Origin of the sequence: Bacillus sp. AFS098217 (assembly GCF_002551815.1) — a bacterium.
Lineage (GTDB): Bacteria > Bacillota > Bacilli > Bacillales > Bacillaceae_G > Bacillus_A.
In genome coordinates, this window is record NZ_NVPR01000038.1 from 57,672 (window position 1) to 171,513 (window position 113,842).

117 protein-coding genes, 2 pseudogenes, 4 riboswitches and 3 other annotated features (1 of these 126 running past the window's edge) are annotated in these 113,842 nt (G+C 35.6%); of the genes and pseudogenes, 23 read left to right on the forward strand and 96 right to left on the reverse strand.

Annotated elements, in window-relative coordinates:
• The 17 genes and pseudogenes from aroB to COO03_RS11140 all read right to left on the reverse strand — a co-directional run.
• Nucleotides 1-549: the 5' portion of a 3-dehydroquinate synthase gene (aroB, locus tag COO03_RS11055; RefSeq protein WP_097897232.1), read on the reverse strand. The gene continues 543 nt to the left of window position 1, outside the view; 549 of the gene's 1,092 nt are visible here — the first part of the coding sequence; it begins with the start codon at nt 547-549; the stop codon falls past the left edge of the window.
• Entirely contained in the window at nt 549-1,721 is a 1,173-nt protein-coding gene (gene aroC, locus COO03_RS11060; RefSeq protein WP_097897233.1) for a chorismate synthase, read from the reverse strand. Before aroC ends, aroB begins: the two co-directional genes overlap by 1 nt.
• 293 nt (nt 1,722-2,014) lie before the next feature.
• Nucleotides 2,015-2,461 carry a nucleoside-diphosphate kinase gene (gene ndk / locus COO03_RS11065; RefSeq protein WP_097897234.1) on the reverse strand — a complete coding sequence of 149 codons (447 nt, stop codon included), beginning with the start codon at nt 2,459-2,461 and terminating at the stop codon, nt 2,015-2,017.
• 125 nt (nt 2,462-2,586) lie between these two features.
• Nucleotides 2,587-3,549, reverse strand: coding sequence for a heptaprenyl diphosphate synthase component II (gene hepT, locus COO03_RS11070; RefSeq protein WP_097897235.1), 963 nt, complete (start codon nt 3,547-3,549; stop codon nt 2,587-2,589).
• Between the two features lie 31 nt (nt 3,550-3,580).
• Nucleotides 3,581-4,294 (reverse strand): demethylmenaquinone methyltransferase, encoded by a 714-nt coding sequence (locus tag COO03_RS11075; protein ID WP_097897236.1) that lies wholly within the window; start codon nt 4,292-4,294, stop codon nt 3,581-3,583.
• Between the two features lie 30 nt (nt 4,295-4,324).
• Entirely contained in the window at nt 4,325-5,080 is a 756-nt protein-coding gene (locus COO03_RS11080) for a heptaprenyl diphosphate synthase component 1 (RefSeq protein ID WP_097897237.1), read from the reverse strand.
• Nucleotides 5,081-5,320: 240 nt separating this feature from the next.
• Nucleotides 5,321-5,890: a GTP cyclohydrolase I FolE gene (folE, locus tag COO03_RS11085; RefSeq protein WP_026591201.1), complete on the reverse strand. Its 570-nt coding sequence runs from the start codon at nt 5,888-5,890 to the stop codon at nt 5,321-5,323.
• A 121-nt stretch (nt 5,891-6,011) separates the two neighbouring features.
• The gene (locus COO03_RS11090) at nt 6,012-6,284 is read right to left on the reverse strand and encodes an HU family DNA-binding protein (RefSeq protein WP_001043860.1); all 273 of its coding nucleotides are present in this window, start codon (nt 6,282-6,284) and stop codon (nt 6,012-6,014) included.
• A 297-nt stretch (nt 6,285-6,581) separates the two neighbouring features.
• On the reverse strand, nt 6,582-8,060 hold the full coding sequence (gene spoIVA / locus COO03_RS11095; RefSeq protein ID WP_097897238.1) for a stage IV sporulation protein A: 1,479 nt from the start codon (nt 8,058-8,060) through the stop codon (nt 6,582-6,584).
• A 248-nt stretch (nt 8,061-8,308) separates the two neighbouring features.
• Nucleotides 8,309-9,019 carry a hypothetical protein gene (locus COO03_RS11100; RefSeq protein WP_097897239.1) on the reverse strand — a complete coding sequence of 237 codons (711 nt, stop codon included), beginning with the start codon at nt 9,017-9,019 and terminating at the stop codon, nt 8,309-8,311.
• 134 nt (nt 9,020-9,153) lie between these two features.
• Nucleotides 9,154-9,357, reverse strand: a complete 204-nt coding sequence (locus COO03_RS11105; protein WP_097897240.1) for a DUF2768 domain-containing protein — start codon at nt 9,355-9,357, stop codon at nt 9,154-9,156.
• A 277-nt stretch (nt 9,358-9,634) separates the two neighbouring features.
• Nucleotides 9,635-9,886 (reverse strand): stage VI sporulation protein F, encoded by a 252-nt coding sequence (locus COO03_RS11115; protein WP_141523196.1) that lies wholly within the window; start codon nt 9,884-9,886, stop codon nt 9,635-9,637.
• A 118-nt stretch (nt 9,887-10,004) separates the two neighbouring features.
• Complete coding sequence (locus tag COO03_RS11120; protein WP_097897243.1) at nt 10,005-11,027, reverse strand: NAD(P)H-dependent glycerol-3-phosphate dehydrogenase; 1,023 nt, start codon at nt 11,025-11,027, stop codon at nt 10,005-10,007.
• 18 nt (nt 11,028-11,045) lie between these two features.
• Nucleotides 11,046-12,356, reverse strand: coding sequence for a ribosome biogenesis GTPase Der (der, locus tag COO03_RS11125; protein ID WP_097897244.1), 1,311 nt, complete (start codon nt 12,354-12,356; stop codon nt 11,046-11,048).
• Between the two features lie 124 nt (nt 12,357-12,480).
• Nucleotides 12,481-12,666: a capping complex subunit for YIEGIA gene (locus COO03_RS11130; RefSeq protein WP_097897245.1), complete on the reverse strand. Its 186-nt coding sequence runs from the start codon at nt 12,664-12,666 to the stop codon at nt 12,481-12,483.
• A complete protein-coding gene (locus COO03_RS11135) occupies nt 12,663-13,556 on the reverse strand; it encodes a YIEGIA family protein (RefSeq protein WP_097897246.1) in 894 nt (297 codons plus the stop codon). Before COO03_RS11135 ends, COO03_RS11130 begins: the two co-directional genes overlap by 4 nt.
• A pseudogene (locus COO03_RS11140) lies at nt 13,549-14,159 on the reverse strand (YphA family membrane protein). Before COO03_RS11140 ends, COO03_RS11135 begins: the two are co-directional and overlap by 8 nt.
• A 118-nt stretch (nt 14,160-14,277) precedes the next feature.
• Here COO03_RS11140 and COO03_RS11145 point away from each other — a divergent pair.
• The gene (locus COO03_RS11145) at nt 14,278-14,412 is read left to right on the forward strand and encodes a YpzI family protein (protein WP_097897247.1); all 135 of its coding nucleotides are present in this window, start codon (nt 14,278-14,280) and stop codon (nt 14,410-14,412) included.
• A 37-nt stretch (nt 14,413-14,449) separates the two neighbouring features.
• On the opposite strand, the gene COO03_RS11150 is transcribed toward COO03_RS11145, so the two are convergent.
• The 8 genes from COO03_RS11150 to COO03_RS26985 form a co-directional block, all read right to left on the reverse strand.
• Entirely contained in the window at nt 14,450-17,014 is a 2,565-nt protein-coding gene (locus COO03_RS11150) for a LuxR C-terminal-related transcriptional regulator (protein WP_097897248.1), read from the reverse strand.
• A gap of 39 nt (nt 17,015-17,053) precedes the next feature.
• Nucleotides 17,054-18,040, reverse strand: a complete 987-nt coding sequence (locus COO03_RS11155) for an ABC transporter permease (protein WP_097897249.1) — start codon at nt 18,038-18,040, stop codon at nt 17,054-17,056.
• Complete coding sequence (locus COO03_RS11160) at nt 18,037-18,780, reverse strand: ABC transporter permease (RefSeq protein WP_097897250.1); 744 nt, start codon at nt 18,778-18,780, stop codon at nt 18,037-18,039. The genes COO03_RS11155 and COO03_RS11160 overlap by 4 nt, the downstream gene beginning before the upstream one ends.
• A gap of 11 nt (nt 18,781-18,791) precedes the next feature.
• A complete protein-coding gene (locus COO03_RS11165; RefSeq protein ID WP_097897251.1) occupies nt 18,792-19,730 on the reverse strand; it encodes an ABC transporter ATP-binding protein in 939 nt (312 codons plus the stop codon).
• Between the two features lie 136 nt (nt 19,731-19,866).
• Nucleotides 19,867-20,916: a type 2 isopentenyl-diphosphate Delta-isomerase gene (fni, locus tag COO03_RS11170; protein ID WP_097897252.1), complete on the reverse strand. Its 1,050-nt coding sequence runs from the start codon at nt 20,914-20,916 to the stop codon at nt 19,867-19,869.
• Between the two features lie 12 nt (nt 20,917-20,928).
• Entirely contained in the window at nt 20,929-22,077 is a 1,149-nt protein-coding gene (gene rpsA / locus COO03_RS11175; RefSeq protein ID WP_097897253.1) for a 30S ribosomal protein S1, read from the reverse strand.
• Nucleotides 22,078-22,424: 347 nt separating this feature from the next.
• The gene (cmk, locus tag COO03_RS11180) at nt 22,425-23,102 is read right to left on the reverse strand and encodes a (d)CMP kinase (protein WP_097897254.1); all 678 of its coding nucleotides are present in this window, start codon (nt 23,100-23,102) and stop codon (nt 22,425-22,427) included.
• Between the two features lie 130 nt (nt 23,103-23,232).
• The gene (locus COO03_RS26985) at nt 23,233-23,406 is read right to left on the reverse strand and encodes a DUF5359 family protein (RefSeq protein ID WP_097897255.1); all 174 of its coding nucleotides are present in this window, start codon (nt 23,404-23,406) and stop codon (nt 23,233-23,235) included.
• A 171-nt stretch (nt 23,407-23,577) separates the two neighbouring features.
• Here COO03_RS26985 and COO03_RS11190 point away from each other — a divergent pair, with 171 nt between their 5' ends.
• Nucleotides 23,578-24,552: an asparaginase gene (locus COO03_RS11190; protein ID WP_097897256.1), complete on the forward strand. Its 975-nt coding sequence runs from the start codon at nt 23,578-23,580 to the stop codon at nt 24,550-24,552.
• A gap of 26 nt (nt 24,553-24,578) precedes the next feature.
• Here COO03_RS11190 and COO03_RS11195 read toward each other — a convergent pair whose 3' ends face one another.
• From COO03_RS11195 to COO03_RS11245, 11 genes are all read right to left on the reverse strand, one after another.
• Entirely contained in the window at nt 24,579-25,562 is a 984-nt protein-coding gene (locus tag COO03_RS11195) for a YpdA family putative bacillithiol disulfide reductase (RefSeq protein ID WP_097897257.1), read from the reverse strand.
• 112 nt (nt 25,563-25,674) lie between these two features.
• On the reverse strand, nt 25,675-26,205 hold the full coding sequence (locus COO03_RS11200; RefSeq protein ID WP_097897258.1) for a peptidoglycan recognition protein family protein: 531 nt from the start codon (nt 26,203-26,205) through the stop codon (nt 25,675-25,677).
• Nucleotides 26,206-26,283: 78 nt separating this feature from the next.
• Entirely contained in the window at nt 26,284-26,520 is a 237-nt protein-coding gene (locus tag COO03_RS11205) for a DUF3961 domain-containing protein (protein ID WP_097897259.1), read from the reverse strand.
• A 192-nt stretch (nt 26,521-26,712) separates the two neighbouring features.
• On the reverse strand, nt 26,713-27,996 hold the full coding sequence (gudB, locus tag COO03_RS11210; RefSeq protein ID WP_097897260.1) for an NAD-specific glutamate dehydrogenase: 1,284 nt from the start codon (nt 27,994-27,996) through the stop codon (nt 26,713-26,715).
• Nucleotides 27,997-28,250: 254 nt separating this feature from the next.
• A complete protein-coding gene (locus COO03_RS11215) occupies nt 28,251-28,853 on the reverse strand; it encodes a genetic competence negative regulator (protein ID WP_097897261.1) in 603 nt (200 codons plus the stop codon).
• Between the two features lie 77 nt (nt 28,854-28,930).
• Nucleotides 28,931-29,830: a MerR family transcriptional regulator gene (locus tag COO03_RS11220; RefSeq protein ID WP_097897262.1), complete on the reverse strand. Its 900-nt coding sequence runs from the start codon at nt 29,828-29,830 to the stop codon at nt 28,931-28,933.
• Between the two features lie 29 nt (nt 29,831-29,859).
• A complete protein-coding gene (locus COO03_RS11225; RefSeq protein WP_097897263.1) occupies nt 29,860-30,636 on the reverse strand; it encodes a metallophosphoesterase in 777 nt (258 codons plus the stop codon).
• A gap of 114 nt (nt 30,637-30,750) precedes the next feature.
• Entirely contained in the window at nt 30,751-31,236 is a 486-nt protein-coding gene (locus COO03_RS11230) for a LysM peptidoglycan-binding domain-containing protein (RefSeq protein WP_097897264.1), read from the reverse strand.
• A 22-nt stretch (nt 31,237-31,258) separates the two neighbouring features.
• A complete protein-coding gene (locus COO03_RS11235; protein ID WP_097897342.1) occupies nt 31,259-31,822 on the reverse strand; it encodes a CPBP family intramembrane glutamic endopeptidase in 564 nt (187 codons plus the stop codon).
• Complete coding sequence (locus COO03_RS11240) at nt 31,803-33,350, reverse strand: RecQ family ATP-dependent DNA helicase (protein ID WP_097897265.1); 1,548 nt, start codon at nt 33,348-33,350, stop codon at nt 31,803-31,805. Before COO03_RS11240 ends, COO03_RS11235 begins: the two co-directional genes overlap by 20 nt.
• Nucleotides 33,340-34,401, reverse strand: coding sequence for a helix-turn-helix domain-containing protein (locus COO03_RS11245; protein ID WP_097897266.1), 1,062 nt, complete (start codon nt 34,399-34,401; stop codon nt 33,340-33,342). Before COO03_RS11245 ends, COO03_RS11240 begins: the two co-directional genes overlap by 11 nt.
• Nucleotides 34,402-34,708: 307 nt before the next feature.
• On the opposite strand from COO03_RS11245, the gene COO03_RS11250 reads away from it, so the two are divergent.
• Entirely contained in the window at nt 34,709-34,957 is a 249-nt protein-coding gene (locus tag COO03_RS11250; RefSeq protein WP_003206564.1) for a ferredoxin, read from the forward strand.
• A gap of 118 nt (nt 34,958-35,075) precedes the next feature.
• Here the strand turns inward: COO03_RS11250 and COO03_RS11255 are convergent, their stop codons facing one another.
• Nucleotides 35,076-35,654 (reverse strand): ECF transporter S component, encoded by a 579-nt coding sequence (locus tag COO03_RS11255; protein WP_097897267.1) that lies wholly within the window; start codon nt 35,652-35,654, stop codon nt 35,076-35,078.
• A gap of 163 nt (nt 35,655-35,817) precedes the next feature.
• Nucleotides 35,818-35,955, reverse strand: a riboswitch (FMN riboswitch).
• Nucleotides 35,956-36,208: 253 nt separating this feature from the next.
• Here COO03_RS11255 and COO03_RS11260 point away from each other — a divergent pair.
• Nucleotides 36,209-36,892 carry a hypothetical protein gene (locus tag COO03_RS11260; RefSeq protein WP_097897268.1) on the forward strand — a complete coding sequence of 228 codons (684 nt, stop codon included), beginning with the start codon at nt 36,209-36,211 and terminating at the stop codon, nt 36,890-36,892.
• Between the two features lie 29 nt (nt 36,893-36,921).
• Here the strand turns inward: COO03_RS11260 and COO03_RS11265 are convergent, their stop codons facing one another.
• From COO03_RS11265 to COO03_RS11330, 14 genes are all read right to left on the reverse strand, one after another.
• Nucleotides 36,922-37,536 carry a peptidoglycan DD-metalloendopeptidase family protein gene (locus COO03_RS11265; protein WP_097897269.1) on the reverse strand — a complete coding sequence of 205 codons (615 nt, stop codon included), beginning with the start codon at nt 37,534-37,536 and terminating at the stop codon, nt 36,922-36,924.
• Nucleotides 37,537-37,620: 84 nt separating this feature from the next.
• Nucleotides 37,621-38,202 carry a cob(I)yrinic acid a,c-diamide adenosyltransferase gene (locus COO03_RS11270; RefSeq protein WP_097897270.1) on the reverse strand — a complete coding sequence of 194 codons (582 nt, stop codon included), beginning with the start codon at nt 38,200-38,202 and terminating at the stop codon, nt 37,621-37,623.
• 235 nt (nt 38,203-38,437) lie between these two features.
• Nucleotides 38,438-40,213, reverse strand: coding sequence for an ATP-binding protein (locus tag COO03_RS11275; RefSeq protein ID WP_097897271.1), 1,776 nt, complete (start codon nt 40,211-40,213; stop codon nt 38,438-38,440).
• Complete coding sequence (resD, locus tag COO03_RS11280) at nt 40,213-40,929, reverse strand: DNA-binding response regulator ResD (protein ID WP_097897272.1); 717 nt, start codon at nt 40,927-40,929, stop codon at nt 40,213-40,215. The genes COO03_RS11275 and resD overlap by 1 nt, the downstream gene beginning before the upstream one ends.
• A gap of 368 nt (nt 40,930-41,297) precedes the next feature.
• On the reverse strand, nt 41,298-42,455 hold the full coding sequence (gene ccsB, locus COO03_RS11285; RefSeq protein WP_097897273.1) for a c-type cytochrome biogenesis protein CcsB: 1,158 nt from the start codon (nt 42,453-42,455) through the stop codon (nt 41,298-41,300).
• Nucleotides 42,456-42,469: 14 nt separating this feature from the next.
• Nucleotides 42,470-44,098, reverse strand: coding sequence for a cytochrome c biogenesis protein ResB (locus COO03_RS11290; RefSeq protein ID WP_097897274.1), 1,629 nt, complete (start codon nt 44,096-44,098; stop codon nt 42,470-42,472).
• A 149-nt stretch (nt 44,099-44,247) separates the two neighbouring features.
• Entirely contained in the window at nt 44,248-44,769 is a 522-nt protein-coding gene (gene resA, locus COO03_RS11295) for a thiol-disulfide oxidoreductase ResA (protein ID WP_097897275.1), read from the reverse strand.
• 217 nt (nt 44,770-44,986) lie between these two features.
• Complete coding sequence (gene rluB, locus COO03_RS11300) at nt 44,987-45,715, reverse strand: 23S rRNA pseudouridine(2605) synthase RluB (RefSeq protein ID WP_097897276.1); 729 nt, start codon at nt 45,713-45,715, stop codon at nt 44,987-44,989.
• A 288-nt stretch (nt 45,716-46,003) separates the two neighbouring features.
• A complete protein-coding gene (gene spmB, locus COO03_RS11305) occupies nt 46,004-46,534 on the reverse strand; it encodes a spore maturation protein SpmB (RefSeq protein WP_097897277.1) in 531 nt (176 codons plus the stop codon).
• Nucleotides 46,531-47,127: a spore maturation protein SpmA gene (gene spmA, locus COO03_RS11310; protein ID WP_097897278.1), complete on the reverse strand. Its 597-nt coding sequence runs from the start codon at nt 47,125-47,127 to the stop codon at nt 46,531-46,533. Before spmA ends, spmB begins: the two co-directional genes overlap by 4 nt.
• Complete coding sequence (locus COO03_RS11315) at nt 47,120-48,241, reverse strand: D-alanyl-D-alanine carboxypeptidase family protein (protein ID WP_097897279.1); 1,122 nt, start codon at nt 48,239-48,241, stop codon at nt 47,120-47,122. The genes spmA and COO03_RS11315 overlap by 8 nt, the downstream gene beginning before the upstream one ends.
• 110 nt (nt 48,242-48,351) lie before the next feature.
• Nucleotides 48,352-49,266, reverse strand: a complete 915-nt coding sequence (locus COO03_RS11320; RefSeq protein ID WP_097897280.1) for a superoxide dismutase — start codon at nt 49,264-49,266, stop codon at nt 48,352-48,354.
• Between the two features lie 158 nt (nt 49,267-49,424).
• Nucleotides 49,425-49,916 carry a YpuI family protein gene (locus COO03_RS11325; protein WP_097897281.1) on the reverse strand — a complete coding sequence of 164 codons (492 nt, stop codon included), beginning with the start codon at nt 49,914-49,916 and terminating at the stop codon, nt 49,425-49,427.
• A gap of 23 nt (nt 49,917-49,939) precedes the next feature.
• The gene (locus COO03_RS11330) at nt 49,940-50,329 is read right to left on the reverse strand and encodes a hypothetical protein (RefSeq protein WP_097897282.1); all 390 of its coding nucleotides are present in this window, start codon (nt 50,327-50,329) and stop codon (nt 49,940-49,942) included.
• A 214-nt stretch (nt 50,330-50,543) separates the two neighbouring features.
• Here COO03_RS11330 and mprF point away from each other — a divergent pair, with 214 nt between their 5' ends.
• On the forward strand, nt 50,544-53,120 hold the full coding sequence (mprF, locus tag COO03_RS11335) for a bifunctional lysylphosphatidylglycerol flippase/synthetase MprF (RefSeq protein ID WP_097897283.1): 2,577 nt from the start codon (nt 50,544-50,546) through the stop codon (nt 53,118-53,120).
• Nucleotides 53,121-53,124: 4 nt separating this feature from the next.
• On the opposite strand, the gene COO03_RS11340 is transcribed toward mprF, so the two are convergent.
• Nucleotides 53,125-53,904, reverse strand: a complete 780-nt coding sequence (locus COO03_RS11340; RefSeq protein WP_141523198.1) for a hypothetical protein — start codon at nt 53,902-53,904, stop codon at nt 53,125-53,127.
• Nucleotides 53,905-54,357: 453 nt separating this feature from the next.
• On the opposite strand from COO03_RS11340, the gene deoD reads away from it, so the two are divergent.
• The 4 genes from deoD (at nt 54,358) to COO03_RS11360 (ending at nt 58,051) form a co-directional block, all read left to right on the forward strand.
• Nucleotides 54,358-55,065, forward strand: a complete 708-nt coding sequence (gene deoD, locus COO03_RS11345) for a purine-nucleoside phosphorylase (RefSeq protein WP_097897284.1) — start codon at nt 54,358-54,360, stop codon at nt 55,063-55,065.
• Between the two features lie 203 nt (nt 55,066-55,268).
• Nucleotides 55,269-57,086, forward strand: a complete 1,818-nt coding sequence (locus COO03_RS11350) for a sensor histidine kinase (protein WP_097897285.1) — start codon at nt 55,269-55,271, stop codon at nt 57,084-57,086.
• Between the two features lie 107 nt (nt 57,087-57,193).
• Nucleotides 57,194-57,724, forward strand: coding sequence for a tyrosine-type recombinase/integrase (locus COO03_RS11355; protein WP_097897286.1), 531 nt, complete (start codon nt 57,194-57,196; stop codon nt 57,722-57,724).
• 132 nt (nt 57,725-57,856) lie between these two features.
• On the forward strand, nt 57,857-58,051 hold the full coding sequence (locus tag COO03_RS11360; protein ID WP_097897287.1) for a DUF3924 family protein: 195 nt from the start codon (nt 57,857-57,859) through the stop codon (nt 58,049-58,051).
• 360 nt (nt 58,052-58,411) lie between these two features.
• Here COO03_RS11360 and COO03_RS11365 read toward each other — a convergent pair whose 3' ends face one another.
• Complete coding sequence (locus tag COO03_RS11365; RefSeq protein WP_097897288.1) at nt 58,412-59,257, reverse strand: DUF72 domain-containing protein; 846 nt, start codon at nt 59,255-59,257, stop codon at nt 58,412-58,414.
• Between the two features lie 435 nt (nt 59,258-59,692).
• Here COO03_RS11365 and COO03_RS11375 point away from each other — a divergent pair, with 435 nt between their 5' ends.
• Nucleotides 59,693-60,127 (forward strand): hypothetical protein, encoded by a 435-nt coding sequence (locus tag COO03_RS11375; protein ID WP_097897289.1) that lies wholly within the window; start codon nt 59,693-59,695, stop codon nt 60,125-60,127.
• 74 nt (nt 60,128-60,201) lie between these two features.
• Here COO03_RS11375 and COO03_RS11380 read toward each other — a convergent pair whose 3' ends face one another.
• Entirely contained in the window at nt 60,202-62,220 is a 2,019-nt protein-coding gene (locus tag COO03_RS11380) for a transglycosylase domain-containing protein (protein WP_097897344.1), read from the reverse strand.
• A 323-nt stretch (nt 62,221-62,543) separates the two neighbouring features.
• On the opposite strand from COO03_RS11380, the gene COO03_RS11385 reads away from it, so the two are divergent.
• The 3 genes from COO03_RS11385 (at nt 62,544) to COO03_RS11395 (ending at nt 65,091) form a co-directional block, all read left to right on the forward strand.
• Nucleotides 62,544-63,164 carry a DUF47 domain-containing protein gene (locus COO03_RS11385; RefSeq protein WP_097897290.1) on the forward strand — a complete coding sequence of 207 codons (621 nt, stop codon included), beginning with the start codon at nt 62,544-62,546 and terminating at the stop codon, nt 63,162-63,164.
• An 11-nt stretch (nt 63,165-63,175) separates the two neighbouring features.
• Entirely contained in the window at nt 63,176-64,174 is a 999-nt protein-coding gene (locus COO03_RS11390) for an inorganic phosphate transporter (RefSeq protein ID WP_097897291.1), read from the forward strand.
• 116 nt (nt 64,175-64,290) lie between these two features.
• Nucleotides 64,291-65,091 (forward strand): sulfite exporter TauE/SafE family protein, encoded by an 801-nt coding sequence (locus COO03_RS11395; RefSeq protein ID WP_097897292.1) that lies wholly within the window; start codon nt 64,291-64,293, stop codon nt 65,089-65,091.
• 294 nt (nt 65,092-65,385) lie between these two features.
• Here COO03_RS11395 and COO03_RS11400 read toward each other — a convergent pair whose 3' ends face one another.
• On the reverse strand, nt 65,386-65,610 hold the full coding sequence (locus COO03_RS11400; RefSeq protein WP_097897293.1) for a hypothetical protein: 225 nt from the start codon (nt 65,608-65,610) through the stop codon (nt 65,386-65,388).
• Between the two features lie 196 nt (nt 65,611-65,806).
• Here COO03_RS11400 and COO03_RS11405 point away from each other — a divergent pair, with 196 nt between their 5' ends.
• Nucleotides 65,807-66,319, forward strand: coding sequence for a Crp/Fnr family transcriptional regulator (locus COO03_RS11405; RefSeq protein WP_097897294.1), 513 nt, complete (start codon nt 65,807-65,809; stop codon nt 66,317-66,319).
• Between the two features lie 51 nt (nt 66,320-66,370).
• On the opposite strand, the gene hmpA is transcribed toward COO03_RS11405, so the two are convergent.
• From hmpA to COO03_RS11420, 3 genes are all read right to left on the reverse strand, one after another.
• On the reverse strand, nt 66,371-67,579 hold the full coding sequence (gene hmpA, locus COO03_RS11410; protein WP_097897295.1) for an NO-inducible flavohemoprotein: 1,209 nt from the start codon (nt 67,577-67,579) through the stop codon (nt 66,371-66,373).
• A 208-nt stretch (nt 67,580-67,787) separates the two neighbouring features.
• Nucleotides 67,788-68,309: a hypothetical protein gene (locus tag COO03_RS11415; protein ID WP_097897345.1), complete on the reverse strand. Its 522-nt coding sequence runs from the start codon at nt 68,307-68,309 to the stop codon at nt 67,788-67,790.
• Between the two features lie 123 nt (nt 68,310-68,432).
• Nucleotides 68,433-69,533: a site-2 protease family protein gene (locus tag COO03_RS11420; protein WP_097897346.1), complete on the reverse strand. Its 1,101-nt coding sequence runs from the start codon at nt 69,531-69,533 to the stop codon at nt 68,433-68,435.
• A gap of 119 nt (nt 69,534-69,652) precedes the next feature.
• Between COO03_RS11420 and COO03_RS11425 the strand changes: the two genes are divergently transcribed.
• A complete protein-coding gene (locus COO03_RS11425; RefSeq protein WP_097897296.1) occupies nt 69,653-69,850 on the forward strand; it encodes a hypothetical protein in 198 nt (65 codons plus the stop codon).
• A 52-nt stretch (nt 69,851-69,902) separates the two neighbouring features.
• Here COO03_RS11425 and COO03_RS11430 read toward each other — a convergent pair whose 3' ends face one another.
• Both COO03_RS11430 and COO03_RS11435 read right to left on the reverse strand, forming a co-directional pair.
• On the reverse strand, nt 69,903-70,697 hold the full coding sequence (locus COO03_RS11430) for a hypothetical protein (protein WP_373605245.1): 795 nt from the start codon (nt 70,695-70,697) through the stop codon (nt 69,903-69,905).
• 151 nt (nt 70,698-70,848) lie between these two features.
• A complete protein-coding gene (locus COO03_RS11435; protein ID WP_097897298.1) occupies nt 70,849-71,058 on the reverse strand; it encodes a hypothetical protein in 210 nt (69 codons plus the stop codon).
• 475 nt (nt 71,059-71,533) lie between these two features.
• Nucleotides 71,534-71,791, forward strand: a binding site (T-box leader).
• A gap of 58 nt (nt 71,792-71,849) precedes the next feature.
• Here COO03_RS11435 and brnQ3 point away from each other — a divergent pair.
• Nucleotides 71,850-73,205 carry a branched-chain amino acid transport system II carrier protein BrnQ3 gene (gene brnQ3 / locus COO03_RS11440; RefSeq protein ID WP_097897299.1) on the forward strand — a complete coding sequence of 452 codons (1,356 nt, stop codon included), beginning with the start codon at nt 71,850-71,852 and terminating at the stop codon, nt 73,203-73,205.
• On the opposite strand, the gene COO03_RS26400 is transcribed toward brnQ3, so the two are convergent.
• From COO03_RS26400 to COO03_RS11470, 7 genes and pseudogenes are all read right to left on the reverse strand, one after another.
• Nucleotides 73,202-73,363 (reverse strand): DUF3992 domain-containing protein, encoded by a 162-nt coding sequence (locus tag COO03_RS26400; protein WP_141523201.1) that lies wholly within the window; start codon nt 73,361-73,363, stop codon nt 73,202-73,204. The genes brnQ3 and COO03_RS26400 overlap by 4 nt on opposite strands.
• Nucleotides 73,364-73,541: 178 nt before the next feature.
• Nucleotides 73,542-73,688: pseudogene (locus tag COO03_RS11445) on the reverse strand (DUF3992 domain-containing protein); the annotation flags it as partial.
• Between the two features lie 124 nt (nt 73,689-73,812).
• Nucleotides 73,813-74,445, reverse strand: coding sequence for a response regulator (locus COO03_RS11450; RefSeq protein WP_097897300.1), 633 nt, complete (start codon nt 74,443-74,445; stop codon nt 73,813-73,815).
• The gene (locus COO03_RS11455) at nt 74,438-75,499 is read right to left on the reverse strand and encodes a sensor histidine kinase (RefSeq protein WP_097897301.1); all 1,062 of its coding nucleotides are present in this window, start codon (nt 75,497-75,499) and stop codon (nt 74,438-74,440) included. The genes COO03_RS11450 and COO03_RS11455 overlap by 8 nt, the downstream gene beginning before the upstream one ends.
• The gene (liaF, locus tag COO03_RS11460) at nt 75,499-76,239 is read right to left on the reverse strand and encodes a cell wall-active antibiotics response protein LiaF (protein WP_097897302.1); all 741 of its coding nucleotides are present in this window, start codon (nt 76,237-76,239) and stop codon (nt 75,499-75,501) included. The genes COO03_RS11455 and liaF overlap by 1 nt, the downstream gene beginning before the upstream one ends.
• 107 nt (nt 76,240-76,346) lie before the next feature.
• On the reverse strand, nt 76,347-77,009 hold the full coding sequence (locus COO03_RS11465) for a PspA/IM30 family protein (RefSeq protein ID WP_097897303.1): 663 nt from the start codon (nt 77,007-77,009) through the stop codon (nt 76,347-76,349).
• Nucleotides 77,010-77,053: 44 nt separating this feature from the next.
• The gene (locus COO03_RS11470) at nt 77,054-77,410 is read right to left on the reverse strand and encodes a lmo0954 family membrane protein (RefSeq protein WP_097897304.1); all 357 of its coding nucleotides are present in this window, start codon (nt 77,408-77,410) and stop codon (nt 77,054-77,056) included.
• Between the two features lie 415 nt (nt 77,411-77,825).
• On the opposite strand from COO03_RS11470, the gene COO03_RS11475 reads away from it, so the two are divergent.
• Nucleotides 77,826-78,248 carry a GNAT family N-acetyltransferase gene (locus COO03_RS11475; protein ID WP_097897305.1) on the forward strand — a complete coding sequence of 141 codons (423 nt, stop codon included), beginning with the start codon at nt 77,826-77,828 and terminating at the stop codon, nt 78,246-78,248.
• Nucleotides 78,249-78,313: 65 nt separating this feature from the next.
• Here the strand turns inward: COO03_RS11475 and COO03_RS11480 are convergent, their stop codons facing one another.
• The 3 genes from COO03_RS11480 to gltP all read right to left on the reverse strand — a co-directional run bounded on the left by COO03_RS11480 (nt 78,314) and on the right by gltP (nt 81,832).
• A complete protein-coding gene (locus tag COO03_RS11480; protein ID WP_097897347.1) occupies nt 78,314-79,630 on the reverse strand; it encodes a Na+/H+ antiporter NhaC family protein in 1,317 nt (438 codons plus the stop codon).
• A gap of 94 nt (nt 79,631-79,724) precedes the next feature.
• Nucleotides 79,725-79,829, reverse strand: a riboswitch (SAM riboswitch).
• A 147-nt stretch (nt 79,830-79,976) separates the two neighbouring features.
• Nucleotides 79,977-80,495 carry a DUF402 domain-containing protein gene (locus tag COO03_RS11485; RefSeq protein WP_097897306.1) on the reverse strand — a complete coding sequence of 173 codons (519 nt, stop codon included), beginning with the start codon at nt 80,493-80,495 and terminating at the stop codon, nt 79,977-79,979.
• 65 nt (nt 80,496-80,560) lie between these two features.
• The gene (gene gltP / locus COO03_RS11490) at nt 80,561-81,832 is read right to left on the reverse strand and encodes a glutamate/aspartate:proton symporter GltP (protein ID WP_097897307.1); all 1,272 of its coding nucleotides are present in this window, start codon (nt 81,830-81,832) and stop codon (nt 80,561-80,563) included.
• Nucleotides 81,833-82,250: 418 nt separating this feature from the next.
• On the opposite strand from gltP, the gene COO03_RS11495 reads away from it, so the two are divergent.
• Entirely contained in the window at nt 82,251-83,507 is a 1,257-nt protein-coding gene (locus tag COO03_RS11495) for a murein hydrolase activator EnvC family protein (protein WP_097897308.1), read from the forward strand.
• Nucleotides 83,508-83,538: 31 nt separating this feature from the next.
• Here the strand turns inward: COO03_RS11495 and COO03_RS11500 are convergent, their stop codons facing one another.
• From COO03_RS11500 to COO03_RS11510, 3 genes are all read right to left on the reverse strand, one after another.
• Nucleotides 83,539-84,897, reverse strand: a complete 1,359-nt coding sequence (locus tag COO03_RS11500) for a sodium-dependent transporter (RefSeq protein WP_097897309.1) — start codon at nt 84,895-84,897, stop codon at nt 83,539-83,541.
• Nucleotides 84,898-85,008: 111 nt separating this feature from the next.
• Nucleotides 85,009-85,254: a binding site (T-box leader), on the reverse strand.
• 272 nt (nt 85,255-85,526) lie between these two features.
• Nucleotides 85,527-85,636, reverse strand: a riboswitch (SAM riboswitch).
• Nucleotides 85,637-85,729: 93 nt separating this feature from the next.
• On the reverse strand, nt 85,730-87,046 hold the full coding sequence (gene lysA, locus COO03_RS11505) for a diaminopimelate decarboxylase (protein WP_097897310.1): 1,317 nt from the start codon (nt 87,044-87,046) through the stop codon (nt 85,730-85,732).
• A 179-nt stretch (nt 87,047-87,225) separates the two neighbouring features.
• A riboswitch (Lysine riboswitch) is annotated at nt 87,226-87,408 on the reverse strand.
• Between the two features lie 88 nt (nt 87,409-87,496).
• A complete protein-coding gene (locus tag COO03_RS11510; RefSeq protein WP_097897311.1) occupies nt 87,497-87,895 on the reverse strand; it encodes a DUF3888 domain-containing protein in 399 nt (132 codons plus the stop codon).
• 448 nt (nt 87,896-88,343) lie between these two features.
• Between COO03_RS11510 and COO03_RS11515 the strand changes: the two genes are divergently transcribed.
• Together COO03_RS11515 and pssA are read left to right on the forward strand one after the other, a co-directional pair.
• A complete protein-coding gene (locus COO03_RS11515) occupies nt 88,344-90,230 on the forward strand; it encodes an LTA synthase family protein (protein ID WP_097897312.1) in 1,887 nt (628 codons plus the stop codon).
• A 208-nt stretch (nt 90,231-90,438) separates the two neighbouring features.
• Nucleotides 90,439-91,146: a CDP-diacylglycerol--serine O-phosphatidyltransferase gene (gene pssA, locus COO03_RS11520; protein ID WP_097897313.1), complete on the forward strand. Its 708-nt coding sequence runs from the start codon at nt 90,439-90,441 to the stop codon at nt 91,144-91,146.
• A gap of 32 nt (nt 91,147-91,178) precedes the next feature.
• On the opposite strand, the gene COO03_RS11525 is transcribed toward pssA, so the two are convergent.
• The 20 genes from COO03_RS11525 to ilvE form a co-directional block, all read right to left on the reverse strand.
• On the reverse strand, nt 91,179-92,150 hold the full coding sequence (locus COO03_RS11525; protein ID WP_097897314.1) for a 2-hydroxyacid dehydrogenase family protein: 972 nt from the start codon (nt 92,148-92,150) through the stop codon (nt 91,179-91,181).
• Between the two features lie 150 nt (nt 92,151-92,300).
• Nucleotides 92,301-92,465, reverse strand: coding sequence for a DUF4025 domain-containing protein (locus COO03_RS11530; RefSeq protein ID WP_097897315.1), 165 nt, complete (start codon nt 92,463-92,465; stop codon nt 92,301-92,303).
• Nucleotides 92,466-92,534: 69 nt separating this feature from the next.
• Nucleotides 92,535-93,557 (reverse strand): histidinol phosphate phosphatase domain-containing protein, encoded by a 1,023-nt coding sequence (locus COO03_RS11535; RefSeq protein WP_097897316.1) that lies wholly within the window; start codon nt 93,555-93,557, stop codon nt 92,535-92,537.
• Between the two features lie 12 nt (nt 93,558-93,569).
• Complete coding sequence (gene hisE / locus COO03_RS11540) at nt 93,570-93,893, reverse strand: phosphoribosyl-ATP diphosphatase (protein WP_097897317.1); 324 nt, start codon at nt 93,891-93,893, stop codon at nt 93,570-93,572.
• Nucleotides 93,894-93,905: 12 nt separating this feature from the next.
• Entirely contained in the window at nt 93,906-94,211 is a 306-nt protein-coding gene (gene hisI / locus COO03_RS11545; RefSeq protein ID WP_097897318.1) for a phosphoribosyl-AMP cyclohydrolase, read from the reverse strand.
• Nucleotides 94,208-94,966, reverse strand: a complete 759-nt coding sequence (hisF, locus tag COO03_RS11550) for an imidazole glycerol phosphate synthase subunit HisF (protein WP_097897319.1) — start codon at nt 94,964-94,966, stop codon at nt 94,208-94,210. Before hisF ends, hisI begins: the two co-directional genes overlap by 4 nt.
• The gene (gene hisA, locus COO03_RS11555) at nt 94,960-95,679 is read right to left on the reverse strand and encodes a 1-(5-phosphoribosyl)-5-[(5-phosphoribosylamino)methylideneamino]imidazole-4-carboxamide isomerase (protein ID WP_097897320.1); all 720 of its coding nucleotides are present in this window, start codon (nt 95,677-95,679) and stop codon (nt 94,960-94,962) included. Before hisA ends, hisF begins: the two co-directional genes overlap by 7 nt.
• Entirely contained in the window at nt 95,652-96,281 is a 630-nt protein-coding gene (gene hisH, locus COO03_RS11560) for an imidazole glycerol phosphate synthase subunit HisH (protein ID WP_097897321.1), read from the reverse strand. Before hisH ends, hisA begins: the two co-directional genes overlap by 28 nt.
• Nucleotides 96,282-96,866 (reverse strand): imidazoleglycerol-phosphate dehydratase HisB, encoded by a 585-nt coding sequence (gene hisB, locus COO03_RS11565; RefSeq protein WP_097897322.1) that lies wholly within the window; start codon nt 96,864-96,866, stop codon nt 96,282-96,284.
• The gene (gene hisD, locus COO03_RS11570; protein ID WP_097897323.1) at nt 96,866-98,155 is read right to left on the reverse strand and encodes a histidinol dehydrogenase; all 1,290 of its coding nucleotides are present in this window, start codon (nt 98,153-98,155) and stop codon (nt 96,866-96,868) included. Before hisD ends, hisB begins: the two co-directional genes overlap by 1 nt.
• A 12-nt stretch (nt 98,156-98,167) precedes the next feature.
• The gene (gene hisG, locus COO03_RS11575; RefSeq protein ID WP_097897324.1) at nt 98,168-98,803 is read right to left on the reverse strand and encodes an ATP phosphoribosyltransferase; all 636 of its coding nucleotides are present in this window, start codon (nt 98,801-98,803) and stop codon (nt 98,168-98,170) included.
• Complete coding sequence (locus COO03_RS11580; protein WP_097897325.1) at nt 98,779-100,041, reverse strand: ATP phosphoribosyltransferase regulatory subunit; 1,263 nt, start codon at nt 100,039-100,041, stop codon at nt 98,779-98,781. The genes hisG and COO03_RS11580 overlap by 25 nt, the downstream gene beginning before the upstream one ends.
• 317 nt (nt 100,042-100,358) lie before the next feature.
• Nucleotides 100,359-100,946 (reverse strand): 3-isopropylmalate dehydratase small subunit, encoded by a 588-nt coding sequence (gene leuD, locus COO03_RS11585; protein ID WP_097897326.1) that lies wholly within the window; start codon nt 100,944-100,946, stop codon nt 100,359-100,361.
• Nucleotides 100,924-102,318, reverse strand: coding sequence for a 3-isopropylmalate dehydratase large subunit (gene leuC, locus COO03_RS11590; protein WP_097897327.1), 1,395 nt, complete (start codon nt 102,316-102,318; stop codon nt 100,924-100,926). The genes leuD and leuC overlap by 23 nt, the downstream gene beginning before the upstream one ends.
• Complete coding sequence (gene leuB, locus COO03_RS11595; protein ID WP_097897328.1) at nt 102,318-103,382, reverse strand: 3-isopropylmalate dehydrogenase; 1,065 nt, start codon at nt 103,380-103,382, stop codon at nt 102,318-102,320. The genes leuC and leuB overlap by 1 nt, the downstream gene beginning before the upstream one ends.
• 85 nt (nt 103,383-103,467) lie before the next feature.
• A complete protein-coding gene (locus tag COO03_RS11600) occupies nt 103,468-104,988 on the reverse strand; it encodes a 2-isopropylmalate synthase (protein WP_097897329.1) in 1,521 nt (506 codons plus the stop codon).
• Between the two features lies 1 nt (nt 104,989).
• Nucleotides 104,990-106,000 carry a ketol-acid reductoisomerase gene (gene ilvC, locus COO03_RS11605; protein WP_097897330.1) on the reverse strand — a complete coding sequence of 337 codons (1,011 nt, stop codon included), beginning with the start codon at nt 105,998-106,000 and terminating at the stop codon, nt 104,990-104,992.
• 26 nt (nt 106,001-106,026) lie between these two features.
• A complete protein-coding gene (gene ilvN / locus COO03_RS11610) occupies nt 106,027-106,539 on the reverse strand; it encodes an acetolactate synthase small subunit (protein WP_097897331.1) in 513 nt (170 codons plus the stop codon).
• Nucleotides 106,536-108,236: an acetolactate synthase large subunit gene (ilvB, locus tag COO03_RS11615; RefSeq protein ID WP_097897332.1), complete on the reverse strand. Its 1,701-nt coding sequence runs from the start codon at nt 108,234-108,236 to the stop codon at nt 106,536-106,538. The genes ilvN and ilvB overlap by 4 nt, the downstream gene beginning before the upstream one ends.
• Before the next feature lie 72 nt (nt 108,237-108,308).
• Nucleotides 108,309-108,537, reverse strand: a binding site (T-box leader).
• Between the two features lie 44 nt (nt 108,538-108,581).
• Nucleotides 108,582-109,478, reverse strand: coding sequence for a branched-chain-amino-acid transaminase (ilvE, locus tag COO03_RS11620; protein ID WP_097897333.1), 897 nt, complete (start codon nt 109,476-109,478; stop codon nt 108,582-108,584).
• 414 nt (nt 109,479-109,892) lie between these two features.
• On the opposite strand from ilvE, the gene COO03_RS11630 reads away from it, so the two are divergent.
• Nucleotides 109,893-110,132, forward strand: coding sequence for a DUF3911 family protein (locus COO03_RS11630; protein ID WP_097897335.1), 240 nt, complete (start codon nt 109,893-109,895; stop codon nt 110,130-110,132).
• A gap of 112 nt (nt 110,133-110,244) precedes the next feature.
• Nucleotides 110,245-110,484: a YkuS family protein gene (locus COO03_RS11635; RefSeq protein WP_141523200.1), complete on the forward strand. Its 240-nt coding sequence runs from the start codon at nt 110,245-110,247 to the stop codon at nt 110,482-110,484.
• Between the two features lie 387 nt (nt 110,485-110,871).
• On the opposite strand, the gene COO03_RS11640 is transcribed toward COO03_RS11635, so the two are convergent.
• Together COO03_RS11640 and ytfJ are read right to left on the reverse strand one after the other, a co-directional pair.
• The gene (locus COO03_RS11640) at nt 110,872-110,961 is read right to left on the reverse strand and encodes a phosphoribosyl-ATP pyrophosphatase (protein ID WP_097897337.1); all 90 of its coding nucleotides are present in this window, start codon (nt 110,959-110,961) and stop codon (nt 110,872-110,874) included.
• A 115-nt stretch (nt 110,962-111,076) separates the two neighbouring features.
• The gene (gene ytfJ / locus COO03_RS11645; RefSeq protein ID WP_097897348.1) at nt 111,077-111,538 is read right to left on the reverse strand and encodes a GerW family sporulation protein; all 462 of its coding nucleotides are present in this window, start codon (nt 111,536-111,538) and stop codon (nt 111,077-111,079) included.
• Between the two features lie 204 nt (nt 111,539-111,742).
• Here ytfJ and COO03_RS11650 point away from each other — a divergent pair, with 204 nt between their 5' ends.
• Complete coding sequence (locus COO03_RS11650; RefSeq protein ID WP_097897349.1) at nt 111,743-112,102, forward strand: imidazole glycerol phosphate synthase; 360 nt, start codon at nt 111,743-111,745, stop codon at nt 112,100-112,102.
• Nucleotides 112,103-112,135: 33 nt separating this feature from the next.
• Here the strand turns inward: COO03_RS11650 and COO03_RS11655 are convergent, their stop codons facing one another.
• Nucleotides 112,136-113,479 (reverse strand): TrkH family potassium uptake protein, encoded by a 1,344-nt coding sequence (locus COO03_RS11655; RefSeq protein WP_097897338.1) that lies wholly within the window; start codon nt 113,477-113,479, stop codon nt 112,136-112,138.
• Nucleotides 113,480-113,842: the final 363 nt, after the last annotated feature.

The following is a 113,842-nucleotide window of genomic DNA, read 5'->3' on the forward strand; positions in this document are numbered from 1 at the left end:
AGCAAATCCCGAACGCCACTCTTTTTCCGGTAACGAATTTAAAAAAGGTGTATGATACAGAACCGCTTCTGGCTGATGAAATGCGCCAATCATGTTTTTTCCTAATGGATGATTAATTGCAACTTTTCCACCAACTGCACTGTCATGCGCCAATAACGTTGTCGGGACTTGGATAAAGCGAATACCGCGCATAAATGTCGCTGCAACAAATCCAGCTAAATCACCGATCATTCCGCCGCCCAGTGCAATAACTAAAGAGTTACGATCCATCTTATTTTCAAGTGCAGACGTATGTGCCGCATAAAAGTTCTCGAAAGATTTCTCTTTTTCGCCGTTAGGAACAATAAATGAAAATACTTTTTGTTCTATTTGTAAAGCATCCATAACTGTCTGTAAATGCAAGGAAGCAACAGATTCATCAGAAATTATCATTACATTAGATACAACCGGTTTCATATTTTGAACAAGCATTGTTAAATGTGACAACACATCTTTTCCAACATATACACCATACTCTTTTGATTTCGTTTGAATATGTATGTTCTCCATTAAAATCCCCTCGCATATTCATTATGTTTCTCAATATTTTCACGAATACAATCCATACGATCTACTCCAAACTGCTCAATTAAAGCTGTCGCTAATTCCCACGCAACAGCTGCTTCAGCTACAACGCTAGCCGCTGGTACAGCACAGCTATCTGAGCGCTCAATACTTGCAGTAAAAGGTTCTTTCGTATCGATATCAACACTTTGAAGAGGTTTATATAATGTCGGTATCGGTTTCATGACACCGCGCACAACAACGGGCATTCCTGTTGTCATACCACCCTCTAATCCACCCGCGTGATTCGTTTTTCTTGTATATCCGTTTTCTTTATCCCAAAGAATTTCATCATGAACTTGACTGCCCGGTCTATGCGCAGCTTCAAATCCAATTCCAATTTCTACACCTTTAAAAGCATTAATGCTCATAACTGCCGCTGCTAATTTTGCATCTAATTTTCTATCGTAATGCACATAGCTACCTACCCCAATCGGCATTCCTTCTACAACAACTTCTACAATCCCACCAATAGAATCACCATTTGCCTTCGCATCATCAATAGCTTGCATCATTTTTTTACCTGCTTCTTCATCTAAACAACGCACAGGAGATGCTTCCGTAATGGTTTGTAATTCTTCAATAGAGCTGTATGTAAGTTTTTCTGCTCGTACACCACCAATTTCCACAACATGTCCAGCAACTTGTATGCCTAATTCAGCTAAAATCTTTTTAGCGACAGCACCAGCTGCAACACGAACTGTCGTTTCACGTGCCGAGGATCGTTCAAGTACGTTTCTCATGTCTCGATGGCCGTATTTAATCGCACCATTTAAATCAGCATGTCCAGGTCTAGGCTTTGTAACTTGTCTTTTCATCTCTTTTGCTTCTTGTTCTGTTAGAGGCTCTGCTCCCATAATCTTTGTCCAATGTGTAAAATCACGATTTTCAACAACAAGTGCAATTGGAGATCCAATTGTTTTTCCATGTCTAACACCGCTAACAATTTGCACTTGATCTTTTTCAATTTGCATTCGTCTTCCGCGGCCGTATCCTTTCTGTCTTCGTGCTAATTCTTCGTTTATATCATCCGCCACTAAAGATAGTCCCGCTGGAACCCCTTCTAAAATCGTTGTAAGTTGGGGACCATGAGATTCACCAGCTGTAATATATCGCATCGGTCATTCCTCTTTTCATATATATTTTTCACGCTATGTAAAAAACGATTATCTCTCATAATTCTATAAGAAAATTAAAAATTTATGTAGTAAATAAGCTTCCTGTTTTACCACATTTTTCATTGGCCTATCATATTGATTTGCCATTTACTTTAAGTATCAATATATCACAACCAACCTAGCTTCGTAACCAATTGAAATTTTAAAAAAGTGCAAGAAGAATAATTCTATTCTCCTTGCACTTTTCACTATTATCACAATGATTAAAGCGTTTACAAATTATCTTGAAATAATTAGTAAATCCATTGATTCATTAATTTTGAGTAGTCTACTAATTCTTCTTCTTTGAAGAAGATACCAATCTCACGTTCTGCACTTTCTACAGAATCAGAACCATGAATAATATTTTTCCCAACTGTTAAACCAAAATCGCCACGAATTGTACCTTGTGCTGCTTCACTTGGTTTTGTTTTACCCATCATGTTACGAGCAGTATTTACTACATCCTCACCTTGCCATACCATCGCAAAAACAGGACCAGATGTAATGAAATCTACTAACTCACCAAAGAAAGGTTTTTCTGTGTGCTCAGCGTAATGTTTTCCTGCAATTTCTGGAGTAACTTGCATTAATTTCGCGCCAACTAATTGAAAGCCCTTTTTCTCAAAACGGGCTACAATTTCCCCAATGAAAGCACGTTGTACACCGTCTGGTTTTACCATTAAAAATGTTTTTTCCATAAAAAATCTCTCCACTTCTAAATTATGTATGTAATTGTACATCCCCACACACATATTAACACCCTTATCATAATTGTGCAATATTTTTGAAATAGAGAGATTATTTTATTTTTAAGAACAAACCATTAAAATTTTCTTTTTCCAATATACTTTGCAACATTTTGCAAAGCATATTTTGCCTGCCCGCGCGGTAATGGTTTTATTACTTCTAATGCTTTATGTAAATAACGTTCACTAAATGCGAATGCTTGATCAATTGCTGGACTCATTTTAATCGCATGAATAATTTCTTTCATTTCACTTGCCGTTGTATTTTCATGAACTGATACAATTTTTTCACGAAGCTTTGGATCCTCCATAGCATACAAAGCTGGCAGCGTAACATTCCCCTGCAACAAATCGCCTCCTGCAGGCTTTCCAAGCTTTTCTTCTGTTGAGACAAAATCTAAAATATCATCAATAATCTGATAAGACATACCAACAAAATACCCATACCAAAACAAACGCTGTACAGTATCACGATTCGCACCTGAAGCAATTGCTCCTAACTGACAACTCGCAGCAATCAACAACGCTGTTTTTCTCTTTATTCTTCGCAAATATGTTCTTAAATTTTGATCATAGTTATACTTGTCTTTAATTTGTTCAATTTCACCTTTACACACTTCCAAAATCGTGTAAGATAAAGCTTGATGAGCTGCTGGAACTTCTAAATTCGTAATGCACTCAAGGGACTTCGCAAACAAATAATCCCCTGTATACATTGCGATACGATCTCCCCATTTCGCATTCACCGTCGCACTACTACGTCGCAAAAGTGCTGCGTCAATCACATCATCATGAACAAGGGAAGCCATATGAATGAGTTCTAATGCAACTGCCACATGCTTAATTGCATCTAACTTATAGTCCCCAAACTTCCCTGCAAGCAATACAAAAACAGGGCGAATTCGTTTCCCACCAGCCTCAATGAGCTGTAACGCCGCCTCTTCCACTAACTGCTGCTCTGAGGCAACAACCTTTTTTAATTCTTTTTCTATTACATTAATATCCGATCGTAAAAAAGAGTACATAAGTTGTAACTTCATATTGTTCACCTTAACCTAAAACGTCTTTTTTCTATTTTGATTCGGGTTTAAACCCTAAATGCATAGCTGCTACCCCAAAAGTAAATGGTTTCACTTGCACACGCTCAAGTCCAGCAGCTTCAAACATATTTGCTAATTCTTTCATCCCAGGGAATGTGCTAGCGGATTCCTGAAGCCATGAATATTCCTTATAACTTTTTGCAAACATCTTTCCAAACAACGGCATAATATATTTAAAATACAATATATACATTTGACGGAAACCTATCATCGTTGGTTGTGATGTTTCTAAACAAATCACTTTTCCACCCGGCTTTACCACGCGAGTCATTTCTTTTAATACATGCATATAATCTGGAACGTTACGCAATCCAAAACCAATTGTTATATAGTCAAATGTATCATCTTCAAACGGAAGCTCCATTGCATTCCCATGCATAAGTTCTACATGTTTTAATCCTAAAGCCTTTACTTTTTCCTTACCAACAGATAGCATATTTTCACTAAAATCTAAACCATATACTTTTCCGTTTGGACCAACAGCATTAGCAAGCGCAATTGTCCAATCCGCAGTTCCACAGCACACATCTAATGCCTTACTACCAGGTTTTACATCCATAATTCGCATTGTTTCTTTACGCCATGCTTTATGTCTTTGAAAACTAATAACCGAATTCATTACATCGTATTTATCAGAGATTTTCTCAAATACGTCATGTACTCTTTCTTCTTTTGATTGCTGCATGCTCTTACCCTTCTTCCAATATAAAATTGCTTATGTTCTCAATTTGTCTTTTAAAGTAGAAACTATACCGTCAATTTCTTTATGACTTTGTAGAAATGTATGTTCTTGTTTGTTCATTTCTTCTAACCACTCTTTAAAGACGGTTTCCACGTTTCTGTCATCATCATTTGATAGAGTTGCTTGAACCGCTTGAAAAACAGGTACATTTTGTCTTTCAGCATGCAATTGATACTCTCTTTGAAGACGATTTCTCCCTAATACATACGCCATAAACGGCTTCCAATGCGGTAAATGAAAATGGTCACATGTTTTCTGCAGAAGTGCTGATTCAATCATCATCACACTTTCAATGACTTCATCAACTATTTGATACTCCTTCTGATATAACATAATTTTATGTTCATTAATTTCTTTGATTCCTTCAGCAAGTGCACGAATAAGTACAATATCACAATTCATTGAAAGTAAATAATAATACAAGCCACTATAATAATCACCCGCAAGGACTGTGAGTTGACGACGCTTATGAAATCCACTTGTTTCTTTATCCGCTTTATTTGATACCTTTTCATGTGTATCAAGAGCAATTTGTACAAGCATAATCGTTACCACATAGTGATCAATCTGTTCTTTATGTAAATTTGCACTCTTTAAAGCAGCATATAAAAGTACTACTTTTTCCTCATCAATAACTGGTTCTTCAATATAATTTATAAAATAAGGATGGCGCAGTTTTGCTAGCAACTGCTCCTTTATACCCGCATACCCTCCGTAGATGTCACACACAAAAATCACCCTTGTTTTCTAATTCATAAAACTTATTATAACACATACAGTCTATTTTCTATAACCAAAACTTGGTTGATTCAAACAAACTGCAAGTAAAGCCCTATATACACAATAACGTGAAACTGTAATTAACAAGTTTTTTCTGATCTCCATTACTTGTTATCCACCGCCAATCGGTGCTATTATTGCCAAAAATAGCAAGATAAATAAAAAAGAAAAGCAGTTTCCCGCTTTTCTTTACTTCGTCTTAATAAAAGACAAAATTTCACTACGTGCTGCTGCATCATTTTCTAATACGCCACGCACTGCTGTAGTTACTGTTTTTGCACCAGGTTTTTTCACACCGCGCATTGTCATGCACATATGTTCTGCTTCCACAACTACCATCACGCCATGTGGTTCTAGTACTTCCATAATAGAATTAGCTACTGTTGATGTAATACGTTCTTGAAGTTGTGGACGGCGTGCAATTGTATCTACCGTACGAGCTAACTTACTTAAACCTGTGACTTTTCCACCACGTGGAATATATGCAACATGAGCAACTCCATAAAACGGAACAAGGTGATGCTCACACATCGAATAAAATGGAATATCTTTTACTAATACAAGCTCTTCGTGATCTTCTCCAAATACTTTATGCAGGTGTTCCTTTGGATCTTCATGCATCCCTGAGAATACTTCTGCATACATCTTTGCAACACGTTTTGGTGTATCAAGTACTCCCTCGCGATTTGGATCGTCTCCAATTGCCTCTAAAATAAGGCGCACTGCTTGCTCAATTTGTTCTAAATTAACTTTTGCCATCCGCTAGCCCTCCCGAAAAACCTAAAAGTGATACGAACACATTCTAGCATATTTATGATTTTAAAAGCAAAAAGAAGAGTCTCCAAAAAGGAAACTCTTCTTCCCTGTTAATATGTAAGGATTATTTAACCGCATCTTTTAACGCTTTACCAGGTTTGAATGCAGGTACTTTGCTTGCAGCGATTTCAATTTCCTCACCAGTTTGTGGGTTGCGTCCTTTACGAGCCGCACGCTCACGAACTTCGAAGTTACCGAATCCGATCAATTGTACTTTATCACCTTGTTTTAAAGCTTCTAAGATAGAATCAAAAACAGCGTCAACTGCTTTTGTTGCATCCTTTTTAGAAAGGGAACTTGCTTCTGCAACAGCATTGATTAAATCTGTCTTGTTCATGCCATTCACCTCCTCCCAAAGATAGGACTGTATAATGATCATAAAATGAGTCTTACTTTCATTTGTAGGCAATTTTTACAAATTCTATACTACAAAGATGTAGATAAATCATTATCAACGCCTATATTATACGATTCTCCTGTATAATTCAATATTTTTAAAGAAATTGTTACCTCGAAAATGTGAAAAACTGATGAAACTTGACAATATGCAACAAAGTATTAGATAATTGCTATTTATTTTTCCTATTATTCACTACAAAAATGAAAAATCCCTCTGCATGCAGAGGGATTTTTCCTATAATATAATTGCAATTAATCCACCAGATCCTTCGTTAATAATTCTTTCTAATGTTTCTTTTAATTTATAGCGTGCATTTTCTGGCATTAGAGACAATTTCGCTTGAATTCCTTCTCGGACAATTGAACTAAGCGAACGTCCAAAGATATCAGAATTCCATATTGATAGCGGATCATCTTCAAAATCTTGCATTAAGTAACGAACAAGTTCTTCACTTTGTTTTTCGGTACCTATAATCGGTTCAAATGTGGATTCAACATCTACTTTAATCATATGAATAGATGGCGCAACAGCTTTTAATTTCACACCAAATCGTGACCCGTGGCGAATAATTTCTGGTTCATCTAGACTCATATCAGCTAGAGCTGGGGCAGCTACACCATATCCGGTTTGTTTCACCATTCGTAAAGCATCTGAAACTTGATCATATTCTGTTTTCGCATGAGAGAAATCAAGCATAAGCTTTAACAAATGATCTTTCCCTCTAATTTCTACACCTACAACTTCTTTTAAAATTTGATCGTACAACTCATCCGGCGCATATAAATCAATCTCGGCTACCCCTTGCCCCATATCAATCCCAGCCAAACTTGCCCGATCAATAAACTCATACTGGCTAAATTGCCAAACGACACGATCTACATCACGAAGCCGTTTTATATCTTTAACTGTCTCTTGAACAGCTTCTTGATAACTCTGACGTAACCAATGCCCCTCATTCAACACCATTACCCAGCTCGGAAGATTTACATTCACCTCTAAAACAGGGAATTCAAACAAAGCTTCTCGAAGTACATTGTATACATCTGTTTCTCTTAAACTCTCTACACTCATCGCGATTACCGGGATATCATATTCTTCTGATAAACTTTGACGTAGCTGCTCCGTATCTGGATGGTACGGCTGTACAGTATTAATGATCATGATAAATGGCTTTCCTACTTCTTTTAACTCATTCACTACGCGCTCTTCTGCTTCTATATAATCCCGTCTTGGAATTTCACCAATCGTTCCATCAGTTGTAATGACAACCCCAATAGTAGAATGCTCTTGAATCACTTTACGTGTTCCGATTTCAGCAGCCTCATGGAATGGAATAGGTTCTTCATACCAAGGCGTGTTAATCATGCGCGGACCATTCTCATCCTCATAACCTTTCGCTCCAGGAACTGTATAACCCACACAATCTACTAATCGAATATTTACCTCAAGACCGTCATCAACGTGGATGGAAACCGCTTGGTTTGGAACAAATTTTGGCTCCGTTGTCATAATCGTACGTCCAGCAGCACTTTGGGGTAATTCATCCTGCGCACGCTGCCGATCTGATTCATTTTCAATATTCGGAATAACAACAAGCTCCATAAATTTTTTTATAAACGTTGATTTCCCTGTTCGAACAGCCCCTACAACTCCGAAATAGATATCACCGCCTGTGCGCTCAGCAATGTCTTTAAAAATGTCTACCTTTTCCAAGTGATTCCCTCCCTCAAAATTTTTGGGAATAATTCAAGTTCTATTAACAAATCATACCCTCTCTGATGTTTCCTATAATATCTGATATAACATAAAGATATTCTGGAAGTTCGGACAATATATCATATGATTTTGTCCCAATTTCATATGACTATTTAAAAAGAACTTTTTGTTTGCATCACAAGTTGTATTACATGAAAAAACCTTTCTTCTAGAACTTATTCGCTAGAAGAAAGGTTCATGACTTATCATTTAAAAAAAATTGGCTCCCCGTTTCTTACTGTATAGGGTAAAGAATATGCAGGTACAAATGGTGAGTCCTTTAGAAGCATATTTCGAATATCCTCACCTTCTTTAAGATTCCCTTCATTTTTTTGTAGCATTTCATATAAATCCATTCGATAATCAACAAAAATCTCCCCTTTTTCATTCATTACGAGGGGCAATCCTTTTCCAGAATAAGGGCTAGTTACTTGCGGTACATCTTTATATCCCATCTTTTTAAAATCAAGTTCATACACACCATCCGCAATAACCTTTTTAAAAGGCGGATATTGATGTTCATCCCGATACATTCGCAATTTTAGCGTAACATCTTGAATTTGTTCTGCTATTCTTACATCAATTAACTTTACCGTTGGATTTGTTTCGACATCTACTAATACATATTGGTATACACCACCACTTTCATATGCATTCCCTGGCGCTTCCTGCATATAACGCGGTGCTAATTTTTGAAAATCGATAGGATATTTTTGATAAATTGGTGTACTCATGTCACGTGTCTTTATAGGTAACAAACCATTATTTTGCTCTTTATATGTATGAACAGCATTTTGAACAGCTTGTAACTGATCTTCATAGGGGACAGCATTTTGTTTCATATTTTCTCTTGGATACATACACCCTGCTAAAATGCTTGTACAACAAAATATTAAAATAATATAGACTTTTTTCAACGACAATCCCCCTTTATCATCTTGCTAGTGTATACCTCGTTACCGCTATGAAAGCAATTAGACCACTATGTTTAGTGAAATTTTATAATTTTTTAGCTGTCACGATTCGTCGCAAAATAAAAAACACCTTTCCTTTATTGCTCCACTGGTCCACTAAACACAACAAGGAAAATAACAATCCCAGATATGATCACAAGTGTATACGCAACACCCGCTGTAATCCCTTTCAAAAATTTACTCTTCATTCTATGTCTACTTATCAAAATAAAGATTACCGCCATGAACATAAATCCCATTGCCCCTAAAGAAAACCACATTTTTATAAGCCCCTCCGACATATGCACACCCCTTTATCCTCACTCCGTTTTTATACTATTTTAACAAATTAAAAAATTTAAACAAATAAAATTCATGATTTTATTATGAATTCTTTTCTCACCCAAACTTTTACTACAAATATTTTTCAAATCCATTAATCCATGATGCCACCAAGTGTGAAAACAAAAATAAAACCGAAGCGAATGCTTCGGTTGACCAAATATGCCCAAAAACAGCTCTATTTCCATTTCTTCATAGCTATCATATGCAATCTATAAACTCTGTGTTTCTCATACTTTATTTTTTAAACATCTTACCCAACGAGCTAAAGTCTGTCGGCATATTATTATTAATAATTGCTTTTACAATTTGATCTTCTTGCTCTTTCGGTACCTCTCGCCCTGCCATTATAGCAACTTGATGAATCAATTGACGGAGCACTTTCTCATCACGTAAATTCGCATTTTGTACAGATGATGCTAATTTAAAAATATCATCTTTATTCACTTTCGCTTCTTTCTCAATATTATTGAAAATGTTCTGATCCATTTCCTTCACCCTCTCTTCAAGTTACTTTTTATCGTATGCAAAAAGAAATAAAATGGTGAAAAGACCCAGAAAAACAAAAAAGCCATATAAGTGCGAAAGGCACCTATATAGCTTTTATTTACAATAAATCAGGGATAGCCTCAACTTCATGCTTTCGAACACGCCCCATCAATGAACCTACTGCATCTTTTACATTATTTCCATTGAACAGCACATCGTATAAGACTGATGTAATTGGCATTTCAACTTCCATTTTCTCTGCCAATTCATAAGCTGCCTTCGTTGTTCTTACACCTTCAACGACCATTCCCATACTGTCTAGTACTTCTTCTAAAGAATGTCCTTTTCCAAGCATATTTCCAGCACGCCAATTTCGACTATGAACGCTTGTACAAGTTACAATCAAGTCACCCATTCCTGTTAAACCAGCAAACGTTAGTGGGTTTCCGCCCATCTTTCTTCCTAAACGAGCAATTTCTGTTAAACCACGCGTCATTAGTGCTGCCTTCGCGTTATCTCCTAATCCAAGTCCATCTGTGATTCCAGCGGCTAATGCAATAATATTTTTTAATGCCCCACCAAGCTCTACCCCAATGATATCTGGATTCGTATATACTCGGAAATAACTGTTCATAAACAAATCTTGCACTTCTTCAGCTGCTTCCATACGTTTAGCAGCGGCAGTAACAGTTGTAGCTTGACGAAGCCCTACCTCTTCCGCGTGGCTTGGTCCTGATAGGACAACAACATCTCGAATAAGATGCGCTGGAATTTCTTCTTCAATCACTTCCGAAATACGTTTTGAAGTTCCTGGTTCAATTCCTTTACTCGCATGAATCCAAGTCATTGGTCCTGAAACAATTTCTTTCATATTTTGCAATACTTCCCGGTACGCTTTCGTCGGTACAACTAAAAGTACTGTATCTACATCTACTAATGCTTCTTCTAAAGAAGAGTAGGCTACGATTGTGCTTGGCAATGTAATCCCTGGAAGGTACCGACTGTTCTCATGTTTCATATTCATTTCATCCATGAGTTCAGAACGATTTCCCCAAATACGTACATCATGACCATTGTCAGCTAATACCATCGCTAACGCTGTTCCCCAGCTACCTGCTCCTACTACTGTGATTTTTTTCATAAAATCACATCCTCTCCATTAGTCTCTTGCTCTAGAAATAATTCGAATTGGCGTTCCTACGAAGCCAAACGACTCACGCAAACGATTCTTTAAGAAGCGCTCATATGAAAAGTGCATTAATTCTGGATCATTTACAAATACAACAAATGTCGGTGGTTTCACCGCGACTTGCGTTGCGTAGAAGATTTTCAAACGTTGTCCATTATGTGTTGGTGTTGGATTCATCGCCACCGCATCCATAATTACGTCATTTAATACATTCGTTTGTATGCGAATGCTATGGCTTTCATTCACTTCATTAATAACCGGTAATAATGTCTGTGTACGTTTTTTCGTTTTCGCAGATAAAAATACAATCGGTGCATAATCTAAAAATTGGAAGTGCGCACGAATATTTTCTTCAAATGCCTTCATTGTCTTTTCATCTTTTTTTACTGCATCCCACTTATTCACAACGATAATAACAGCTCGTCCTGAATCATGTGCATAGCCAGCGATTTTTTTATCTTGCTCAATAATTCCTTCTTCACCATCTAAAACAACTAAGACAACGTCAGAGCGTTCAATCGCTCTTAGTGCACGAAGTACACTATACTTTTCGGTACTCTCGTATACTTTCCCTTTTTTACGCATCCCAGCTGTATCAATAATAACGTAATCTTGGCCATCTTTCGTGTATGGTGTATCGACGGCATCACGTGTCGTTCCTGCTACATTACTTACGATTACACGTTCTTGACCAAGCAAAGCATTTACAAGTGATGATTTACCTACGTTCGGACGTCCAATTAATGAAAAGCGGATCGTTTCGTCATCGTATGCCTCTTCTTCAACCTTTGGAAAATGCTGCGCAGCTTCATCTAATAAATCCCCTAATCCCAAGCCATGTGTACCTGAGATTGGAAATGGCTCACCAAATCCTAATGCATAGAAGTCATAAATTTCATTACGCATCTCTGGATTATCTACTTTATTCACTGCAAGTACAACCGGTTTTTTAGAACGGTATAAAATTTTTGCAACTTCTTCGTCTGCTGCAGTTACACCGTCACGGCCGTTTGTCATAAAAATGATAACATCCGCTTCATCAATCGCTACTTCTGCCTGTTGACGAATTTGTGTCAAAAACGGCTCGTCTCCAATATCAATTCCACCTGTATCAATAATGTTAAATTCATGATTTAACCATTCTCCTGCACTATAAATGCGATCTCGCGTTACACCTGGGATATCTTCTACAATGGAAACTCTCTCTCCAACAATTCTATTGAAAATAGTAGATTTCCCTACGTTCGGGCGGCCTACTATTGCCACTACTGGTTTCGGCATATACTTTCATCCTTTCAATCTGCTTCTGTTTATTATGTAAAAAACCCTTCTTTGTGCAAGAAGGGATTTGCATTCCAGAATATTTCTTATCATATCAAAACATCTCATATTATATCACACGTTACTAATGTTTCACAATAATATATACATTCTCTTGCAAACGATGGGCAATGCCATCTAAAATTGCTTCTAAATTATTTGCGACAAACTCCATCTCTTCTTTTGACTCACAAACAAATAGCGGTGCCCCACCAGCAAACTTTTCTGGCATCGTTGTAATAACAGCAAGAATATAACTCTCTAATATCATCTTGTATCGCCCCTTCCTTTCGGAGCTTCTGATGACATGTGAACCGCACTTTCTAATGTTGGTACATTCCCTATTACAGCAATCGCTTTTTCTACATCTCGATCTTGCGGAAGTACAAATACACCTACTCTTCCATCCTCTAAATCACGCTTAGCTAGTGGCGCTAACGCGGGTGTTCCAGAATCTCTAAATATCCCTAATGCTACTGAAACATCATGTAAAATCGCTTGTCGTTGCCCAAGGTTGGCAATCGTTACCATTGCATCTATAGACTTAGGCTTTAAAATAAAGCCCATTCCATACTTCATAATTTCTTCTTGCCGTGCTGGCAATCCAATATTCATAATATAAATGTTATCAATGTAGAGTCCAGCCCCTTCAAAGTGAAGAGGACTATACTCAATATCTACAAGATCACTCAATCTTTTACCAGACATCAATATTTTGGCAATAAAGAGTCCTATTATACCAGCAACTACGCCAGCAATCCATGAATGAAAGCCTATATATGCGAATGTTGTCGCAAATGATGTTAACATCGCTAAATAGTTGCGACTTTCAAACACTATGGCTATTCCTTCAATATATGTGTTTCCACGCGGTACAAGTTCATACCCATCTAATTGTTGCAATGTATTCCTTTCCATATTTCGCACATCACGAAATTGAGTTGCTGCTAACGTCAAGAAAGTAATTGCTGAAAAATCTTTCTTCAAAATCGATGGAATTGCAATCGCCCCTAAAGCTGCTGCGATTAATCCCATAGCAATATGAATAATTTTCCCATGTAAACGTGTAGGATATTGTCTTGTATCTGTACGCAGCATAAAAATTCTTGTTACTGTTCCTGCAATCACGCCACACAAAATGGCTGGTGTATATTCAGTCATGTATTACCCTTGCCTTTCTTTTACATGTTTTTTCCTAAGCTGCCCTGTATAAGCCGATACTTTTGCGATCCAAATCAAAATTGCAACAATCAGCGTAGAAACAGCAACGATATCAAAAAATGCCAAACTACCAAATTCATACGGGAAATGTAGCTTGCGGAAAATAAACGTTACTAATATTTCCCCTTGTAACGCTCCCGCATATAAAGAGCATAGACGCAACAAACGGTCCTCGTGTAACAATATTGATGCATATACAAGAGCGCCACTTAACATAAAGGTTCGATTCATAACAATCCAGATTGGATCATACACTTCTAATAAACGAAAACTTGTATATAACATAGCGATGATAAGTGCTGAAAGTAAGACGTATAATTTTTTCCAAATAGAATATAGCGTAATCCCTAAAAAAGAAATGATGCCAAGTAAAAGAGCATTTACTGATATCGTGAAAGAAGCGATAGATACTGTTATTTGCGAGCAAATAATAAATATTAATATAACGGCACTTACCTTCCAACGAACAGATTCTTTTTTCATAAAAAATGTTGCAACAATCCAGCCCACCCATGCTAAAAAATAAAAATAATTTCCCTCCATATTTTTCCCTCCTATCATTTCCATTATGGGAACTTTTTATAAAAACTAATCCTTTTCTTCTTTCTGTATAGTTTTTCTTATAACAGCAACACTTTGTAATAAGGAGGTGGATACAAAAATGGGAAAAGATCGTCAAGAAAAGAAACTAAAGGAATCGCGCCGCGTTGAGTCTGATCGCAATCAATCACTGCAATACCCTGGTGCAACAGGGCTTGATACACCAGAGCAAGCAAGAAAACAAAATCAACATTAAAAAAGAACTGAAAAAGCAGCTCATATTAGCTGTTTTTTCAGTTCTTCTCCTGTGTTATTAATCCAATCTCTAACGCTTTGTTAACTGCTTCTACACGATTAGAAACTTGAAGCTTCGTATATATATTAATAATATGTGTTTTTACTGTTGAAATAGAAATATAAAGTTTTACACCAATTTCCTTATTCCTCACCCCAGTAGCTAAGACACCTAACACTTCTAATTCTCGCTGACTTAACATTGGGTCTATTTCTTCTTTTTGCTTTTCTCCTAATAATTGAAATAAAAAATCTTGTTCTGCCTTATTTAAATCTTGTAACCTTTCTTTTTTCAAGCATACGAATAATGGTTTCAATTGTTTTTCCATTAATTTATATGGTGACAGGATACTATTTTCATAACTATAATAGATAGCTTCTCTCAATAGATTTAGCTGTTCTCGTTTCCCTTTTTTATTTTTTTCTAATATACAAACCTTCAATAACAATGATTCAATGAGTACAATCCGCATTTTGTTTTTTCTTGTAATTTCTGCAACCTCATCAATTACATGTAGTGACTCCTGTATATTCCCTTTCCAGGATAAAATTTTTGCATATAATAGCTTATCTTCCATTCTCAAACGTTTTTTTATCTTCTTTTGATGGTACATGGAAACAAACAGATTGATTTGCTCTCTATATTCTCCCTCAAGCTCTATTGCATATTTTAATAAAGATGCTAAATATTGTTGATATACAGGAAATGCTTGTAACTGACGAATTATCTCTACTGCACTCGGATAATTCCCTTTCAAAATTTGAAGTTCCATAACATTATATAAATACCCTTTTTCTAAAGCGGACTCTCCTTGCGAAACCTTTTCTAAAGACTGCTCCGCCAAATCTAATTGCAATCGTTTTAAATAAATACCTGTTACTCCAATATAACAGCTTTCTAACATTGTCCTCAAAATTGGATGCTTCTCAATGAACGAAAATATTTCACCATATAACTTTTCACATTCATTTAATTCTCCTAAATCTTCTTTTATTTGACTTAATGAACTTAAAATAACAATCTTTACATATGGATTTTTAATTTTCTGTTCAAGCATTTGAGCCTTGTGGAGCATATATATAGCTTCTTTAACTCGTTCCTGAAACCTTAGAAGAAACGATAATTCCGCATAAATAATTGCTTTCGTCACATCACTCATATTCATCTCATCCATTTCAGTGATAAACGCTACATCTACATATAAATTTTCTTCCACAATTAAGGCTTTACAAAATTCAAATACCCTCCAATATTCTGATTCACTGTTTTGTTCATAAATAACTGTTAATATGTCTACGCAGCGTTCTAATTCCAAATTGCAGTAATAATAAAATATAAGCTGAAAAGCCAATTCCTTACGTCTCACAACAAAGGATAGTGGAATATGGTGTAGATATCCCCAGCCATTTCGATTCTGTCCATATCTTTCAATTTTATCTAAAGCTGCTTCATAATCTTTCGCCTCTAACAATACCTTTACACACTCATCAAAATCTCCTAGCTGTTCATATATATAAGCTGCACGTAAATACAGTTCCTCCTTCTCTTCTTTTTCTAACTTCTCAAAACAATGTTGTAAAAATTGTTGAAAAATGGCGTGGTAACGGTATATTCCTCTCTCTTCATCAATCACTGTCATAAATAAATTCTTTTGAAATAATCGTTTTAATATTTCCTTTTCATTTGGTTTTCCTAAAAATTGATTACAGATTCCTTCCGTAAAATAGCTTAAAATCGAAGTTTTGATTAGAAAATCTTTTTCCTCCTCTTTTAAATCATTTAATATCTCATTTGATAAATATGTGATTACATATTTATTAAGAGCCTTTATATTTTCGATATCATTACGCCGATCTAATTTCGCAAGCGCAAGAAGCTGAAGCCCACCAATCCACCCTTCAGCTAATCCGTTCATTTTTTGAACAAGTTCCCGTTTGATATTTAATCCCAATGTTTCTTGAATAAATTGAACCCCTTCATGAAAGGATAATTTTAAATCTTTGTCACCAATTTCTAAAATCGTTCCTGCCATCAATAATTCTCCGGTATATATATTCGGTTCATCCCTTGTTAATATAATCATTCGAATATTAGGAGAAGAATGTTTTAAAAAATATCTTATAGACTCATTTACCTCACGATCCGCAATATAGTGAAAATCGTCAAAAACAATTGTAATATTTTCTTCTTTACTTAATAGATTAATAAGCTCTATGACAATATACTTCATGTCTTCCTTGTGCATAATTGTTTGGAATAAAGTAAAAATCTCCTCTTCCTCTTTCAAAAAAACGCGTAAACTCTCCAACACATAATACCAAAAAGAAAACAATGTATTATTTTCTTCATCTAATGAAATCCAAGCTACTGGTAACCTTGGATATTCCTTAAAAAACGATGCCAAGACAGTGGTTTTCCCACTGCCAGCTGCACCTTTTATTACAATTAACTTATAATTATCTAAATCTTGTAGCTTCCGAAATATGCTCTCCCTTTTTACGTAATTCTGTCGCGGAACTGGAGGCATAAGTTTAGTCGAAAGAATTTGAAATTCTATATTCATCCTATCACCTTGTCATTCATTCTCAATTCCCAGTTTATCCTAAATTTTACCCGTTTTCACCATTTTATTATGCATCCATACACTCATTGCGAAAAATAGCATCATAATTATTACAACATATATAAAATGACCTATATTATCAATTATACGATGACCATTTTCAATTGATTCAATAAATAGAAGATACTGTTTTTGAGGAAGCATTCTTACAAACCAATCAATTATTGTCCCATTGTCTTTTACAGGAAAAAACAACCCCGACAAAATAGATGTAAGAACAATTATTGAAGAAGATAACATAACGACGTTATCTTCTTTCTTTATTATCGTGCTCATAAATAAAGAAAAAGAAATTCCCAGTAAAACAAGAATTGCTAACATATAACTATATTCTAAATAACTAAATCCTATTTTCACATTAAAAATACTCTTTTCAATCATCAAAATGAGAAATATCGGGATATATAGCATACAGAATACGAACAAAATATGCCCCAATAGATAATTGTTTATCCGTATTTTTGAAGATACAATTCGAATCAATATTTTCTTTTCTCGATCCTCTTTATAAAAGTGCATAAACATAACACTACCTAATAAAACAAACATACAAACATACCCTAATATATTTGTACCAATTTTGCGTGTCTCTTTCGTATGAACAGATTGATTTCTCTTTTTCCCAATAGCATTTTCTATTTCTTCCTTAAACGCTTTCCCTTTTATTGTTTTTATATCCAGCTGACCATTCTCCTTCATAGCAATGGCTGCATCGTATTTTTTCATCACAAACTCTGACATATTGGGTGCTTCCTTCACCTTAGTAACCTGAAACCCTTCTGCTTGAATTTCAACATGCTTCCCATTCGTTACATAGGCAATATTGCCCTTCATCTCAAATTTTGATGTGAAAAAAATTGCAAGAGCGATTGAAACACTCGTCAGCATAATCGTTAAAAATACATAGCTCTTTTTACTTAAAACTCGATTTAAATTATACTTAAAAATAATCCCAATTTCATTCATACATAATCCTCCTCTTTAAAAAAGACGGAACAGAAAAATAGCCCTAAACTAGACAACACAATGAATATACTCCCTGTTACACCAAATAAACTCAAATCGTGATCATACACAATTTTCATCATACATTCTACAACCCACTTCACAGGAGAAATATACGATACAACACGGATCATGTCTCCGTATCCATCAAGCGAAAAGAAAATACCGCCCAAAATTGCAAAAATATTATTTATAATTGTTAATATCGCATTTGTCACTTCTTCACTTTTTAAAATGCAACAACATAGTATTCCTACAACAGAAGAAAGCATATTAAACAATAGCGCTATTATAACTACATAAATAGCATAACGGCCCCCAAACGATACCTTTAGCCATATATGTGTCACCAGCATTACAAATAGTAAGCAAATAGAAGTAAATGTAAATGTCGCTAATACCTTCGTTATATATACATAAGAAGTACGAATCGGACTATACATGACTCTTAAATTACTGCTCTTTAAACTTGATTCCATGAAACTATTTGATGCTGTCATAGAAACATTTAATACACTATAAATTAATATCGTAATCCCATAATAATCATAAGAGGTAATCGCCCCCTCTCCATAGATATCACTACTTAAATAACCAAGAATCACGATAAACAATAAAGGGAAAATTGTATTCGTTAATACAAGAGGGGGATTTGTTATAATGTTCATCATATCTCTTTTATAAAGGGTTAAAAATCCCATATGAACCACCTTCAATCTCTTAATTTTCTCCCCGTAAGTTGTAAAAATACAGTTTCCAAACTAGCTACTTCACTTGTCATATTTTTTATTTTTACACCCTTATTCATAAGAAGAGCAATCACCTTATCTAAATTTTCTACACCCTTTATCACAGTAATTTGCAATAATTCTCCTGTTACTTTTACATCTCTTACTCCTTCTACTATAAATAACTCTTCTCCGATTCCTTTTGTAATCCCATCACATTCAATGGAATAACATATATCATTCATAATATGTTCTTTCAATTCTTCTTTTGACCCTTCCGCAATGACTTCCCCACGATCAATCACGATAATTCTAGTTGAAATTCCCTCTACTTCCTCCATGTAATGTGTCGTATATAAAATCGTAGCCCCCTTCTCTCTTAAATGCTGGATAGATTGCAAAATATGATTACGGGACTGCGGGTCAATCCCTACAGTTGGCTCATCCATAATAATGACTCTTGGCTTATGGGCAATTGCACACGCTATATTCAATCTCCTTTTCATGCCACCAGAAAAAGTTTTTGGTTTTTCCTTTCTCTTATCTAAAAGAGAAACAAATTGTAAAGCTTCTGTTACAGATTCTTGCAGTTCATCTCCCTTCAAGCCATAGAGAGAGGCGAAAAATGCAACATTCTTTTCAGCTGATACCTCTTCATATATGGCTAAATCTTGCGGAACAATTCCTAAAAAACTTTTTATATATCGTTCATTTCCTTTATAATTCTTCCCATCAAATAAAATCTCTCCCTTATCTTGTTTCAATATTGTTGATAATAAGTGAATAAGCGTACTTTTCCCGGCCCCATTCGGCCCAAGAAAGCATAAAATTTCACCTTCCCATACAGAAAACGAAATATTAGATAGCGCTGCAAAGTCCCCATAGCACTTCGTTACTTTATCCACTTCAATAATTTTGTTCATACCATCTTCTCCTTTCCTCTTCATTGTACGAAACAGATACATAAAAAAAATCAACCGAACGGTTGATTCTTTCGGTTGATTTTTTATTCTTATCTTATTTTGATTTATGAATAACCTACAAAAAACTTAAAAAGCATTACCTCTTACTATAGTGTGTAGTATCAATCCCACGTTGCGATAACCAATGATACGTATCGCCTTTCACAATGAGTGGCACTTTCTGAAGTTCAGATATTGTGCTAGCTCCAAGAGCCGTCATAATAAACTGTAAATCCATATGTAAAAGTTCTATTTCATCCATTAATTTCTGGGTACCTTCATTCATCAATATACGTAAAAAACATCCGGCAAAAGCAGTCGCCTGTGCCCCTAGCGCAATTGCTTTTGCTACATCAAGCGCAGTTTGTATGCCGCCAGATGCAATGAGAGAGAGGTTATTATTTGTAGAGGATGCTTCTATTATTGAGGGAGCCGTCTGAATACCCCAATCATTAAAATAAGAAAGCATTCGCTTCCTTCTTTCATTTTCCACAGCAGCAAAATTTGTCCCTCCCTGACCACCAATATCTACAGCTGTCACGCCTACATCGGCTAACTGCCGCACTGTTTCTTTACTCATTCCAAAACCTACTTCTTTCACTATAACAGGTACTGTAGAACTGCGAACAATTTTTTCAATCCGTTCTAATACTCCTGTAAAATCTCGATCACCTTCTGGCATCGTTAATTCTTGAATAACATTCAAATGGATTTGCAAAGCATTGGCTTCAATCATGTCAACCGCACGATTTGCTTGCTCAACTGTCGCTTCACTACCTAAGTTTGCAAAAACAAGTCCGTTTGGATTTACTTTTCTAACAATTCGATAAGAGGATGCTTCTCTTTCATCTTTTAACGCTGCCATTTGAGAACCGACAGCCATCGCAAGTTTATGATGTTTCGCTACATACGCTAACTGTTCATTAATATGTAATGTTTGATCTCCACCACCGCCAGTCATCGCATTGATAAAAATCGGCGAACTTAGTGAAAGTTCGCCGATTTTTGTTTCACATGTAATACTTTCATAACTTGAATTTGGCAAGCTTTGATGGACAAATTCAATATCATGAAAGCCGTGTGTACGAGACTGCCCGGTGGAAAGAGCGTATTCAATATGTTCTAATTTACGTTTTGCCCTTGCCACTTGTACCCCTCTTTATTTCTTTAATTTTTTCAATTGTTCACCGATAATATCACTAAATTGGAAAGTTGCAGACTCAGAAGCTGGCTCATATTGGCTATAATCTTCTGTTACATTATTTTCTTCAAGAGCTTCTTTTATGCTTAAAGAAATACGTTTTTCTGCTGCATGTACTTCAAGTACTTTCACTTTCACTTCTTGTCCCATTTCTAATACTTCATTTGGATTTTTCACGTGACGATTTGCGATTTGTGACACATGCACAAGTCCTTCTACACCTGGTAAAATTTCCACGAAAGCACCGAACGTAACAATACGTCTTACTGTTCCCTCTCGAACATCTCCCACTTTTATTTCAGCAGCAACATTTTCCCAAGGACCTGGCTGAGCTGCTTTAATTGATAAAGAAATACGATGTGTATCTGCATCAACGGATAATACTTTTACTTTTACCTTTTGTCCTTGTTCTAATAAGTCAGAAGGCTGTTCAACACGATCATGGGAAATTTGTGAAATATGAACTAAACCATCTACACCGCCAACGTTAACAAAAGCACCAAAGTCCGTTAATCTTTGCACGGTTCCTTCCACAATATCTCCTTCTTTTAAAGAAGAGATAGCCTCTTTTTTCTTAGAATCTAATTCTTGTTCTACTACCGCTTTATGTGAAAGAATAACACGGTTCTTTTCGCGATCTAGTTCAACAATCTTCACCGCTAATGTTTTCCCTTTGTATTCAGTAAAATCTTCTACATAATGTACTTCTACAAGTGAAGCTGGAATAAATCCGCGGACACCAAGATCCACAACTAAACCACCATTCACGATATCTTTTACAGTAACATCAAATACATCACCAGAATTGAATTTCTCTTGTAATTCTGTCCACGCTTTCTCTGCATCAACAGCTCGCTTAGATAAAACAAGATCGTCATCTTCTAATTTAATAACTTTCAACTCAAGAGTTTGGTCTAATTCTACAACATCGCTCGCTTTTTCAATATGAACGTTAGCTAATTCACTAATAGGAATAACGCCATCTGTTTTGTATCCAACATTTACAAGAACTTGTTTTTCTTCAACTTTTGTTACAGAACCCGTAACAACGTCACCCACTTGTAATGCTTTTGAATCCATCACTTCTTCATTCATTTTCTCTACCATTGAAATACCTCCCTACAGAATTGACAAAGCCTTTTTTATGTATATACGAAATGAAAACAAATGCTTTCATTTGCATGTTATAAGAAATGTTCCACACATACCCAATTCCAATACACTTTATAGGAAAATACATAAAACCTATATAATTAGTATACAGCAAATTTGCCTTGAATAAAGTATGTTTTGAAATATAATAGCGAATATATTCTGACAGTTCTATCCCTCTTTAACTAACTTCTTACAAATTGGCTTATTTGTCAAGGGAAGCGTCTTATGATTCACTACTATCTTGATATTTTTAGAAGAAATAAACAAAAAAATAAAGAAAGAGGAATATTCCTCTTTCTTTATTTCGCAAACACTTCAGAAATAATGTTCATGATTTTTTGGACAACCTCTTCAATTGATAAGGAGGTTGTATCTAATTCTAATGCATCATCTGCTTTTTTAAGTGGAGAAACTTCGCGCTCAGAATCCAATTTATCACGCTGGGCAATTTCTTTTTTTAATTGCTCTAAACTGGAGGCGAAACCCTTCTTCATATTTTCTAGATGTCTTCTTTCCGCTCTTTCTTCAACAGAAGCAAGCATAAAAATCTTCACTTCAGCATTAGGTAATACATGTGTACCAATATCACGACCGTCCATTACGACGCCACCCTTTGCAGCTAATTCTTGTTGACGGCGTACCATTTCTTCACGAACAAGACGATGCTTTGCAACAATAGATACACGATTTGTTACGTCTGGTGTACGAATCACTTCAGATACATCTTGTCCATTTAAAAAGACAAGTTGTGTATTTTCTCCTTGTTGAAATTCGATATGTACATTTTTTAAAACATCCATTAATTTTTCTTCATTTTCAATATCCACATTTTGTTCAAGCGCAGCGTATGTAAGAGTACGATACATTGCACCTGTATCAATATAGACATATGAAAGTTCTTTTGCAACAACCTTCGCAACCGTACTTTTCCCAGCTGCCGCTGGACCATCTATCGCAATTGAAATTCGTTTATCCATTGTAACACCTCATTTTTTCACTTATAAAACAAAATGAAAAGCAGGTACATCCCCCTGCTTCTCTCCGTTTGTTTCACGCCATTAAGTCCTCAATTATTGTAGCATAATCCTCCCTAGAAGAAAATGAAAACTACTTATTCACCTGTAAAATATCCGTTGTATCTTTCGTCATAACCCCTTCATAATAAACAATTTTTGACAAATACTTAATCGGAAATTCCTGCATGAAGAGCAATTGAATAACGCAAAGGCAAATAAACTGAATCACTAATATACGAATTAAAACTCTCTCCATCTTTTTCAAAAAAGGCGCCCCCTTTTCATTCTCATCTTCTTATAGTAACTACCCATAAAAAAATGTAAGATCTAACGTTATTGTCATTTTCCATGCAAGCTTTTATACATTTTCATTGTCGAATTTACTAAAAGCATGGTATGTTCTAAATGTATTTTTTAACTGAAAGGGGTACAAACATTGAAAAAAATCCTAGTTTTACACACAGGTGGAACAATTGCAATGGAGGAAGATAAAGAAACTGGGGTTGTACAACCAGGAAAACAAAATCCTCTTTTGAAATTTATTCCTAATTTAGAAGATGATATTGATTTAATTGTTGAGGATGTCTTTCATCTTCCATCTCCTCATATGACTCCGAGTGAGATGTTACAATTACAAGTCATCATTGATGAAAGAGTGAAACATGAAAGCATTCATGGTGTAGTCATTACACATGGTACGGATACATTAGAAGAAACGGCCTATTTTCTTGATTTAACAGTGCAAGCGAATATTCCAATCGTTGTAACAGGCGCGATGCGTTCTAGCAACGAATTAGGTGCTGATGGTCTATATAACTTTTTATCTGCTGTAAAAGTTGCAAGCAGCAATGAAGCGGCTGGAAAAGGTGTTCTAGTCGTATTAAACGATGAAATCCACTGTGCTACAAATGTAACCAAAACACATACAAGTAATGTCGCGACATTCCAAAGTCCTCAGTATGGACCCATCGGTATGGTAACAAAACGCGGCGTAGTCTTCCATCATGCTTTAGTTCATCACGAAACATATGCAATCCGACAAATTTCAAAAAACGTTGTTGTATTAAAAGCATACGCCGGTATGGACGATACATTGTTAGCTGCAATTGAAAGCTTGCCAGTAGATGGAATCGTGATTGAAGCCCTTGGACAAGGTAACTTACCTCCAAGAACGCTTCCGAGCTTACAACGATTAATAAACAAAGGCATTCCAATTATTCTCGTTTCCCGCTGCTTTAACGGAATTGTCCAAGATGTATATTCCTACGAGGGCGGAGGAAAACAATTAAAAGATCTGGGCGTCATTTTCACATACGGATTAAATGCACAAAAAGCTCGTATTAAATTACTAGTCGCTCTAGAAAATGCTCATTCTCAAGAAAAAATCCAAAAAATGTTTATGCACGATTAAGAAATAAGCTGTCGAAATTCGACAGCTTATTCTTGTTCCCTTGATACAATTGTTTGTGTAATTGCTTCACCATGAAATCTTCCATTTTCAATGAATATTTCATTCGCATTATTTCCAGCGGCAATAACACCAGCAATAAAAATGTTCTTAACATTCGTTTCCATCGTTTCTTCTACATAAAGAGGACGTCCTGTTTCTTCGTCAATCTTCACGCCCATTTTCGTTAAGAAACTATGATCCGGATGATATCCTGTCATTGCAAACACAAAATCATTTTGAATCGTAAATGATTTCCCATCAACCGTATACGTAAGTGCATGCTCCGTAAATTCTTTTACATGAGCGTGAAAATGCATTTGAATTGTACCATTACGTACTAGCGCCTCAAATTCAGGTAAAATCCACGGTTTAATGCTCGGTGAATATTCCCCTCCGCGGTACAACACTGTTACACGTGCTCCTGCTTTTACAAGTTCTAATGCAGCGTCCACACTAGAATTTTTCCCACCTATTACAGCTACATCTCGGTCAAAGTAAGGATGTGCCTCTTTAAAATAATGAGATACCTTCTCTAAATCCTCTCCTGGAACATTCATATAATTTGGATTATCATAATATCCCGTTGCCACTACAATATACTTCGCTACATATGTTTCTTTATTTCCATCACGTTTTACGGTATTTATCCTAAAGCAATCCTCATCTTTTTGAACTTGTTCTACACGTTCAAATGCATGTACACGCACACCTTTACGCTTCACTACTTCACGATAATACGCAAGCGCTTGATTACGAACAGGCTTACGATTTTCTGTAATAAAAGCTACATCGCCAATCTCTAATTTTTCACTAGAGGAAAAAAATGTTTGATGAGTTGGATAATGATAAATCGCGTTTACAATATTCCCTTTTTCAATTACTAACGGATTGATTCCTGCTTGTTGTAAAGAAATTGCTGCCGCTAATCCGCATGGGCCTCCCCCGATTATAATAGCTGTTTCTTTTTGCATACTCGGTTCACTCCTAGTCTTCTGCCTCAAACTCTATTTATTATAAAACAAGAAAAAACCTACTTTCAGCAGTAGGCACCTATCCTTATTGTATTCATTTTTCATATATTTGTCATCTAAACGAGACGTACATTCGATAGACATCTGCTAAAAATTGCCTGAATTTAATTCCCTGCTTGCTCAATACATTTTCAGGGTCAATTTTCCGAACAGGATCCAGCTTTTTGTGTGACACAATATCTGTTTTAGGATTCAAACCAAAATTTTGACATAAATAAGCATGGTACCATGTAAACCGTGTATACGCATCCCAAAAATTAACATCTCCATCGTAGCAAAGTTCAACACCAATAGCTGCTCGGTTTGCATCGTAACCATATAAAGCGTTATCTGTCGTTACATTATACCTTACATGGTAGGCTACTTCATTTATTGGAATAATTTCTAATATTGTTTTATCATCTACAAATGTATGCGCTGAAGCTTTTGGCTGTATTTCATCAAAATAATCCCGATTTCCTATCGCATTGCTACCAGGATTCCCTGTGTCATGACTGACAATAAATCTTACCTTTGAAAGGGCGATTCCTGGTCGTGAGTTTCCGTGTCTGATATAGTTGCGTTCTATAGGGAACATAGCCATTGCAATCAACTCCGCTCTAGAAAATTACCTTTCTTCCTTATATATGTATTCAACCTCTATGTCCATATGGCACATTTCTTATGCGAAGAGAAAATCGAAAATACTAGAAGTAAACACCATAAACAACAGGATACCTACAGCCATTCCATAAAAACCGTAAAACCAAACACGATCTTCTTTCGTATCCAAACCAAAAAATTGATTTACTGATTGTAATAATGATGCACGCTTACTATGTTTATTTCGTAAAACTTCCACTCGTTTCATAACATCCGTTGGCATCATAAATCTTTGGTCCGCTGTCATTTTCATCATAAATCTCCCCTTATTTCGTTTCCCTTTTATTTGTCTAAAGAGATTATAGCACAGATGTTCTCGTAGAACAAGCGTTCCTTTTTGTTTTTCTATCCTTACATATTTGTTACTTCTATTTCTATTATGTACTTCAACAAAAAACGTGGTTTCCTCGGAAGGAAACCACGTTCTCTCTAATCTTTTTACTCTATTTTATACCCAACCTCTGAAGCGACTAGCTTCTGCCATTTTACGTACACCAATCATATAAGCTGCTAAACGCATATTCACTTTACGAACTTGTGATGTTTCATAAATAGAATCAAATGATTTTACCATTACTTTTTCTAAACGTTGTTCTACCTCTTCTTCTGTCCAGTAATATCCTTGGTTATTTTGTACCCACTCGAAGTAAGATACTGTAACACCACCAGCACTTGCTAATACATCTGGAACAAGTAGAATGCCACGATCTGTTAAAATTTTTGTTGCTTCTAATGTAGTTGGACCGTTTGCTGCTTCTACTACGATTTTCGCTTTAATATTTGCAGCATTGTCTTCTGTGATTTGATTTTCAATTGCAGCTGGTACTAAAATATCACAATCAAGTTCTAACAATTCTTTGTTTGAAATTGTATTGTTGAATAATTTTGTTACTGTACCAAAGCTATCGCGACGATCAAGTAAGTAGTCAATATCCAATCCATTTGGATCATGCAGTGCACCATAAGCATCTGAAATCGCAATTACTTTTGCACCAGCATCATGCATAAATTTAGCTAAGAAGCTACCAGCATTACCAAATCCTTGGACAACAACACGTGCACCTTTAATATCAATACCGCGTTTTTTCGCAGCTTCGCGAATACAAATTGTTACACCTTTTGCAGTCGCTGTTTCACGTCCATGGGATCCACCTAATACAAGTGGTTTACCTGTAATAAATCCTGGTGAATTGAACTCATCGATACGGCTATATTCATCCATCATCCATGCCATAATTTGTGAGTTTGTAAATACGTCTGGAGCAGGAATATCTTTTGTTGGACCAACAATTTGGCTAATTGCTCGTACATATCCACGGCTTAATCTTTCTAATTCACGGAAAGACATTTCACGTGGATCACAAATGATTCCACCTTTACCTCCACCGTACGGTAAATCAACAATACCACATTTTAAACTCATCCAAATAGAAAGTGCTTTCACTTCATTTTCTGTTACATTTGGATGGAAGCGAATTCCACCTTTCGTTGGACCAACAGCATCATTGTGCTGTGCACGATATCCTGTAAATATTTTAACAGTCCCGTCATCCATACGAACTGGAATTTTCACTGTCATCATACGAATTGGTTCTTTAAGTAATTCATATACTTCGTTTGGATAACCCAATTTTTCTAATGCTTCATTGATAACAATTTGTGTTGAATTCAACAATTCAAAGTGTTGCTCCCTTTGTTGTGTTTGTGTTTGAGCTCCCTTTTCGGCTACCATAGTAAGTAAACCCCCTGTAATTTCACTTGTTTAGTAAACCTTCATTGCCTAGTATACACCGTTAAATTTGGAATGCAATAGAAAACGCTAACAAATGTATACAAACTTTTTAATTTCGCAAGCGTTTTCACTGTTATTATAGTCCTTTTATTACTTTTAGAAAAGTAAAATACTTAAATATTTAAATGCTTTTTAGTTTCCTTTTTATTTTTTTCAAATAAAATGTAATATTAAAAACCTCAAGCTATTTTGTATTAGCTGAGGTTTTGTTTTAAAATAAAATAATGATGTATTTGCTGAATCGCTTGAGAATCCATTAACTCTTTTCCATACTCCATAATACGATAAATCGTCACTGTGGAAGGATTGCCATATTCTGCTAAAATAGCAATAAAATCAGCTTTTAAGAGCTGTGTTTCTTCCTCCATCCAAAGATAAAAACGCCCATCCCATGTGTAGAGCTTCCCGCCAGTTACACCAAGGTTATATAAACGATTCGACAAATTAATTACATCTTCCAATGTAGCAAATTCATATAATATATGTTCACTCTCATCTAGAGTTACTTGCATTTCAATAAACTCATCACGAAACTCATCTTCTGTATCCGCCTCGTGATTTTCTTTTGTTACAATGACAACCATTCCTTGTGCCTGTAAAGAAAATACTTCAACTGCAATTGGACCATCCGCTTCAAATCCAAGTTCTTTATTTGCTTCTTGCATCATATCACGGAATAACTGCTGTACTTTTGGAGCATTCTTCCATAAATCTTCTTTCGTCAATCCTCGCTCAGATAAATCATCAAACGTTAAGAAAATTTTTATTTTATTATAATTTAAACGTTCCAGCCTCATCTTATAACCCCCCTACGTAACCATTGAATATAATTTTTATTATATGAAATAGAAAATAGATGGTTCTTTTCGAACAACTATTCCGACATTTTTAACCATTCATCCCATTCTTCTTTCGTATTACCCATGAGCACATTCTGAAGTTCAGACCGGTCTCCCTCTGAAACAAACTGACTTGCGAACCCTAAAAGACCAACACGAAGCCCTTGGTTCTTACTTTGCAACTTACGAATCCACCTCATTGTACTTTTCAGATTTCGCTCTTGTAAACAAGATATAACTACATATTTAGGTGTCAATTGTGCCATCGTTACATCAATTGCCTCTTCACTTAAGCCTGTCCCAAGATACATAGCTTGATAACCTTTTAGGCGTAAATATGTCGTTAAAACAAAGAGGTGCAATGTACTAGCTTCACCTAGTCCACATAGAGCTAACACTGTTGGCAATGAGGAATGAGTATGTGTATTATGATAAATCATTCCCATGCGTGAGCATAAGAACGAGTCTATATATCGCACTTGTACCATTGTAATCTCATTATTTCTCCTCAAAATCTCTAACTGATTCATAATTTGAAGAAATATATGTGTGATTACTTTTTCTGTTGAATAAATACTAAAAGCCTCGTTTAATAACGCATAGGCTTGCGCTTCATCAAATTTTAACAAAGAGTGCAGGATATCGTCTACTAAAAGGACTTCTTTATTATATGCTGTTTCTATTACATTGTGATTCTGCAACCGATTCCCCTCTAATATTTGCACTGCTTGACCTATCGTAATTCCTTCATTCACTTTGTCCATTAACCATTTTAAGACTCGAATATGCTCTTCTGTATATAAACGGTGTCCCGCATCATTTCGTCTTGGAGCAATAATATGATATCGTCTCTCCCATGCTCGAAGTGTACTAGGCTGAATTCCAAGCATATTTGAAACTGCTTTTATATTATATTCCCCTTTTAAAGTTGGCATCATTTCCCCACCTTTAAATTAAAAATCTTTTATTTCTTCCCCTGCAAAGTAATTAAGTGCGTTTGAGCAGGCGCTCGAAAACGCAGTGGTATAAATGTCGTACCATATCCATTACTCACAAATAAAACCATATTCGAATGCTTATATACGCCACCCTTTAAATACCGTTTAAAAGGAAAGAACCGAATTTGTCCTCCATGTGTATGACCGCTTAATACGAGTGAGATTTGTTCCTGTCCAGACATTTTATTTACAATTTCCGGATTGTGACTAATCAAAATCCGAAATCCTTGTTCTTGACAATCCGCCAACGCCAGATCTAAACGATCTCGCCCTAATCCAACATCATCCACCCCAAGTAAACATATCTTCTCTCCATATTCTGATTCAAATAATACTCTTGTATTATCTAAAACTTTCACACCATGTTCTAGTAATAATGCATCTAATTCGTGATATTCAATTTCGTAATCATTATTTCCCCACACAAAATAAACGGGGCCCAATTCATTTAAAATTTGAATATTATTAGCAATTTGTGATAATGGTACACCTTTTTCAGCTAAGTCACCACCAATAATAACAAGATCAGCTTTCCCTTTTACCCTTTCAATTAATGAACGGGAAACAATTCTCTTATGAATATCGGAAATAAAAAAGATCCTAACCCTTTGAAAACTCGTTGGAAAATTTACAAATGACAAAGTATGTTCCAATAATGTATCACGCATTGCTTCTCTATACATTATAAAAAGACAAATAAAGACGATACATATGAACATACTCCCTAACCCAATCCATAGCATATATTCTTCTCAACTTCTCTCCTAAATAAAATATAGTCCTAGCAAATCATACCTGTCAAAAAACATGTGATACAGACTATCTCATTTTGCGTTATACTAATCATCTTACTCCTTTTATTCCGTCTTCTCTTTAATAGGGATTTTCAATTCCTGTCCTTCTTCTAACTGATCGTCTTGTAAATTGTTATATTTTTTAATAATCATAGCCCCATCTTCACCTGGAAAATATTGATTACCAATACTTTCCAACGTCTCACCTTCTTTGACAATGTGAGTTTCAGTTTTCTCTGTTTTCTCTGTTTTCTCTGCTTTCTTCTGTTCTCCCGATTTATTTGAGTCAAAAAAGATGACTTCAAATGCACTCTTTTCAGATTCACTGCTTCCTTTTGAACTTTGCACTTCAATATACTTATCCGTATACCACAGAATACAAATTGGTAACAAAATAAATAGAAATGTTAAAACTCGAACAAAAAAGTGATTAATCTTAAATTTACTTTTCTTCTCTTTATTTCTATGAACCTCGCTACGCGGCGGTAAACCTTCTTCTACTTGTTCTTCTTCCAACTCTTCTTCAAAATCAGGAATTTGTTTTCTCACGCTGTTCACCACCACCTTCCATTTATTTCCTTAATTGAAGTCCCATTATAAAATCAACAAGAAAGTGTGCAAAGATTGTTATAAACAAATTTCCTGTCCATTGAAACACATATCCAAATACAAAACTTATTATACAAACAAAGCAAAACAAAAAGGGTTTCATTATATATCGGATATGTAAAATAGCAAAAATAAGACTCGCAATTACAAGTCCAAAATATGTTTGTAATACCCCACGAAATAAAAATTCTTCAGCGAAACCAATAACAAAGGTAACGACCAGTAATTGCACGACTGACATTCCTCGAAACATTCGGTCGTTAATACCTCCATCATCAAACCATGATTCCGGTAACACTTTCATTGCGATATAATCTAATAACACAACACCACAAGCTATCCCACTGCCTATTACAAGAATAGAGATTGGCTCCCACTTCCACAGACTATAAAATTCATTCTGATTTGGAAATAATATATAGGCTAGTAAGCAGCCAATACTTATAATTATTAATTGTGTTATATAGAGATTAAGCCGTATCTCTTTCGGACTCATGTCTTCAACGCTACGCCTTTGAATGCTCATCATTCCTCCGTTCTCCCATACCAAAGAGCAATTGTAACTCTGTTTCCCAATTATAGTCGAAAACCGATTGTCTTGCTCGTCTTTTTTTATACTCTTCTTTTGTAATGCCGCAGTAATCACAACAGTTTTTCAGCTCGCCTTCCTTTCTATAGCCAAATTGATGTAATAACTGTTCTCGCTTACACCCTTGACACTGCAGCCACGATTTCATATTTTCTAATTGCCTGTATTTATTGTGAAGACGTCTATCCGCTTCTAATATTAACTTTTGTATACTTTCATCTGACAAGCACTCTAGCATGAACTTTCTCTGTTGTATGATTTTCATCTTTTCTAAATGATAACGTACGAAACGCCAGTGTTGCTCATTAAATCTTGCTGCATTATAACAAATTTCTTCTACATCTTCTATTGGTAATACTTTCGTTTGAAACATTCTTTCTTGTAATAGAGAAAATAAAAATTGAATTTGTTGTTTATTTGGCAATTCATCTTCAATAATAGAGATTGGCAAATCATGATCCAGTGGACTACATAGTAAAATGGCAATACTTGCTTCTCCATCTCTCCCTGCTCTACCGATTTCTTGTAAATAGGAGGCTATATTGGTGGGATAATGGAAATGGATAATATACCTCGTATTTGGCTTATTTACCCCCATTCCAAAAGCACTTGTACATATAACAAGTTGCAACTGATCATTCATAAATTGTTGCTGGATTAACATTCGCTCTTCATGCTCCATTCCACCATGATAAAAAGCGACATCTGTTATACCTTTACTCCGTAGATATTCTGTTAAACGCTCCGTCCAAGCTCTACTAGAGCAATAAATAATTCCTGGCCCTTGTAAGTACGTAACGTGTGAGAGAAGCATTTCTTTTTTTTCTTCTATTGTTTGTACAAATTGTACTTCCATTGCAATATTTGGACGATCAATTGAATATACATGTTCAGCTGCATTGGTAAGCTTTAAACTCTCTACAATATCTTGCAATACTTCCTTTGTTGCTGTAGCTGTTAGTGCCAATACAGGTGGATGACCAATACTTACAATAACTTGATCTAACTTTTTATAGTCCGTCCGAAAATCATATCCCCATTGTGAAATACAATGTGCTTCATCTACAACAAACAAGGAAATATGAATCTTTTTTAATTCCTTTACCAGCAATTCAGATTGCAACATTTCAGGTGAAACAAAGACAAATTTATACGATGCTAAATTTTTAATCGCTTTCCTTTTCTCACTTAATGTCCGAAAACTATTAAACGCAATTACACGATTTTTCGCGACATATTTAAGCTGTGTAACCTGATCTTCCATTAAAGATAATAAAGGGGATACAACCAGCACTGTCCCCTCTTGCATTAGACCTGGAAGTTGATAACACATAGATTTCCCTCTCCCAGTCGGAAGCATTGCTACAACATCTTTCCCCTGTAGCAAATCTGTAATAACACCTTTCTGTCCTTGACGAAATTCAGTATATCCAAACCACTTATTCAAATGCTCTTCAAGTCTCATTTGTACCCTCCATCTGCGCTAACACAAGACGGACCTCAAAATAAGAAATTCCTTCTCCTACCGCTTGCTTTAACACACGTAACTTGCGTGTTTGTAATGTTTCAATAACTTTTTTCACTTGCTCTATCTTATTCTTTTCTACAAACATCTCAATAGAAAAATCTCGTTCTCTTAACGCTATTTCAACAAAATGATCTTCTATCGTTGCGGGCTTTAAATTTCTAATTGTTGCAATTTCTTCTAAAGAACGGCCTTGTTTCCAAAGTTGATACGTCTTCCTCGTTGACAAACTGAATAAATCTGCTCTTTCATTCGGATAGGAAATAATTTTTGTCAATAAAGGAAACTCTTTTTCCTTTTTACGAACGGATTGAATAAAGAAATGAATCGTGCCCCAAAATAATAGATGTACGCGGAACACATCTTGTTTTGTAATTTCTGCAAGTTGTTGCAATGTATATCCAATTCGTTCATACCCAGTTAAGCGATAGGTCAGGATTGTTGCTTCTACTGGATCAACTTCTTTTAATAGTCGATGCATTTCTTCCCACAGTCCTGTTGCAAGTTCACTCCTTACGTATGGTAACCCAATGAGAAATTCCTTAACCCACATCGTTACCTCTGTATCTTGTTGAATCGGAATGAATCTTGTATTTTGCTGTTGTAAGTTCGACACCGTTTGAATGATTAATGAGAGCTTCTTCCAAAAAGCTTCACCAAGAGCACCATAATGTAAACCGTGTAAATGCTGCGGAAAGGACAATGCTTTTTCCCAACCATTTAATTGCTTCTCTCCAGCACTTGTTAATACATATGTATTTTCATGCACAATTTCAATCCATTCTGCATTTAAAATACACGCAATTTCCTGATTATAATCGTACCTTGTTAATGCTTTATATATTCCAAAAAGAAAAGAAATTTGAAACATATTCCCATCTTGTAATGTTTGTGAAGAACGTTTTCCTTTCAATAGATAGTAAATGGAAGAAACGGTTCTTTCACCATTCAATTGTTTTAAACAATATAACAAAGTATATTGTAACTGCATTACCGCTTCCGCCTTTCAATAAGATTTGTCCATTACTTGACTGCAAACACCGAATTGTTGAAAGCTACCCATTACTTAGGATGCTTCACTGATAAAAGTTCCTCTTTATATTTACTATTGTATCAAACTGCTTGGCATTTAGGCATTTCGAAAATCTTGTGAAATAAATTAAAAATAAGTTGACACTCTAATTGATAAGGATTATCATTATAATTTTATGTTGAAAAGTTTAAAAAACCGTTTTACAATAAGGTTATAATTTGTATAGCGAATATTTTCACATACATATGATCAGGAGGGAAAAAAGATGGCAAAATATACAATCGTTGATAAAGATACTTGTATCGCATGCGGAGCTTGCGGAGCTGCTGCACCAGACATTTATGACTATGATGATGAAGGTATTGCATTTGTAACATTAGATGATAACCAAGGTATCGTTGAAATTCCAGACGTATTAATTGATGACATGATGGATGCATTTGAAGGTTGTCCAACTGACTCAATTAAAGTTGCTGACGAATCATTTGACGGTGACGCTTTAAAATTCGAATAGTCTTTTTATTAACTTCAAAAAACCCCCCTCATCTTTATGAGGGGGATTTTTTGTTATTTATCTAGCTTACCATTTAAAAGGCCATCAGCAGTATCTTTACCTCTGATGGCCAAAATTTCTATGCGTTTTTCATTTTTGCAAATACCCATACTTTTAAGCGTGAAAACAGTGCTACAAATACGACCGTTACAACAATTCCTTTAATTAGATTAAATGGCAATATCGCTGTTACAATTGTTTGTCGCATAGCACCGCTAGACATAGCTGGTGAATTTAAAAACCAAGTGTAAGCCGGTAAAATGATGAAGTAATTTAATACACTCATAATGACTGCCATAGTAATTGTCCCTAACATCAACCCTGTTGTTAAACTTTTGACTGTGCGATGCTTCCGAAATAGGAAAGCTGCTGGACCAATAAATAGACACCCTGCAATAAAATTTGCTATTTCTCCAACAGGAACTCCCGTTAAGCTACCTTGAATCCCATAGTGAAGAATATTTTTTATCGCTTCTACAACCACCCCTGCAACCGGGCTAAAAATAATCGCTGCAATTAAAGCTGGTACATCACTAAAGTCAATTTTTAAGAACGGTGGAAGCCCTGGAAATGGGAAATCCAACATCATAAGCAGGTACGCAATACTACTTAGCATCGCTACACTCACCATTTGTACTACACTGTTTTTTTGTTTCATCCTTCTCTCTCCTTTTCCATCGATCATCTCATGGAAAGTGGAAAGGTTCTGCTATGCCTATTTTTTCATATCATGAAAAAACCCTTTGTGTTTTACACAAAGGGAGAATTTTCAGGCACATCAAATAGACGTTCAAACACTTATCTTTTTTGAACGCTTGAACCTCCATCTTCTCCCATCCAGACTATACTGTCGGCTTTGGAATCACACCAAATCCTGCCTTAACGGCTCGCGGGCTTAGAACGAAAAATAATTATTCATCACCGCCGGTCGGGATTTTCACCCTGCCCCGAAGATAGACCGATATTCTATTTTCTCTCCTATTATACACCAATATAATACAGTTGTGAACAAAAAAGATTGTAACTTATTAAAAATAAGTTATTTACTCCCCTTATTCTCAACAAAAAATTTCGTCCAACTATTTTACAATACAACCTATATTTTTTATCATTCGGCTTTTTCCTACTCAATTCCCTAGTCATTCGTACAGAAAAGTGATAAGATGTTGAATTGTTAAGATAAGAGCATTTTCTTAATATGGAGGAAATGTCATGAAGAAAGAGAAAAGACACTCTATTCGAGAAACGATGAAAAAAAACTTACGAAAAGAATACTTTTATTTAAAAAAAGAATTACTTTTCTACTGTCCAATTGATTTAGGCACATTTTCAAGCGAAACATACTATGCTACTTTTGATAAAGAAGGCATAAGCATTTATCAGTATGATAAGCAAACAGAAAGTAAACTGAAGTTATGTGAGCGTCACACATGGAAAAGTTGGGAAAAAGTGAAGGTCGATCACTATTTAACAACTTCACAATTCGTTTTCCAAGGGAAACGCAACTGGATTCTATCTCTTTTTCATAAAGGAAAAGAAGCTCAAAAGATAATAGAGGAACACACATCTCTACAAACTGAGGTTGTTTCCCGGTCCTTTTTTAAAAAGCTTCCAGGTTTTCGTTCTAATACAACATTAAACAAATACATTGGCAGCATTTGTTATACCGCACTTATCGCATTTTTATTAAAATGGTTCCTTCCATTTCAAGTACAAGTTGCCTTGTATTCTTTTTCTATCGGTTGTATGCTCCTTGGCCTATTATGTTTCACGATCGGCTTAATCGAACCAACCATTGTATTATTTCGAACGAAAGAAAAAACGAGAGCAAAAGTCTTTTACTATTATAGCTATTTAGCTATTTCTGGATTTATATGTGTCTTTATTTTTTGGTAAAACAAGAGCTAGTTCGACTAGCTCTTGTTTTAATTAATATACAATTTTTGATTTGGATAAATTTGGTCTTTCCTCAACTCATTTTTTGCTTTTATCGCATCAACTGTCGTCCCAAACTTACGTGCAATCCGAGCCAACGTATCTCCCTTTTGCACGACATATAGTGATGATGAAACTACTTGGTGTTTTTCCTCATTCAAGACAAGCAAAGGATTCATTGCATTTCTTTTCTCAATTGTCCAACGTCCATGATGGACTTCCAAGTGTAGATGCGCCCCTCGTGATTCACCTGTATTTCCTACTTCACCAATCAATTCTCCTCTTGCAATACGAGTCCCTTGAGTTACATATCTCTTATTTAGGTGAGCATAAACAGCTTCATATTCTCCATGCTTAATAAAAACAACATGTCCATAACTATTTGAAAAATAAGATTTCGTTACCACACCACCTTGAATAGCCGCAACTGGTGTTCCAATTGGGGCTGCTATATCAATTCCATAGTGTTTTCCATGCCTTGTTCCAAAATAATCACTAATTCTTCCATCAACAGGCCATGTCCACTGTTTGTCCTCAGCGTAAACATGTAATTGAGATACAAATAACAATCCCAGCATCATTACGCTAACTTTTAAAGCTTTCATATATATCCTCCGTTTTCTAATAACCGTCATACTTTCTCTATTGTGGTATAATACGAAAAAAAGTATACAAAAAAAGAAAGTGGCTCATTCCACTTTCTTCTCTTCTTTATCACGAAACACGATTGCACTTCGATTATATTCAACATCTTTTATTTGTAGACGTGTATTAATCACCCTAGCAATTGCAAATAAATAATCGGATAATCGATTCATATATCGCAAGACCATTTCATTCATTTCTTCTTGTTTCCCTAATGATACAATGTTCCGCTCAGCTCTTCTTGTTACTGTACGAGCAATATGAATCACTGCAGACGCCCCGCTCCCTCCAGGTAAAATAAAACGTTCTAACGGAGGAGCTTCCTCTATGTAATGATCAATTCGTTCTTCTAAATATATAACCATCTCTTCTTTTACTTTATAAGGTATCTTTTTCTCTACAATCGCTAAATCTCCGCCACAATCAAACAATTCATGCTGAATATTTTCAAGTTCACTATAAATGTCTTTAAATTGCCCGTTCTGCAGCATAGTCATCGCATATCCAATATGAGAATTCACCTCATCAATCGTACCGTATGCTTCAACACGAATATGATCCTTATCAACCCGCCTTCCAATTACACTCGTTTGTCCTTTATCTCCGGTTTTTGTATATAATTTCAACTTATTCTCACACCTCTCTTTTTCGTTTCTATCGATTCACTCATTATTACATCTAAATCGCCTAAATTTCACTTGATTCAATCAAAAACAACTCTCCTCAGAACCGGGAGAAAAAACAAAAAGTCCTACTACTCTTTATTCAATTGAGAAACTATTATAACTCAACAAGAATAAAAAACAGTAGAACTTTTGTATCTGTTAATCATGTACAACGATCTATAATTGACATGAAGGTTTAAAGCACTTGATCTGGTAAATATACAGAGAATGTCGTTCCTTTGCCAACAACACTTGATACAGAAATTTTCCCATCATGACCTTGCACAATATTTTTTGCAATTGCAAGGCCTAGACCAGTACCACCTGTTTTCCCGCGTGTTCTTGCTTTATCAGCTTTATAGAAGCGATCAAACAGAAATGGAATATCTTCCTCAGGAATACCGGCCCCTGAATCTTGCACTTCAAATACAAGTCCATTATTTTTCGTATCAATTGCGAGCGTAACACGCCCACCTGCACTTGTATGGCGGATTGCATTATCAATTAAATTTGTCAGTACTTGTTCCATACGATCCGGATCAAACGGATGTTGTTCGATTGGATGGCGAAAATCCACTGTCAACTGCACTTCTTTATCCTTTGCAATCCCTTGGAATTTACGACCAATTTTCTCGACAAATGGATGAATATCCACTTCTGATATATGCAATTCCACATGACCACTTTCCATGCGAGCTAAATCTAACAGTTCATTTACAAGACGTCCTAAACGAACAGACTCGTCATAAATGATTTGTACAAATTCATTTATTTCTTCTTTTGTTTGAACAATGTCATCTAAAATTGCTTCACTATATCCTTGAAGCATAACCATTGGTGTACGCAGTTCATGTGATACATTGGCAATGAAGTCTTTACGCATTTTCTCAAGACGGCGTTCTTCTGTCATATCTCGAAGAACTGCCACAGCACCACGAATTTTTGTTTGATTATAAAGAGGTGTCATCAGCACAACATAGTTACCCTTTTGAAGATTAATCTCAATAACTTGCTGTTGTTCGCTTTCTACTACAAGATGGAATAATTCAACAAGCTCAGGTGGTAAATTCCTTCTTAACTCTAATTCCTTTTCCTCTTGCCAAACTTGTAAAAAGTGTTCTGCTGGTGGATTAATAACAACAACTTCACACTCTTGATTTAAAGTAACAACACCGTCTGCCATACTACTTAAAATACTAGACAACTGTTCTTTTTCTTGTTGCAGTGCGTTCATGTTAAACTTCAATTGTTTTCCCATCTGATTTAACGCCGTTGCTAGCTCCCCAATCTCATCCTGCGAAACCATAGGTGCTTTCGTATCAAATTTTCCGCGGGCTACTTCAAAGGCAACCTCACGCATTTTACGAAGCGGCGCTGTAATGCGCGTCGATAAGAAGAATGCAAAGAACGTTGTTAAAATAATCGCAATTCCTGCTGATAGAAAAATAAAGTCTGTTGCCTTTTCCATACCTTGTATCGGAACTTGTAACGATTCATATACAAACACTGCACTATTATTTGTTGAGTGGAGTGGTTTACCAACAATCATAATATCATTTTCCGAATTTTGTTTCATTTTCCCATCAGAAAATTTTCTAATCTTATTTTTATTTTCTTTTTTATCTGTAAAAACAGCTGCTAATTCTTTATCTTTTTTTAAATCATCTATTGTAAGAGTTACCAATCCTTCTTGTTTCGGAGAAGAAGAAAATTCCTTACCATCTTTCACAATAATAATGCGTGAGAGTGGGTCAGCGAACTTATATGCAATATTCTCAATTGTCTCTACATTCGCTCCCTCTTCAATAAGTTCTGTAACGCTTGTTGCCACTTTCGTGAGCCTTGCTTCACTCATATCTACATAGTACGTTCTAAAAAACTGGGAAAGTAAAATAGCAACAAAGCCAAGAACAAATGAAACAAGAAGTAATATGGTCATCCATAACTTCCCTACTACACTTCTCCAAAGCATCAGTCGTTCACAACCTCAAACTTATAACCTACCCCCCATACAGTAACAATCATCTTCGCTGCATTAGGCGATTTTTTACTTAATTTTTCACGTAAACGCTTTACATGTGTATCTACTGTACGTAAATCTCCAAAGAACTCATATTGCCATACTTCTTTTAATAATTGCTCACGATCAAATACTTTATCTGGAGCCTTCGCTAAAAAGAGTAGCAATTCATATTCTTTCGGTGTTAGGTTTACTTCATTCCCATCCGCTGTAACACGGTGCGCATCGTTATCAATTGTTAGATGCGGGAATACAGTTACATCTTTTGTTGTTGTATCTTGTGTAAAGAATGTTGTTGGGACAGAGCGACGTAATACCGCTTTCACACGAAGAACGACTTCACGCGGGCTAAACGGCTTCACAATGTAGTCATCCGAACCAACTTCAAATCCTTGTACTCTATTTACTTCTTCGCCTTTTGCTGTCAGCATGATAATTGGTGTTGCTTTTTTTTCACGAATTCCCTTACAAACTTCAATCCCGTCTTTTCCAGGCATCATGATATCTAATAAAATTAAATCATAGTCATTTTGCAACGCCTTTTCTAAAGCCGTGTCACCATTGTCAGCTTCATCAATGGTGTATTGCTCTCTTTCTAAATACATTTTTAATAAGCGACGAATACGGTCCTCATCATCTACGATTAAAATTCTTGGTTCATTCTCCATTGCTACCCGCTGCGTATCAAATTACCGCAACGGTTCACACCTACCTTTCTACAATATAATACTGTATTTATCCTTATTTCATAATAGATAGTTCCAAAGTGATAGACCCTCCACCTTAGATATTATGCTTCACAAGAATAATAAAGTCTGTTCATTTTTTTTCCAAAACTATGTATTTTTTTTGAACAGGGCATTTAGTCCTCGACATCATTTTACAAAATCAACATATACTTTGCCATGTTTTTCTCAAAAAAGAAGAAAAGTTAACAAAAATAAAATAGGAAAGTGACATTCACTTCCCTATTTAAAGGAACTCTCTCCTACCTAACTCCTTTTCTTTTACCGGGCTTTGAGGCGCGATAAATATCTTACGCATATGAATGTAAACCAGCAATAACTAAATTTACCGCAATAAAGTTAAACATAATTATCGCAAACCCAATCACTGCAAGCCATGCAGATTTTTCTCCATGCCACCCTTTAGATAAACGTAAATGTAAAACTGCCGCATAAAAGAGCCATGTAATAAGTGCCCAAACTTCTTTTGGATCCCAACCCCAAAATCGTGTCCATGCAACTTGCGCCCAAATCATCGCAAAGATTAATGCACCTAACGTAAAGATGGGGAATCCTATCGCAATCGAACGGTAGCCAATTTCATCAAGCAAATCACTGCTAACGTTTTTGACTATTGGTTGAAGGGCCGCTGATACTCTTTTTCGTAAAATTAACCTTAATACAATATAAAGCCCCGTTCCAATAAGCAGTGACCAAATCACTGTGTTTAATTTCTTTGCATTTATTATAGCGGGCATTTCTGCAATAGGTTCAAACTTACTAGTTGTCATTAACTTCCCTTCATGAGGTCCAACTAGCGCAGGGAGATTATATTTCATCTCGACTTTTTGTTCATTTTTATCCACCCATTGAAATTTCGCTTCATATTTCGTTGCCGAATAAACTGTTGTTACCGCTATAAATCCGATAGCACAAACGAGTGTAAACACGACTGTCTCTAGCCAAAATGTCCGTTTCGTCCTTTTTGACTGATCTACATTTTTAAGCAAGTACATGACACCTGTAATAAAACTAATTGCTAAAATAGCTTGTCCAGCTGCTGCCGTTGTTACATGAATTTGTAGCCAATTACTTTTCAACGATGGAATAAGCGGTGAAATTTCTCTTGGGAACATACTTGCATATGCAATTAATAAAAGAGCTACTGGTAAAGCGAATAATCCCACTATGCTTACACGATACATAAAGTACATAACAATAAAAGCACCAACAAGCATCATGCCAAAGAATGTACCAAACTCAAAGAAATTACTTACTGGTGCATGCCCTGAAGCAATCCACCTTGTTACAAAGTATACAGTTTGAGCGGCAAATCCTAAAATTGTTATGGTTATACCTATACTCGCCCACTTCCGACCCTTTTCTTTAATTGCTCCCCCGAAGAACAGTGTTGCAATTAAATATAAAATGAAAGCGGCAAACAGGAAATTACTGCTTATCTGCACCATATATTCTCCCCACCTTAGCTAATTTTTTTATCATTTACTTTGTCATACGGTTGTGGAATTGATGTTCCTTCTAATACTCTTTCAACATCTTTTCTTAAACCAAACCAGTTTTTATTTGTATGGCCAGCAATCCACCATTTATCTTTGACCTTTTGTATCCAAATACGGCGATGATTCCAATACATCCCTTGAATTACGCCAACCATGAAGATAAACCCTCCGATTCCAAGAATCCATAGCGTCAAATCTTTTCGTACAATGAGCGCCGTTGCATTTTGCATTTCTACTCCTGCAAATGCCATTTTATATTTATTGTTCCCTTCCGCTTCTATATTTTGTCGAATACCAACAAAACTCACTTCCCCTTCCGGTGTTTCGGGTGTAAACATTTTAAAAACAAAGGCTGGATTATTCGGAAGTTTTGTCTTTGTATTTGGCTTACCACTTTCATCAAAATAAAAATCTGGAAAATAGCTTAATAGTGTAAGAGAATATCCGTCTCCTAAATCATATGTTTCCTGTGGATTTGTTAAATCCACCTTAATCGGTCCCCATTTTTGATTACTTTCTTTATTCTGTAAATAAAAGGACATACTCCGAAACTCACTCTCTTTAAACGAATATTGATATAAAGCAAAATCATTAAACTTGAGTGGTTCATTTACACGAATCTTAGCTTCTTTTACCTTTTCTAGTTTCGGTTTTTGCCCTGCTATATTTTCTCCTACCGCTTTATACAAAACAGCATTCGTTTGATAGTTTTTCGCAATCATTTTATCGCCTATACGATTAATTGCAGTATCAAATGCCTTGTCTTCTTTATTTTCTTTATCATAAACTTCTTTTATGAATTTCTCATTTTTTAAATAATATTCCCCGTTAGTTCCTGGAATTTCCTTTGTTTCACCATCTCGTAGCCAAAGTGATTCATCCACATACATACTTGGAAGAAAACGCAGCATTGCTCCGAATAGAAAAATAATAAGACCAATATGGTTTACATATGGCCCCCAACGAGAGAAGCGGCCTTTTTCCGCTAAAATATTTTCACCTTCGACCCTTACATTATAATTCCTCTTCTTTAAATTAGCTTGAATTCGCTCTAGTTCTCCCTCTTTCGGAGAACCTGTCCCATACAATCGTTGTCTCTTTAAAAAACTCGGGTGTCTTTTTACTCCCTGTTTCTTTAAAGCCTTATAAAGCGGAATTACTCGATCCAAACTGCATATCACAAGTGAAATACCAATTGACGCAATCAAAATCATATACCACCATGAACTATACAAGTTATTAAAACCTAATTGATAATATAGTTGCCCCAAAAAGCCATATTCCTTTTCATAATACTCAGCTGGGGTAACACCTGGAGGTATGTACATTTCTTGCGGAAAAATTGTGCCCACCGCCGATGCCACCAAAGTAATAACAATGAGCCATACACCTACTTTGACAGAAGAGAAAAAACTCCAAATTTTATCGACTATCGTTTTTGTATGAGTGAGAGAACGCCGTGCGCTTCCCTCATAGCGCATATCCAATAATTGTGCATCTTCATTGTTTTCAAACGGTTTCCCGCAAGCTTCGCAAAAAATTGTGCCTATTGGATTTACATGGCCACATTCACACTTTATCTGTTCCAACATTCTCACCGCCTCTTATTTCTATATTATTATTGTATCGCCTTAACTCAAGTTAACGCAATACTCAGAATTTTTAAACAGGGGTGCTATGACGACGCAAAGCACCTTCTTCTATCTAAATATTTCTCTTCATTATGTAAAGGCTTTCTTTATTATGGAGTAATTTTCTTTAAATACTCTTCCATTTGTTCCTTCGTTTGTGTACCAGTAATCATTTCGATTACCTTGCCTTCTTTATCAATCAAAAACGTTGTTGGTAGTGGTCCAACACCATATGTACTTATTATTTCTGAACCTTTATCAATCGCAACTGGAAATTTCAATCCATATTGATCCACAAAATTTTTCACCGCAATATTCGTTTCATCTGCATCTAATGCAATGATTTCAACGCCTTTATCTTTATATTTTGGATATAACTCATTCATATACGGCATCTCTTTTTCACACGGCTTGCACCATGTTCCCCAAAAATTTAAAAATACTCCTTTTCCTTTCAAATCTTTGAGTTCAATTTTTTTCCCTTCTAAATCTGTAACAACAAAGTTAGGTGCTGTTTTCCCAATTTGCACCTTTTCTTTATCAGCAAAAAATCCTTGATACAGCGTAAATCCTACGGCGACACTTAAAATAAGCAAGATGAGAACGCGAAATAATAAACGATTCTTCTTCATATTTCCTCTCCTCTCTTTGATGAATATTTATAAACATTTTGCTGCAATCACTGTTTTATCTGTCGCTGTATAATCGCTTACAAAAGCGTTTTATTTACCTTTCACCAGCGGAACACCCCACTGGTGAAAGGTTCATTTTATCCCGCATAAAAGCCCCATTGGTGAAGAATAACCATTCATAGGCATAAAAGCACGAATAACAGTTTCACTTGACCGCTTATCTTGGTTTTGTAGAGGCAAGTGCACGCAATTGCTTCACTTCATGAGGTGACAGCTCTCTCGCATCACCAGGACGTAAGCTACCCGCTTCTAAGAAGGCATAACGTTCACGTTTTAACTTCATTACTTTACAGCCAAGTGCTTCAAACATACGACGAACTTGACGATTGCGTCCTTCATGAATTGTTAATTGTACAATTGCCATCTCTTTACGTTTATCCCAAGAAAGAATTTTCACATGTGCTGGTGCTGTTTTTCCATCTTCTAATACAACACCCTTTTCCAGCATGCGAATCTTCTCACCTGTTAATGGCCCTTTTACTTTCGCAACATATGTTTTCTCAACCTTATACTTCGGATGCATCAATATGTTTGCAAAGTCACCATCGTTTGTCATAAGTAATACACCAGACGTATCATAGTCTAAGCGCCCAATTGGGAATAGACGCTGCTGGATATCAAGGAAAAAGTCTGTAACAACTTTTCTTCCTTTATCATCTGACACACTCGAAATTACGCCTGTTGGTTTATATAGTAAGAAATAAACAGGTTCTTCTTTTTCAAGAGGGATATTATTTACTTCTACTTTATCTTGTGGAGTTACTTTCGTTCCTAACTCAGTCACTATTTGACCGTTAACTTTCACTTTCCCTTGCTGAATTAGTTCTTCAGCCTTCCTTCTTGATGCAATACCTGCTTGTGCAATCACTTTTTGTAGTCGTTCCATTTCCTTTTTTCACCTCAAATTTATCTTACCTTCATTAGAAAGACTTGGCAACCGCCTAAGGTATACGACGATTTGCCTCGCCTATCATAAACAACATAGCTATAGTTACAAACTTATAAAGGACAAACGCTACTTTATCCTTTATTATTGTGTACCTTCTTACCTGCTGTTCACAACAAAAGTTCATTATTTTGTCAAAAATACTCCATAAAAAAACCACTATTAAGTTGCACCTTAATAGTGGTCGTATACGTATTATAAGCGAATTGACACAAAAAATGAATAGGTTTAATGAAACAATAACGAAACAAACACGATAGAACAAATAATACCGATTAGATCAGCAAACAATCCGACCTTTAATGCATCACCCATTTTACGAATTCCAACAGCTCCAAAATACACTGTTAAAATATAAAATGTTGTATCTGTACTCCCTTGCATCGTAGACGCTAACCTTCCAATAAATGAATCTGGCCCATATGTAGCAATTAGATCTGTTGTAATACTTAAACCAGCTGATCCTGAAATTGGACGTATAAGTGCGAGTGGGACAATTTCTGCCGGTACATGAATTATATCTAACATCGGTTTCATTACCGATATCATCGCATCTAGCGCTCCAGATGCTCTAAAAATAGAAATGGATACAAGCATCCCTACCATAAATGGTAAAATAGAGACGGCGATTTGAATCCCTTCTTTTCCACCTTCTACAAATGATTCATATGTCGGAACTTTTTTTATCGTTCCGTACAATAATATAAATCCAATGACACATGGAATTACCCATAATGAAATCGTATTAACAATACTCACTTTTTCCGCCCCTTTCTACTCCTTCTTCGGTAAAAATAGCGGTCAATCCAAATCGCTCCGATCATCGATAGTACTTGCGCGATAAACGTAACGCCAACAATTTCAGTAGGATTCGCTGATTCATATGTCATCCGAATTGAAATTACAGTGGTCGGAATCAATGTAATTGCAGAAGTATTTAAAGCTAAAAATGTCACCATAGAACGGCTTGCAGAATCCTTTCCTCCGTTTAACTCTTTAAGCTGCTCCATAGCCTTAATCCCCAGTGGTGTCGCCGCATTTCCTAGTCCAAAAAAGTTTGCCATCATATTAGATAAAATAAATCCCATTGAAGGGTGATCCTTTGGTATTTCTGGAAATAATCTCTTTACCACCGGCATGAAAAATGAGACTAACTTCTTTAATAAACCTGCCTCCTCGGCAATCTTCATTAAACCTAACCAAAAAACTAAAACACTAATAAGCCCAATACAAATTGTTACTGCATCTTTTGATCCTTCAAAAACCGCTTTGTTTACTTCTTCCATCGTTCCGTTCATCATCGCATATACAATCCCAACAATCGCCATCGCCACCCATACAAGGTTAACCATCTGTTCCAACACCTAACATATAAGAAAAAATTTCTCTCACATTATTCCAATAAGGTCCGGTTGTAGCAATCAATTTTCGCTTACTATAAAATAAATTGCGTTCTCCTACTTTTTCGTTACCGACATAAACTACTGTTTTCCCTACTTTTTCCCCATCTATCAAATTTACGCTTTTATCAAGTTCCACTTTTAACAAAACTTGTTTTCTCTCGTCTCTTGTTAACGGTACAAAGAAATCATTTTTTGTATAAACATGATTTGCATATTTCTTTTCTTTTAGTTCAGAGAGTGCCCCTTGTCCTAAAACCTTCGTCAACTTGTATTGTTTAAATCCCTGATCAAATAAATACATATGGTCGTCCCAATCATTAGACGCATTGAGCGTCACCACAATTAAATCTAGTCCATCTTTCGAAGCTGTTGTAACAAGTGTTCGCCCTGCTTTTTTTGTAAATCCTGTCTTTCCACCTGTTGCAAATTCATAATAAGATGTCACAAGTTTATGTTTATTTTTCCATGGATAGTCCCACGATTTCGATTGGTATGTTTTTGTCCCAGAAATTTTCCGAAACGTTTCATTTCCCATTGCATACCTCGTTAAAAGTGCCATATCATATGCGGACGAATAATGCGTTCCATCACCATCTAAACCATGGGGATTTGAAAAGTGTGTATCTTTCATGCCAATTGCTTTCGCTTTTTCATTCATTAAATACACAAATCCCTCTATACTTCCTCCAACATTTTCAGCAATTGCTTGTGCCGCATCATTACCAGATCGAAGCATCAGACCATAAACTAAATCCTCTAGCTTTACTTTTTGTCCAGGTTTTAAATAAATAGCTGATCCTTCTACACGAACTGCCTCGTTACTAATGGAAACCGTTTCTTTCATTTTGCCAGATTCAGCAGCTAGTAAAGCGGTCATAATTTTCGTAATACTAGCGATTTTTTGTGATTCATGTTCTAGTTTTCCATATAAAACACGTCCAGATTGTTCTTCCATTAATATGGCATTATGGGCGCTCACATCATTCATTTGTGCATATGTAGGAATCGGTATAACACCTGCACACATTATAAGAAGTGCAATCACAATCCAAGTTCGTCTCATATTTCCCCCACGTCCTTTTGGCACTTTTTGTACAAGTGTATGCCTGGCCCCTTAAAATATGAATGAAATATTCTTTTCTATCTCAGCAAAAAAGACGCACAAATATGCGTCTAATACGGGGTCCACTCAACTTGTTTCGCACTCTCAAATCGCTTTTCCACATCCGGCCAATTCACAACATTCCACCAATTTTTAATGTATTCATCTTTTCTATTTTGATACTGTAAGTAATAAGCATGTTCCCACACATCAAGTACAAGTAATGGTATCGTATCCCACTGTGTAAATAGCTGATGCAGTGTACTTTGTAGAATTTCTAATCTTCCTGAACGAGGAACCCATACAAGAATTGCCCAGCCAGATCCCTCTACTTTCGATGCGGCCTCTGTAAAATGCTTTTGAAAACGTAAAAAGCTCCCAAAATCTTTCTCAATTTCTTGCGATAATGCCCCCCTTGGACTCCCGCCCCCATCTTTTTTCATGTTATTCCAAAATATCGTGTGCAAATAATGTCCTGACCCATGAAATGCAGCTTCTCTTTCCCAATGCTTAATTAAATCAAACTGATTTGTTTTTCTTGCTTCTTCCATCATTTTCTCAGCTTTATTCAAACCTTCTACATAGCTACGATGATGTTTATCATGATGTAACATCATAATATCTCGAGAGATGTAAGGTTCCAGCGCATTATATGGATAAGGTAACGGAGGAAGCGTGTGTCCCCCAATTGGAACGGACCTTTCTGTATACGACCTTTCATACAACTCATATTGTTCATCTTCTTGCATAAAAAGTTCTTGCAAATGATGCTGGATATGTTCTACATCATCACTTATTTCATACATAAATGCAGCATCTGTCTCATATTCATTTTCTTTCATACGTTCTAGTAGCATTTGAATCTTATAAGCAAGCATATGAACATCATACACTTCCATTGCACGGCTATCTAATACATGAAGAACACTTTCACACCAACTCTCTACTTCATGAAAGTAATCTGTAAATACACCTTGTTGACTCATGTCACACCTCCTCGATACTATCCACTTTAACTATATTCAAATCAGGAACCTTATATACCGCGCAGAAAAGTAAAAGAAGCTGAGTTTCCCCAGCTTCTTTACGTTATTTCACACCTTTTTGGTATATCTCAAAATCATGTATAACCTTCAGCTTCACATTAATATTTGTGCAGCATCTTTGTTTGATAATCTGTTTCATAATATTCCAATTCCTCACGCATCGTCTGGAATTTACCTTCTAATTCCTTCATTATTTTTTCCATGGAGTAAGGCGGTGTCTGTTGAAAAACAATGGAGTTTTTTCCCGTATATGCAGAACGGCTATTTTCATACCACTGATCACTTTTTGGCGAGAAAAATTCAGCAATCACTTGATGATAAATTTTATATAATGTTTTCTCGGCGGCCGTCTTTCGAAATGGTTGACTATTTAGTAAAACTAGACATGCATCCAGTCCTTCTTCACAGAATACAAGAAGCCTCCTTATTGATGCCAACAATTCCTCATAATAATGTTTATCACCTGCTGGTGTCTCTTCCAGTAACGAAGGTAGTGAATGGTAATTCGCATAATTCGTTATTAAAGTAATCACTTCTTCTAAAAATACTGAAATCTGTTCTGTTTGATTTTCAACCATCGAATTAGACATATCCTTTTCTCCCCTTTGCTATTTTACACAATTTCTACTTGTTTATTTTTATGTAATTCCGTCAGTATCTCTTGTACTTTCATCACTGTTTTATCATCAAAATATTGCTGAAAATCCTCTACCATATTCATGTACACACGCTTCTGTCCGACAAGCTCCTTATTTTTGACCAAACAAGTAAGAGCAACAATATCACGTAAATATATGTCTTGTTCTTCTATTTTAAAAACTGGATTTCCTTCAAAAGGAGTAATTTCTTCTAAAATTTCTTCAAAATAACGGACGTATAATACAGAAAGATTTTTCTTTTGATCATTCACTATATATGTAACTTCAGATCTATTAAAAAAATCTTCAGATGTATTAGGTTGTGCTTTTTCTAACTCATATCCCGCATAACCTATTATAATCATCCACTTTCCCTCTCTTCCTTCTTTTGCTTTATTCTAACTCATTTTCTGAATAAATAAAATATTTTCCGATGTCTCCCTTAGTAAAGATCATACAAAATCTCATTTTTATATAAAAAATAGCTTTAGTATACTTTAATTTACCTTTTTATTTTCCTTGAAGTTTGTCATAATAATATTATTGTCTCAGTTTTTTTACACAAGGAGAGTTGTAGTTATGTCGTTTTCATGGAAACGTTTCTTACAAATAGGGAAAATTATTTTTCCATTTGTTGTATTAACCATTGTATTCTTTCAAGCTCGAAAAGAACTATCAGGTATTTCATTTCGTGAAGCGATTGAAACAATTAAAAACATTCCAACTGGAGGAGTTTTTTTAGCGATTACACTTGGTGCATTTGCTGTATCAACAATGTTCTTTTATGACTTTGTCATGCTTCGTTATTTAAAAGCAGATATACCCGTGCAAAAAATCTTCCGTGTTTCATGGACAGCCAACACATTAAATGGATTTCTTGGTTTTGGTGGCCTTGTTGGAGCAGGTATACGAACAATGTTATATCGGCCCTATGTAAAAGAGAGTGGCAAGCTTATTAAAAGCATTGCTTGGATGACAACTGCTTTTATTAATGGATTAGCTATCCTCTCATTTCTCGGCCTTATCGGAATATTAGATACACGTTTTATTCTGCATGAAAAACCTTGGTTATGGCCTGTACTCATCTTTTTTGCTCTTTTTGTACCGATATATATTGGATTTTCCAAAATTAAAAGTCGAAAACAGCAACCTGCCGAAGGACAAGAAGAGGAGAAAAATCCAACCATTCTATATTCAATTGTTTCTTTAGTGGAATGGCTCTCTGCCGGTATTGTCATGTATGTTATTTTAATATTATTTGGAATTGACATCGATTTCCAGAAGTTTTTAGGGGTTTATGTCATTGCAGCATTAGCTGGAGTTGTTAGTCTTGTACCAGGTGGTCTCGGTTCATTTGACCTTGTCTTTTTAACCGGTTTGGGACAATATGGTATCGATACAGGCGTATTATTACCCGCAATGTTATTATACCGCCTCGTGTACTATATTTTACCATTTTGCCTTGGTTTAATTTTTGCTGCTTTTGAAATGACAGGAGCTGCTCTTAAAAAGATTGAGGATAAGCCATTTATTGCACCTGCCTTAGAAACAACAGGTGTCATTTGGACCTTACAACGTGATTTCTTAGGAAAATTAGGCTCATGGGCATCCGCTGCTCTAACCGTCTTTGCTGGCTTAATGGTTATCTTATCAACCATTTTACCAACAAGTGTAAACCGTGCTCATGCATTACATATTTTAGCTCCAAAACATTTGATTCAAATTTCTTTTAGTTTGTCGTTAACATTTGGTATCCTTCTCCTTATTCTATCAAGAGGCATCTACTACGGAACGAAACGTTCCTACTATATGACGATTGTTTCTTTAATTGGAGCTGCCATTTTTAACACACTAAAAGGGATTGACATTGAAGAAACTTTTATATTACTCATTGTACTCGCTGTACTATATATGCTTCGTAAAAGATTTGTACGTGAGAAAATGGAAGTTTCACTTTCTGATGTAGTAAAAGCCATAATATTTTCACTACTAATATTATACTTGTACAAAAACTTAGGTATTTTATTCGCTGGAGCAAAAGAAGCTTTCAAACCAGATTTTGTTGTCCGCAACATTACACAGGTAAAACGAAGTGCACTTTCAGCTGCTTTCTTTGTTCCAACCTTTTTACTCATCGGTTCTCTTATCGCGAATCGCTACCGTAGTGTATTTCCTGGGCAACCAGCAAACGATAAACGTTTGCAAAATTTCTTAGATGAACATGGGGGAAATGTACTAAGTCATTTAGGGTTTTTAGGAGATAAACAATTCTTCTTTAGTAGTGATGGAAAAGCACTTCTTTTATTTTCAACAACTGGAAAACGACTTGTTGTACTTGGTGACCCAATTGGAGATCCTTCTGCTTTCCGTACCGTACTACAAGAATTTTTAGCTGCAGCGGATCGATTTGGGTATATTTGCGTCTTCTATCAAATTGAAAGTAAATGGATGAGCTTATATCATGATTTTGGCTATAACTTCTTTAAACTCGGTGAAGAAGCCGTTGTTGATTTAAATACGTTTACGATATCGGGGAAAAAGCGCGCTGGATTACGAGCTACTTTTAATCGTTTTGAACGTGAAGGCTATACATTTGCTATTCATCAACCACCATTTTCAGACGAGTTATACGAAGAGCTAAAAAAAGTATCAGATGCTTGGCTTGATGGAAAAAAAGAAAAGGGCTTTTCTCTTGGATACTTTGATCGTGAATATATAAGCCGTGCTCCTATCGCTACTTTATCTGATGCTGAAGGTAAAATCATTGCATTTACAACGTTTATGCCAGTTTATCAAAGTGGTATCCTTTCTGTTGATTTAATGCGATACTATCCTGATGCACCTGGTGGAATTATGGATGCAATCTTTATTCATTTATTCCAATGGGCAAAAGAAAACGATTATCACTCCTTTAATATCGGTATGGCCCCGCTCTCTAATGTTGGCTTATCAACACAATCGTTTTGGTCTGAACGAGTTGCTGCAGCGATTTTCAACAATGTCCGTTATACGTATAGTTTCAGTGGATTGCGACATTTTAAAGAAAAATACAAACCTGCATGGAGCGGAAAATATTTAGCCTTTCGGAAAAATCACTCTTTACCGATTACAATGCTTGCCGTAACGAAATTAATAGGAAAACGAAAAAACAGCTAGAATTCTAGCTGTTTTTTCGTTTCTGAACTTGTATGACAAACTCTTTTTCGTACTTTTTACCATTTAAATAAAAAGTACCCCATATTTTATACATTCCTTCTTCCGGAAATGTAATACGATATTGTAATTGTTCGTCTTCATTGGTAGGAACTGCATATAAAAAATGCTCTCTCTTTTCATCAACAATATAAAGAGCCGCATGTTCTCCTGTATCAGAATTAAATTTCACCCTTTCTCCTTTCTTCATCTGAAATTGGAATGTTAATGTAGCAGCTTCATTTGGATGCAGGGCCCCAAATAAAAGAGACATTTGATAGTCACCAATTTTTTTTGTAAGTACAGTGTCTGCAACTAGACTTTTTTGTTTTTTCTTGTCGTCTTCCCCAAAATCTTTCTTAGAAAATGATTGCTCTGTCTTCTCACGATCTTCATATAAGAAAATGGTATAAGCGGTATCTTTCGCTATACCCGGAGACAATTTATATGAGCCATTACCAGTAAATGTAGGTTTTTTTTGCTGCATTCCTTTCAACTGTTCGTCTACAATAATCGCTCGAATCTGATCATTCACTCCACGAACCTCATTGTTATTTTTATTGAACAATTGAAAGCTAATGTCTACTTTTTCATTTCCTTTTCTATTTTTTATATCCCATTTTACCTCTCGAATATCCCCTGTTGTTTCTGTCGTTCCTTTATACTTTTGCATGTAGAATCCACCAGCTACAATAAATAGTAAAGCAATTAGCCCAATGACAAGATTTTTCAAACAATCACCTGCCATACTTTTTATAAATTATGACACAATTATTGCACCTATCTCTGCAAACAGAATATTGTTATACATCCATTCTATTTTTTCGTATAAATATCCTCTGTAAAATAAAGGAAAATGGTCACCAAAAGAAAAATTCACCATAAATAGTGAATTAAATAACAAACTATTGAAAACAGTATACTCTGTATATACTACAAACAAGAAAAAGATTTTAACTAACTTTAGGTAAGAAATCTTCCTCCTCACTTTGCGCAAAAATGATGAAGTGTTCTTTGACAAGTGATTATACAAAGTTGAGTAGATAAATAAAATGCGAAAACTAAGCACCCCCCTTCTGCTCGTAAAATAATCAAGGTATCGAAAGAATCTCATCCCTCTAAGTAGTTCACTTGGTAGGATTCCTAGTGTATAATGCAAATGATGTTAATTTATATCTATACATAACAAGGAGGTTTTTTTATGAGCGTTCATATTGAAGCAAAACAAGGCGAGATTGCTGAATCTATTTTATTACCTGGCGATCCATTACGTGCAAAGTATATTGCAGAAACATTTTTAGAGGATGTAACTTGCTATAACAACGTGCGTGGCATGTTAGGTTTCACTGGAACTTATAAAGGAAAGCGTGTCTCCGTTCAAGGTACAGGCATGGGTGTTCCTTCTATTTCTATTTATGTTAACGAATTAATCCAAAGCTATGGAGTGAAAAACTTAATTCGCGTAGGTACATGTGGCGCAATTCAAAAAGATGTAAAAGTACGCGATGTTATTATCGCAATGACAGCTTGTACAGATTCTAATATGAATCGTTTAATATTCCCAGGGTTTGATTTTGCACCAGCTGCAAACTTCGATCTTTTAAAGAAAGCATATGATGCTGGAACAGAAAAAGGATTACACGTTCGCGTTGGTAATGTCTTAACAGCAGATGTGTTCTACCGCGAGAGTATGGACATGGTTAAAAAGTTAGGTGAGTACGGTGTATTAGCAGTAGAAATGGAAACAACTGCCCTTTATACATTAGCAGCAAAATACGGCGTAAACGCATTATCTGTATTAACTGTAAGTGACCATATCTTCACTGGAGAAGAAACAACATCTGAAGAGCGTCAAACTACATTTAACGAAATGATTGAAATCGCTTTAGATGCTGCAATTCAACAGTAATATGCAAAAGAACTTGTCATACGTCTGGCGAGTTCTTTTTGTCATATATAAAATGAAAATACAATTCAACTTCATTAACAATTTATATGACTTTTTACAAAAAACTACTCCAGAGCGGGACAGATTTTCAATTCCTATTTTCTTTTGACGTTTGTTATAATAAAGAAAATATTTATACAAGTACTCTTTTATGAGGTGAAAAAGTGAAAAAAAGAAGTATCGTCTTTAAACTATTTTTATTAACAGCAGCACTATTTACTATTACTTTTCTCCTTTTTTTCATTGGACAATCGCTATATTTAGAAAAATTTTATATCGATAAAAAAGTAAAAACCGTCCAAACTGCTTTTGAAAAGTTTTTATCAAATTATAAAAAAAGTGATGGTTCATTTGAAGAAACAAGAAAATTGAAACAAGAGTTTCACGAAAAAACCAATGCTGACATCGTTTTTTTAGACCGCAACGGAATTATAAAAGATGAAAATAATTATTATATTGAAATTGTTGATACTACATCTAATAAAACATTTTCGATTCCACTTAACAATATTTTAACGATAGATGAATACAATAAATTCATGAACTTACAGCTAAAAAATAATGTTCTTATTCAAGTAACAGGAATTTTAAAAGACAATATAATTATCCCTGCTCGAATTGGAACCTCCTATAATTCATGGCAAAATGATAATCTTATATCTGACTTTAAACTATTTAATATTGATTTACCAAAATCTCAGAACAACAAGTATTCCAAAACTCCAACACTTCACTTTGATACATTTGAAGGGGTTATTTCTAAAATACACCTTCCTTCAAAAAATGAGATTCGCCTTGCAAATAATTTAGAGATATTACAAGCTGCTCAGCACTTGGGATTATCTATCGTGCTTGGTCAAACGGATCCAAACAAATTAACTACTTATACAATAGGTGGCGAAGATGAAGTTAAAAGTCAAATTTTTGTACAACCTATTATTGAAAACAAAGAAATTAAAGAATTTGCTTTTGCAATGACTTCCTTACAGCCTGTCGATGAAGCAATGCTCGTTTTAAAAGATTATTACGTCTATGCATTAATCATCGTATTTTTTGTTATCATTTTGCTATCCTTTTATTATTCAAAAATCATTGTTAAGCCACTTATAAAAATGAATCGTGTTACAAAAAAAATGGCTAATTTTGATTTTAGTGAAAAATTACCTGTTTCAGCAGATGATGAAATCGGTGGTTTATCTAATAGTATTAATACACTATCTGTAAACTTAAAAGACCGAATTGACCGATTAAATGTCGCAAATGCGAAATTACAACAAGATATCGAACGAGAACGCCAATTAGAAAGAACTCGAAAAGAATTTATTTCTGGTGTATCTCATGAATTAAAAACACCGCTAAGCGTTATTAGAAGTTTTGCAGAAGGCATTAAAGATGGTGTCAGCAAAGATACCACATACTATACAGACGTTATTTTAGAAGAGACAGAAAATATGAATCGACTCATCGTTGAAATGCTGGAACTAGCAAAATTAGAATCTGGCACGTATAAATTAGAAATGACTGCCTTTTCCATTGGTGAACTTGTTCAGCAAGTATATACAAAGCTATTATTTAGTGTGGAGGAAAAACACTTACAAGTAGAGATTGATGCAAATCCTTCTATATATGTCGAAGCAAATCGAAATCGTATTGAACAAGTTGTTGTGAATTTACTCAGCAATGCCATCCGCTATACACCTGATGGTAAAGAAATCAGTATTCGCGTTATAGAGAAAGAAGATAAAGTAAAAGTAGAAATTGAAAACACTGGTAATCCAATTCCAGATGAAAGCTTACAAAAAATATGGGATCGCTTCTATCGTCTAGACGCCTCACGAAGCCGCCATACTGGAGGAACTGGACTTGGTCTATCTATTGTAAAAAACATTTTAGAACTTCACCGTGCCAACTACGGTGTGTATAACACCGATGATAGTGTTGTGTTTTATTTCGATTTACAAAAAGTAAAAGAAGTCAAATAATTTGTCTCAATTTCACTAGGAGTTCACATGGAATTCACACTCTCCCTTTATAGTAGTAACCAAGTTAATCCTTTCCTTTACACATATAAAAGAGGAGAGTGCGTGAAATGAAACAAGCAGGACAACCTATTCAAAACGAAAAACAATTAGAAAAAATCAAAAATATACTTTTACAATCTTCGAAACGTGATGGCTTATTATTCGTATTAGCTGTAAATTCGGGCCTAAAAGTAAGTGAAATCTTACAATTAAAAGTCGGTGATGTGATTGATGAAAACGAAAATGTTCGCCATTCCATTTTATTTTACAATGAAAAAGTAAAGAAACATAAATGGTTTGCTGTAAACGAAGACTTACAGCACGCAATCGAAGATTACATGAAAGAACGTAAAACATGGAAAAGAAATGAACCATTGTTAAAGTCTCAAAAAGGAACAAAATCCATTACAAGACAGCATGCATGGTACATTTTGAACAAAGCTGCAAAAGAAGTTGGTTTAGAAGGGATTAGCTCACATACACTTCGAAAAACTTGGGGATATTGTGCATACAAATCTGGTGTTGATATCGCATTTTTACAACACTTCTTTGATCACAGTACTCCATCCAAAACTTTAAAGTATATCGGTATTGCATAAAAGAATACACATAGTTCTTATACATAAAAAAGGGTACCAACTTTATGACTGGTAGCCTTTTTTATGTTTTATATTCTCTTTTCTTGTTTCTCCTATATTGTAGTGGTACTCTAATAACAAGGGGGAGAAATTATGGACACATTAACAATTGAATTACCAAAAGAAATAGCAGAAAAACTCGGTTTATTAAAACAAGCTTATCAAAAGAAAACAGGTGCTACAATCTCAGAAAGCACACTCGTTCAATCACTTATCTCCAAGGAATTTATTCAAGAAATAACTCCTTTTGATTTACAACAGTATGTCACTGAAAAAGAACAGCGCTAATCGCTGTTCTTTCTTTATTTCCCCTCTTTTTTCTACACTTGAATCTTAACCAGTCTACTTCTGTCCAAACCTGAATACTACTGAATATTTTCCAAAATACATAAAGTTTTTATTTTATTTCTGAAAAACTGTTGACAATGATAATGATAACCATTATCATTCATTATGAAGCCAACAATTGATGAATCAAACAAACGCTCAGTAACACATTGTTACCCCTCTTTTTCATATAGAAAAACACTGTACATTCCCCCTGTTTGTACAGTGTTTTTCTTTTTGTCCCGCTATTCGTGAACAGTAAAAATTTCTCCTCCAACTTTAGCAAGAGCAAAAAAGTTAAGTGTGGAATTCACTTTATATTTATTCAAATAAATTAAGCTGTTCCGGCTTTGGTTCCCCATATGTAATATTCATCATTTCCATAAGTTGTTTTGCATTATCCGCAGCATCTCCGCCTGAATTATTGTTAAATAATACGTATATGTTATTTGTCTTCTTCTGTAATCTCACTAATCGTTCTACCCATTCTTCTAACTCTTTTTTATTGTAGCGATATAAGCAGCGCACTGCTCGCCAATTTTCTCCTTTATCGAGCCATCCATGAACATTACGACCATGAAAACGAATCAGTGCCATTTCAGGATGAGTTGCTTCTAATACAAGTGGAACAGAACCAATTCCAGCTTGCGGCTCATCACAAATCGTGTGAATCCACTTTTCCTGTTCTAAAAATTGCAATGTCTTATCATACATATTGGAATGAAACCATGTTTGATTTCGGAACTCTATGGCACAAGGTAACCCTTCCATTTTTTCTTTTGTATAGCGAAGTAAATCTACATTTTTCTTCTGACAATCAAACCAAGGTGGGTACTGAAATAATATCACCTTTAATTTACTTGTTTCTTGAAGCGGGAGAATCGATTGTTTAAATACTTCAAACATCTCATCAATTGCTGAAAATGGGATTTCGCCCTGCATATGTCCTGTCATTCCTTGGTATGCTTTAACAATAAAGGAAAAATCTTTCGGTGTTTCTCCGGCCCACTTTGTATAATTTCGAGCTGGTTGCATTGCATAAAATGAACTATCAACTTCAACAATGGGAAAATACTCACTATATGTTCGCAATTTATTTCTATTTTCATAGGAATCTGTATATAAAGAATCGTGATCTCCCCATCCTGTTAATCCAATGGAAATCAATCTCATTCCTCCTTTCTCCTATTCACATTCATCTTATCGCATTCCATACTTTATTTCAGAATCTCTTTATAAAAATATGATATACTAGGTGGAAGAATTTTTAAATTGAGGAGTTATTTATTTACGCTTCAAGAGGATACTATTTTATCTCATAAAAATCAAATAAAAGAATTAGAAAATAAGGTTCGTTTTTATGAACAATTAGTGAGTCAATTACCACATCATTTTACATATGAAAATCCCCAACTCTTTTCGAATCTTTCTTTAAAAGTACTTCATTTTGATTATTCAATATCTCTACTCCTGCTGTCAGAGCATGTTTAAACAATACAACCGATTCTCCTTCTTTACGTTTCTTTACCTCAAATTTACCCTAGCTTAACGCTCATTTTGTATGATAAATAATGAAGACAATGATAGGAAAGAGGGATGAAAATGAAAGTTTTATCGTCAATACACTTTTGGATCACCCTTATATTCTGTATCGTTTTATGTTCAGGACTCTTTTTGACTTTAGAATACACCTTAACATCACAAGCAGCAGAAAACCGCAAGATAGCTTCATACGAGCTGTTATATGCAAAACAAAATACAGTACCTCTTTCGTCTTCCACACATAAAGAAAAAAGAGTTATGAAAGGAATGATTATTACAAAAGCTTCCTCTTATCATGATCTAATTCAAATTGCAAAAAAGATTCAAGAGCAATATAACAATCAAGAAATTGATGAGGTTACATTATCCATTCACAATAAAAATACTGGAGAATATGAAGAAGATCTACCTTATGAACCAGTTAGCAAAGGAACCATTTCTATTACTTATAGCTCGCCAGTTCATGCTAATACAAGTGTTCTTCTCAATAAATAATCATTCATCCTCTACGGGATTTTTTCACTTCATGTAAAAAAGAGGCGAATATAATCATTCGCCTCTTTTTCTTCTTAAAAGAATGGAATCCACTCTTTCACTTTATCCAGCCATTCTTTTTGTTGGTCTTTTCTTTGTTTTTCTTCTTCTTTTCGTCTTTTTTCTTCTTCAACCGTCTTTAACTGTTTTGTATACTCTGTTTCTGATATTAACGATAACTGAAATGCTTTTTGAGCAGGATTTTCATCAGCCTTTTTCATAATATCTCGGAACATCGTCGTCGTAATTTGGCTACCACCTGGCACGTAATGTTCGCTATCTGTCTTATCGTATCCTACCCAGATTGCACCAACTAAATCTGGAGTATAACCAACAAACCAAGAATCTTTCGCTCCACTACTTGGACCACCTACAATTTGAGTTGTTCCTGTTTTACCAGCTGTATCAATATTTTTAAGCTTTGCTTTTTCACCCGTCCCCTTTTCAACAACACCTTTTAGTAAGTACGTCATTTTTTGGGCGGTTTTCTCACTCGTTACACGAGTTTCTTTTTTATACCATTTTCCAACCATTTCCCCTTCGGCATTTTGGATTTCCCTAATTGCATGTCCTTCAACTTGTACACCATCATTAGCAAGAGTTGCATAAGCCTGAGCCATTACAAACGGAGAAGTTCCAGTGTGCATTCCGCCTAAAGCAATAGGATAAGTACGGTCTTCCTCTTCTAATGGAATACCAAAACGCTCTAACGACTTCAAACCTTTTTCTAATCCGATTTGTTCTAATAACCAAACCGCTGATACATTATAAGACTTTGCGACCGCTTCATACATTGTAACATCGCCATGAAAAGTATGATCACTGTTTTGGGGCGTATAATCTTTTATAGTAAGCGGTTCATCTTTTAACACATCATACACTTCATACCCTTGCTCTAAAGCTGGCACATATACCGCAAAAGGCTTCAAAGTTGATCCTGGTTGCCTTTTTAATTGCGTTGCATGATTAAATTGTAAAAATTGATATGATCCCCTACCACCAACTAATGCTGGCACACCACCAGTTTTTGGATCCATAAGCACAATCCCCGTTTGCATCATTTGATCTGAACTGCTTCCTTTAAAGTAATTATCATTGTTGACAACATCCTCTACTGCCTGTTGCTTTTTCGGATCAAGCTCAGTATAAATACGATAGCCGCCAGCTAAAATTTCATTTTGCGTTAATTCATATTTCTCCATCGCTTCTCTTACAATATAATCTACATATTGCGAGTATTTTCCTTTGTATTTATCATCAACACCTCGGCGTAAAACAAGACCCATTTCTTTCTCCTTGTTATACTGCTCTTCTGTAATATATCCTTGCTCTTTCATTAATGCTAAAACAACGTTACGTCTTTCAATTGATTTATTAAAATTTTTATACGGCGAATAGGTCGATGGCGCCTTAATTAATCCTGCTATTGTTGCAGCTTCTGCTATTGTTAAATCCTTTACCTCTTTATCGAAGTATGATTTAGCAGCTTTTTTTATACCCCAAGCACCTTCACCAAAGTAAATTTGATTCATATACATTTCAATAATTTCATCTTTTGTATACGTACGCTCTATTTTTTTTGTTAAAAAGTACTCTTTAACTTTCCGTGAAAATGTACGTTCTTGTGTTAAAAATACATTTTTTGCAAGTTGTTGCGTAATTGTACTACCACCAGCAACTACTTCCCCCGCAGTAAGGTTTTTTAATACCGCACTCATAACTCCACTATAAGAAATACCATGATGTCTAAAAAAATTCTTATCTTCCACCGCTACAATTGCTTGAACCATAATATCAGGAATATCTTTTCTTTTAATTCCTTCTGTTTTTGAAGATGATAACTTCGCTGCCACTTCTTTATTTACATCATAAATAAGTGTCGGTTGCGGAACAGCCTGTTTTAATGCAGATATGTCTTGAATGGATATCATTATATTTACAACAACAAATAGAGTAATAAATAAACCGCCAAAAATAAATAATATATTGCGCAGTTTCTTCCTCTTGTTGAACCACTCAAGCATGTTCTTTAAATGAGTGTTGTTCAATTTCATTGATCCACTTCCTTCATTTGTTTGCACTCGTATTAGAAAAAGGAAGAAACTCCCTCCTTTTAAATTCATTATAATATCGTAATACCTCCTTAGGTGTAAAGTATTTCTTTTACATTCATACTTTTTACAAGAAAAGGGCATTCTACAAGTAAGATATTCATTATTGATTATTAATATTATTAATACATCAATGTGAGTTATGTTAAGTTATGTTAAGTTTTTGTAAACTTTTCGATAAAATGTTTTAAAAAACGACAGTTTTTTGTTAGAATTGACTAGCCAATGTATTTTACATATATTACTTTTTGGTGGGGGTAACAATAATGGTTTTTAAATCGAAAAAAGATAAATTTTCTGAAATGTTAATGAGTATTTCGGAAAATTTAAAAGAAGGCGCACAATTCTTTGTGGAGTATAAGATTAAGAATGCTAGTGATCTTAAGGAGTTTTCTATGCGCATGAAAGAATATGAGTCAAAAGGTGACTCATATATTCACGAAATCATCATGGAGTTAAACAAAGCATTTATCACTCCTATTGAACGTGAAGACATCCTGCAACTTGCAATGAGCATGGATGATGTATTAGACGGATTAGACCACAGTGCTGGTTTATTCGAAATGTATTCTATCACTGAAGCAGATGAATACATGATTAAATTTGTTGAAGCAATTAATCAATGTGCGATTGAGATTGCTGCTTCTGTAGAATTAATGTCTAATAAGAAATTGCTTGATATTCGCACAAACGCAATTAAGATCAAAGATTACGAATCGCAATGTGATGATATTCGTCGTCATGCAATTAAGCATTTGTTCTCTCGCGAGAAAGATCCAATTAAAATCATTCAGTACAAAGAGATTTACGAAGAATTAGAAGAAGTAGCTGATAGCTGCCAAAGCGTAGCAAACGTGTTAGAAACAATTATTATGAAGAACGCATAAGGAGTTTGATCATGGATACAGTCTTGATTTTAACTGTTTTAATAGTCATTTGTGCTTTAGCTTTCGACTTTATTAACGGATTCCATGATACAGCGAACGCCATTGCGACAGCTGTTTCTACAAAAGCTTTGAAGCCGCGACATGCCATTATTATGGCTGCTATTATGAACTTTTTAGGTGCAATGACATTTACAGGTGTAGCAAAAACAATTACAAAAGATATTGTTGACCCGTTTGCTTTAGAACACGGTTCATATGTTATTTTAGCTGCTCTGCTTGCTGCAATTGCTTGGAACTTAATCACTTGGTACTATGGAATCCCAAGTAGTTCTTCGCATGCAATTATTGGTGCAATCGCAGGTGCTGCAATTGCTTCTGCTGGTGTAAGTGCTATTAACTTCAAAGGATTTATTAAAATTATTGAAGCTTTAATTATTTCACCGATTATCGCATTTGTTATTGGTTTTATTGTGTATAGTATTTTTAAAGTTGTCTTTAAAAACTTTAACTTAACGAAAACCAATAAAAACTTCCGTCTATTCCAAATCGGAACGGCAGCATTACAAGCTTACACACATGGTACAAATGATGCTCAAAAAGCAATGGGAATTATTACTATGGCATTAATGACAACTGGTCTCCATAATTCTAGTGATATTCCGATATGGGTTCAATTCTCATGTGCAGTTGCAATGGGTCTTGGTACTTCTGTTGGTGGATGGAAAATTATCAAAACTGTCGGTGGACAAATTATGAAAATTCGTCCTGTAAACGGAGTAGCTGCTGATTTATCATCATCTCTTGTAATTTTCGGAGCAACATTTATTCATTTACCAGTTAGTACAACGCACGTTATCTCTTCTTCTATTTTAGGAGTAGGTGCTTCTCATCGTGTAAAAGGTGTAAAATGGGGAACGGCACAACGTATGTTAATCACATGGGTTATTACGCTTCCGATTTCAGCTTCATTAGCTGCTTTATTTTATTACCTATTACATTTCATGTTCTAATCAAAAGTCGTTTTCCTTATTTTTCTAGGAAGGCGACTTTTTTGTGAACAAACCTATTTCTTAAGAAAAGTGTGTATAATGAGTGTTGAATGAGTTATACAGAGGAGTTGTCAATTTTGGAATACATCATGTTACTTTTCATTGGTTTACTCGCAGGAACAATCGGGAGCCTAGTTGGGCTTGGTGGGGGAATTATTATTGTCCCTTTACTAATCGGACTGCATAGTCTATCACCACAGCTCGCAGTTGGAACTTCAATTGTGACGGTCGTTTTCACCGGTTTATCTTCTACTCTTACTTATATGAAGCATAAGCGAGTAGATTATAAAAGTGGACTTATTTTATTTATTGGTAGTGGTCCTGGTGGCATTATTGGATCGTGGGCAAACAGATTTTTAAATCAGGATACTTTCTCCTTATACTTTGGAATCTTCCTTATTTTCATATCGATCCTTCTCATGTTACGCGATAAATTGAAACCTCTTTCCCTATCAAATGCAACTGTTATTAAGCGCTCTTTTACAGATGCTGAGGGTAACACTGTTCATTATCAATTTCCACCGTTTCTTTCTATCATTATCGCATTTGCAGTCGGTTTCATATCTGGATTATTTGGAATTGGCGGAGGTGCACTGCTTGTTCCAGCAATGATGCTTCTCTTTGCTTTCCCAGCACAAATCGCTGTCGCAACTTCAATGTTCATTGTCTTTTTATCTGCGGTTGTAAATTCTTTAACCCACATCTCTTTTGGAAATGTTAGCTGGATTTACGCAGTAATTCTTATTCCTGGCGCTTGGGTTGGAGGAAAAATCGGTGCTTATATTAATACGAAATTAAGCGGTAATGCTATAATTAATTTATTACGTATTACATTGATTATTCTTGGTACTAAATTAATTATTACTTCATTTCTATAACGTGTTCTTTTTAGAATACGTTTTTTTATTATACACACGAATATAAAAATGTCCCTAACAGGACACATAATACTACGCACACGCACAACAACATCAAGTTTGAAATATGTAATTTGTTCAAGTTGATCACTCCTATACTTGTGACTGTTATCCTTATGATAGCGAAAAAACAGGTACCTTGCCGTTACAATGTGCTAACAATGCAAAATCAATTATTACAAATTTCATCTGTTTGTTGCATACAGTTGTATAATCTATCGATTCAATAAAAAAAGATGTCATATTGACATCTTTTTAGTGAAGGAGTGACCACCCCATAAAATCTTCATGTACTTGACGTGCTCGTTTATCATTTCGGTCATACAGTTCAGCATAACTATCTGTCTCTTCATCATAAGCCATTGTATAAATAATTCGGCCATCTATTTCCACTGATAGAACGACTCCACCTTTCATCTCCTCCACATGTATGATGGCATTAGCTGGAATTTTCATATCAGTCATCTTCGCATCTAACAATATACTAAACCCCCTACAGCGTATTCATTGCTAGTACTATTACACACTAAATAGTATACTACTGTAATAGCATACATTTCGTCAATAAAATTGCTGTTTTGTAAGCTTATCTTCTTTTATATTTATATTTTTAATACAGAAACACTATAAAACGGTTAAAATGAACCAGTAGAAATGCTTAAATGAGGTGCTAACATTGATTTTACATAAAGGAGACATATTATTTCGTCAAGGTGAAGAAGGGCCATTATACTTTATTAAAAGCGGTCTATTGAAAGTTGTTCGATTACAAGAAGATGGAACACCATTTTTATTTAACATCATTGTTCCTGGTGAAACAATCCCTCACCATTCTTTAATTTCACCAAAGGAGTATCATGGTACAACAATTGCTTTAATGAAAACAGAAGTCGAGCCTATTATAAGTAATACATGGTATGAAAAACTACAGGAGAATCCAGAATCATATGCTGATATCGCCATGCAACTACAAACGAAATTACGAATGATGCAAGAGCGAATTGATCAATTAACAACAGTTTCTCCAAAAGAACGACTCCATCGTTTACAAGAATGGTTTGCGTTATATTTAGGAGAAATTCCTATCTATGAAATATTAACACAAACCGAAATTGGTCAGCTCATAGGAGTACGACGCGAAACAGTAAATCGCTTATTACGAGAGCAAACAAAAAACGAGGTGCAATAACACCTCGTTTTTTCTTTATAACCCCATTCTTATATAGCAAGGTGGTAGTTACTATTGTAAGCTTGCTGCCGGTCCAAAAAATTCATAATGAATACGCTCAGATGGAACGCCCCACTCTAGTAATGCTGCATGAATATGTTTCATAAACGGTACTGGACCACAGAAATAAAATTCCGCTTCATTTGTCGGAACGATAGATTGTAACCAAGCTAAATCAACAAATCCTTCCTTATCAAAGTTTTTCACCTGTAAATCTTGTTCTGTTGGTGAAGAGTAGCAAGTATATACTTTTACTTGTTCGTGTGTTTCAGCAATTTTCTGCACATGATCTTTCATTGCATGTACACGGCTGTTTAATGCTGCATGAATAAAGTATATATCACGATTCAACTCTTGTTCAGTTAAAGTATTAAACATACTCATCATCGGCGTAATACCAACACCACCACTTATTAATACAACCGGTAAGTTTGAATCCATATTTAATACAAAATCTCCCGCTGGTGCACTTATTGGTAAAATATCACCTTCTTGCACATGGTCGTGTAAATAATGAGATACCTTTCCATCTGGAGTATCTGCAACCGTTTCACGTTTTACACTAATACGGTAATAGTCTTTTCCAGAAGCATCTGATAGACTATACTGACGATTGTGTGTATATGTTTCGCCTTTTATATTAATTTGAACCGTTACATACTGACCAGGTAAGAATGTTGAAAGTTCTCCACCATCTTCCGGTTTTAAATAAAACGATGTAATTACGTCGCTTTCTTTTTCTTTTTTCACAACGACAAAGTTACGGAAATCTCTCCAGCCGCCTTCTTTCTTCGCTACCTCTTCATACATTCCTGCTTCAACACTAATAAATGCATCAGCAATAACACCATAAGCTTCTCCCCAAGCATTTAATACTTCCTCTGGCGCCCCTGCAACTTCTTTAATTGCTTGTAATAAGCATGTACCTACAATTGGATAATGTTCTGCTTTAACGCCTAAACTTCTATGTTTATGAGCAATTTGTTTTACAACAGGAATGATGACTTCTAAATTATCAATATATGTCGCTGCCGCATACACAGCGTTCGCTAATGCTTGTTGTTGTCTACCTTTTTTCTGATTTGTATGATTAAAAATATTCAATAACTCAGGATGCTCTGAGAATAAAATTTGATAAAATCGTGTTGTAATCTCAACACCTTTTTCTTGTAATAATGGTACTGTTGATTTTACAATTTCAATCGTTTTTGCACTTAACATGGTATCCCACTCCTTTATTTTCTTAACTATTGTTAGTGTAAACAAAATATACAATGAACGTTGTGATTTTAATCACTATAAACACGGTGTTTTTGTGAAAAATATATGAACGGTTCAAATTACTCTCACATTACTGCTATTAAATCACCCTGTCCATACTTTACCTATCGTTCCCACAAAAAAAATAAGCTAACCAAAACAGGCTAGCTTATGACTGCGATTGTAGGACTTGTTCAATGACCTGGACGTCTTTTCCGTCTCCAAACTCTGTGTATCCCCATATATTTGTTTCACCTGTATATTTATTTACAAAAATGTCTAAATCGTGATAAACACGGTGAGCATAAACTACATATTCAATTTTCCTAGTTTCTATGCCCTTTTTCATTATTTCATAACTTCGTCTTACATCTCGCTTCATCTTCTCATTTTTTATTTCTTTATGTATATCCTTTAAAGACGGTTCTTGTTCTTGAAACCACTGCACAAGGTGATTCCAATCCCCTTCCGTATACTTCTCAGCTTTACCATAATTTAAGAAGTTGTTATAATTTTCATGTGTCGTGCGGATGAATTGTAATACATTTTTCTTTTCCTCCACACCCTCCACGTTTGGTATTGCAGATACGCCAGCAGGTTTATTTGCATAGTATAACAATACTTTCATACATCCATAGCTTGCAATTCCCATCACAATTATAGTTCCAAGTATGGCAAATATTTTCTTCATATACCAAACTCCTTTTCCACTATGAACATTACATTTATTTTCACAAATCGTTATATTTGTAACATTCTCTTGTAAAAACGGAATTCCTGTATAAATACTTCTCATCATTTCGACACTGTTTTTCTACACATTTCGCTGCGGCAAGTATTCCTGTAAAATGAAATGCCCTTTGTAAGCAGCATAACCTAATATTGCAAGTAATCCCATATAACAAACAAACACTATCCACCTTGTTTTAGCATCTACTTTATAATAATCTTCTTGTTGTTTCTTTTCTTTTTTCCATTCATTCATTTTTCTTTCTGATACTTCTAATGCTTCTTTTATCCGAAGTAAATGTTCTTCTTTTTCATCTTCATACGGTACATAATCAAACTGCTCAAATTTTGGTAATAAGTACCCCAATACTTCAATCCTTTGACGCTCTCCTGTTTCTAACCGATTCTCTTTTTCTTTTTGCTTTAATAGATTCATTTCATGATGGATCATATAAATTGTTCGATGTACGGCTTCTGTTTCTTGAAATTCCTCTTGAACTTTGGCAATATATGTTTTCATCACATCTACTTTATAGCCTAGTTCTTCTATCGGTTTATTTCGCTTCATTATTCTATACAGTTCCATACAACCTATTATAAAAATAAAACCACCCATAATGCTTTTGAAAAAAATAGAATAACCCAGTAATACAACCAGACCTACGATCCAAATTTTTGTACTTACAACGGAAATAATTCGTCCTCCATCTAACGGAGAAACCGGAATCAAGTTAAAAAAGTTCAACATACTTCCAAGTAAAATAACAAGGGCCCAAAATGGTTCATTTGTTATCATATAGAGCGGAATAGCTGGTAAAAATGATAATAATCCAAAAAGAGGCCCCATGTATGCAAGATATGCTTCATCCTTTGCATTTTTCGGCAACTCTTTCATGCCAATAAGAGCACCCATAAATGGAATGAAAATTGCTGGAGATGTCGGTATACCTTTTCTTCTTGCTGCCCACAAATGTCCCATTTCATGAACAAAAAGCAGATAAATCAGTGCTACACCAAATTTCCAACCATATATAGTTGCATATGCCCCAAGTGAAAGTAACATACTAAACACCGTTGAAAATTTTGCGAATTTTAAAATTGCAAATACCCATTTCAGCTTAGAAAGCAGAAATATTCCTACTGCGGCTAAAATTCCCCATAATCCTTTTGTATTATTCTTTTTCATATTCCTCTCCTTTGCTCTCTCTTTTTTTTCCATTATGCCATATTTTTTTATTTTATTGGAAATCATGTTTATAACATCCAAATTTAGACGAAAATAACATTGAAAGGAGGTTGCACAAAATGACATTACAATCTTTCATAATAGGTACTCTTTCCTTTTTAGCTTCCACACTTATTTTTTATACAGTTAGTTATGTACTACTATTAGATTGGTTACCAAATCACCTATTAATTTCCTTGATTGTTCTTTCTGCTCTTATGATTTCTTATCTTATTACACGAAAATCAATTAATGAGCCTTCTACAAAAACAAAATAATAGAGTGGGCCTTCGGGCTCACTCTATTATCATTTCCTAGGAAAAATTGTATCTATCTTTGTAAATTCATTTTTTCACCATAATCTTTTACAATTTGAATAATATTTTGAAATGTACCGACTTTTGCTTTATTATGATTTAATACTTGTAAATTATAATGATCATAATAAGTTTCTAATGCTTTTAGCTGAGAAGTTGATGCACTCTCTATAGGTACAGTAAGGTGTACTTCATACTTTTTATATCCTTCTCTAACTTTTTCTCCTGCAATAGGCCCACTCATTCCTTTTTCGACTACCTGTTGTACTTTTTCCGGAAAGATCAATTGAAAATAATACTCTCCTTCTATTTCTAACGTTTTATATAAAGAATCCGAGATGGTATAAAATATAGTGTAGTTTATTTTTTTCTCATCCGTTTTAATATGGAAAGCAGTAATTTGCATGTCCTTTTTTGTCACTTCTGTTAAAACGTTACCTTTTGTATCATCATTTTTCTGCTTTTCACCAATTGGAAGTATAGATAAAAGCTTTTCTGTATCAGACTTTGTAAGCATATACGTCCCTTTTTGATTTTGCAGCCAACCCTCGCGTGATTCTCCTCTAAGCCACGCACGATACGTTTCCTTCTTTCCATTCTTCTCAACTTGTATTTCATACTCCGGTTCCCCAAAACTTCCTGTTATCTCTTGTTTCTCAGCTTTATTCATAATATCCACTACAATCTTTGCTTCTTCCTGTTTTAAAATCTTTTCTACCTTCCCTTTTTGTATAATCGTTACTTGTAAGGTTTCCTCCATACGAATCACCGTCTCTTCTACTTGTTTTTTCTCCTTTTTTTGCTCCATTTGACCACATGATGCTAATAACAAGACAAATAAAAGTAGTGAATATTTCTTAATCAACCCTATTCCTCCCTATTTAGCATAAGAAATGCTTATTATTCTTAACAATAAAACAAAAAGGAAGCCTCACATCATTTTGTGAGGCTTCCTCCTTTCATAATCTAATTTTGCAACACTCTTGATAGCCTCCACTTCTGGCCTGTGCACTTCCACACTTCGGACATACTAAATATCTAGATTGATTTGTCAACAAACTACCTTTTTGAAAGAGTAACACTTCTGCTTGTTTAAACGAACGTGAATAATATAACCATATAAAACCACAAATGGCGATAATCCCAAATAACACTCCCATCGCAAGCATTTCAGTCACCTCTTTTTGGTTTGTTTTTTTCCAGCAAGTGGATTGTTGTATTATTCTCTATAAATTTTAAAAATTCCTGCTTTCCTTTTCGATTGTCATATTTCTCAAAAAATTTAACAATCCCCCATACAGTTTTACATACTTTTTACAAAAAACAATTCCTCTCCCTCATACAATAAAGTGAAAGCTTTTGCACATTATATTCACTCAATTTCACACATATAAGCCGCTGCTATACAGAATAAAGTATGACCTGCACTCTCCTTCTCCCTTTGCTTTCACCCTTGCATGTGACAGGAAAAGGACCTTTCCGCTTCTATGCATAGCCAAATGCTCCCGTCCCCCTAAAAAGAAAGGGGTTTTTAGGTCGGTTTTTCAACTTGTATTTATATAGATACATCTCTTTAAAATTTTATTCAAAAAATCTATTGACTTTACTAAAAAAACATGTGAAAATACTGTCAGAATACTTAAACAAAATTCATTGACGAGAACGAGTACGTTATAGGGCTGTTCCCCCAGAGAGTTGGCATTTTGCTGAAAGCCAATGTTCAGTACGTAACCGAAAATCATCTCCGAGAAGTAGAACCGAAGAATGTAGTAAGTTCTTACCGGCTGTCCCCCGTTACAAGGAACACGTATCATGTTGTACGTTGCAAAGCCGTATACATATAGATATTTCTACATGTATAAATTAGGGTGGTATCGCGGGTAAATATAACTCGTCCCTTTATTAAGGGACGAGTTTTTTGTATTCTTACGGATGAATTTTTATAACAGGAGGAACAACAATGAACACCGTATCAAAAAAACATGTATTTTTCACGGGTCTTATGCTATTTTCTTTATTTTTTGGGGCAGGTAATTTAATTTTCCCTCCAATGCTTGGGCAAAATGCTGGTGAACACTTTTGGCCAGCTATGATTGGATTTTTATTAACAGGAGTTGGTTTACCATTATTAACTGTTATTGCAATCTCTCTTTCAGGAAATGGAATGCAGCAACTTGCAAGTCACGTTCACCCAATATTCGGAATTTTCTTTACGGTTGTTGTCTATATTGCGATTGGTCCATCTATGGGAATTCCACGTGTTGCTAACGTCGCTTATGAAATGGGCGTTAGCTCCTTTTTACCAGAAGCAGTTCGTACTAGCGAGTTAACATTATTTGTTTATACCATCATTTTCTTTGCCATTGTATATTGTCTCAGCTTAAATCCTTCTAAACTAGTAGACTGGATTGGGAATGTATTAACACCGATTTTATTATTTTCTATTTTCGTATTATTTGTAAAAAGTGTTTTTACACCACTTGGACACTCAGGTCCAGCAATGCAAGAGTATCAAACTTCTCCTATTTTCAAAGGATTTATGGAAGGCTATTTAACGATGGATACGATCTCAGCGCTTGCATTTGGAATTATTGTCGTGAATGCAATCCGTTCTAAAGGTGTAGAAAATCACAAATCAATTGCTATCGCAACGGCAAAAGCAGGACTGGTTGCAGCTACTGGGCTTGTACTTGTATACGGGGCACTTGGTTGGCTTGGTGCAACTAGCGTTTCTCTTGGATATGCAAAAAATGGTGGTCAATTACTTACGGTTATTGTTCAGCAATTATTTGGTCCTTACGGTCTTGCTTTATTAGCAGTTATCGTTACATTGGCTTGTTTAACAACATGCGTTGGACTTGTATCGGCATGTAGCCAATATTTCTCAACATTATTTACAAAATTTTCATACAAAAGTCTAGCAGGTATCATTTGCGCATTAGGACTTCTAGTAGCAAATCTAGGTTTAACAAAAATCATTGCGATCTCTGTTCCAGTATTACTTGTTGTATATCCAATCGCTATCGTACTCGTACTATTATCACTACTCCATAAATACTTCGGTGGTTACCGCTCCGTTTATATCGGCGCTTTAATCGGAGCTGCAATTGTGAGTGTATTCGATGGATTAAAACAAGGAAATATAACAGTCACATTCCTTACTTCTTACTTTGAATTGATCCCTTTATATTCTGAAGGAATTGGTTGGCTCTTACCAGCACTAACAGGAGCAATGATTGGTCTTATAGTCGCCAAGTTAAAGGGGACAAAGCCAGTACCACTAATGAAAAACTCCTCTGAACTTAAAGCATCTTAATCAAAAACTCCCCTTAAGGGAGTTTTTGATATTTGATAGGAATCATGATTAAAACTACTTACTCTATATGCTTTCGTATAATACTCAAGATTCATATCAACCGTTTCTACTTTTACCACATCATAACAATCTTTTTGTTTTACTAGAAATATATAAATCCATTTTCATTTTTCGACATCTAAATCCCTGCTATGCGGAATAAAAAGTAATCTACACTCATTTTCTCTTTCTGTTTTTACTTCGCATGTGGCAAAAAAAGGCCCTGACCGCTTCTATGCATGAATAGATGATCTCTCCCACCTAAAAAGATGGGTTTTATGTCGGTTTTTTAATTGATATATATAGATAATATTCTTTTGTAGCTTCAATTATCGCAATACAATCTGTTTCAATATCATATTGCGTATGAAGTGCCTATAATGCATTCACGTAATTCCCTAACTTTTCGTTCTTGCTCATTTCAAATATTGTTTGAACTAACATACACACACTCCCCCTTTGTATGTATTATTCCCGCTTGAATGATAGCGTTTTCAATAAATTGCATCAATAAAGAAAACTTCCACCACTCCAATAGCTCCTATATGTGTATAGTGGAAGTTCCATCTTATTTTGTTAATTGATGTCTAAACGCATAAATAACCGCCTGTGTACGATCACTTACATTTAATTTATTTAAAATATTACTCACATGCGTTTTTACTGTTTTGAGTGCAATAAATAGCTCATCTGCAATTTCTTGATTACTCTTACCCTCCGCAATTAATAATAAGATTTCAAACTCTCTTTCTGTTAAATCTTCATGCAAAGGTTGTTCTTTTTTTTGACGCATTCGGGACATCATCTTCCCAGTAACTTTTGGTTCTAACACTGTTTCTCCATCATAAGTCGCTCGCACTGCATCTGCAATATCACTTGCTCTTGACGTTTTTAGCAAATAACTTGTCGCCCCTGCCTCAATAACAGGATATAACTTTTCATCATCTAGAAAGCTTGTTACGACTACAATTTTAGCCTCAGGCCATTCTTGAATAATCGCACGCGTTGCCTCAACGCCATCCATTTCATCCATAACAAGATCCATTAAAATAATATCCGGCCTTAATTCTAGCGCTAATTCTGAACCTTTTCTTCCATTTTCAGCTTCCCCAACTACTTCGATATCTGGTTGAGTCGATAAATATGCAGATACACCCATTCGAACCATTTCATGATCATCAACAAGCAATACTTTAATCATGCTGCTCCCCCTCTCTCTCTATCATAATTGGTACTTTTACTTCAATTTGTGTACCTTTATTCGGAAAACTAAGCACTTTTAATGTTCCACCAATTTCATGGACACGCTCTTGAATAGACCTTAAGCCATATGATCCAGCCTTATTAACACCTACTTCAAACCCAACACCATCATCAATTATTTTTAAAATAGCATATTGATCAATTTGACGAAGACGTACTTCTGTTTTCTTTGCTTTCGCATGTCGTAACGTGTTAGACAACGCTTCTTGTACAATACGGAACAAATGATCTTCCACACCCTTTTTTAATTGGATGGGCTCAATCAACCATTCAATTTTCATATGTTGTTTTCTAGAAAGTTCTGTTAACAGTTCTTCTATACCTTCTGTTAATTTTTTTCCTTCTAATTGTACAGGACGTAAATGAAGAAGCAACGCTCTCATTTCCGATTGCGCATTTACCACCATATTTTCAACAAGTTGCAATTGCTTTCTTGTTGTTTCTGGAATTTGAGTTACCTGTTCATTAATTGCTGACATCATCATAGACATTGCAAAAAGCTGCTGACTCACTGAATCATGCAGTTCTCTTGCTAATCGATGCCTTTCTTGAGAAATAGCTTCCTGTCTCATCTCTTCATTCCAATGAGCTCGTTCATTCGTTACCTTTTGAAATAAACCGGCCTGTTCCTCTAATCTTCGAGCCAGCGCAATAACTTTTCGCTCTACTTCACGGAATTCATCTTCCGCAGTAAACGAAACGTCCTTTGGAAAATTCCCACGTTCTACTTCAAACAAAAAAGTATTTAAGCCTTGAATGCGCTGCTGCATATAGTAACCAATGGCATATCCTACAATTCCTCCAATAAGAAGACTTGTACCCATGATTAACAAGCCAATTGGAACAGAAGCAATGGATTCTTTCCATAACAAATCATATACATCTTGTTTACTTTTCCATACATATACAACCGTACAAATAAGTGCAATACTTACAGAAGATAACATAGAATAACGAATGTACATCCATGAAATATTTCTTTGCTTTTTCATTATACTTTCCTCACTTCCGTATCGCCTACGACAAGCGAAGAAATAATTTTAATGCGCCGAGGAGCTTCTCTATACTGTTCTGTTTTAAATGTAACATTTCGATTAAATCCTGTTTCTTCATGTCCTGGCAGTAGTACTCTACCAACAATAACAGAGTGATTTAAAGATAATTCAATATCGTACGGAACATACAACCGAATATTTCCAATAACACCACGAATAACAATGACTGTTTCTCCTTCGGGAATCATTGCTGTCGTCAAATCAATTTCAATGTCACAAACCCCATACTGAACATTAATATCCTCTAACTCATAAATATGATCCATCATTCGTACGTTACCTACCATCATATTTTTCAGGTATGGTTCTGTGCGATAAATTTGTTTTTCTTCATCTATATATCCTTTTTCCTTAATTTCCACTTGGATAACTTTTTGCTTCTGCTGTCCTTGAATAAGTTGATAACCGATAAAAGCTAAGCAAGCAAATACAACGAGCACAAAAGCCGCTGATGAAAATAGGAAGAATAAAAAAATGAGACCTCCGATAAATAAAAACACGTTCCCTCTCACATAACGATTCTTTTTTCGATAATGCCTTCCGAATACAATCATAATAACTGCAAAAATAAGGCCCCCAGGTTCAAAACGCCCCAAAATCATGTCAAGAAAAAGACCGAATCCAAATATGATGAGGAGCATCCCCACGAATTGTGTTTTTGAAAATTGTTGCTTCATTTCAGCTCCCCCCTTCTTATTACATATAAATAGAAGAAAAAGGCATTGCTTTCCAACCCCTTTTCTTCTATCACTATATCATAAGCTCGTTTTATAATATACTACAATTATTTTATTACTTCTTTGTTTAAAGATACTTCATTTTTTTCTTTCATTTCACGCTCAAGCTTTGCAATTTTCATATCAAATGTATCGCGTTCATGATCTTCATTCACGCGAAGCTCTAAATCACGAATATGATCTTCAATTTCTTCAAATCGTAAGAATGGATTATTCTCATCCATTTTATGAAGAGCCGTATTCATACGACGATTGGCATGTGCCATATTTTCGCGTGCCATTAATTCCATACGTTTTGCATTCATTTCTTTTAGCTTGTTTTTCATTTCAGAAAGACGACGTTCTAACTCATCAATTTGTTCCACTACACCTGCATACATTTCTTCTAAGCGAGCTACTTGCCCTTCATAGTATGCTACTTCTTCTAATGCACGTTCATGCAACTGCATTTCCCCTGCTTCTTTTGCAATTATTGCCTGCTTTGATCTCTTATTTACAAAATAACGAGCCTGCTCAAGTTCACGAGCAAAGTTAGCTTTTAATGTTTTATGTCGCTGAATTAGCTTTTCAATTTTTGTTACTTCACGCTCGCTATCACGTAAATATTGATTTAACATAGCGATTGGATGTTTTCTTTCTTTCTCATCTAAAACATTATGAAAATCTGCTAAAATTGCATCGCGTACACGTCCAAATAAAGATTGTTTCATTATAATCTTCCTCTCTTCTACTTTATGGTTTAATTTGTTTTATATTAGTTTTTCATTAACTTGTTCCACTCATCTTCAAAGTTGCTATATGGTTTAGAACCTTCTGAAGCAGAATTTACTACTACATCTTTTTCCTTTTTCCACTCACGGTATCCGTAGTATAGAACTACTAGTGCTGCGATACCAATTAATGCTGGGGAATTAGAAAGGGCGATTGACAAGCCGATTAAACCGACAATACCCCAAGCTAACTTTCCAAAAAATGATTGTGCTCGCACAAATGATTTATAGCTCCAGTACACAATCCCTGCTCCAATTGCGAATCCTACAATGCCAGCAAGACTACCAAGAGCAATTAAGGCCAAAATACCAGCCGCGATAAACGCTAGAAATTGTTTCATCTTGTGCTTGCCTCCCTTCGATTTGATACTCTTATCTTAACTATTTTTTCTTTTTTCCATAACGAGCTTAAGAACCGTTTTCATCTCAGACTTAAGACTGAGTTGCCTTCAGCCTTTTGAAGATTTAGTATAACTGTGCAATACTATTAAAAAAATAAACATATGAATATTAAGAATTTTGCGTTAAAATAAACATATATACATTTATTAAAAAATCGACATAAAACCCCTCTTTTTAGACGGGAGAGAGCATCTATTCATGCATAGAAGCGGTCAGGGCCTTTTTCTGCCACATGCGAAGTAAAGACAGCAAGAGCAAACGAGTGTAGGTTATCTGCATAGAAAGGATTTAGATGTCGAAAAATGAAAATGGATTTATATAGAGACTATACAGAGACAAGGAGAGACATGCATAATGGCTTTACATATTATTAAAGAAGTAAATACAAATGATAAAAACCATATAAACAATGCACTTTACGAATATAATTTAAAGCATTTCCCACCAGATTTAAGAGGAAGATACTCAGAAATTCATTTATTTCTTAAAGATGAAAATGACAAAGTTCATGGGGGACTATTAGGTGAGGTTTGCTGGAATTGGTTAGAGATTCATACTCTTATGATTGATGAAGACATCCGTAAATTAGGATACGGATCTAAATTATTGTTAGAAGTAGAAAAAATCGCTTTAGAGAAAAAATGTGACTTCATAAAAGTAGATACTTTAAGCTTCCAAGCATTAGACTTCTATAAAAAGCATGGTTATAAAGAGTTTGGTGTCCTTGATAATGTAGGAAGAGATTATAAACATTACTATTTAAAAAAAGATTTATAAGTAACAAAAAAACGCCCAGTATTTATTGTCTGAGCGTTTTTTATTCTACATTATTTACATTAAAGTTATGCTGTTTTATGATATTGCTTTTTTTCCGCTACCTTTGAAAATCGAGGAAAACCAATTAAAATAGAAACTATACCACATACTCCAACTAAAATTGGATAAAATGCGTATGGTAGCAATTCAATTGGAGATACTGCAGCAAACCCTGCTGCCGTCAACATTTGTGCTCCATATGGAATTAATCCTTGTACACAACATGAGAAAAGATCCAATACACTTGCTGATTTTCGTGGATCAATCTCATATTGATCTGCAATATTTTTCGCAAGTGGTCCAGTGAAAATAATAGAGATTGTATTATTTGCTGTGCACATATTCGTCATACTAACTAAGCCAGCAATCCCAAACTCTGCACCCTTTTTCGAGCGAATATTACGTGTTAATATATTCATTAGATATTGAATACCACCATTATATTGAATGATTTCAACCATCCCGCCAATTAAAATTGCTAATAGTACTAACTCCATCATGCCACTGATTCCCGTTGTTACACTTTTAAAGAAACTTGCCAATGTATAACTTCCATCTATCAAACCTATCATTCCTGATAAAACCGTTCCACCTGCTAATACAACAAGAACATTACACCCAAGTAACGCTGTAACAAGCACACCTGCATATGGCAAGATTTTCACCCAATCAAACGTATGAGTTTTCATTTCCGTATGGTTTCCTAATGTAAGGAAAACTAATAATATAATCGTAATAACTGCTGCTGGTAACACAATTAAAAAGTTTGTTTTAAACTTATCTTTCATTTCAGTTCCTTGCGAACGAACCGCTGCAATTGTCGTATCAGAAATAAATGATAGATTATCGCCAAACATCGCACCGCCAACAACTGTTCCCATTGTTAATGCAATAGAAATATCTGTTTGCTGACTAATCCCTACTGCAATTGGTGCTAACGCGGCAATCGTTCCCATCGAAGTTCCCATTGCTAATGAAATAAATGCCCCTATAACAAAAATCCCTGCAACGATAAATCCTTGCGGCAAAATAGACAGTGCTAAATTTACTGTAGAGTCAACTCCACCCATTCCTTTTGCAGTTTCAGAAAATGCACCTGCAAGTACAAAAATTAACACCATAATCATAATATCTGGATTACCAGCGCCCTTGGCAAACCGTTCAACTTTTGCTGTAAAGCTTTCTTTACGATTCATTGCCAAAGCAACCCCTACAGCAATTAAAATCGCTACGAGTATCGGTAATTTATAGAAATCACCTGTAATAATTCCAGAACCAATAAATAGTGCCAAAAATATTCCAAGCGGCAATAAAGCTAAACCATTTCCTCTCGTTTCTTTCAAAGTATCATCTCTCCCTAGTTTTAAACCTTTTCTAATCAATAACAAAAGACCTCTTCCGAAAAGAAGAGGTCTTATACATCTATAAGAAACACTCTTCTCATCTTTCAAGCACATGCTTGCTGGATTTGGCACAGCACTCCATCTTGAGTCCGCTGCCGAGGCATCGTAGGGCCAGTCCCTCCGCCTCTCTTTATAAGAAGGTTTCATATTTTATTTTTGATAATAATTTCTTCCCTAACTTTACTCGCTTACAAATCAAAAGTCAATTATTATTTGTATAAAAACAGTTGGTATTTTTTGATATTTACAAAAACACGAATAAATGAGCATCTCGAAAAGAAAATGGTCACTTTAATTTCTGAATTTCTTTTTCTAAAATTGCAATCCAGGGAAAATTTTCTTTTTCAATTACTTCGAGAAGCCATCTTACCGTTTCCCACGCTACGTTATATTCCTCTTTAGAAATATCTCCATCTATGTAGGCCTCTTCTAATTCATCTTCATCCAGCAAATATACATCGCCATTAGGTAATAGCACTACGTCCAAATATAAATCATCGAAATATGGCATACCTCTCTCATCTATTTTAAACTCTTTTGCTACATCAATATAATATTGTACTAATTTCCGTTTTTCATTTAGCATAGCTGTAATCGCAAAATTTTTACCGTTGATGAAGTACTGCACCCATGTGTGTCCATCATTGACAATGCAAAGTTTTTGATTATTATATTGCTTGTAACTAGGCTCTTTCACTTTTTGCATATGCAGTATCCCTAACATGCCTTGCTCTATTGTTTTCACTTCATAACTTTTCTCTATTAACCGTTTCCATGAAAAACCATCTCCATATTTCCGTTTCATTATTCTCCCCTCTTTTCTATACAGAAAAGCCCCCACATTTTATGCGAGGGCTTTTACAACAATTATTATGCTACTTGTTTTTCTGAAATCTCTTTTAAATAGGCTTGTCCTTTTTCTTCATCATATTGACCTTCCCACTTAGACATAACAACAGCTGCTAAAGAGTTACCTACTACGTTAACTGCTGTACGTGCCATATCTAAAATACGGTCAATACCTGCGATAAATGCCAAACCTTCTGCTGGAATTCCTACCGTACCAAGTGTTGCTAATAATACAACGAATGATACACCAGGTACACCTGCAATCCCTTTAGATGTAACCATTAATACAAGCATTAATGTAATTTGCTCTGTGATTGATAAATGAATACCATACATTTGTGCTAAGAAAATTGCCGCGATTGCTTGATATAATGTAGATCCATCTAAGTTAAATGAGTAACCAGTCGGAATAACGAAAGATGAAATTGCTTTCGGACAACCGAACTTCTCCATCTTCTCCATGATTTTTGGTAAAACCGTCTCCGAACTTGCTGTAGAGTAAGCTAAAATAAGCTCCTCTTTTAAAATCTTAAAGAACTGGAATATGTTAATTCCAAATAATTTTGCCGTAAGCCCTAATACAACTACAACGAAGAATATCATGGATCCATAAACGACAATAACTAATTTTCCTAATGGAATTAATGACGAAAGACCAAATTTAGAAACCGTTACACCAATTAATGCGAATACCCCAAACGGTGCGAATTTCATTACCTGGTTTGTCACGTAAAACATTGCATCTGCTACACCTTGGAAAAATTGAAGAACGGGTCTTCCTCTTTCCCCAATTGCTGCAATCCCTAAACCAAATAATACAGAGAAGAAAATAATGGCAAGCATATCACCATCAGCTAACGACTTCATAATATTTGTCGGAACAATATTTACAAATGTATCCGCAAACGAATGGCTCTGTACTTGCTCTGTTGTAGATGTATATTTTGAAATATCCGTCTTTGTTAACTGATCCATATTCACGCCTTTTCCTGGTTGGAAAATATTCGCCACCAGTAGGCCAAGAACAATTGCAATTGTTGTAATTATTTCAAAATAAAGAATTGTCTTTCCGCCTAATCGCCCTAGCTTCTTCACATCACCAACACCAGCAACCCCAACAACAATGCTCGCTACGACAATCGGCACAACAATCATTTTAATTAATCGAATGAAAATATCTCCAATTGGCTGTAAAAACTTTGCTACTTCTGCATTGCCATAAAAAATTGCCCCAACTGCAATACCAAGCGCAAGCCCTATTAAAATTTGCCATGCAAGTCCAATTCTTTTCATACTTGCTGTAACCCCCTTCTAAAGATGCTATAACTCTACCTTTCTCTATTTCTATAAAGCCAAGAAATTAAGAGTATTACATATTATTCGACAATTCACTACATTTGCCCCTGTTAAAAATGATAAAGCAAAAAATGAAATCTGACAACAAAATAAGTTTGCGTGAATATAAATAATTTTCTTGACAAAAAACGACCCAATGTAAGAAAACCTAACATGAGAACGATTCCTTATAAGGTATATCAACATTTCTTCTATTTATTTTCACAACAGAACATACCAATATAGGCAAAAAATTCCCTTAATTCCGACAAAAATCAGCAATTTTATAAAATTTTCTTTACATTATGATTACAATAATAGACAGCATTCTTCTTATTATGATATATACAATCATAGGGAAAGGAGCTAGACACCAATGAATAAGAAATTTGCAGCTTTTAGCGTTTTAGCAGCAGGAACTCTTTTTGTTTCTCCGTTGCTTTCACCAGTACACGCAGAAACAAGTCAAGATAAATTATCTACAATACAATCAGAATTAGAAGGAAAACAACAAGAATTACATAATAAATCGGCAGAAAAAGAACAGATGGAGAAAGAAATACAAGAGTTACAGAAGAAAATCGATGAATTAACAACTTCCATTAATAAAAATGAAGCGGATTTAAACGATACAAAAAAAGAAATTAGCAAAACACAGCAAATCATTGCTGAGAAAAAGAAACACATTGAACAATTACAAAAGAATATTGACACACGTCAAGAAGTTATAAAAAAACGATTACAATCTATGCAAGAAAAACCGCGAACAAATATCATAACTGAAGTATTAACGAATTCAAACAACCTCGTAGACCTTGTTGATAATATGTATTCCGTTAGTTTGATTTTAAATAACGATACAGACATCGTAAAAAAACAGACACAAGATCAAGAAACTGTAAAATCCGAGAAAGAAGCTGTTGAAAAAAAAGAACAACAATTGAAAGAATCTGGGCAAAAGCTAGAACAAAAACAACAAGAATTGCAAGCAAATCAGCAGCAGCAACAAGCTCTCATTAACGATTTACACGTTAAAGTATCAAAAGTAGATTCAGAGATTGAAAGCTTAGAAGAATCAAAAAGCATTTTAGAGAATCAGCGACAAGCAGTTCAAAAAGCAATTGAAGAGGAAAAACGTGTGGAAGAAGCACGTAAAGCAGAAGAAGCCAAAAAGCAAGCTACCGCTTCCGCTAAAGAAAGCGGACAAGGCGCTCCAACACCGCAAGATACAAATAAAAGCGGATTCATTAAACCAGCTGCTGGCTCAAAAACTTCTGGATTTGGTGCTCGCTCTATAGATAATCATAAAGGCATTGATATTGCCGCTTCTGGAACAGTTCCGATTATAGCTGCTGCCGACGGTGTTGTCATTCGATCTGAGTTATCCTCTAGTTACGGAAATGTTGTATACTTATCACATCGTATAAATGGTAAAACTTACACAACTGTATACGCTCATATGAGCAGCCGCTCTGTATCTAATGGACAAACGGTGAAACAAGGTCAACAATTAGGATTCATGGGGAATACAGGTCAATCTTACGGACAGCATTTACATTTCGAACTTCATATTGGAGAATGGAATGTAGGTAAAACAAACGCAGTTGATCCTTCTCCTTATATCGGATTATAAATAAAAAGGCAGGGGTTTATCCCCTGCCTTTTTACTTTGTGAAAATCTTAAATATACCAATTGCATTTAAAAATACAACCACAACCGTGATTGGAATAATATAACGCAGTAAGAAAAACCAAACGTTAAATAATGTTTTTCCTTTTGTTTCTGTAACTTCTAATTCTTTCATTAATAAATCCTTACTCATTTTATTCGGTACGAACAATGAAATTGCTAGTACTCCTAACGGAAGCAAGACATTACTTACCACAAAATCCACTAAATCAAAACATGTTTTTCCAAATATCTTTACATCACTCATAATTCCAAATGACAATGCCGCTGGAATTCCAAATACGAAAATGAGTAATCCAATGATCAATGATGCAGAAGGACGTTTTTTTGCATTATCTTTCGCTACGGAAGCAACAACAATTTCGAGCATTGAAATGGCAGAAGTTAATGTTGCAAAGAAGAATAAAATCAAAAACATAATAAAGAAAAATTGTCCAAATGGTATTTTAGCAAATACAGCCGGAAGGATGATGAATAATAAACCTGGCCCTTCCGTCGGCTTAACCCCTAACGCAAAGATTGCTGGAAATATCGCAAGCCCCGCAAGGATTGTAATAAATACCGTTAAACTCACAATCGATGTCGCTGATTTTGCTAAATGCTCTTCCTTCTTTAAATATGAGCTATATGTTACCATTACCGAAGCCCCTACTGTTAATGAAAAGAAGGATTGTCCCATCGCATACAAAACAGTATCTGCTGTTAACTTTGAAAAATCTGGTTTCAAGAAGAACTCAACACCAGCCCATGCACCATCAAGTGTAAGGGCACGAATAATAATGGCAATAAATAAAATAAATAATAGCGGCATCATATACTTACTTGCCTTTTCTATCCCTTTCTCTACACCTTTACTTACAACAAAAATTGTGCAAAGCATAAAAATCAACTGAGCTCCAACTGCACTAGCTGGATTGGAAATTGTCTGTTCAAACAATTTTCCATATTCCACTGATCCACTCCAAAAGTGACCTGTCACACTATAATATAAATATAATAAAATCCAGCCACCTACTACACTATAAAAAGATAATACGCTAAAACAAGTGACAACTCCCATGCGACCAATCCATGGATATAGTTTACTATTCGGCACGAGTACTTTGTATGCAGTAACCGCTTCTTTTTGTGTACTACGCCCAATAACAAATTCAGCCAAAAGAAGAGGCATACCAATAAATATAGTTAATAATAAAAAGACTAGAAAAAATGCTCCGCCTCCGCCATTACCTGCAACATACGGAAACTTCCATATCGCCCCGAGTCCTACTGCAGCTCCGGCTGCTGCGAGTACAAAACCAATTTTCGATGTCCATTGCTGTGTTTCTTTCATAAATAATTTCTCCTTTTTGAATATTTGAACTTTTCTTAATTATACACTTTCACTTCATACTCGCACACCTCCTTTAGAAAATAAAAAAGTCCTCTACATGCTACGCTGCATGTAGAGGACGATATATGTAATAGAATACCGTGGTACCACCTCAATTGGATCAAAAATCCCACTTGTTCAGGTACAGGAAAACTCCGATACCCTATCCTTTTAACGGCAGAACCCGGGTTGCCTACTAAAATGTTCAGCATACCTCTCGCAAGCCCATTCTGTATATTTTATCGTACCGGGCTCACACCTTATCCCAGCTCTCTGAACGCATCAAATATACATACTCTTCTTGCTCATCGATTTCATATATTGAAGTTACTTGTGATTATAGAATATATTACTATACTTGTAAAGGAGAATTTATTTTACATTTTCATACTTATGAAATCTATATATACATCAATTAAAAAACCGACATAAACCCAATCTTTTTAGATGGAAGAGAGCATCTGACCATGCATAGAAGCGGTCAGNNACAGAAAGAGCAAACGAGTGTAAGTTCCGTTTTATTCTGCATAGCAGGGAATTTAGATGCCGAAAAATTAAAATGGATTTATATATCCCACATGCACCTTTCTATCTTGCTCTTTTAAAAATGGATGCCATTTTGCTGGACTTAGCACCTTGCTACTATAAGCAGGTTGCTAAGCTTCGTAGGACCAATTCCCTCTGCTTCTCTTGATAAGCTTTGTATTTTATCACAACTCTGATTTTCTCATTCCTAGTTTTCCAATATATATTTTAAAAGAAGTTGCTCCATTCGAACAACTCCTTTTATCATTTAAACAAGCTCTTTAATACGTATGCGATCGTTTCCAATTATATTTTCATATGTTTCACGTTCCACAACAATTTGTGATGTTCCACCTTTTGCAAATACTACAGCTGGTCTGCGAATACGATTATAATTATTCGCCATAGAATAACCATATGCTCCAGTACAAGAGATTGCCAATAAATCAGAGGATGCAACTTGCGGAAGATTTATGTCCCAAATAAGCATATCTCCGCTCTCACAACATTTTCCTGCAATCGAAACAACTTCTTCATTTTCTTCATTTCCCCGATTTGCTAGCATCGCCTCATAACGTGCTCCGTATAATGCCGGTCTTAAATTATCTGTCATTCCACCATCAACTGAAACATATTTACGAATACCTGGGATATTTTTTACCGCTCCTACTGTATACAGCGTTGTTCCTGCATCGCCAACAATACTTCGCCCAGGCTCAACCCATATTTCAGGAAGGGGATACTCACATGTTGTAAATTGTTCCCTCACCGCATTCGTTACCGCAAGCACATACGCTTCAAGTGTAAGGGGTGTATCAGATTCCGTATAGCGAATTCCAAACCCTCCGCCAACATTTAACACTGTTACTATATACCCTGTTTGTTCTCTTATTTCTTCTAAAAAGTTACGTAATACTTCAATTGCTCGAACGAACCCTGCTGTCTCGAAAATTTGTGAGCCAATGTGCGAGTGGATACCTAACACGTTATAATTTGACTTCTCTAATGCCATTTGAATCGCCTGTATCGCCTGACCAGTAGAAACCCCAAAGCCAAATTTCGAATCATCTTGCCCTGTCGTTATATACTCATGTGTATGCGCCTCTACCCCAGGTGTCACACGAATTAATATGCTGACAATTTTTCCATACTGCACTGCTAAATCGTGCAATACTTCTAGCTCAAAGAAATTATCCACTACAAAACAACCAATGTCTGCTTGCAGGGCCATTATCATCTCTTCTTCCGTTTTATTATTTCCGTGAAAATGAATACGAGATGCTGGAAAACCCGCTTGCAAAGCTGTATATAGCTCTCCTCCAGAAACAACATCTAAAGACATATTTTCTTCACGAGCTACTCGGCACATCTCCATGCACAAGAACGCCTTACTTGCATATGCTACTTGGTAAGAAAATCCACTTTCCTGGAACGCACGATGGAATGCGCGACATTTTTCCCGAATAGCAACCTCATCGTACACATAAAGTGGCGTTCCATATGCTTTTGCTAATTGCGTTGTATCGCACCCTCCAATTTCTAAGTGTCCTTGCTCATTGATCCGACTTGTGCCGTGTAAATACATTTCAATTCCTCCCTTATTTCCTCTAAAACTCATAACCCCAATCTTCTATTCATTGCAGCACGCTTTTAGATAAACAAAAAACGCGCGGAACAATGTTCACACGCGTTTCTTATTAGGAATAATGTATATTGAAAAAATAAACTAGTTGTTATCTTCTCAAATAAGAAACCGCATCAACATCTCCAAATAGCTCTCCATAAAAATAAATCTTATGACAGTACTACATTTATTCAATGCAGTCCCAATATATGAATAATGTGGTCATTCTTATATTTCGGCAATAGTCCCTTTCAATCTATGATCACAGATTCCACTAAATCTCCCATAGCTTACTCTTTCCTATTGCGGCCTCTACCTTTGAGAGTAGATGAGGTAAATCTATTCAATTTTCAAACATCTTATATTGCTATTAACAATACCAAAGGAATAAATTATTTGTCAAACAATTTTTTATATTGTTTTTTTGCAATTTAGCTTTGTATCATTTGGTAAACGCTTTATAGCCACCTTCGTTACAATCCATTCTCCCTCTTCATTATTAAACGTAATACTTATTTTTTCAAATGGCGGAAGCACTTTCCCTCCTATCCCTGATTCATACTTCGTCACTTCAATTACTGCTTGAAATAAATATGTACCACTATAAAGTTTTTTTATGCTAACTATTTTCGGACAATCATATGGCTTTAGTTTTCCATAATGTTTTTCAATCGCTGCATTTATTTGTGGAAATAATACAGAATAGAGAGCATCCTCCATTAACGGTAAATCGTATTGTGCCGTAATCACCACTGGAGAAGAAAACATTATAAGACCACTACATAGTACGAAACACAGTAACTTTTTCATCATGACCTCCGTATCCTTATGCGATGTTTTTCTCACTATTTGCGGACAGCAGCACTTCACCTCAAAATTCAACGAAGGCAAAGAAGTTATATAAATCCATTTTAANNGCATGAATAGATGCTCTCTCCCACCTAAAAAGAGGGGTTTGATGTCGGTTTTTTAATTGATGTATATATAGATAAAAAATAAACTTTCCGCAAAAGCTCGACTAGTGAAGACTAATAATGAGTGGATGATGCCCCCGCTCATTCAAGTTTCACTTTATTGTCTCCTACTTCTCTTTTTCTACTCGATTATTACAAAAAGCGTCCACAATTCTGTTTTGTTCTCGTATAATAGTACACATAGTATAATAATCACATAAGGCTGTTCGTATATATAAAGTGAAACCTCTATTCATAAAAGTGCAATCACTAGAACTGTCATAATAGTAGGAAAGGAGTATATTATGCTACAACATTTATTTCCAAAATTACGATTTGCACTTATTGCAGTCGTTTTATTATGGATCAAAACATATATTGTATACAAGCTAGCTTTCGATATTAAAATTGATAACTTTTTCGAAGAAATTATGTTGCTATTTAATCCGCTAGCTTCCTTGCTTTTATTTTTTGGTCTAGCATTATTAGCATCAAAATATCGAAATCGAATTATTATTGGAATCAGCTTTATACTGTCATTTATTTTATTTGGGAACGCAATGTTTTACGGGTTTTATAATGACTTTGTCACATTTCCTGTTTTATTCCAAACAAATAACATGGCTGATTTAGGAACAAGTATTAAAGAACTATTTACGTATAAAACATTGCTTCTATTTGCAGACGCCATTATCTTAATATTCATTTCACGTAAGTTTCCAAACTTTTGTGATACAACACCATTATCTAAATCTGAAAAAAGAAGTTTTTTTAGTGGTGTCACCGCTCTATTAGCACTACAAATTATTGTTTCTGTGGTTTATAAACCACAGCTGTTTTCACGTTCTTTTGATCGTCAAACGGTAGTGAAAAATCTCGGTTTATACACATATCATCTATTTGATATCGCACTTCAGTCTAAATCTTCTACAGAGCGTGTATTCGCAAGTGGAGATGAGTTTTCGGAAATTAAAAACTACGTGAATTCAAAAGATAAACAAGTTGACAAAAACTTATTTGGAGCTGCAAAAGGAAAAAATGTAATTTTAATTTCAATGGAATCTACACAAAGTTTTGTCATTAACAAAACAATAAATGGAAAAGAAATTACTCCATTTTTAAACCAATTTATCAAAGATAGTTACTACTTTGATAACTTTTATCATCAAACTGGACAAGGTAAAACATCCGATGCTGAATTTATCGTTGAAAACTCACTCTATCCATTAGATCGTGGTTCTGTGTTCTTTACTCATGCAAAGAATGAGTACACTGCAACACCTGAGCAATTAAAAAAATATGGATATTATTCTGCTGTCTTCCATTCAAATGATAAGAAATTTTGGAATCGCGATGTAATGTATCCAGCACTTGGATATGATCGTTACTTTAATTTAAATGATTATGTAGGTACTGAACAAATGTCTGTTGGTTGGGGATTAAAAGACAAAGAATTCTTTGAACAATCTATTTCAAAATTAAAATCTTTACCACAACCGTTTTATACAAAATTCATTACATTAACAAATCATTTCCCATTTCTTCTAAACCCAGAGGACCGATATATTGACGAGTTTAATTCTGAAAGCGGCGTTTTAAATCGCTATTTCCCGACAGTCCGCTACACAGATGAAGCTCTTAAATTGTTTATTAATCGATTAAAAGAAGAAGGGTTATACGATAATTCAGTTATCGTCATTTATGGAGATCATTACGGAATTTCTGAAAACCATAATGCAGCTATGGCTCAATTCCTTGGGAAAGAATCTATTACACCGTTTGATTCTATGCAACTGCAACGCGTCCCTCTTATTATTCATGTGCCTGGTCAAGAAGGAAAAGTCATTTCTAAAGTATCTGGACAAATTGATCTTAAACCGACATTGCTTCATTTACTTGGTATTAAAACGAATCAATCAATCGAGTTTGGGACTGACTTATTTATAAAAGAAAAAGATCCACTTATCGTTATGCGTGACGGTAGCTTCGTAACAAATGAGTATATTTATACAAAAAATATGTGTTACCAAAAAAATACAGGTGAACCGATTGATTCCGCGATATGTCAGCCATATATTGAAAAAGCAAAGACCGAATTGAACTACTCCGATAAGCTTATCTATGGAGATTTATTACGATTCGATCCTAACAATCAATACAAAACCGGAACAATGATGACCAAATTTGAATAATATAAGGAGCAACTTCACATGATAACAACTTGGAGTTGCTCCTTTTTTATTATTTTAGCCAGTGATTTCATTCTCAATGGTGCCTTCCATGAAATCTTTCATAAATTGGGAACTTTTTTCGTACGAGAAAGAAATTTATGGTATGATAAAATAAGTAAACTTTCATAAACTAATTAAGAATTTATTACAGAAAGCAAGGGATCAGAATTTGTATAGGGCAGCAATTCCAAACTTATTTACGCTCGGAAATTTATATAGCGGATTTTTGTCAATCGGCTATGCATCTTTAGGATATTATAAATCAGCTGCTATTTTAGTACTAATCGGGATGATGTTAGATAGTCTTGATGGTCGAGTTGCTCGTTTACTACGTGTTGATTCCCAAATGGGGAAAGAGCTTGATTCACTAGCAGATGTTGTAACATTTGGAGCTGCACCGGCTGTTTTAATGTACTACACATCTTTTTCAAATTATGGGATTATCGGACTATACATAGCAGGGCTATTCCCTCTTTTTGGAGCATATCGCTTAGCACGATTTAATGTTACACCTTCGTCTACTTCTATGAAGTATTTCACTGGTGTCCCTATTACTGCAGCGGGAGGACTTGTTGCTTTCTTAACATTGTTCTCACATACCATCCCAAAAATTGTTCTCATTACAGTATTTGTAACGTTTGCATTTTTAATGGTAAGTCGCATTCGCATTCCAAGTTTAAAAGATGTGCCAATTCCACGATATAGTATCATTATTACATTATTTTTAATTGGCATTATTTATACAATGTATAAAACAAGTTTTGGTAACATGTCTGTATTTCTATTCATTGCCATTCCTCTTTATATTTTGTATATGCTATCTCAATTCCTTAGACAAAGACCGGCTCATAAAAACCGAGCAAATAAAGAAAAATAAGAAGAAGCCTTCCAAGCAGGGAAGGCTTCTTCTTATTTTGTTACCAATACTTTTGGATTTACAGGTGTTAACGGTTCTTCTCCTTCTAGTACCGCTAAAATGTTTCGCACTGCCATTTCAGCCATCGCATCCCGTGTTTCAAACGTCGCATTACCAACATGAGGAGTAAGAACAACGTTTTTCAATCCTTTTAATTGCTCTGTAATTTTCGGCTCAAATTCAAATACATCAAGGGCTGCACCTTCAATTTCATTGGTTTCTAGCGCATGAGCAAGCGCTAACTCATTCATAATTGGACCGCGTGCTGCATTTACAATATAAGCTGTTTTCTTCATCATTTTAAATTGTTCTTCATCAATCATATGATGTAAGCTTGGGCTATATGCACAGTTAATTGTAATAAAGTCCGCTGTTTGCAATAGTTCTTCTAACGTTACATACGTTGCTCCTAACTCCTGCTCTGCTTCTTGTTTGCGATTTGGCCCTGTATAAATAATATTCATGCCAAATACCTTTGCACGTTTTGCAACTGCTTTTCCAATTTCTCCAAGGCCAATTACTCCGATTGTTTTCCCATATACTTCTCGTCCAAGGAAAAATAACGGTGCCCACCCATTAAATCCGGTCGTCCGACATACAGTATCCCCTTCTGGAATTCTTCTTGCCGCTGCTAAAAGAAGAGCAAATGTTAATTCTGCTGTTGCTTCTGTAGACACTTTTGGTGTATTTGTAACAGCAATTCCCTTCTCTGTTGCATATGTGTAATCAATGTTATCGTAGCCTGCACCATAGTTAGCAACGATTTTTAAATCTGGTGCTGCATCAATGACCTCTTTTGTTACCTTAGTAGAAAGTAAACTTAGCAGTGCATCTTTTCCCTTTACACGTTCTATCAATTCTTCTACACAAATTAATTCTTCTTTATCATACATTTCTACATCATGATTTTGTAATAACCGTAATCCGATTTCTGGAATTTTTCCTGCTACTAATATTTTCGCCACTATAAGCACCTCTTCTATTTAAAAATGAGAATTCCCTTATATTTTATTGTAAAAAATCTATATCAAAAAAGCCAAGTAATTTGATTAGAGTTTTGAAAATCGACACTTCTTCCCATAAATAAAGAGGAGATAAATCTCTCTCCTCTTTATTTATTGCGCTTCATTCGATTGTTTCTCAAGTTTTGCATCAATCGTACCTTCTACTACTGTATCACTTATTTGCTCTTGTACAATAGAGTCGACTTCCTCGTTCATTTGAGAAGCATAACTTTGAGTTGTCACTTTCGCTTTCTGCTTATTTTGTTGTTTTTCCATTTAAAACCCTCCTTTATCATTCTTTCTTATTCTGAGCAAAAAGAAAGGTTTTCATCACAAAATCATCTTTTACTTTGAAATAGTTGCCGATTCCTCTTCAAGCACCTGCATTTGTCTTACCCGTTTCGTAAATGTAGCAACATGAGAAATACCATGATTACGTAATACTTTCACATTTTCCGCAATATATCTTCCTAAGTCATTTGGATAATGAGCATCTGACGAGAGAGTAATCGGCACTTGATGCTGCGCTAGAACTTGTAAATAAAGAGGACTTGGACACATCTCACGCACAGGGTAACGATAATATAATCCTGCATTCACTTCCGTAGCTGTATCTGTTTCAAGTAACGCTCTTGCAATTTTTTTATAATATGGAAGCTGCTCATTTTCATCTAATCGATAATTAAATACTTTTATATTATCGAGATGTGCTACAATATCAAACAAGCTAGAACGAACAGCTTTTTCGACGGTTGCAAAAAACGTATCATACAATGTATGCAGGCTGTGATTCTCAAAATATTCTTTCGTATCTGGATTGTCAAATCCCCAGCCATCTATAAAGTGAACAGATCCAATGACATAATCCCAATCCCCTAATGCTAATAATTCTTCTAATTCTCGTTCCCCACCAATAAAGTAATCTGCTTCGATTCCGAGCCGCAGCGCTACACCACGCTTTTTCCAACGTGCCTTCGCTTCTTGAATTACCTTTGTAAATTCATAAATCGATGCAACTCGCACTTGATCTAACCATTCTTTTTGCAAACGACCTAGCTTTGACTCACTAATGTCTACGTATTTTTCGTAATACTTCTTTGCTTCATAGAAGCGATAGAGATGATCAACAATCCCAACTTCTTTTATTCCTTTTCGCAATGCTTCTTCTAAATATAAATCAAGCCATTCCACTGTAAACGGCCCTTCCTGCACTCGCTTTTGCAAACGCTCTTGTGTTTTCATAAGCCATTTAATCGAATGTTTTTCTTCTTTAAGCGGTTGATAATATTCTAACGCTTCATTTATTCTCGCCAACCAACCTATTGAATATGGACCTTCTTCCAAATGAAGGTGATAATCCACTTTCATCATCTCTCCCCCTTATAATGTATCAATTTCCTTACGCTCCCCTGTTCTCGATAGCTTCCCTTCTCTTTCTTTCACTTCTTTTAACACATCTTCTAACGAAATATTTTTTGCGGCTAGTAAAACAAAGCAGTGATAGAAGACATCGACCATTTCTTTTACAAGTTCTTCTTTATTATCATTTTTTGCAGCGATTACAACCTCTGTACATTCCTCTCCTATTTTCTTCAAAATTTTATCCTCGCCTTTTGTAAATAAATAATTTGTATATGATTCAGGCACTGGACTTACTTTCCGCTCACCGATTGTTTCAAACAAAGATTTTAATACATCTTCCATCATCTAATCCCCCTATATAATTTTGTGATGAAAACACGTTTTCTCACCTGTATGACACGCTGGCCCTATTTGCTTTACAACAATTACAATTGCATCTTGATCACAATCTAAATAAAGAGATTGAACGTATTGAACATGACCAGATGTTTCCCCTTTATTCCATAACGATTGCCTTGAGCGGGAATAAAACCATGTCTTCTTTGTTTCTAACGTCTTTTCATATGCTTCCTCATCCATATAAGCTAACATTAAAATTACTTTAGTATCTTCTTCTACCACAACAGCTGGTAACAATCCTTTGGAAAAATCAGGTCTCATAATCTCACCTCAATGTTTGCCTTTCGTAATTGTTGCTTCACTTCCTGTACAGTAGATTCACCGTAATGAAAAATTGATGCTGCCAAGGCCGCATTTGCAGATGTTTTTTGAAACACTTCTACAATATGCTCAGCATTTCCACATCCTCCCGAAGCAATGATTGGTACAGAGACATTTTGGGAAATTACTTCTGTCAAACGAAGATCATAACCATCCTTCGTTCCATCTGCATCCATGCTTGTCAGCAAAATTTCACCTGCGCCTAACTGAACAACTCGCCTTGCCCACTCTATCACATCGATTCCTGTATCAACCCTACCTCCATTTACATATACATTCCACTTGTTTTCTTTCACTCGCCTTGCATCAATTGCTACCACAATACATTGTGAGCCAAAATGTTCAGCACCTTCCCCGATTAACCTTGGATTTCGCACCGCAGCTGAGTTAAGCGAAACTTTATCGGCACCTGCTCTTAACAATTTATACATATCTTGAACAGTCGAAATACCGCCCCCAACTGTAAGCGGAATAAATACTTTTGATGCCGTCTCCTCTACAACGTTCACAATCGTTTTTCTACCTTCATGCGTCGCTGTAATATCTAAAAAAACAATTTCATCTGCCCCCGCTTGATTATACAAAGCAGCTATTTCAACAGGGTCCCCCACATCTTGTAACCCCACAAAATTCACACCTTTTACAACCCGGCCAGCCTTTACATCTAAACAAGGAATAATTCGCTTTGCTAACATAACCTTGTTACCTGCAACGCTTCTTCTAAATCAATTGCTTTTTCATACAGCGCCTTTCCAATGATTACACCATATACATTCATATCATTCAGCTTTTTCACATCTTGCAGTGAAGACACCCCGCCTGAAGCAACAATACGAAGTGACACTGCTTCTTGTAGTAACTGTAATTGTTCAAAATTCGGTCCTAGAAGTGTCCCATCTTTCGAAATATCTGTAAAGATAATCGTTTGTACACCTACACTCTCCATTTGTTTCGCAAGTTCAATGTAAGAAATTTCAGACACATCAAGCCAGCCTCTCGTTGCAACATAGCCATTTTTTGCATCAATACCAACAATAATATTCTCTCTATATAAATGAACTGCTTCTTCTAAAAATGAACGGTCATACAAAGCCGCTGTTCCTAAAATAACTTTTTCTACTCCTACTGACAACAACATTTCAACTGCCAAAAGAGATCTTACTCCCCCTCCAACTTGCACTGGAATACGAACGGTCTTACATATATCTGCAATGACAGACAAATTTACCGACTGCCCAGCGATCGCCCCATCTAAATCGACAATGTGTAACATTCTTGCTCCTAGTTTTTCAAATCGTGCTGCCTGGTCAACTGGATTTTCATTCATCACTGTTTCTTTGTTAAACTCTCCTTGATAAAGTCGAACACATCGCCCTTCTTTTAAATCGATTGCTGGGAAGATTTCCATAACTCTACCACTCCTTTAAAATTTCTTAGCATCTGTATTCCAATTTCACCACTTTTTTCAGGATGAAACTGCGCTCCGAATATATTCCCTTTTGCAACAAACCCTGGAATTTCAATTCCATATTTACTACTCCCGCAGACAAGATCTCTTGGACAATCTGCATAATAAGAGTGAACATAATATACAAATGAATTGTCTGCCACTTCATTCCACAACGGGATTTCCCGTTTTTTCTTTAATTGATTCCAGCCCATATGCGGTATTTTATAAGGAACTTTTAATTTTCGAATACTACCTGGCAACAAACCAAGTCCTATCGAATTCTTGATTTCCTCGCTTTCCTCAAATAAAAGTTGCATTCCTAAACATATACCAAGCAACGGCTTTCCCGATTTTCCAAACTCTTGCAGTACGAAAACGAGATTTTTTTCCTCTAAAACTTCCATCGCTTTTGGGAAAGCACCTACTCCTGGTAGAATCACACCGTCACTTTCCAATATTTTCTTTTCATTATCCGTCACAGTATATTCTGCTCCGATACATGTTAATGCTTGTTCCACGCTGCGAATATTCCCCATCCCATAATCTATAATTGCAATCAATTACAACATTCCTTTCGTGGAGTTTACCCCAACAATATTTTCATTTTTATCTACAGCTTCTCGAAGCGCACGCCCAAACGCTTTAAACAACGCTTCAATTTTGTGATGTGTATTACTACCATATAAGATACGTGCATGCAATGTAATATTTGCAGCATGAGCAACCGCCCTAAAAAACTCTTCTGTTAACTCCGTATCAAAATCTCCTAATTTCGGATTTGTCAGCTCACCTTGAAATACAAGATAAGACCTCCCACTTATATCAATTGCCACAAAACCTAATGACTCATCCATTGGTACATATGCTGCACCGTAGCGGTTAATCCCCTCTTTATTTTGCAATGCTTCTTTTAAGCAATTTCCAAGCACAATTCCAACATCTTCAACAGTATGATGAGCATCAACAAATACATCTCCCTCAGCTACAATTTGCAATCCAAATCGACCATGTCTTGCAAATAAAGTTAGCATATGATCAAAAAATCCGACGCCCGTTTGAATAGAGACATTTGTACTTTCGTCTAGTTGTAAACTCAGTTTAATTTTTGTTTCTGTCGTTCCCCGCTCTTGACTTGCCTGACGCATTATTTTTCCTCCTCAAATCGAATTTGAATGGCTCTAGCATGCGCATGTAATCCTTCTTTATCTGCAAGATTTATAATATGATGCTTTACACTTTTTAAAGCTTCTTTCGTATAGGAGACAAAACTTGATTTTTTCACAAAATCATCCACTGATAACGGTGAAAAGAAACGTGCTGTTCCACTCGTCGGCAATACATGATTCGGCCCTGCAAAATAATCTCCAAGTGGCTCTGGTGCATATGGACCAATGAAGATAGAACCTGCATGTTGCACATAAGCTAAGGCATTTATCGGATCATTTATATGTAATTCTAAATGCTCCGGCGCTATTTCATTCGATAATTGAAATGCATCTTCTAACGAAGGTACAACAAAGATTGCTCCATTTCGTTTAATGGATTCACGAGCAATTTCACTCCTTGGCAATGTAGCAAGCTGTACTTCTATTTCTCTTTCTATTTCTTTTGCCAGCACTGCATTTGTTGTAATACAAATCGCAGTTGCTCTTATATCATGTTCCGCTTGTGATAATAAATCAGCTGCAATAAATGAGGCGTTCCCTGTTTCATCTGCGATTACCACAATTTCTGATGGACCAGCAATCATGTCAATATTCACTATCCCGTATACTTCTCGCTTTGCAAGAGCAACATATACATTTCCTGGCCCAACAATCTTATCCACTTTAGGAATCGATTCTGTTCCATATGCTAAAGCTGCAATTGCTTGTGCGCCACCTACTGTATAAATTTCATCGACACCAGCAAGTTGTGCAGCTACTAAAATATGAGGATCTATCCCGCTCCTTCCTGGTGGTGTTACCATTACCACTTTCTGAACACCTGCAATTTTAGCTGGCAATACATTCATGAGTACCGATGAGGGATACGATGCTGTTCCTCCTGGTACATATACACCAACTGTTTCTAGCGGCCGAATGAGCTGCCCGCGAATGATTCCTTCTTTTTCACAATCAAAAATAGACTGCCTTGTTTGTTTTTCATGGTATGATATGATATTTTTTTTTGCTTCTTGTAACGCCTCTAGAAATACAGCCGATACATCTTTACTTGCATTTTCTATTTCTTCGTTTGTCACACGAAACTCTTCTATCTCAATACCATCGAATGATTTTGTATAAGAAAATAGTGCTTCATCTCTTCTTTCTCTCACTTTTTGAACAATTTCTCTTACACGTAATTGAACAGTTTCTTCTATTATATTAGCGTGCTCTCTTAGCAACTTGATTCTAGATAATGCTTCTGTAAAATCTTCATACATAATCTCCATTATGCTCCTCCTTTATTTTCCTTCAGCAATGATACACTCCATTCTATTTATAATACTGAATATTTCGTCTTTTTTAGTTTTTAAAGCAGCTTTATTTACAATCATCCGAGCAGATATCGAGCACATTTCTTCAAATACAATTAAGCCATTTTCTTGCAATGTTTTTCCAGTTTCCACAATATCAACTATTGCATCTGCTAGCCCAAGGAGCGGGGCAATTTCTACAGAACCTTCTATTTTTATAATTTCTACATCTTCACCCCTATCACGAAAATACTTAGAAGTAATATGCGGATACTTTGTAGCAATTCTCTTTTTTCGATAACCTTCCCGATTATATGTCGGAATTGATGCAATACAAAACTTACAACATCCTACCTTCAAATCTACCATTTCATATATATCTTTCTCATATTCCATTAAAATATCTTTTCCAACAACACCTATATCTGCAACACCGTGTTCTACGTAAGTTGCAACATCAACCGCTTTAACTAGAATAAATGAAATATTGGTATTCGCACTTTGGAACACAAGTTTTCTTCCTTTATCCATAATTTCCGAACAATCAATCCCGATTTTCTCGAAAAGCGGAATGACATGCTTCTCCAATCGTCCCTTTGTTAACGCAATTTGAATGTTACGCATGAAGTTTCCCCTTCTTTCTGCATCATCCATTTTTCTTTCCAAACATATTCCACTAATGATTCTCCTGCCACTTCAATCACGGTTGTAATTCCATTCTTTCTTGCAAATTGAAAGGTGTCTTGCAAACTATCAAATAAAGATAATTCCACTTTCCACCCGTCTTTTTGAAGTAAATTACATAGTCTTTCCGCTTCTGCTAATCGTTCCAATGTATAATGGATCATCACGTCTAGATGCTTTCGCTTGAATGATTCTTGTTGTTCTTGCAGTGCCCTAACAATTTGATTTACTTGTATAGCTAATCCAACAGCTGGCCTAGACTCGCCAAAATTCCCAATTAATTCATCATATCTTCCCCCACTAACAATTTCTTCTCCAACCTCATATATATACCCCTTAAAAATAACCCCTGTATAATAATGCAAATGTTGAATCATCCCTAAATCAATTGATATATATGATCCATAGCCTAACTTCTCGATCGTTTGATAAATTTCTTTTACCCGTGCAATTGCTTGCCTCATTTCATCATTAGAAGCAAGTTTTTCTGCCTCCTCAATTACCTCCAGCTTTCCAAATAATCTTGGTAACCTCTCAAGTAACCGTACTGTTTCGTCACTTCTATCTAAATTTTTATCTTGTAAAAAACTTGATAACGCTGCATAGTTTTTACTTTCGATATACGTGCGTAATAACATTTCTTCTTCTTCCTTAAGCGAAAGTTTTTTGACAATGCACTTATATAACTGAACTTGACCTAATTCAATTGTAAAAGAATGTACACCTACCCCTTGAAGTGCTTGAATCACACTTACAACACATTCTATTTCAGCCCGTATATTATCAATTCCAATAATTTCAATCCCCGTTTGAATGATCTCATTATATTTTCCAGAAAGTGATTCATTTGCTCGAAACACATTCCCGCTATATGTTACTTTCACAGGAGAATCTCCACCATGCATTCCCATTACCCTCGCTAAAGGAATCGTCATATCCGGACGCAAAACGATAATACGTCCTTGCTGATCAAAAAATTTATACATTTTCTCCTCATCTATCGGACGGTTTTGAAATGAAAACACATCATAAAATTCAATTGTAGGCGTTCTAATCTCCTCATATCCTCTTTCTAAAAAAGTACGTCTTAACTTTTGTTCAGCTTCTTCAATCAATGTACATTCTTCAAATACATAATCCCTTGTTCCATTTGGATTTGCTCGTTTCCATTTCGTCATACAACTCCACACTCCCTTTCCTTTCTAATGTATGCCCACCATAACAATCAGGAACAACATAAAAAGAGCCTTGTAGAAAAAATACCTACAAGGCTCTTTTATAGAGTGTAGGTACAACGGGAATAACCCTTGTGCCTACACGTTGTTCACGCTAGGTTCAAGGGTTTTATGTATGATGATGTAGTTGTGTAAGCATAGATTGTACTGTAATCATTATCCTTACTCCCTTTCTCCTCTTGTTTTCACATAGTATATAACAATAAATTCAGAAAGTAAATACAATTCTAACTTTATATTCATTTTTTAATTATAGCTCACTAAAAAATATAGTGAGCTATTTTTTGTTCGTATTCTTGAATTTGTTGTTCATATTGCATCGTAATTCCAATCTCATCTAAACCTTTTAATAATTTTTCTTTCCACATATTCTCAATTGTAAAATAAAAACGATTCTCTGGTGTTATAATGATCTCGTTCTCGAGATCAACTTCTATTACAGCTCTCGGATCAATGGATGCAAGCTCTTCACGCATTTCTTTTCCCATAACAATTGGGAGCATACCATTCTTCATACAATTCATATAAAAAATATCCGCAAACCCTCCTGCAATAATGACCCGGAAACCATAATCAGCAAGTGCCCATGGCGCATGTTCTCTTGAAGAGCCACAACCAAAATTATCCCCCGTAACCAGTATGCTAGCTCCTTTTCGCTCTGGTGCATTTAGTGGAAAATCGAGATTTTCTTGACGCTCATTGTTATAGCGCCATTCATCAAATAAAAACTGTCCAAATCCTGTTCTTTCTATCCTCTTTAAATATTGTTTTGGAATGATTTGATCTGTGTCAATGTTATCATTCATTAATACAGCAACAGTACCTTTATGAATACGAAATGACTCCATCATAACTCTCCTTTCTTACATCAACGAAATGACCATATAATGCGGATGCAGCTGCCATCGCTGGACTTACAAGATGTGTTCTGGCCCCTTTTCCTTGTCTTCCTTCAAAGTTACGATTAGAAGTGGATGCACAATGTTCTCCTTCAGGCACTTGGTCTGGATTCATTCCAAGACACATAGAACATCCAGGTTCTCTCCATTCAAATCCAGCTTCTTCAAATATACGATGCAGACCTTTTTTCATCGCTGCTTCCCTCACTTGCCTTGATCCTGGCACAACAAGCGCTCGCACCCCTTCTTTTACTTTTTTTCCTTTTACAACAGCTGCAGCAATTTCTAAGTCTGATAAACGAGAATTGGTACAAGAACCAATAAAAACGTGCCTAATTGGAATTTCAAATGCACTTTGTCCTGGTTTAAGCCCCATATATGCAAACGCTCTTTCATCATTTTTATCATTTTGTTCTGGTAACTGTTCATCAATACGAATCCCCATACTCGGATTCGTTCCCCACGTTACATAAGGTGCTAGTTTTGTAACATCTATCGAAAAACACATATCATAAATTGCATCTGAATCTGTATAAAGTTCACTCCACTTTGCTACTGCAAATTCAAACTCTTTCGGCGCATGCACGCGTCCTTTTACATAAGCAAATGTTTTTTTATCTGGTGCAATAATCCCTGCCTTTGCTCCACCTTCAATTGCCATATTACAAAGTGTCATCCGTTCTTCCATTTCCATATCTGCAATTGCTTCTCCGTAAAACTCCATGACATATCCGGTTCCAACCGCTACCCCATATGTAGCAAGAAGGTGCAAAATAATGTCTTTTGCATATACTCCTTTTGGCAATTCTCCTTTTAATTCAATTCCCATTGCTTTTGGTTTTCGTTGCCACAATGTTTGAGTAGCTAGTACATGTTCCACCTCACTTGTACCTATTCCAAACGCTAACGCTCCAAACGCTCCGTGAGTTGCCGTATGACTATCACCACATACAATTGTCTTTCCTGGCTGCGTCAGTCCGAGCTCTGGACCAATAACATGAACAATACCTTGCGCTTCATCACCAATATCCGCTAATGGAACATTAAATTGTTTACAATTATTACGAAGTGTATCTAATTGTTGCTTCGCAATGCGATCTGTAATGTTCCAAACATCCTTTGTTGGAATATTATGATCCATTGTTGCAAATGTTAAATCCGCCCTTCTAACAGTTCGATTGGCAAGCCGTAATCCTTCAAAAGCTTGCGGTGATGTTACTTCATGTACGAGATGGAGATCAATATATAATAAATCTAATCCATTTTCATTTGTCGCAACAACGTGTCTTTCCCACAACTTATCTAGTAATCTTTTCCCCATTATCTCCCTCTCCCAACTAGCGCTTGTTCTTCCATTTCTTGAAGTACAGCCTTTGTAAACGAAGTTGTTGTTTCATTTCCACCTATATCCGCTGTATATTTCCCTGATTGAAGAACTGCAGTAATCGCATATTCAATCGCCTCTCCTTCTCTTGTTAATTCAAATGACTGTCCAAGCATCATCGCGACCGAACGCATCATTGCGATTGGATTTACTTTATTTTTCCCTGCAATATCTGGTGCTGATCCGTGAATTGGTTCATACAATGACGGACCATTCTCCGCATGACTTGCCGATGGAAGCATTCCTAATGATCCTGCTAATACAGAAGCTTCATCACTCAAAATATCACCAAATAAATTTTCGGTTACAATGACATCAAACCGGCCTGGATTACGAATCAACTCCATCGCCGCTGCATCTACTAAAACATGCTCGAGCTCCACCTCTGGATAACGAAGGGCTACTTCTTCTGTAACAGATCTCCATAGTTTACTTGACTCTAAAACATTTGCTTTATCGATCGAAGTAACTTTTTTACGCCGTTTACTTGCAAGTTGAAAAGCATAAGAAACAATACGTTCAATTTCATGACGATGATAAGTTAGTGTATCTGTTGCTGCTTCTTCTGATCTTTCTTTTGGGAAAGAAAAATAAATCCCACCTGTTAGTTCACGAACGACAACAAAATCAACTTCATCTGCCGCCTTTAATGGAGATAAGTGCGAAGTTGCCTCATCTACAGCAACAGGACGAACATTTGCAAATACCCCAAGTCCTTTTCGAAGAGCAAGTAATCCTTTTTCTGGTCGTTCTTTCGCTTCATCCCACCTAGGTCCACCAACTGAGCCGAGTAACACTGCATCACTTGCTAAACATGCTGCAAGTGTTCTCGGTGGTAACGGTTGCCCAAACGAATCAATGGCCGCCCCGCCAAACTGTTCATCCTGTAAATAAAAGCGATGGCCATATAACCTTTCGATCATGTGTAATACTTCTTTAGCACTCTCCATAATTTCCGGTCCAACACCGTCACCTGCTAAACAAACGATACGTTTTTCCATGTTATAAACACCCCTTTTTATTTATTTTAATTTTCAGAATATAAATTTGATAAGTAAGGGAATTCCTCCCTCACTTATCAAATCGTTACTTTACAAGCATTAACAATGCCTTTAATTTTCCAGCAGCATGTACATAAGCTCTAGCTGATGCTTCTAATACATCTTGCGCAACACCAAATCCCGAAACTTGATGAGATCCTTCTTTTAGTTCCACATGAACATGAGCAAGTGCATCTTGACCTTGCGTAATAGATTGGATGCGATAATCAGCTAACTCACACTCAATTCCTATGATTCTTTGAATTGCATTATAAATCGCTTCAATACTACCTGCACCAGTTGCTGCATCCTCATACACGTTATCTTTCTCATCTTTTAGTACAACTGTTGCACATTGTGTACTGTTTGATACAAAATGTACCTGCAATTGTTTAATCGTATACTGCTGTGTTGAGAATGCCGCTTCTCCAAGCATAAGTGCACGTAAATCTTCTTCTGTAATCTCTTTTTTACGATCTGCCAGCCTTTTAAATGCCCTAAATGCTATATCCCGCTCTTCTTCAGTAAATTCATAACCTAGTTCTTTCATTTTTTCAGTAAATGCATGACGACCAGAATGTTTTCCAAGAACAAATAGATTTTGTGATTCTCCGATAAGTTCTGGTTCAATAATTTCATATGTTGTTACTTCTTTTAAAACACCATCTTGATGAATTCCCGATTCATGAGCAAATGCATTCGCTCCAACAATCGCTTTATTTTTCGGTACAACCATTCCAGTTAAACGACTAACTAATGTACTTGTTGCTTTAATCTCTTTCAATGTCATAGAAGACTGCGCTTCATAATAATCTCTTCGAATATGCAAAGCTACTGCTACTTCTTCTAGAGCGGCATTCCCTGCACGCTCTCCAATCCCATTAATCGTCCCCTCTACTTGCAGTGCTCCTCCTTCAATAGCGGCTAATGAATTTGCCACTGCCATGCCAAGATCATCGTGACAATGACAAGAGAAAATTGCTTTTTCGTAAGAAGGAACAGACTCTTGTAGATATTTAAAAAGAGAATAATATTCTTCTGGATTTGTATAACCCACTGTATCAGGAATATTAATGACATCTGCTCCTGCACGAATAGCAACTTCTACAGCTTCAGCTAAAAAAGGCTTTACTGTTCTCGTTGCATCTTCTGCAGAAAACTGCACTGTAGGAAACAACGATTTTCCTAACATAACAGAACGACGAATATTATCTAATACATCTTCTTTTGACATACAAAGCTTATATTTCATATGAATATCACTCGTTGCCAAGAAGACATGTAGACGTGGGGACACCGCACCTTTTACCGCTTCATATGCCTTACGAATATCACTTTCTTTTGCCCTGGCTAGACTCATAATAGAAGCATTTCGAATGGTTGCAGCGATGCGTTTTACAGAGCGAAAATCTCCTTCAGAAGCTGCTGCAAACCCCGCTTCCATTACATTTATTCCTAGTTTTTCTAACTGCCTAGCAATCTGTAACTTTTCTTGTTCATTTAAATTGACTCCGGGTGATTGTTCGCCGTCACGAAGCGTCGTATCCATGAACAAAATCTGCTTCATATTATTTAACCCCCGTTTTTACTTTCGGTTGTACAAACGGCATCATCTCACGTAATTTACGTCCAACAACTTCAATTTGGTGTTCATTTTCCTGTGCATTTGTCGCATGGAAATGCGGTCTTCCTGCTTTATGCTCCGCAATCCATCCTCTTGCAAATGTACCATCTTGGATTTCCTTTAATACTTCCTCCATTGCTTTCTTCGTATGCTCTGTTACAACACGCGGTCCTGATACAAAATCTCCCCACTGCGCTGTATCAGAAACAGAATATCTCATATTTTCAAGTCCACCTTCATACATAAGATCAACAATAAGCTTTAGTTCATGTAAACATTCAAAATAGGCAAGTTCCGGCTGATAACCAGCATCGACTAATGTTTCAAATCCTGCTTTTACAAGTGCCGTAACTCCTCCGCAAAGAACAGCTTGCTCTCCAAATAAATCCGTTTCCGTTTCTTCTTTAAACGTTGTTTCTAAAACTCCCGCTCTCGTTGCTCCAATCCCATCGGCATAAGATAGCGCTTTTTCAGTTGCTGTTCCAGTTGCGTCTTGATATACAGCAAATAACGCTGGAACTGCTCCGCCCTCAGCAAAAGTACGACGTACTAAATGCCCTGGTCCTTTCGGCGCTACTAGAAATACATCTACATCTTCTGGTGGTGTAATTTGATTAAAATGAACATTAAATCCATGTGCAAACACCAGTGAATTTCCAGCTTGTAAATTCGGTTCAATTTCCGCTTCATATACTTCCGGTTGTAGTTCATCAGGTAGAAGAATCATGACTACATCAGCAAACTTTGTCGCCTCTGCCACTGAATATACGGAAAAACCATCTTCTTTTGCTTTTTCCCATGACTTTCCTCTCCTTAGTCCAACTACCACATCAAAACCGTTATCACGTAAGTTTTGTGCATGAGCATGCCCCTGTGATCCATATCCAACAATTGCTACTTTCTTTCCCTTTAATACATTTACCGCTACATCTTTTTCATAATAAACTTTTGCCATTTTCTTTTCCCCCTATATTTAAATGATTAATGAATTAACATAATTTGTTTATCTTGTTTTTTCATACTACGCGTAAAAGCAGTAACACCTGTTCTTGCAATTTCTTTTAAACCATATGGTCGCAGTAGTTCAATTAAAGCCTCTACTTTTTCTTGCGTACCTGTTACTTGTACAACTATGGAATCCTTACCAACATCTATTACAGTGGCTCGGAATGGTTCAATTAAACTGTATAATTCTGCTCTTGATACACTTGATGTTGCTACTTTAATAAGAGCGAGTTCTCTTGCAATCATAGCTTCTTCTGTAATATCAGACACTTTGAGTACATCAATTTGTTTATGAAGCTGTTTAATTAACTGTTCAACTTGTTGTTCATTCTCAACATGTACGACAAATGTCATCCTTGAAATATCAGATGATTCTGTATGGCCGACTGAGATACTTTCAATATTAAAATGTCTTCGCGTCATGACGCCTGTAATTCGGTTCAATACGCCACTCTGGTTTCGAACGGTTGCTGTAACAATCCTTTTCATCTCTTTTCCACCCCCTCCATTTGATGAACACCTTTTCCAGGAGCAACCATCGGCATAACTTTTTCAGACTGAAGTACCCGGCAATCAATTACTACAGGTTCTTGCGATTCAATTGCTGCTTGTAACTCCTTCTTTGCAAGTAATGGGTTTTCAATTCTTACCCCTTTTATGCCATATGCATGAGCAAGTGCTACGAAGTCTGGCTGACAAGAAAGTAATGAGTGAGAATATCTTTGATTATAAAACTCATCTTGCCACTGTCTTACCATTCCTAAAGCTTCATTATTTAAAATCAAAACTTTAACTGGTAAAGAGTGTTCCTTCAATACACTCAGTTCTTGTAATGTCATTTGAAAACCAGCATCCCCAACAATTGCTACTACCAATTCTTCTGGCTTAGCAATTTGCGCACCGATTGCTGCTGGAAACCCAAATCCCATCGTACCAAGTCCTCCTGATGTCACCCACTTATCTGGAGATTTCAGCGGATAGTATTGCGCAGCCCACATTTGATGCTGACCAACATCAGTTGTAATAATTGCTTTCCCTTTTGTAATTTCATATAACATATCAATTGCTGCTTGCGGTTTAATTTTTTCTGAATCTTGTTTATAAAAAAACGGATATTGTTCTTTTCTACTTTTTAAAAGTGAAAGCCATTCTTGATGATTTTCTTTTCTCTCTTTAGAATCTAACAACGCTTCTAGTGCCTGCTTTGCACTCGCCACAATTGGAATTGCTGTCGGAACATTTTTCCCAATTTCTGCTGGATCAATATCAATATGTGCAACAACAGCTTCTTTCGCAAAATATGCTAAATTCCCTGTAAGACGGTCATCAAATCTTGCACCAATATTGATAAGTAAATCACACTCATATAAAGCCATGTTTGCTGTATATGAACCATGCATTCCTCCCATTCCTAGAAATAATTCATCATCTGGTGGAAACCCTCCTAATCCAAGGAGTGTATGAACAACAGGTATACTGTGCATTCGCGCAAAATCAGTTAATTCTTGTGTAGCTTTCGCATGTAATACACCAGCGCCAGCTAAAATGAGCGGTTTGTTTGCATTTGCAATTGCTTGTAATAATTTGCTAACTTGTAATGGATTCGGTTCATAATTTGGCTGATACCCCGGTAAATCCATTTGCGGGTCGCTACATCGCTCTCCTTGTTCTACTACCATATTTTTTGGAAGATCAATAACGACTGGGCCCGGCCGCCCTGTTTTTGCAATATGAAATGCTTCTTTAATAATCCGTGGTAAATCAGATGCCCTTCGCACCTGATAATTATGTTTTGTCACCGGCATAGTAAGCCCCATAATATCCGCTTCTTGAAAAGCATCACTTCCGATTAAAGTCGTAGCGACTTGCCCTGTGAAAACAACAAGCGGTAATGAATCAATCATCGCATCCGCAAGACCAGTGATAACATTTGTCGCACCTGGACCACTTGTTGCAATGACAACACCCGGTTTCCCTGTAATTCGTGCATATCCTTCAGCTGCGTGAATTGCACCTTGTTCGTGCCTTGTTAAAATATGCGGAATCTCACAATCATAAATTGCATCATAAAGCGGCAGAACTGCACCACCTGGATAACCAAAAATAACTTCAACCTCTTCCCTTCCTAGCGCTTCTAACAACAGCTGTGCACCAGTTGCCATTTTCTCCTCCGTTTTTAAAGACATTTCTCTTACGAACCTCCTTTAAAATTTTTTTTTACAATAAAAAAATCCTACGTCCACACTCCAGCTATGTGCTGAAGGGACGAAAGATTTCGTGGTACCACCCTTCTTCGCAAGAATACATCTTGCCTCAGTGACTCAGGGATGAGTCTAGCTAATAACGGAGCTACCGTCTAAGCCTAGACAAACGCTTCAGCTTAGCACTCAAGGGCGATGTTCGTTGACGTGAACCATCGGTTTCCAGCAACCACCGACTCTCTGTGAGGCTTCACAATCAACTACTCCTCCCTATCAATGCTTTATCATTTCATAACAACGAACGATTCTTTATGGTTCGTTATACTTTTATTATCCAACTTTATTTTCTTCATAAATTTTCTCGCCATCTTCTACAACTAACTTACGAAACTCTTCCAATAAGCGATTTGTATGCAGGCCCGTTTTTCCTGAACCAATTGTTCTTCCATCAACTGTTGTTACTGCAATTACTTCAGCCGCAGTTCCTGTTAAAAACACCTCATCAGCTACATATACATCGTGTCTTGTAAATAATTCTTCTCTTACGTCATACCCAAGTTTTTCGCCAATTTCTAAAATAGCATTTCTTGTAATACCTTCTAATGCCCCAGCAGAGCTTGGCGGTGTTATTAATTTATTTCCTTTTATAATAAACACATTATCGCCAGACCCTTCAGCCACATAGCCTTGTTCATTTAACATAAGCGCTTCTTGTACACCAGCAAGTTTCGCTTCAATTCGAACTAAAATATTATTTAAATAATTTAAGGACTTCACTTGCGGAGTTAATACATCTGGTCGATTACGACGTGTCGCAACTGTTACAACCGGGATTCCTTTTTCATAATATTCTGGCGGGAATAGAGATAACTGCTCTGCGATTACAACTACATTCGGTTTCGAACAAGAGTCAGGATCTAACCCAAGGTTTCCTACACCTCTTGATACGACTAAACGGATATATCCGTAAGATAGCTTATTTTGACGAATGGTTTCAACAACAATACTAGTTACTTCTTCTAACGTATATGGAATTTCTAACATAATGGATTTTGCTGATTCATATAAACGGACAAGATGTTCTTTAAGACGGAAAACATTTCCGCTATAAACACGAATTCCTTCAAACACCCCATCTCCATATAAGTAACCATGATCATATACCGAAACTTTAGCTTCATCTTTTGGCACAAATGCTCCATTTAAGAAAATCCATTGCTCGTTCACTTAAAGCGCCTCCTATGTTCTATGAATTTTTTATTGTTTCCTAGTTTACTCTCCTTTTCAAATAAATCAAGATAATTTTTAGAAAATTTATAATTTTTAATCATACGTACATCTTTCATTGTATTGATTTATCAACATTGTTAACGTTTACAAAATGTCAAAAAATTTTTTTCGTCATTTTTCGTTCTAAAAAATATTTGTTTAAAAGAAGGAGTTCTGTCAAATATTGCGAATCTATTGTATTCAATAAACGAACGTCCCATTTCATATATTCGGGAATATACAACGACTTTTGATGAAAAAGGGGGAAAATAAGTAAAACAATATTGTCTAAAAATAACAATCATATTTTTTACGTAGTTGTCATAATCCTATTTTAAAAAAACAATTTGTCAAATGAGGGAGGAAAATAATATGGCGTGTGTACAAATTAAAGGAACGAGACAAGAAGTAGTGGAGATGCTGCAACTATTTGACTTAATGGATACAAAGGGATTCTGTAAATTCAATAATTATGTAGAGGTAGAACCCAATGAAAAACAGCATAATAACTTTATCGCCTCAATTGATGTTCAATCCAGTAATTACTCTACTCAAGATCAATTGAATGATCAATTTGTAAGTCAAATGCTCACTGGTGTGTATAACGACTAATACAACAGCAATCCTGCCTTGAATTTATATCTTCCTATCATCTTTTTCTCAAATATATAAATATCTGCTAAAAATTTGAGCATATTACTAGAGATGGTAGGAGGTGAAATTTATGGCGAAAATTGGTGTGGAAGATTCTTTAACAGATGTTCAACAAGCTTTAGAACAAAAAGGATATGAAGTAATTACACTACGCTCCGAAAATGACGTACAAGGATGCGACTGTTGCGTCGTAACCGGGCAGGATTCTAATGTAATGGGAATCAGCGATGTATCTATAAAAGGTTCTGTGATTAAGGCGAGTGGCTTAACAACAGATGAAATTTGTCAGAAAGTTGAAAGCAGACTGTAAAAAATAACGAGTCTATTATGTTTGCCTTATCTAAAAAGAGAAGCCTCCTTATGAAAAGGAGGCTTCTCTTTTTTTATATTCACTTAACGGGAAAGTAACATATACTGGATGAAAGCCCTACCTCTCTCTCATCAATACGGTTCCTCTGACCGCTCCTTAATCCACTAGTATGTGTATAAGCTTATAAATACAATTTTTAGGGTCTGTTCACAAAAGTTGTTGATAAAATTACCCGATCTTCCGCAAACTTTTCATGTCGTATTTATAAGTAATATCCAATATATACTAGCTGTAACCGAGACACGAAATCAAATTTTAACATGTAATAACAAATACGTCAATATTTATTTTGACAAAACAAAAACAGACGTTATGACCTGTCTGTTTTTAAAATGGCGCTTTTTCTTTTACTACATAAACAACAAATCCGCTTACTAACATACATAAGCCGACAGCCAAATTCTTGATGTTAATCATAACTTCCTCTCCCTTATTTCATAAATCATATATATTTACATTTCAATTATATTTATCGTTCCTAAGCACACTTTTTCTAATATATCATAATTCCTAAAAAATGCAAGTTGGTTCTTTAATAACCATTTACAAACTTACCGACAGTATTTGGTACCATATTCAAAGCTTTTTCAATCAAATGTGTACCACTATGTAAATGCAGCACTTGTACACCACCAGATCCCACTACTAAAAAAGCTACTGGGTTAATTGAAACTCCCGCACCACTTCCGCCTCCGAACGGATGCTCTTGTTTCACTTCTTTTTGCTGGCCTTGTCCTGTATGTTTTTTTCCGTTAGACATTTCTCCTATAAAATCACTTCCCCCTGCTCCAAAACCAAAAGCTACTTTTGAAACAGTTAAAACAACATTTCCATCCGCTGTCGAAACCGGACTTCCAACAATTGTGTTTACATCTACCATCTCTTTTAAATTTGTCATTGCCGTTTTCATTAAATTTTCAATTGGATGTTCCATCATTTCAACCACCCTTTCCTTATCATTCTTTTTTATACTTTCCAAAATAGAGGAACTCATACCAAGTTTTACAATCCAAGAAAAAAATACTTTTATATCCCACCTTCCCCTCTTAGGCATTAAGGAGAATTTCCCTTCATTCTTCTTTTGCAAACAGTTTCTCTATAAACTCTTTACTTCAGCTCACTTTTTTATGGATATTGCTACCTATGAATGGCGGAATAAAAAAGAAAAAGATATACATACTACTTAATGAACCTTGTTATGAAAGGAGCTATTACCTTGACTGATAAATTTGATGACAACCATAAAGTCGAAGGCGATTATAAAGAAGAGTACGCAGCAGAAGTTGCACCTCAGCGAGTCAACTATGATGATAAGGACGATGTGAAATCAAAAACAGCAGGATCCACAGCAGGATTTATCGCTCTTGCACTTGCTATATTATCACTCTTTACATTTCCAACACTCTTCGGCATTGTTTCTGTTTTACTCGGTATTTATGCTTATAATCGTGGCGCTACTGTAACTGGCAGCATCGCTGCTATTGTAGGCGGCATTGCTGCAGTTGTTGCTATTATATTCCGCGCTGCGATCATCGGTTTATTTTTCTCGCTTTTTTAAAGAAAAAAGGTATCTCGCTTTTTGCGAGATACCTTATCCTGTGAAAACATCTTCTGATGGATATCGAATTTTTTGTTTTGCTGGTCGCGCTAAAGAAAACACCAATGTTAACGGGCCGATTAGTCCACAAAACATAACAAACATAATGATACATTTTCCAATTGCTGATAACTTAGCCGTAATTCCCATCGTCAATCCAACCGTACCGAATGCTGAAATTGTTTCAAATAATAGCTGAATAAAACTAAAGTTTTCTGTAAGCATTAATAAAAATACTGCTGTAAAAATAAGAATTTGGCTAGCTACCACAATCGCTAATGCTCTTGTTACCGTTGACATTTTGATTGTACGATGAAATAAAACAAAGTCTTCCTTTTTTCTAAAAAAGGAAAGAACTGATGTAATTAAAATAACAAATGTTGTTAACTTAATTCCCCCACCTGTCGAAACACTTCCTGCACCGATAAACATTAAAATCATCGTAAACAATATGGTTGGCTCTCCCATTCCTCCATAATCAATCGTATTAAATCCTGCTGTACGGGGGGTAATTCCTTGGAAAAACGAAGCCCATAACTTGTCACCTAAAGACAATGGTCCTAATGTTTTTACATTATTATACTCCAATATAAAAATCACAATCATTGCAATAACATTAAGTGTGATTGTTCCAAGAATCATAATTTTTGAATGAAGGGATAGTTTCTTAAAACTACGGCTATACCATATATCAATTAACACCGTAAAACCTAAACCACCTATAGCAATTAAAGAACAAATCCCAATATTAATAATAGGATCTCCTACATATCTTGTTAAATTATCTGGCCATAGTGCAAATCCTGCATTATTATAAGAGGCAATAACATGAAAAATACTATAATATAGACCTTTACCAAAACCAAATTCCGGGATAAATCGAATGGATAAAAAAACGATTCCTACTAATTCAATACAAATAGAAAAAATAAAAACTCGTTTCACTAATTTTACAAGACCGCCAATATTCGTTTGGTTAAATGCTTCTCCAATTAGCAATCGATGACGCAAACCAATTTTTTTCCCTAGTACCCATACAATTAAAATTGCAATTGTCATTAACCCAAGACCACCTGTTTGAATTAAAAACAGAATAACAATTTGACCAAACATTGTAAAAGTGCTTGAAGTATCTACAACACCTAAACCAGTCACTGTCGCTGCTGATGTTGCCGTAAAAAAGGCATCTACCCAACTAATCGATTCTTTTGTTGCGAACGGTAGTTTTAATAACATTCCTCCGACAACAATTAAACAAAAAAAGCCCATTGCTAAAATTTGCGGTGGACTTAATCGTATAAAACGATTGTAAAATCCTTGTTTTTTTGTTTCTTGCATATCACTAACTCCCTTAATAAAGTGCTTCTATCCCTCATTATGTAAGATAAAATCTAGTAAAACACATAAATCTTTATAATCTCATAATATAGTCGAGCATAATCCTTTTTTTTATAGATTTCAACTTTTATTTTCACGAGTAGTAAAACGAGTATCCCTTCATTTTACATACTATTTTATCTATAATATCTTCTTACAAGAAAAGCTTTACAATTATTCTTTCTCTGTCATTTTATGCCCCTGAATATTCTCATAATAACTGTTTTTCTATTCTCTATCTACCACTCTCTTGAAATTTAACATCATTTTTAAAATCCCCTTCCCTTTCACTTCAAATTCACATTGAAGTCACATCTATCTTTT

Excerpts from the sequence above, each read along its gene's own strand:
- aroC (WP_097897233.1), bottom strand. The coding sequence starts at position 1,721 with ATGCGATATATTACAGCTGGTGAATCTCATGGTCCCCAACTTACAACG.
- ndk (WP_097897234.1), bottom strand. The coding sequence starts at position 2,461 with ATGGAAAAAACATTTTTAATGGTAAAACCAGACGGTGTACAACGTGCT.
- hepT (WP_097897235.1), bottom strand. The coding sequence starts at position 3,549 with ATGAAGTTACAACTTATGTACTCTTTTTTACGATCGGATATTAATGTA.
- COO03_RS11075 (WP_097897236.1), bottom strand. The coding sequence starts at position 4,294 with ATGCAGCAATCAAAAGAAGAAAGAGTACATGACGTATTTGAGAAAATC.
- folE (WP_026591201.1), bottom strand. The coding sequence starts at position 5,890 with ATGGCAAAAGTTAATTTAGAACAAATTGAGCAAGCAGTGCGCCTTATT.
- COO03_RS11090 (WP_001043860.1), bottom strand. The coding sequence starts at position 6,284 with ATGAACAAGACAGATTTAATCAATGCTGTTGCAGAAGCAAGTTCCCTT.
- COO03_RS11105 (WP_097897240.1), bottom strand. The coding sequence starts at position 9,357 with ATGTCGGAGGGGCTTATAAAAATGTGGTTTTCTTTAGGGGCAATGGGA.
- COO03_RS11115 (WP_141523196.1), bottom strand. The coding sequence starts at position 9,886 with ATGGATCAGAACATTTTCAATAATATTGAGAAAGAAGCGAAAGTGAAT.
- COO03_RS11120 (WP_097897243.1), bottom strand. The coding sequence starts at position 11,027 with ATGAAAAAAATCACAGTAGTAGGAGCAGGTAGCTGGGGAACAGCGTTA.
- der (WP_097897244.1), bottom strand. The coding sequence starts at position 12,356 with ATGCCGAAACCAGTAGTGGCAATAGTAGGCCGCCCGAACGTAGGGAAA.
- COO03_RS11130 (WP_097897245.1), bottom strand. The coding sequence starts at position 12,666 with ATGATATTAGAGAGTTATATTCTTGCTGTTATTACAACGATGCCAGAA.
- COO03_RS11135 (WP_097897246.1), bottom strand. The coding sequence starts at position 13,556 with ATGACTGAATATACACCAGCCATTTTGTGTGGCGTGATTGCAGGAACA.
- COO03_RS11145 (WP_097897247.1), top strand. The coding sequence starts at position 14,278 with ATGGGAAAAGATCGTCAAGAAAAGAAACTAAAGGAATCGCGCCGCGTT.
- COO03_RS11150 (WP_097897248.1), bottom strand. The coding sequence starts at position 17,014 with ATGAATATAGAATTTCAAATTCTTTCGACTAAACTTATGCCTCCAGTT.
- COO03_RS11155 (WP_097897249.1), bottom strand. The coding sequence starts at position 18,040 with ATGAATGAAATTGGGATTATTTTTAAGTATAATTTAAATCGAGTTTTA.
- COO03_RS11160 (WP_097897250.1), bottom strand. The coding sequence starts at position 18,780 with ATGGGATTTTTAACCCTTTATAAAAGAGATATGATGAACATTATAACA.
- COO03_RS11165 (WP_097897251.1), bottom strand. The coding sequence starts at position 19,730 with ATGAACAAAATTATTGAAGTGGATAAAGTAACGAAGTGCTATGGGGAC.
- rpsA (WP_097897253.1), bottom strand. The coding sequence starts at position 22,077 with ATGGTAGAGAAAATGAATGAAGAAGTGATGGATTCAAAAGCATTACAA.
- cmk (WP_097897254.1), bottom strand. The coding sequence starts at position 23,102 with ATGGATAAACGAATTTCAATTGCGATAGATGGTCCAGCGGCAGCTGGG.
- COO03_RS11195 (WP_097897257.1), bottom strand. The coding sequence starts at position 25,562 with ATGCAAAAAGAAACAGCTATTATAATCGGGGGAGGCCCATGCGGATTA.
- COO03_RS11200 (WP_097897258.1), bottom strand. The coding sequence starts at position 26,205 with ATGGCTATGTTCCCTATAGAACGCAACTATATCAGACACGGAAACTCA.
- COO03_RS11205 (WP_097897259.1), bottom strand. The coding sequence starts at position 26,520 with ATGATGAAAATGACAGCGGACCAAAGATTTATGATGCCAACGGATGTT.
- gudB (WP_097897260.1), bottom strand. The coding sequence starts at position 27,996 with ATGGTAGCCGAAAAGGGAGCTCAAACACAAACACAACAAAGGGAGCAA.
- COO03_RS11215 (WP_097897261.1), bottom strand. The coding sequence starts at position 28,853 with ATGAGGCTGGAACGTTTAAATTATAATAAAATAAAAATTTTCTTAACG.
- COO03_RS11220 (WP_097897262.1), bottom strand. The coding sequence starts at position 29,830 with ATGCCAACTTTAAAAGGGGAATATAATATAAAAGCAGTTTCAAATATG.
- COO03_RS11225 (WP_097897263.1), bottom strand. The coding sequence starts at position 30,636 with ATGCTATGGATTGGGTTAGGGAGTATGTTCATATGTATCGTCTTTATT.
- COO03_RS11235 (WP_097897342.1), bottom strand. The coding sequence starts at position 31,822 with ATGAGCATTCAAAGGCGTAGCGTTGAAGACATGAGTCCGAAAGAGATA.
- COO03_RS11240 (WP_097897265.1), bottom strand. The coding sequence starts at position 33,350 with ATGAGACTTGAAGAGCATTTGAATAAGTGGTTTGGATATACTGAATTT.
- COO03_RS11245 (WP_097897266.1), bottom strand. The coding sequence starts at position 34,401 with ATGCAGTTACAATATACTTTGTTATATTGTTTAAAACAATTGAATGGT.
- COO03_RS11250 (WP_003206564.1), top strand. The coding sequence starts at position 34,709 with ATGGCAAAATATACAATCGTTGATAAAGATACTTGTATCGCATGCGGA.
- COO03_RS11255 (WP_097897267.1), bottom strand. The coding sequence starts at position 35,654 with ATGAAACAAAAAAACAGTGTAGTACAAATGGTGAGTGTAGCGATGCTA.
- COO03_RS11260 (WP_097897268.1), top strand. The coding sequence starts at position 36,209 with ATGAAGAAAGAGAAAAGACACTCTATTCGAGAAACGATGAAAAAAAAC.
- COO03_RS11265 (WP_097897269.1), bottom strand. The coding sequence starts at position 37,536 with ATGAAAGCTTTAAAAGTTAGCGTAATGATGCTGGGATTGTTATTTGTA.
- COO03_RS11275 (WP_097897271.1), bottom strand. The coding sequence starts at position 40,213 with ATGCTTTGGAGAAGTGTAGTAGGGAAGTTATGGATGACCATATTACTT.
- resD (WP_097897272.1), bottom strand. The coding sequence starts at position 40,929 with ATGGAGAATGAACCAAGAATTTTAATCGTAGATGATGAGGACCGTATT.
- ccsB (WP_097897273.1), bottom strand. The coding sequence starts at position 42,455 with ATGGTGCAGATAAGCAGTAATTTCCTGTTTGCCGCTTTCATTTTATAT.
- COO03_RS11290 (WP_097897274.1), bottom strand. The coding sequence starts at position 44,098 with ATGTTGGAACAGATAAAGTGTGAATGTGGCCATGTAAATCCAATAGGC.
- resA (WP_097897275.1), bottom strand. The coding sequence starts at position 44,769 with ATGAAGAAGAATCGTTTATTATTTCGCGTTCTCATCTTGCTTATTTTA.
- rluB (WP_097897276.1), bottom strand. The coding sequence starts at position 45,715 with ATGGAACGACTACAAAAAGTGATTGCACAAGCAGGTATTGCATCAAGA.
- spmA (WP_097897278.1), bottom strand. The coding sequence starts at position 47,127 with ATGGTTAACCTTGTATGGGTGGCGATGGCGATTGTTGGGATTGTATAT.
- COO03_RS11315 (WP_097897279.1), bottom strand. The coding sequence starts at position 48,241 with ATGAGACGAACTTGGATTGTGATTGCACTTCTTATAATGTGTGCAGGT.
- COO03_RS11320 (WP_097897280.1), bottom strand. The coding sequence starts at position 49,266 with ATGAGTCAACAAGGTGTATTTACAGATTACTTTCATGAAGTAGAGAGT.
- COO03_RS11325 (WP_097897281.1), bottom strand. The coding sequence starts at position 49,916 with ATGTCTAATTCGATGGTTGAAAATCAAACAGAACAGATTTCAGTATTT.
- COO03_RS11330 (WP_097897282.1), bottom strand. The coding sequence starts at position 50,329 with ATGATTATAATAGGTTATGCGGGATATGAGTTAGAAAAAGCACAACCT.
- mprF (WP_097897283.1), top strand. The coding sequence starts at position 50,544 with ATGTCGTTTTCATGGAAACGTTTCTTACAAATAGGGAAAATTATTTTT.
- COO03_RS11340 (WP_141523198.1), bottom strand. The coding sequence starts at position 53,904 with ATGGCAGGTGATTGTTTGAAAAATCTTGTCATTGGGCTAATTGCTTTA.
- deoD (WP_097897284.1), top strand. The coding sequence starts at position 54,358 with ATGAGCGTTCATATTGAAGCAAAACAAGGCGAGATTGCTGAATCTATT.
- COO03_RS11355 (WP_097897286.1), top strand. The coding sequence starts at position 57,194 with ATGAAACAAGCAGGACAACCTATTCAAAACGAAAAACAATTAGAAAAA.
- COO03_RS11360 (WP_097897287.1), top strand. The coding sequence starts at position 57,857 with ATGGACACATTAACAATTGAATTACCAAAAGAAATAGCAGAAAAACTC.
- COO03_RS11375 (WP_097897289.1), top strand. The coding sequence starts at position 59,693 with ATGAAAGTTTTATCGTCAATACACTTTTGGATCACCCTTATATTCTGT.
- COO03_RS11380 (WP_097897344.1), bottom strand. The coding sequence starts at position 62,220 with ATGAAATTGAACAACACTCATTTAAAGAACATGCTTGAGTGGTTCAAC.
- COO03_RS11385 (WP_097897290.1), top strand. The coding sequence starts at position 62,544 with ATGGTTTTTAAATCGAAAAAAGATAAATTTTCTGAAATGTTAATGAGT.
- COO03_RS11390 (WP_097897291.1), top strand. The coding sequence starts at position 63,176 with ATGGATACAGTCTTGATTTTAACTGTTTTAATAGTCATTTGTGCTTTA.
- hmpA (WP_097897295.1), bottom strand. The coding sequence starts at position 67,579 with ATGTTAAGTGCAAAAACGATTGAAATTGTAAAATCAACAGTACCATTA.
- COO03_RS11415 (WP_097897345.1), bottom strand. The coding sequence starts at position 68,309 with ATGAAGAAAATATTTGCCATACTTGGAACTATAATTGTGATGGGAATT.
- COO03_RS11420 (WP_097897346.1), bottom strand. The coding sequence starts at position 69,533 with ATGAAAAAGAATAATACAAAAGGATTATGGGGAATTTTAGCCGCAGTA.
- COO03_RS11425 (WP_097897296.1), top strand. The coding sequence starts at position 69,653 with ATGACATTACAATCTTTCATAATAGGTACTCTTTCCTTTTTAGCTTCC.
- COO03_RS11430 (WP_373605245.1), bottom strand. The coding sequence starts at position 70,697 with ATGGAGCAAAAAAAGGAGAAAAAACAAGTAGAAGAGACGGTGATTCGT.
- COO03_RS11435 (WP_097897298.1), bottom strand. The coding sequence starts at position 71,058 with ATGCTTGCGATGGGAGTGTTATTTGGGATTATCGCCATTTGTGGTTTT.
- brnQ3 (WP_097897299.1), top strand. The coding sequence starts at position 71,850 with ATGAACACCGTATCAAAAAAACATGTATTTTTCACGGGTCTTATGCTA.
- COO03_RS11450 (WP_097897300.1), bottom strand. The coding sequence starts at position 74,445 with ATGATTAAAGTATTGCTTGTTGATGATCATGAAATGGTTCGAATGGGT.
- COO03_RS11455 (WP_097897301.1), bottom strand. The coding sequence starts at position 75,499 with ATGAAAAAGCAAAGAAATATTTCATGGATGTACATTCGTTATTCTATG.
- liaF (WP_097897302.1), bottom strand. The coding sequence starts at position 76,239 with ATGAAGCAACAATTTTCAAAAACACAATTCGTGGGGATGCTCCTCATC.
- COO03_RS11465 (WP_097897303.1), bottom strand. The coding sequence starts at position 77,009 with ATGAAACAATCTTTATTTGGACGTGTACGCGATGCAATTTTAGCAGAT.
- COO03_RS11470 (WP_097897304.1), bottom strand. The coding sequence starts at position 77,410 with ATGAAACAATTTCTAGCGTTTATCGCGGCTGGTATTTTGGCCTTAATT.
- COO03_RS11475 (WP_097897305.1), top strand. The coding sequence starts at position 77,826 with ATGGCTTTACATATTATTAAAGAAGTAAATACAAATGATAAAAACCAT.
- COO03_RS11485 (WP_097897306.1), bottom strand. The coding sequence starts at position 80,495 with ATGAAACGGAAATATGGAGATGGTTTTTCATGGAAACGGTTAATAGAG.
- gltP (WP_097897307.1), bottom strand. The coding sequence starts at position 81,832 with ATGAAAAGAATTGGACTTGCATGGCAAATTTTAATAGGGCTTGCGCTT.
- COO03_RS11495 (WP_097897308.1), top strand. The coding sequence starts at position 82,251 with ATGAATAAGAAATTTGCAGCTTTTAGCGTTTTAGCAGCAGGAACTCTT.
- COO03_RS11500 (WP_097897309.1), bottom strand. The coding sequence starts at position 84,897 with ATGAAAGAAACACAGCAATGGACATCGAAAATTGGTTTTGTACTCGCA.
- lysA (WP_097897310.1), bottom strand. The coding sequence starts at position 87,046 with ATGTATTTACACGGCACAAGTCGGATCAATGAGCAAGGACACTTAGAA.
- COO03_RS11510 (WP_097897311.1), bottom strand. The coding sequence starts at position 87,895 with ATGAAAAAGTTACTGTGTTTCGTACTATGTAGTGGTCTTATAATGTTT.
- COO03_RS11515 (WP_097897312.1), top strand. The coding sequence starts at position 88,344 with ATGCTACAACATTTATTTCCAAAATTACGATTTGCACTTATTGCAGTC.
- COO03_RS11530 (WP_097897315.1), bottom strand. The coding sequence starts at position 92,465 with ATGGAAAAACAACAAAATAAGCAGAAAGCGAAAGTGACAACTCAAAGT.
- COO03_RS11535 (WP_097897316.1), bottom strand. The coding sequence starts at position 93,557 with ATGAAAGTGGATTATCACCTTCATTTGGAAGAAGGTCCATATTCAATA.
- hisE (WP_097897317.1), bottom strand. The coding sequence starts at position 93,893 with ATGGAAGATGTATTAAAATCTTTGTTTGAAACAATCGGTGAGCGGAAA.
- hisI (WP_097897318.1), bottom strand. The coding sequence starts at position 94,211 with ATGAGACCTGATTTTTCCAAAGGATTGTTACCAGCTGTTGTGGTAGAA.
- hisF (WP_097897319.1), bottom strand. The coding sequence starts at position 94,966 with ATGTTAGCAAAGCGAATTATTCCTTGTTTAGATGTAAAGGCTGGCCGG.
- hisA (WP_097897320.1), bottom strand. The coding sequence starts at position 95,679 with ATGGAAATCTTCCCAGCAATCGATTTAAAAGAAGGGCGATGTGTTCGA.
- hisB (WP_097897322.1), bottom strand. The coding sequence starts at position 96,866 with ATGCGTCAGGCAAGTCAAGAGCGGGGAACGACAGAAACAAAAATTAAA.
- hisD (WP_097897323.1), bottom strand. The coding sequence starts at position 98,155 with ATGGAGATTATGTATGAAGATTTTACAGAAGCATTATCTAGAATCAAG.
- hisG (WP_097897324.1), bottom strand. The coding sequence starts at position 98,803 with ATGCGTAACATTCAAATTGCGTTAACAAAGGGACGATTGGAGAAGCAT.
- COO03_RS11580 (WP_097897325.1), bottom strand. The coding sequence starts at position 100,041 with ATGACGAAATGGAAACGAGCAAATCCAAATGGAACAAGGGATTATGTA.
- leuD (WP_097897326.1), bottom strand. The coding sequence starts at position 100,946 with ATGGAGTCATTTCGTATTCATAAAGGTACTGTTGCTGTATTAATGAAT.
- leuC (WP_097897327.1), bottom strand. The coding sequence starts at position 102,318 with ATGGGGAAAAGATTACTAGATAAGTTGTGGGAAAGACACGTTGTTGCG.
- leuB (WP_097897328.1), bottom strand. The coding sequence starts at position 103,382 with ATGGAAAAACGTATCGTTTGTTTAGCAGGTGACGGTGTTGGACCGGAA.
- COO03_RS11600 (WP_097897329.1), bottom strand. The coding sequence starts at position 104,988 with ATGAAGCAGATTTTGTTCATGGATACGACGCTTCGTGACGGCGAACAA.
- ilvC (WP_097897330.1), bottom strand. The coding sequence starts at position 106,000 with ATGGCAAAAGTTTATTATGAAAAAGATGTAGCGGTAAATGTATTAAAG.
- ilvN (WP_097897331.1), bottom strand. The coding sequence starts at position 106,539 with ATGAAAAGGATTGTTACAGCAACCGTTCGAAACCAGAGTGGCGTATTG.
- ilvB (WP_097897332.1), bottom strand. The coding sequence starts at position 108,236 with ATGTCTTTAAAAACGGAGGAGAAAATGGCAACTGGTGCACAGCTGTTG.
- COO03_RS11630 (WP_097897335.1), top strand. The coding sequence starts at position 109,893 with ATGGCGTGTGTACAAATTAAAGGAACGAGACAAGAAGTAGTGGAGATG.
- COO03_RS11635 (WP_141523200.1), top strand. The coding sequence starts at position 110,245 with ATGGCGAAAATTGGTGTGGAAGATTCTTTAACAGATGTTCAACAAGCT.
- COO03_RS11640 (WP_097897337.1), bottom strand. The coding sequence starts at position 110,961 with ATGATTAACATCAAGAATTTGGCTGTCGGCTTATGTATGTTAGTAAGC.
- ytfJ (WP_097897348.1), bottom strand. The coding sequence starts at position 111,538 with ATGAGTTCCTCTATTTTGGAAAGTATAAAAAAGAATGATAAGGAAAGG.
- COO03_RS11650 (WP_097897349.1), top strand. The coding sequence starts at position 111,743 with ATGAAAGGAGCTATTACCTTGACTGATAAATTTGATGACAACCATAAA.
- COO03_RS11655 (WP_097897338.1), bottom strand. The coding sequence starts at position 113,479 with ATGCAAGAAACAAAAAAACAAGGATTTTACAATCGTTTTATACGATTA.